We start from the raw sequence: 115,343 nt of genomic DNA, 5'->3' as shown, positions 1-115,343 counted from the left end.
ACAGCTACACGCTTGCCGAACATCCGTTCATAATCGGCAGCCAAGAGCTGTGCCACTTCTCTCTCCTCCGCGCGTTTGTAGACGATACGGAAAGAGAATCGCGTCGTACCCTCTCCACCTCTCCACTCTTTAACCTCCGGTACGGTGAATGGCTTGGCATTTATGATCTTGTCTGCTTTAGGACTTCCGGCATAACCTGCAAGACTACTCAGGGCAAAGGCAGCAAGCAGCCATAACTTTCTTACTTTCATCGACAATCGTGTTTTTAAACCCGTATAGATGGGATTAAAGGAAAAAAGTAGATATCCTAAAAGTCCAACTATACGGGGTTCATCGTATTCTACTTCACTTTTTGCAAGGCTGAGTAGTTGTAATAGGATGTCTCAGATGTCCTTGCGGCGACCCTTACATAGACCGGTTCGCTTGTGTCGATATCAGCTATAGATACATGATGTGTCTCGCCGACTGGCTGTTCGCTGGTATTGACCGTGAGCCGTTTCTTTGAGGCTGTTACGCTTAGTCCAATAGTGTTTCCATAGAGAATCTGAACTTGACTCACCTTTCCAACAGATTCTTTGCTCTGCCTGACGGTGTAGTCAACATCGAGCGTTGATCCGTTAAGTGCCGCTTCGGCCGTGATGCGCAGATAGGGCTCCACTGCGATCTTGACATTAGAGGCGGGAATGTCTATCTGCTGCTCACTTACAGACGATGCCACGAATGGTCCCTGTACGGTTATTCGGTATTTTCCGGCAAAGACTCTGGTGTTCTCAAACGATCCGTCAGGCTTGCACCAGAAGTTTGTAGGCTGCTTGGAGTCGCCCTGATAGATCTGCACGCGCGCTCCATTAGGCGATTCTGTAGGCACGAGCTCCTGGGTTTCGGCATCGTATATGCCTCCGAAGAGAGAGGCATTAGGCTCATCATAGTTGTCAACACTGCAGCTGCTGAAGACCGCGAGACAGGCTGCTATCATAAAAAATATCTTTTTCATAAGTCACATGTAATATTTACGTTGATTAATAACCCGGATTCTGGACAATGTTAGGGTTGGTTGAAATAGCAGATGACGGAATACGCTCGTAATACAGTTTCGAGAGGAATGTACGTGTGTTCTTAGGCGCGTCTTCTATCTTGAAGATGTATTTCATCTGTGAGACATCCTTGCCGTCCTCCCACACCAAGTAGGGATTGAGCGCCTTGAACTTTTTGGCGTTCAACAGCTGATCCGCGATATGCCACCGGCGTATATCCCACCATCTGTGATTCTCAAAAGCCAGTTCCATTTTACGCTCGTGTCTCACCTGATCACGATTGACACTTGTGTGTTTGGCTATCCCTGCACGCTCACGGATCATATTGACGGCTTTGAGAGCGTCTGCTTCATCCCCAAGCTCAATGCATGCCTCTGCATAATTGAGCAGCACCTCGCCGTAGCGGAACACCATCCAATTGGTATCACCATAGCCATAGTCTACCTGCTTGGTAGGATTCATGAACTTCTTGATATAGAACCCGGTCTTGGTAACGTCGCCAGAAGTGAGCGCTCCGTCCTTGCCTGCGATAGTCGTACTCGTCCCCTCAAACTTATCGTTCAGAGAGCTTGCCGCCACGATGCTCCCGTCAGATTTTACGATACCTTTTCTTATCTCCACTGTTCCTCCTTGCCAAGGGCAGAAAGGATAAATCACGGTAGCAAGCAGGCGTGGGTCCTTATCCTTGAACAAATCGACCGGATTGTCATACTTGATAGGATTGCCCTGAGCGTCATTGACTTTGAGTGTGCCCTCGCTGCCGTCTATATACTCATATTCTGCAACCAGATCCTCTGTGGGGTTGGTGACACAGCCGTAGTCGACTTTGAAGCTCTGTGGCGCATTGTAGTAGTCGAAAGTTTCGCCTTTGTTTGAAGAGTCGAAAGCCTTGGTGAAGATTTGCTCATCATTAGACTTGTCGAGGAAGAGATACTGAAAGTTCTCAGCCCTGTCGCTCTGTCCATTGTAGAGCGCGTACTTGCCAGAATTCATAATTTTTTCGGCTGCAGCCTTGGCTGCCTGCCAATAGCCATTGGCCTTGTCGGCAGATATGCCTACGAGACCATCTAACTGCACTGTGCCGTATTTGGCTTCAGAAGCAGCATAGAGCATTGCCCGGCATTCCAGAGCATAGACAGCATAACGTGTAGCACGATATTTCTCATCGTCTGCTCGTGCCTCAGGAAGAATAGCGGCAATCTCTTCACACTCTTTCTGGATGAAGTCGTAGACTTCAGACTCTTTGCTTCTCGGTATTCTCAGGCTCTCCATGTTGCCTCCATTATATACCTGTGCCTCTGTGATGAGAGGTACACCGCCATAACGCTTGACCATGGCGAAATAGTCCATGGCCCGGCAGAAACGTGCCTCTGCCTCATAGACGTTGCACTGCTCCTGGGTCAGAATCGTTGCCGTCTGTATTTTGCTCAGGAAAGTGTTGACGTTTCTCACTTGCTCATAGCCCCACCAGCCAAACATACCTTCTGGTATAAGCTCATTGTTAGCGCTTCCCCACGTGTATGAACGAGTAGCTTCGTCGGTAACCTGGGAGGGATACTGAGCCTCACTGTCTACGTAATAGTTCAGATCTTCCACCTGCATCTGGTCATACATCTTGCCTACATAGGCATCGATGGCTTCTTTGTTGACCCAAACCGTCGGGTCTGTCAGAATATTAGTAGGCGTAGTGTCAAGAATATCGTTGCATGAGCTAAGCGCCAGCACGCTGCATGCGATACCTATATATAGTTTAAACTTATTCATTTGTAATGGAATTATATTTTATTAAACTGCATAATAAACTTCTTTTCCAATCTTAGAGCTTAACGTTCAGACCGAAAGAGATAACCTTCTGCTGTGGATAGTAGCGGCCTTTGCCTCCGCTTGCCTCAGGATCAAGCAGACCCATTCCGGTGAACGTAAGGAGGTTGTATCCGGAGAAGAATACACGTACGCTCTCCAGGCCAGCCATTTGTGTCCATACTTTGGGCAGTGTGTAGCCTATCTGAAGTTCCTTCAGTCGCAAGTAACTGGAATTCTGCAGCCAGAAAGTAGAGGTCTTCTGGTTGTTGATCTTGCCACTTGCATAGGTCGATGGATATTTTCCGGGGATCCATTTCGCGGAGGTGTCGTAGATGTCCTCGTGATGCCAGCGGTCCATGAAGTCGGCAAGCGTGTTGGCCCCATTAAACAAGGGATTAGCCATGTCGTCATTCAGATAGGCGTTGAAATTGGCAGCACCTTGGAAGAATAGTGTGCAGTCGACTCCTTTCCATTGGCCCGACAATGTCAAGCCGTACATAATTTCCGGCGTAGTCCCACGGCCAATAGGATGAACATCGTTATCGTCAATGATACCATCGTGGTTGTAGTCCTCGTATTTGATATCACCGGGCACCAGTGTCTGGTTACCGTTACCGTCCTGAATGGGCGATGTAGCGATTTCCTCCATCGACTGGAATTGTCCGATGGCCTTATAGCCCCACCAGATATTCTTGTAGCGGCCATTGGTGTTGTTGCGCCAATCGTCGTAGTCGTTGAGAGAGGCATTGCGTTCCACATGGTCATATTTGGCCCTTGAGAAAGAGAAGTTTCCACTGACATCATAAGTCAGCTCTCCAATCTTGTTGTGGTGAGAGAGCTGAATCTCGAATCCTCTGTTGCTGTCGGAGTTGAGGTTCTCCTGGGGCAGACTGGCACCGAAGGTTGTCGGGAGAGATGCTGCCCGTGTGGCAAGCAGATCATTACGATGACGGTAGAAGAGCTCGAACGTACCCGAAAGCATCCCGCGCCAAAGGTCAAAATCAAGACCTACATTATAGATATCAGATGTGTACCAAGTAATATTTTCGTTAGCCAGACCTTTGGGTACTAAGGTCTTGATGACATCAGTGCCAAGAATATAAGAACCGCTTGGGTAAGTGTAGCCTGTCAGGTACTGATAACCGGCAACCGACTCGTCGTCACCGAGACGGCCCCATGATGCGCGAATCTTCAAATTGTCGAGCACATTGGAGAATTTCTGCATAAAGGACTCTTCGCTGATGCGCCAGCCGGCAGATACGGAAGGGAAGAATCCCCAGCGCTTAGCCTTGGCAAACTTGGAGGAACCATCGTAACGGAAGCTGAACTCGACGAGATACTTGCCGGCATAGTCGTAATCTACTCGCCCTACATAGCCTATTCTGCCACTGTCAGAGCTGCTGCCAGAGTTAGTTTTGTTCTTATCGCTGCCGTTGTCCAGTTCGGGGATAGCGTCGATTACGAATTCGCGGTAACCGCTCAGGTCGTGATAACGCTCTTTGGTTGTCTCCATAAGGAACAGGCCCTTGACATGATGCAGTTTGGCAAAGGTGTTCTCATAGTTGATGGATCCTTGCAGCATATATGTCTCATCGTTCCACATGAAACGGGTCAGCTTCGAGGGGTTGAATCCCGTGTAGGCTACATTATACTGATCTGTGGCTTGATCGTAGGTATAATAATTGTATTTTTTCTGGAATACATTCCGGTAGTTGTCAATGTTGCGGTAATAGAACTGCCCTTTCAGCGAAAGGCCTTTCACTGACTGAGAGTCATAGGTCAGTGAAGCGATACCCTCAAAGCGCTTGTTCTCCGATTTGTCGTAACCCATGACGTTGGAATCGATGACGGCTTTTGCGTTTCGTGCCGACATATTGGTAAGCGCGTAATAATCGAGATTGTTGTTAGCGTAGGGGTGGAAAGTCGGGTAGTTCTGCTGAACGGATGCCATGATATAGTTTGGATCCCAGGGAGAGGCATGGCGCTGTCCTTTCTGCCCGGAGAGAGAAAGAGACGCTGACAAGCCCTTTGTGATCTGCACGTCAGTGTTGGAACGGAAGTTGAAGCGTTGATAGTTGGTGCAGTTGGAACTCCACATGCCACCTTCGTTGAGATAGCCGATAGAAGCGAAGTAGCGAATCTTATCACTTCCTCCACGCAAATTGAGGTTGTATTGCTGTTGTGGAGCCCAATCTCTGACGACCTCATCGTACCAGTCAGTGCTTTCATAGCCTTCGCCTCCCTTACGCCACTTTTCCAATTCTTCAGCTCCGTAAGTTGGCTGTTTGCCGCGATTGACCAGATCTTCGTCGGTCAGTTCGGCAAACTGTGCAGCATTTGCAAGTTTAGGATATTTGGTAGGACGTTGCCAGCTGAAGGTAGTGTTAAGTTCTATCTTTGTAACTTGCTTGCCTCCTCGTTTGGTTGTCACCAGAATGACGCCGTTAGCAGCACGTATACCATAGACAGCCGCGGAGGCGTCTTTGAGAATCGTGACGCTCTCTATTTCGTTTGGATCAATTTGCGAGAAACTGCTCGGCACACCGTCCACGATGACAAGAGCTGAACCATAACCGCGGATATCGATTGAGGCCGCATCATTGCCGGGTTCACCCGAGCGCTGCACGACGCGCAAGCCTGAGAGTTTACCACCGAGCGAATTGGTGAGATTTGCCATGGGTGAGCGTATCAGGTCCTTACCGCTAACCGAGGAGATAGATCCTGTGACATCCACTTTCTTCTGCGTACCGTATCCAACGACCACGACATCGTTGAGAAGCTGTGTGTCGGGCCTGAGCTTGACCGTCATGCCCTCAGAAGCGCGTACTTTCATGTCGGCGTAGCCTACATATGTCACTGTCAGTTCTGTCCCGGTTGGTACATTCATGCTGAAGTTGCCGTTTATATCGGTCACGGTACCTGTGTTGGTTACCTTGTCCACAACCGTGACGCCGACAACAGGTTGCCCCTGCTCGTCAACGATGGTGCCTGTGACATGTGTCCGTTTATCGTTCTTGGGTCTCTGGGTGCTTTTGCCTCCAGACGGGGTGTTAGACTTACGTTGACTTACAACGATTGCGTTCCCGTTGATTTCGTAGTTGACATTCTGCCCGCTAAGAATCTGGTCAACCACTTTGGATATATTCTCGTTCTTTGCATTGACATCGACATGGCGGGACATATCAACATCTTTGGCATAGATTACAACGGAATAGCCTGTCGCCTTCTGCAGGTTGACAATGGCGGATTTAACGGTCACATTACGTAGATTCATCGTCACCGATCTCGCCTGGGCCTGGGCATTGAAGCCCTCAGAGATGGCAAGAAACGCAGTGAGTAAGCTTTTTCTCAGTAATTTACTCATAGTGTCAATAAGCTTTAGTTTAACATGTTTATTATTATGATGTGATAATCAATAGGTGGATGATCGTTGAACGTTGGTGTATTTTCAGTACAGAAGATACCCGTTTGTTATTTTCTTATATTTAATATGTCCTGTCTTTTGCAGAGATAAGAGTAAATCGTCAATAGTGTTAGCCTTTCTGTTTACAATGAGATATACATGCTTGTTTTCAGCGGTCTTTGCGACCTTAACATGAATGCCGTAGCTTCTTGAAAGTGCTTGTGCTACTGTTCGTAATGGCTTATTGTCAAAATACAGTATGTTCATGCTTGCCCCCTCACCAATGCTTTCGTTCATTCGCTGCCGCAGAAATTTGCCTGTAGCCTTGTTGATAAGCACCTCCTCCCCGGGTGACATGCTTATGCCGTTTCTCTTTGTGGGCGTATTGTAAAGGCTTAGTTTACCCTCATAGAGACGGATGTCGATGTTCGTATCTTCCCGATAATTGCTTACCTTAAATGCTGTTCCTAAATCGTGCACAACTACTCCATGAGTTTCTACCGTCAATGGCATTTGTTCGTTATGTCTGACATCGAAGAACCCCTCGCCCTCCAAAAATAACTTTCGGTCGGTGATACCAAATCCTTGCGAGTAGCGAATGGTGGAACCGGAATTAAGTCTTACCTGGCTACTGTCGGGGAGTGAGATAGCCAGTTGGGAACCTTCCGGAACAGAAACCTCAATGGCAGCGAATTTTCGATGGATATGCTGTACTCCATAATGGTATGCCGCAAAGGGAAGAAGCAAGAGTATGATGATAGCAGCTATCTGAATGATTCGCTTGAAGGAATCCACTTTCCTGGGGGTTGAATTCCTCATGATATCTTCCTCCTTACCTGTATAAGCAAGGAATCGCAGAATGGCCTTCTCCGGGTCGAATTCCTGCTTCGTCTCCCCGCTGGAAGCTACGTGGTCGAAATAAAGTTCGCGTGTGTCTCGGATATAGCATCTGTTCACCTCGCTCTGATGAATAAACTCATTCAGTTCGAGTAACCCTTCTTTTGAGATATCTCCTTTCGCAAAATGAAGGATCAGATCATCAATATGTTCGTCATATGTCGTCATTTTAGTTGTTGATTTCTCTGTTTTTATGGTTCGTTCCAATAGCTACGAGACAATGCAATTAGCCTTCTTATTCTTATAGATACCTTTTTCTTAAAAGAGAGTAGGGGAAATGGAAAATATTTTTTGAAAAGGCAAAAGAAATAGGACCGGTGACAATTTTTCTGTAAGGATTTTGATAGCTTGCTTCATGTGGTATTTCACGGTATTCACTGAGATACCAAGTTTCTCGGCTATCTCTTTATAGGTCATTCCTTGTACTCTACTAAGTTCAAACACACGGCGACACTCAGGTGACAAACTGTCAAGGGCATGGTTGTAGGCTTTTTCCATTTCCTTTTCCAATAACCAGCCTAAAGGATGGGCATCATCCGTTAGGTAATTGTCTATTTGTATATAGAGTTCCTCGATGCTGCTGGTACGATCCTTCTTTCTGAAAGATTGAGACATGCATGCCTTCTTGCTGTTATTTCTTATGGATTGGAAAAGATAAGAATCGAGACTAACAGGCGAAAAGGTTTCACGATGATCCCAAATCGAGAAAAACAAATCATCTACAATCTCCTCTGCTGTCTCGTGGCTATGGGTAATAGCTTTAGATAACTCACAGAGGACAGGATAATACTTCCGATAGAGGTCTTCGAAAGCACGCTTATCTCCCCTTCGGATTAGATCGTATATGCTATTTCCTTTTTCCATAACCTGGGCCTTTTGCTGCATAGATAGCGGCAAATCACATTATATATACTTTGTTCTGTTCTATTTTAGCTTTATATGTGCAAAGATAGTAATTTTATAGTATTATGTAACTAAAGTTTCCCACCCCATATAAAGTGGTCTAGAATAACTATAGATGAGGTTATCAATGCTGTCAGACAGGCCGTCTGTTTCTACAATGAAGAGCACTCGCATATGAGTATCGGCATGATGACGCCTAAGGAGGCAGCCGAGCATACGGGAGAACAGCAAAAACGCTGGATAAGCTACAAGCAGCAGTATATCAAGGAGAGACTCATTAATGAGTCATTAAACACTGATATACTACAAGCCCTGCAGAGACCACGTGCATCAATGAGGACGACTTAGGGCATTAGCTAAAGAGAAGGCAATAAACTCTTGTCTAATCCCTGATAAATGTTTACCTTTGCCCTCAGACAACAAATATCAGAGTTTGCAACTACAACTGTCAACTCTTTTCAGGTTACAGCAAAGTAGTCAACTCTTATAAGGATTAAGTTTAACCGAGTCAACTCTTCTAAGGGTTAAGAGCATAAAGTAGTCAACCAAAATCAGGCTACTACACACCGATGCAAATTTTGAGACATTGAGCAGGTAGAAAATAGAACCAATAAGAAAGGCAATATCCATCTCATAATTACTTTATTTCATGGTGTACAAAGTCTCAGCATTACAAGGGGCAAAATAATCATTTCCCTTCTTACTTTCAACTTTTGTACCATTGAAAAGGTCAACATGTCCTGTGGCATTTGACCATTGACAGTCGCTGAAAATTATAATACCCTTTTTGCCAGTAAAGTCAGAAGCCTTTGTACCCGACAATGGTGTTCTCCCAATATGTTTCTTGATGAATTTTACCATATCTGTAACTCTGTATAAATTTTTATCAGCACCAGAAGATACAGCTCCGTCAGAAGAAGATATGGGAACTCCGGAATAGTTAAAAACATAAGATAGCCTAATAGCGCATCCGTTTTGAAAAGTGTTAGAGTCTATTTTGTCTTTACTTTTCCTCCTATAAAGTTTCCGAGTGCTTTAACATCTAAGTCTTTCACTTTACTAAAGTTAGAACTTAATTTTGAATACGTTAATGCCATAATATGAAATATTTAAATTTACGGTATAAAGATAGCAATAAAATTTTTAGTACGAACAAAAGCGGTCAGTTTGTTACATTAAAATAACACAACATATCATTCTTTAAAACTATTCTATATAATTAAAGGTGGTATATTAGTCACTTATAGATAACGCTTTGTAGTAAAATATCTCAAAATGGTGTTATTCATTTTTCCTATTTTTGTATTGGCTGATTAATTTTCACCTTGAATAGAATTTTAATACCTCGCTATCTATAATATAGATATGCTGAGGTTTTATCAGACAGGAGAGCTGAAATAGCAACTCCCCTGCCATTAGTTCAGCACGGCGTTAGCTCATAGTGTGATAGGCTCATAGGGCAGTCCCCATACATCAGCCACGGCCTTGTAGGTGATTTTCCCGTCAACGATGTTCAGACCTTTGAAGAGTGCTTCATCGTCCTTGCAGGCCTGCCGCCATCCCTTGTCGGCCAAAGCCACAGCATATTTAAGCGTAGCGTTGGTGAGTGCCATCGTTGACGTGTTGGGTACAGCACCTGGTATGTTGGCGACACAATAGTGCACGATGCCGTCAACCTCATAGACGGGATCGCTGTGCGTAGTGGGATGCGAGGTCTCGAAACAACCACCCTGGTCGATGGCGACATCCACGAGCACGGTGCCTTTCTCCATCAGACCGAGCATAGAGCGTGTGATGAGATGTGGTGTCTTGTCACCCGGCACGAGTACAGAGCCAATAACGATGTCCACATCAGGCAACTCCTTGCGGATATTGTGCTCAGTAGAGTAGAGAGCGTGCACGTTAGCCGGCAATTCATTCTCAAGCTGGCGCAGACGAGGCAGTGAAATATCGGTAATGGTGACATCAGCTCCCATACCTGCTGCCATTCTCGCCGCGGCCTCACCCACTGTGCCGCCCCCCAAGACCAGCACTTTGGTGGGCTTTACCCCCGGTACACCACTGATGAGTTTTCCCTTGCCACCTTTAGTCTTCTGCAGATAAAAGGCGCCATTGAGGGCTGCCATGCGTCCTGCCACCTCACTCATGGGTACGAGTAGCGGCAGAGAGCGGTCGGCTTTCTGCACAGTCTCGTAGGCCAGACAGACGGCACCGCTCTTGATCATCGCATCGGTGAGCGGCCGGTCGCACGCAAAATGGAAATAAGTGAATACCAGCTGGTCTTTCCTGATCAGACCATATTCAGGTTCAATAGGCTCCTTGACCTTCACGATCATGTCGGCTTGGGCATATACTTCATTGATAGTCGGAAGAATCTCCGCACCAACTTCGGCATACTCTTCGTCGCTGAATCCGCTGTTCTCTCCAGCGGTATGTTGTACAAATACGGTGTGGCCATGTTTCGTCAACTCGGCAACGCCTGCGGGAGTCATGCCCACACGGTTCTCGTTGTCTTTCATCTCCTTAGGTATTCCAATTCTCATAGTGCAAAATGTTAATTAGATTGGTTCTTAAAACAGCCTCAAAGATAGATAAAAATCCAGTTCATTGTAACATGCCTTTTGCAGATTTAACAATATTTATTAACGCTGAATCATAATAGCTGAACATCCGGAATACTCAGCTTTCAATGCCTTCAACGGCGCATCCACGCGCTTAGTGCTTAATGACATACAGAAGAATTGGCAGCACGATCAACAACCGTGCCACTCTGACAGAATACTACGGTAGGGCTGAGGTTGGCAAATTGTTCCATTTTCCTTTCCATATTCGCAACAGGAAGACGGAGCCGCGGAAAGTGAGCTCCGTAGCCATGGCAATCCAGACACCCCGCAAACCGTAGCTCTGCGAGAGCCACCAGGCCAGTGTCAGACGTACGCACCACATGGAGAAAAGACTCATGGCAGCGGGCTTGAGCGTATCGCCAGCTGCCACGCAAACTGAATAAGCAACGATGGAAGCTGCAAAGAACGGTTCGGCAAAGGCCTCAATGCGCAATACCTCTGCGCCTAATTCACGGATGGATGCCACAGGCGAAAGGAACCCGATCATCTCGGGTGCGAAGAGATACATCACCATTCCCATGAAAGCCATAACCACCATACCCGTTGCGATGGTGAGGTGAGCGAAGTTAAAGCACAGCTGCCGCCGACCCGCTCCGTAGGTCTGTCCGACGAGCGTAGTAGCGGCATCACCCACGCCATAGCCTGGCATATAGCAGAGACTCTCGGCGGTAATGGCAAACGAGTTGGCTGCAATTGCCACATTGCCCAAAGGGGCAACGATCAGCGTGGAGGCAACCTGCGCCGAACCCATCAGCACATTCTGCACGGCAATGGGAAGACTGATCTTGACAGCATTGCGTACATATTCCCACATCCACACGAAGCGTGCATGATCGAGACGGAGCGCAATAATTTTGTTTTCCCATACTGCCTGCCATGACATCGGCACCACAGTCAGCACGTAAGCCGTCATCGTGCCCAAGGCTGCACCAGTGACACCCAAGTCAAAAACATAGATAAACAGATAGTTGAACGCCACGTCGAGGCAGCACATCATGATGGACAGGGCACTGGGCACCCGCATATCACCCGCGCTCTTGAGCATGGCTGCCATGAGATGATAAACGAGCACGGCAGGCAATGTAAGACTGAAGATGAGGAAATAAGCTGATGACATCGGGGCAATGTCTGCCTCACCGCCAAGCCAGAAAGGCAACCGCCAGTGCACCGCCACGCCCACGAGTGCCATCAGGACACTGAAACCGATGCCACACACCAGCGCATGGCGAAACACCTGACGTGCACGCACAAAATCGTTGGCACCAATGAAATGGGCCACCTGCACCGAGAAGCCAACCGAAACTGCTGAGAGGATAGAGCCCATAAGCCATGTCGTGGTCTCGATCAAGCCTATGCTCGCCGAGGCGGCGGCACCAAGGTGTCCCACCATGGCTGCGTCGATAAAGAACATTATCACCGTCGTTATCTGGGCCAACATCGAGGGGATACTCAGCTCAATGATGAGGTTGAGTTTCTCACGCCCCGTCATCTCCTCACCGTTGCGTATCTTGGCAAGCAATAGGTCACTCTTCTTCATGTGTTCGCGTTTGGGCGTACAAATGTAGTAATAAATATGCGAAAATCATTTCTTTTCACTATATTTCTTCAGCCTAAGCCCACTAACTCAAAGAAAAGCCGTAACTTTGCAAAATCGTTGTTACTGAACATAATAAGGATAGCATATCAATGACCCGATCATTTCATCATAGAACAACTCTGGGCGCAGTGTGTGGCATCATTCTCTTTCTTTTGCTCTCACTCTATGCCTTCTGGTCTAAAAGCCCTGTCATGGGCTTGTGCATGGCCTTCTGCCTCATTATAGTGGCTGAACGGACACTCCATAGTCAATACATCATCAGCGATGGGAAGCTCATCGTCGACAATGGCCGGCTGTCAAAGCGAAAGGTCATTGAAGTCGGACTGATACATTCGTGCCGGCCCATGAGTTCAGTCTTCGGGCTGGTGCGCTATCTGCTCATCACTTACGGAGCAGCTGAGAGCATGGTCTCTGTGCAACCCCAAAACGAGGAGGCCTTTATCGCAGCCCTGAAAAGAGAAATGGAGGCAGCCCAATGAAACTTACGAGAAGTATTTTAATGCTATGGTTCTTCCTGCTCACAGCACTTCCCACCCTGGCACAAGTCACCGTCGACGACGACAACACCGACAAGAATGACACTATAGCCCTTGCCGACTCAGCGTGGACCGATTCGCTCATCTTCCATCACGACACGCTGGCATGGCCCAAGAATGTGCAGGCCGATATCGACGAACTGCTTGAGAGCAAGATGTTTCAAACATCGCAAGTCGGTATCATGGTCTACGATCTCGATGCCGATTCCGCCATCTACCGCCACAACGAGCGACAACTCATGCGGCCGGCATCGACCATGAAGACTATCACAGCTATCACGGCCCTTGACCGTCTCGGCGGGAGCTATCAGTTTAAGACTGACCTGTGCTATACCGGCCGTGTAGACAGCACCACTCTCTACGGCGACGTCTACTGCGTGGGCGGTTTCGACCCACGCTTCAATCGTGACGACATGCAGGCTTTTGCCGAGGCGTTGCGCAAGATGGGTGTGGACACCATCCGTGGAAACCTTTACGCTGACCGGTCCATGAAAAATGCCGACCTCCTCGGAGAAGGATGGTGCTGGGACGATGACAACCCCGTGCTTTCTCCTTTGGTCTTTCAGAGAAAGGACAACTTCATGGACAAGTTTCTCGAGGCCATCCACAGGTCAGGTATCGTGCTTACGGGCAATATCTCAGAGAAGCGGAAGCCGGAGGATGCCAGTTGCATCGTGAGCCGATTCCATACTATCGACCAGATTCTCAACCGCATGCTCAAGCAGAGCGACAACCTTTATGCCGAGTCGATGTACTATCAGATCGCAGCCTCTACAGGCAACCGCCCCGCAACCGCTAAAGACGCCAAAACCATCGAGCGGCAGCTCATCAGCCGCCTGGGACTTGACCCTTCGCGCTACCGCCTCGCCGACGGCAGCGGCTTGTCGCTCTACAATTATGTCTCTCCCGAACTGGAAACCCGTTTCCTGCGCTATGCTTACCAAAATCAGAACATTTATAACCACCTCTACCCTGCCCTGCCCATCGCCGGTATTGACGGTACACTGAAGAAGCGCATGCACTCGCAATTCACTCAGGGCAACGTACATGCCAAGACAGGTACCGTTGAGGGTATATCAAGTCTCTGTGGCTATCTCACCGCTGCCAACGGCCACCATCTCTGCTTCTCCATCATCAATCAGGGCGTAATGCACGGCAGCAACGGCAGAGCCTTTCAGGATAAGGTTTGCTACATTCTCTGCAAGCCCTAAGCACCTATCAAATGACCGCCTGATCACGGTAAAATGCAACGGCATTGCGATTACGATGTAAAGGCAATGCGATTACGGTGTAAAGGCAATGCGATTACGGTGTAAAGGCAATGCGATTACGGTGTAAAGGCAATGCGATTACGGTGTAAAGGCAATGCGATTACGGTGTAAAGGCAATGCGATTATAGAAACTTTAAAAAGATGAAAAGAGTTGCCATACTTTTTATACCATTAGTCCTCATGTTAATGGTGTCATGCAATGGAGAACACGACGCCCAACTCACTATGGCTTTATCTTTGGCAGAGCACGGTAAGCCCGACAGCGCAATATCTGTGCTCAATAAAGTAAACCAGACGAGACTTTCTGATCGGGGTATGGCTATGTATTCACTTGTATATACACTTTCACAAGACAAATCTGGAATAGATGTAAACAATGACTCTTTGATTGGAATAGCCTATAAGTGGTATCAAGACAAACCACAAGATTCCTTATATGCAAAGTGCTTATATTACATGGGAAAATACTATGCTCTAAATGACAGCTCCGAAAAGGCGCTGAATTGTTTCTCCCATTCTATAGATGCAGCTAAGAAAAGGAAAGATTACCTGACGGCAAGTATGTCTTTTTCGCAATCATCCCTTATCCTTAGAGAATATGACCCTGATAAAGCTATTCAATACAGCAAATTAGCCTTTGCAACCTATAATAGAATCAAAGGGGGAAATCTGCGGAATAAAATCTATTCTATCTTAAATTTAGCTGAATGCTATTCTTATAAAAAGGAGAAAATGGATACTTGCATCTCCCTTACAAGAAAGGCGATAAAATACGCCATGACATTAAGAGATTCAACAGTGATTGCAAATACCTTGCAAGATTTGTCTAATTTTTATGACATATCAGGAAAAGATACAATGGCCCTGAAAGCGGCAGAAGAATCTTTCACTTACAGAGCTGACCGTGATGCCTCTGCTATATTGACTTTGAGCAATGCCCTGTACAAAGCTGGAAATATAGACAAGGCTAAGCATCTGCTTTCTCAAATTAAACAAGACGAATATCCTAATTACGGAGACGTGATATACTCATTACGCCGACTAATAGCCTTGCAGGAAGGCAATTGCAGATCTGTTAGCGATTTTGCCGATTCTGTAGAATCTTATCTGTACAAAAAGAACGCCGACAACTTATCCGCAAAAGACAAGTATTACAAGCTTCTCGTTGATAGGGAAACAAAGAGGGCCTCCATTCAAAAAGAAAATCATTGGAAAACCATAGTAGTATATATTACGTTAGGACTTGCTATAATTATCATATTTCTTGTTGTAAACAAGGCAAAGAAAGAAAAATTAATGCACCTGATGGAGATCAAGAGCAAAAATCTTCAAATAACAAATATCCGCAGCTTCCTCCTCAAGAAGGTGGATATCGTCAAAAAATTAAAAGCAGGGGATAGAGAAGACATAATAGACGGTAAGAAGATAACCGTTGTCCTGAACAATGAAGATTGGGAAGAATTGGAAACCTTCTTAGACAATGCTGACGGACAGTTTGTCACGAGGATAAAAAAGCAATTTCCTTTTCTTACACAGAAAGACATCCATTTTCTTATGCTTATCAGACTACGGTTGCCTGTTCACCGCATAGCTGAGATCTATCATATCAAGGATTCTTCAGTAAGGCAAAAACTCTTCCTCATAAAGTCTAAAATAGGATTAAAGAGTGGCGATGATTCAACAAAAGAGTTCATTGAGAACTATTAAAAACATCGTAAATTATCATTTTTAGATATGGGATTAGAGATAAAAGACATGTAAAACATTGAATATTAGTAATTTATAAGCAATCTACAGAAAAGTCGTTTTTAGATACATAAAATTTGGAAGCAGGCTAATTATGACCTAACTTTGCGATCAAGAATTAAAAGTAAATGAAAAGGATTTTATTACTTTCTCTTTTAGCACTAATGTGCTGTGTTAGCGTGTATCCTAAACCTGTTGTTCTGAGACGAAGTGGATTGTTTCAACGCGGGGGGATGAGAATGCCATCAGCAACAAGAGTAAAGGTAGACTACGATGATAGTGTTGTGAATGTGCACATTCAGAGATATTATGGAATGGTCTGGATGTACATTTATGATACCAAGGGAAGCATCGTTGGCTCTACAGCTGCCAATATAGATGGAGATGGGGCTATTGCTTTAAATGCACAAAGCTTGGCAGAAGGTGAATATACCGTGAGCATAGCTCTAAGTAATGTAACCTACGAGGGAATATTGCTGTTTTTTAAATAGTCCTATGAGACAGTCACGAAAGACCACTTGTCTTGATACATAGTTGCTTGCATAAGATAACTCTACAACAAGATTATTCGCACTTTTGAATTTAACATAAACTAAAACATAACAATGAAGCACATTTATTACATTTTCGCTTTTATCATGGTGACCGTACTCTTCTCTTGTTCTGATGGCGCAGAACTGAATAAGAATGAAGTACCACTTCTGTCAGAGGCTCAAACCTCTATGCCCCCTTCGACAAGGGCAACGATGGCCGGTGCTGACAGCATTAGCCCGCTTAAAATAAACGACTCTGTGAGGTATCTCTTGAATTTACGGACAAAAGCTGGCAAGCGTCTTCGCAGGATTAGTCAGCAGGGAGCAAACTATGATGCAAATTTTAATAGCAATATGTTTGCTATAAGAGAGCTGCCGGTAAGGATAGAAGTGCTGGAGTCCGGTAAGGATAAGAGCAAAAGGTATCTGTATTGTTCAGGTACCAAAGCAGAAGTGAAACTCACAGACAAGAAGAACGAGGCAGATAAAGCCCAACGCTTCTATATCAAGATCTTGCCAGCTTCGGCAGGCATCCCCTATCTGTTGTATTCTGAATCGTCCCAAACGCCGCTTACTGTCGGACACTATAATAAAACTCCGAACATCAATATTATGATGTCCTCCTCTAAGGATGAATTCTCCAATCTTTTTGTCAGCTGGGATTTAAAACCTACCAACACAGATGGATATTTCAGCATAGAGAATGAGATGTTGCTTGGTCAGAAAGACCCTAATAATATGTGGTCGGTATTCAATTATTATTTGAACGTGAACGACAACGATGAGGTTCGTTTTGCTGAATATACAGGAAAAAATCAGCAGAAATTTCTTGTGAAACCTCTAAATGTGTTTACAGTCAACAAGGTGGACTTTGATTTTGAGAATGCCAAGGTTACAGATGCTGCTCCTTATAAAATAAAATTAGATAGGGTTTATAAGGGTAATCCGGGCGCTTCTTTCTCTGATACAGTCAATACTCGTGTCACAGAGAGAAGCTGGTTCCAGCAGTATCGGAGCAATATAAGATTCGACTTAAACACTACCACATGGTTCCAAATGCCGACAGTTCTGGCAAGGAAGGCTCTGTTGTTGGACGGAAATACCCGCAAAATAAGATACATCACCTCAGGTTATCAAGATGTCTATTCTAATAGAAAATATATTGTTGAAGGAAAAGTTCCTCAATCAAAGGATAGGTATTTGATCTCAATTTATTTGGAATTAACATCGTATAAGGTTGAGGTTCCATATACAGTATATGCTAAATACAATGATCGCGAAATAAAATTCACAGGAACATGGGAAGGCTTTGTAATACCCGACTCTGACTTGATAGACGCTGTGAAATTAACAAGATTTTTTGATGTGGTAACCGGTGAGGAGATTTTTGACTCTGCTGCTGCAAAATCTTTCAAAATAGTGAAGAAATGAGAATGCGTGATTTTCCATTATTTTCCTTTTTCGTGATAGTTCTTGTATCTTGCTCTGAAGTTGCTGAACAGGAAAGTGGCAACGCCATAAAGAGCACTGCAATACAAGAAATACAAGATACTGTTTATCAAGAGAGAAATTCAAATCTCCCGAACGTTAAAACGCACTGGTCTGATTATGAACTTCTTTCGTCTACGCGCGCGACCGCTAATGACGATAAAAATGGGAATTCCGGAGAGTTGTTAGGATATTCATATAAAATTGGCAATACGATTTTAGGTGATCCACATAATGTAGGTTTCCCTGTTATAGACATAGACAAGGTTTCAGATTATGACCCGAAGTTTATAACCAAAAATCATATAGGCACATCTTCGATAAACAGCTTCTCATACACCAGCTATGATGACTTTATACAAAAGTCGCAATACTTAAAGAAGTCATCATCGGGATTCAGCCTCAATATACTTCATATCATCAAGATTGGACGCAGGCATAAAAACACGAAAGTATTCTCTTCCTACATTAGCGACTCCATTCATGCTGTATATGGAGAGGCAGATATTGCTTACTACAATTCCGAGTTTAAGTTAAATCCATCGGAAAGTTCTCTTCATGCTTACGCATTGGCTTGTCTGACAAAATCTTTCATGAAAAATCTTTATGGTTCGCCTGCTGGTAAACTTTTGAGCAGCTATGGGGATTTTATCATGGCGGATTACTTGACAGGCGGAAAGATCACGGCTTTGTATGCCGGACTGGCAAGATCGTCCATAAGCGTCAAGGACAAGGAGAAACTCATGGATCAGGAAATAAATGCTTCTATAGATTTCAAGATTAAGAAATATTCGGGCAACATCAGTCTTGACAGCCTAAAGATTGGAAATAGCTCAGGCGTTATTTCTGGAAGGAAAAAGTTCCTTGACGAATGTTACACAAGCATTAACACATTTGGAGGCAAGCATGGTATCGAGACAGCGGACAGGCTTCTTGACATACATAAGTCGTCTATGGACATGTCTTCCTGGGCCCAGTCATTGGATAATGAAAATACGCATTCCATCGTGTCCATTGGGGACGGAGGACTTCTCCATATAAGTGATGTGGTATTGGAGGACAACTATAAAAAACGGTTAGAGCTTACTTCCGAGGGATATTTGGACAGTTTCAATAAGTTTTTCTCTACTTTCATTGAGATTTCAAGATATTACGTTAGATATTCCTCGAAGTATAATAAGGCTTTGTATGGTATAGCAGCAATATTGAATACACGGCAAGGAGACAAAATAATACTAATTGAGCCGAACGACAAGAATCTGACAGACGAGGAGCTTTTGAAGAATAACGACAATGATGTATTTTTTGCCAAGGCCTCCAAGATTGCCGAAGAAATGAAGAAAGTCTTCGACATAGAAATTAAGTCAAATGTCTACGGACGGTATAATCCACAAATATTAGACCCATTATGTGAGACCATAACAGTGGACTTTAACAATATGCACTGGTTCGGAAACAGCAATCTTAACTTAAAGTTTATATACAATAAAGAAAGCAAGATAGCGTTTACTGTATACGAGGATGATCTGGAAGGTGACTACGTTCTGGATGAATATGGACTCAGAGACTGGTTTGACGCTAATTGTACGTATAAGAACATTAGTCTTGGAACAGTAACAAGAACTTTTAAAATTATTGGTTTATGAATACAAGAAATGTAATCTTATTCCTTACAGTTGCTGTTCTTACCTTTTCCTCGTGCAAGGAAAGTGAAGACGAGACGATAAATCCAGTGACGGAGGAGATCCTTGCCAATGGTCTCAATATCGGACCAAACGGTGTGGATACCACTGTTGTCTTTCTTAAGGCCAACGGGTATAGCGTTGACGTCAACTATTCATCCGGTACTGGCAAATGGTGTTCAGCTACAGAATGTACGGATTCTGTTACGGGAGCCCCGGGTATCCGTATTAAATGTGCGTCTTCCGACACGTCTCTCTTTGTCCGGGAAGCTACAGTGAACATATCTTCATCGCGAGGCAACTATGTCGTGAAAGTGAATCAGAAGCCATATAAACTGGCATATTTCACGGACAATACTGTTTACGTCAAAAATACGGGTGGTAGCTTTATCATCCAGGTTAAGGCTAATTCTTCATTTAAAATCGACAAGACTATATATATCACAGGTTCTGGCAAGAATACAAGGCCGGTGGACACAAGTTGGTTGAGTGAGATATATAAGAAAGTGAAGTGTAATGAAGGCCAGGCGTTTAAATTTCCCCTCCAAGCCCAATTGAACACCGGTCTGGGGAGAAATGCGTTCTATGGTGTTTCTGGCGACAGTCTTCATAATAAAGCCTCAATCCTCGAGGTGATACAGGAACCTCGCACGCTGAATGCATCAGAGACTATTAAATTTGGGATGTTTTCAGACCGGCTTAATCTCTTGTTAGGACGGGATGAAGAGAATCTTTCGAGAATGAGAAGCCTTACGATGATAGGATACGCGGGACCCACAGACGTTGAATATGCCGCTAAAATAGGCCGGCTGTCTCTTGATACGCTGGATATGTCGGCGTGCGATTTCACGGGCTATTCTTACGAGTTCAATATTGACGAAAGGCTGTTCTTCAACTCCCATCTGTCGAGGATCTTGCTTCCCAAAGGCATTAAGACAATTAACGAGGAGGCTTTTGCCGATTGCAAGAATCTCAAGACTGTTGTTCTGCCAGCAAGTTTGGAGCGCATAAGGTCAAGGGCATTCGCCAGCTCGCCTAAGATAGACGAAATCGTGATTCCTACAGACTCAAAACTAAAGGCGATATATGAGGAGCCATTTAATACAGGTGGCGTTTTGAAAAGCCTGTTCATTCCCAAATCGATAAAATATATGGATGTGGATGCCCTAAAAGGTCTTCGTGTAAAGGAACTGCACATAAGGTTGGACACACCACCATCATTAAATCAGGACGGTGACATTGACCGCAGTGGAAGCATATTGTATGTACCTAAAGGCTGCAAGGAAAAGTACATGTCAGCAACCTATTGGAAGAGCTTCGGACAGATAGTGGAAGAGTAGAGATCAATAAGATCCCTAAGATATTAGATGAAGATTGCTTTACAAATTACTATAAGGCAACAAAATCCTGGATGCATTTAACGGAAGAGCCGAAGATATCTGTCAACCTTTTGAATGTCTATCCTCTTAATCCCTAAGGATGGGAGATAAGCCACAGCATGTCTCCCATCCTCTCAGAGTCACAGCGGTATAGTGAAAATAAACTCCCTAATGACATAATAGCTGAGAATACCTGCCAAATAGCCCACAAATGCAATCCAACTCACATGCTTCATATACCAGCCAAATGTAATTTTCTCCAATCCCATGACGACTACGCCGGCAGCTGAACCGATGATCAGCAAGGAGCCGCCCACTCCGGCGCAGTAGGCCAGCAGTTGCCAGAAGATTCCGTCAGCGGCAAAGTCACCCACGGCCTGTATGGGATACATTCCCATGCAGCCTGCCACCAACGGCACATTGTCGATAATAGAGGAAAGCACCCCTATGATACCTGTGACCATGAAATGATTGCCATTGAATGTCACGTTCAAGCCCTTGCCCACCGCCGAAAGTGCGCCGATCTCCTCAAGACAACTCACAGCCATCAGAATTCCAAGGAAGAAGAGAATGGTGCTCATATCAATGTTGCGGATAAGGTTGACCACACGTTTCTTTCTTGTATCTTTCTCACTCTGCAGCTTTGCATAGAATACCTCGGTGACAATCCACAGCACACTCAGTACAAGCAAAATGCCTACAAAAGGTGGAAGATGAGTAATGCTCTTGAACACAGGCACAAACATCAGACCGCCAACACCAATCCAGAACACTACCTTGCGCTGGAAATCACCAAGTTCCTGGGCTGGAGCCTGGGTAACCACTGCCGGCTCCGTACCGTCATCGAGATTGCCTTTCAGCGCCATCTGCAAGATGAGGGCAGGAATGATCATGGAGATGAGGGATGGAACAAATATCTCACCAATGACACCTGCAGCGGTGATAAGCCCCTTATTCCACAGCATGATAGTCGTCACATCGCCGATAGGTGAGAAGGCCCCACCGCTGTTGGCTGCAATAATGACCAGTGCGGCATAGATAATGCGGTCCTTATGCTGCGGCACGAGTTTGCGGAGAATCATGATCATCACGATAGAGGTGGTCATGTTGTCAAGGATAGCCGAGAGAAAGAACGTCATAAAGGCGATGCGCCACAGCAAAGTCCGCTTGCTCTTAGTGTGCATCACACGGCGCACCCAATCGAAACCACCGTTCTGATCAACGACTTCAACGATGGTCATCGCACCCATGAGGAAGAACAGCGTTGTGCCCGTGTCGCCGAGATGGCCTTGAATGATATCGGTGACAAAGATAAGAACCGGGTCCACGTGGCTCCCGAGTTCGGGATGCTCCAGCTTCAGGATATCTAAAAACTGGGGATGCATCAGCGAAACGAAATAGCCGGGGTTGAGCATGTAGAGTGTCCACACGACAACAAACATGAGCAGGGCGACGGCAGCCTTATTGACTTTGGTCACGCTTTCTAAGGCTATGAAAAGATAGCCCGCTACAAACACAATAATGATCGCAAGAGATAGTGTTGACATTAGCGCAATTGAATGATATTTATATTAATAATTATAGTTTGATACAAAATTACGAATTATCCTCGAAAGAAAATATAAGTATCAAAAATAAAAAGTACTTTTCTTTGAAATTTCAAGGGCTTTTCATTATCTTTGCAAACAATATGAGCTAAATCTTGGCTAAAACACAGATTATATTAAGATGAATTCTGAAGAAGCCCACAACGTCAGGCTCAGCGAGAATATAATCCTCGCCGATGCCGACTACATCGATTATGTTGCTTTCCAGCTGTCAGTGCAGTTTGAACGTATGTTAGGCCGCCGTATCGCCAAAGCCGACCTAAGCCAGTGGGCTGTAGACATTGCGCTCGACGGCGGGCTGCGCGCTGATGGCAAAGCCCATGAGACGCAACTCGTGCTCGTTCATGAGAAACAGCACCCAAAGCTGAGCAACTTCACCCCCTCCATATTTGAGACAGAGCTTAACGGCCAGGCGTTCAACGACAAGGCTTTAGGTGAATTTCTTGTCAATGCCTACGCCGTGGGCGATGTGGTGAGCAAGGACGACTATATGCTTGACACCGTCAGTATGGTGCTGGGACATGATGAGGTGAAACGCCTCATGATCATCCCCAATGGTGAGCAGGGTACGATCTATGAAGAGCTTGCTGCCGCTCTGCGCAATGCTCCTGAAGACAAGCATATCACGATCTTCGCTATGCAGCCTATGGCTGGCGGCAACTTCAGACAAGAGATACTGGGCTACTCGCTGATGAATGCATTGGGCATCAAGGCCGGCGAGATCCATCCGGAATAATAGCGGCGCACAGCAGGGATGACGGCCGTGACCGCCCGCGACAGAAATAAAAATGACTAATAACATGATAAAATGAGCAACAAAGTTTTAATGATCGGAGCCGGAGGCGTCGCAACGGTGTGCGCTTTCAAGATCGCAGAGAATACAGACGTGTTCGGAGAGCTGATGATTGCTTCCCACCACAAGGAAAAATGCGACCGTCTCGTGGACGCTATTCACGCCAAAGGCTACACCATGGACATCAAGACGGCGGAGGTTGACGCCGACGATGTGGAGCAGCTCAAGCAGCTCTTCAACAGTTACAGGCCGAACCTTGTAATCAATCTCGCCCTGCCCTATCAAGATCTAAGCATCATGGACGCCTGCCTGGCCTGTGGATGCCATTACCTTGACACAGCTAACTATGAGCCAAAAGACGAGGCGCACTTTGAGTACTCCTGGCAATGGGCTTACAAGGACCGCTTCAAGAAAGCAGGGCTCACTGCCATCCTCGGCTGCGGCTTCGATCCTGGCGTCTCGCAAGTGTTTACAGCCTATGCCGCAAAGCACTATTTTGATGAGATCCACTATCTCGATATCGTTGACTGCAATGCTGGCAACCACCATAAGGCGTTTGCCACGAACTTTAATCCTGAGATCAACATCCGCGAGATCACTCAGAAAGGCCTCTATTACGAGAACGGCAAATGGATTGAGACGGCTCCTCTCGCTGTTCACCGCGACATCACCTACCCCAACATCGGGCCTCGCGACAGCTATCTGATGCACCATGAGGAGTTGGAAAGCCTCGTGAAGAACTATCCTACCATCAAACGCGGGCGCTTCTGGATGACCTTTGGACAGGAATATCTCACACACTTGCGCGTCATTGAGGACACAGGCATGGGGCGCATCGATCCCATTGTCTATGAAGCGCCACTTGCCGACGACCCAACGAAGACGGTGAAGGTAAACATTGTGCCACTGCAATTTCTCAAGGCCGTGCTGCCCAATCCGCAGGATCTCGGCAAGAATTACGACGGCGAGACAAGCATCGGCTGCCGCATCCGTGGAATCAAAGACGGCAAGGAACATACCTATTATATATACAACAACTGCAAGCATCAGAATGCTTACAAGGAGACAGGCATGCAGGGTGTGAGTTATACCACGGGCGTGCCCGCCATGACCGGTGCCATGATGCTGCTCAAAGGTATTTGGAAGAAGCCAGGAGTATTCAATGTTGAGGAGTTTAGCCCAGACCCGTTCCTCGAAGAACTCGGTAAGCAAGGGCTACCCTGGCATGAGGAGTTTGATAAAGATATTGAGTTATAGGCAAAATAGACATATTGAGCACAAGTACGCAAAATAGACTTCATTGGCTTAAGATGTCTACTAATAAGGAAAAACCACAATGGCTAAGACAGAAGAACAGATAGCTGCCGAGCAGGCAGAACAGCAGAAGGCGGAGAAGCAGGCGAAGATGAAGGCCTTGCAGGCTGCCATGAGTAAGATAGAGAAAGACTTTGGTAAAGGCTCTATCATGCGGATGGGCGATGAGAAAGTAGAGAATGTAGACGTCATTCCCACAGGCTCCATCGGCCTTGACATAGCGTTAGGTGTAGGCGGATACCCGCGCGGCAGAATCATTGAGATTTATGGTCCAGAATCATCAGGTAAGACGACACTTGCCATCACCGCCATCGCAGAGGCGCAGAAACGCGGTGGCATTGCCGCTTTCATCGACGCAGAACATGCCTTCGACCGCTTTTATGCTGAGAAGTTAGGTGTGGATGTTGACAATCTGTGGATTTCACAGCCCGACAATGGCGAGCAGGCACTGCAGATCGCAGACCAGCTCATATCCTCTTCGGCAGTGGATATTCTCGTGGTCGACTCCGTGGCTGCACTCACTCCAAAGAAAGAGATTGAGGGTGAAATGGGTGATTCAGCCGTCGGTCTGCAGGCTCGACTGATGAGTCAGGCACTGCGTAAACTCACCGGTACCATTTCAAAGACCAATACATGCTGCATCTTCATCAATCAGCTGCGTGAAAAGATTGGCGTGATGTTCGGTAATCCTGAGACCACGACAGGTGGTAATGCGCTGAAGTTCTATGCCAGCGTGAGAATTGACATTCGCCGAGTCACAAGTCTGAAGGATGGCGACAACGTGTATGGTAACCATGTGCGGGTCAAGGTTGTGAAGAACAAGGTAGCACCGCCATTCCGCAAAGCTGAGTTCGATATTCTTTTCGGACAAGGCATCAATAAGGTTGGTGAAATCCTTGACCTCGGTGTGGAGCAAGACATTGTGAGCAAGAGTGGAAGCTGGTTCTCCTACAATGGCTCGAAGCTTGGACAAGGCCGCGATGCCACCATGCAGTTGCTTAAGGACAATCCCGAGCTCTGCGAGGAGATTGAAAAGCAGATTATGGACAAAATCAAGGAAGAGTAAAAACAAAAGGATAATAAGGCAAAAGGGTAGAAAGGATAACACTCCTTTTACCCTTTTGCCTTTTTACCTTTATCGTTATTATACATAGGTCTCTAAAAATCTTAACCTTCCTTCTGTCTTGATTTCCTTTGTCGTAGCAGGGAAGAGCAGAGAATCACCAGCTGACACCTCATAAACATGTCCTTCGTCATCGGTCATCTTTCCGCTTCCATCCACCACAATGGTGATGACAAAAGAATCGAGAGCCTCCACATCAAGTGTCAGCGGCTGGTCTAAATCATAGACAAAGGTCTTAAAAAACGGGCACTGCACCAACGACACGCCACGGTTTTTCTCCGGCACATACGCTTGTCGATAGTCAGGGAAGACCTGATAGTTGATACTCATCGCAGCTTCCTTCGTGTGCAATTGACGATAGTTTCCGTCCTTGTCCTTACGTTTGAAGTCGTAAATACGGAAGGTCACGTCAGAAGTCTGCTGTATCTCACATAGGAAACAACCCTTGCCAATGGCATGAATACGCCCCGATGGCAGGAAGAAGCAATCGTTCTCCTTTACGTCATAATGGCCCAAGGCATCAACAATGGAGCCATCCTCCACCATTTGCACATATTGCTCGGGGGTAATCTCCTTTCTCAGACCAACAAGCAAATTGGCATCCTTGTCCGACTTCATCACATACCACATCTCCGTTTTTCCACGCTCATAACCCAGCTCGTGGGCAGTTTCGTCAGTGGGATGCACCTGGATAGACAATGGTTGCTGTGCATCAATAAACTTAATCAGCAAAGGAAACTCATTTCCAAAACGCTTGTAATTGTCTTCTCCAACTAAATTTCCTTTCAAGATGCTGACAACTTCACTGAGCCGTTTGCCGTCAAACCGTCCGCCACTGACTGTAGTCTCAGAGCCAGGGACACCCGAGATCTCCCAGCTTTCACCCACATTTTGCAGATTACTGTCCAAATGTTTAAAAGGGATGATTTTATTGCCACCCCAGAGTGTCTGTTTCAATAACGGACTAAATTTTAATGCTTCCATCGTTCTTATGAATATCTATTCTGAATCATTTATTCTTATTCCAAAATGCCGGTGTAAGCACAACCAACACCGTGAATATCTCCAAGCGTCCCACCAGCATCATGAATGAGCAAAACCATTTGATAAAATCGGGCAACTGCGACCACGACATCGTCGGGCCTATCTCCGTGCCTAATGTCGGCCCCACATTGCTCAAGCAGCTCAAACAAATCGTGATGGCATTAGTATTATCCACGCCTGCAGCAATAATGATGAAGGCGAAGATGAAGAAAAGCATCAGATAAGCCGTCACAAAAGCCAGCAGTGACACCCGCTGGCGGTCAGGCACATTCTGGTCGCTGATCTTCAACGGAAGCACGGCATTAGGGTGAATGCGCTGAACAAGCTCATTGCGCAATACCTTGAGAATCATCACGCAACGCACACACTTAAGGCCTCCTGTGGTGGAACCGGAGCAGGCGCCGAAAAACATACACACAGCCAGAACCACCCACGTCACATGTGGCCAGACGCCGGCATTGTCATTGAAAAGGCCTGTCGTCGTCATGAACGACACCACTTGAAAGACAGCCGAGCGAAAGGCATGCTCAATAGCATAATGATTGCGGAAGATAAGCTCACACATGATGAAAGCAGTAGCCCCCGCCACTATAAGGATGTAAAAGCGAAACTCTGAATCGCGAAACAACGCTTTCACTTTCCGCTTGAAGACTGTCGTATAGAGCAATGTGAAATTGGTACCGGAAAGGAAACAAAAGAATGTGGTGACATATTCCAGAGCCGGAGAATGGAACGCTTCTGTCGAATTGTTGTTGATGGAGAAGCCCCCTGTAGCCACCGACGACATGGTATAGTTAGCGGCCTCATACCAATTCATACCAAACACCATATAGCTCAGAAAGCAACACACACTAATAAGGAGATAGACCATCCAAATATAGCGCACACTGGTGGAAAGCCTGGGCTGTAGCTTTGACTTAAAAGGCCCCGTAGACTCGGCTCCAAACACACGAATGCTGGCACTGCTACCTGCCACTGAGGGAATGACGGCAATCACCGTAAACACAATGCCCAAGCCGCCAACCCACTGCGTGAGCGACCGCCAAAAGAGAATGCCGTGGGGTAAAGCCTCCACATCGTCAATGATAGTCGCACCCGTAGTGGTAAAGCCCGACATTGCCTCAAAGTAAGCGTCCGTAAAACTATGAAGGTAACCACCTAATAGAAAAGGCAAGGTGGCAAAGAGCGAATAGACCACCCAAATAAGCGTGACCAACAGATAGGCGTCACGCCGTGAGAGACTGTTGGTGGCGTTTCGGCCATAGAAACGCAGCATCACACCGGCAAAGACAGTAAGAATTGCCGAGGCAGCAAAAAGCAGGATATCATCCTCACCAAACCAAAGTGCCACACCCATGCAGATGAGCATTGATACGGCCTCCTGATACAGCAAGCCTCCAAGGATACTGAAGATGATTTTGAAATTGATCATAATGACAACCTGCTAAGCAGTTCCCTGCCTATCTTTTCTATTTTTCTGGGAGAATTGAAGTATTTCTCCAGAGCCTTCATGTTCACACCATGACAGAATACTACAACATGATCGCCCGCTTCTATCTGCGTATTGCCGTTAACTAACATACCTTTATCGTTTCGTACCAGTCCGCCAATCGTTACATCCTGTGGCAACCGGAGGTCTTTCACGGGCAGTTTGATAACCTTGGAGTCGTCTTTTGCCACAAACTCCGCCACATCAGCATTGGCCGACATAAGGAATGTGACGTTGAGCACATCGGCATCAAGCATGAGCTGATAGATACGGCTGGCAGCAATGGCTTTCTTATTGATGATGGTACCGATGTCAAGTTCCTCGGCCATCGAGGCATAATCAAGGTTCTCCACGTCGGCCACGGTTTTGCGGACGCCGAGACGCTTGGCCGTAAGACAGGCCAGAATATTGGTCTCCGCATTGCCCGTCAATGCCACAAAGGCCTGAGTATTCTTAATGCCCTCGTCTTCAAGGAGATTGGTGTCGCGCGCGTCGCCCTCAATGACGAGCGTCTTATCCTCTATGAGCTCATTGAGTTCCTCACAACGATCGGGATTTATCTCTATGATCTTGGCATTCATATATTCTGGCAACGACTGCAGGGTGCGTACTGCCGTCATGCCGCCTCCCATAAACATTACATTATGTACGTCGGTATAGCTCTCTTTTCCTGTAATCTGCCGGATATAAGGGATATATTGCTTCATGGTCATGAAGTAGACGAGGTCAAGACAGCGCAACTCATCGTTACCACCTGGGATAATAGTTTCCTGGTGGCGCTTGATAGCCACCACATGGTAAGGATCATCAGGGCCGCAAAGGTCTTTCAGTGGTTGGTTAAGGATCTGGCAATTGTCGCGCAGCTTGATGGCAAGCATCACCAGCGCGCCGCCATGTACATCCCAACGCTGACGCACCCACGACATTTTCAGGCCATTGATAATCTCCTTGGCTGCCAATATTTCGGGATAAATGAGCTGGTCAACACCCAAGTCCTTGTAGAACTGGCGTACATCATCTTCCACGTACTCAGCGTCGTTAACCTTGGCCACGGTCTTCCTGGCATGGAGAGCATGAGCCAGAATACAGCTGTTGATGTTCGCGTTCTCATCAGGTGACACAGCAATGAAGAGGTCGGCATTCTCTGTTCCCGCCTCGCGCAGGGTTCTCACGCTTGAGGCGGAGCCGCAAAGCGTGAGCAAGTCATAGTCGGCACCTATCCTGTCAAGGCGTTCCTGATCGTCGTCGATAATCGTTATCTCCTCCTGATTGCGGGAGAGCAACCTCGCCAGATGGGTACCGATGGCATAAGCACCAGTGATGATGATCTTCATAATAACTTTTCTATCACTTCACAAATACTGTCATTATCAATGCCGCACACCTTCCGCAGCTCCTCCACCGTGCCATGCTCCACAAAGGTATCAGGCAATCCGAGGCGCACAATCTTAGGTGAATAGCCGTGATCGGTCATCCATTCGAGTACGGCCGAGCCCATACCGCCATTACGAACCCCGTCTTCCACCGTGATGATCTTTCTGAATTTGCAGCCTATTGCCGTCAGCAGGTCTCCGTCCAACGGTTTGAGGAAGCGCAGATCGTAATGCGCTATCCAGCCTGTGCTTTCTGCATGTTTCTCCTCGAAGTCTGATATAATGTTCGCAATCTCATTTCCTATCGGTCCGATAGTGATGACCGCCACCTTTGATCCTTCGTGCAGACAACGGCCCGTTCCCACGGGAATCTCCGTGAGCGGACAGCGCCAGTCCTCCTCTTTCAAAACAGGATAGACGCCCCTTCCCCGCGGATAACGGATGATAAAGGTTCCCTTTCCGGGCAATTGGGCCGTGTACATCAGCCGTCGAAGCTCGTGCTCGCACATCGGTGCGGCAATGGTAAGATTGGGTATCGGACGAAGTGCGGCCATGTCAAAAGCTCCGTGGTGAGTGGGACCGTCCTGCCCCACGAGCCCCGCGCGATCGAGACAGAGCACGACAGGTAGGTTGAGGATAGCTAAATCATGTATGATATTGTCATAGGCCCGCTGGGAAAAGGCACTGTAGATGTTGCAGAAAGGCAGTAATCCGTCCTTTGCCATACCGCCTGAGAAAGTCACAGCATGCCCCTCGGCAATGCCCACGTCGAAGACGCGGTCGGGCATTTCCTTGGCCATAATGTTCATGGAGCAACCTGAGGGCATAGCTGGTGTGACCCCCACGATTTGCGGATTCTGCCTGGCCAGTTCCAACAGCGTCCGGCCGAAGACTTCCTGGTATTTCAATGGCTGTCCGTCACCGTTCTCAGCGATGCGCACACCTGTGGCAGCATCGAAACGACCAGGGGCATGCCACACCGTAGCATCCTTCTCAGCGGGGGAGTAGCCCTTGCCTTTGACGGTGTGCAGATGGAGCAGCTTGGGACCTTTCATGTCCTTAATCTGTCTCAGCACACGCACCAGCTCCATCACATCGTGACCCTCAAACGGTCCGAAGTAACGGATGTTCATGCCCTCAAAGATGTTCTGCTGATGGGCGAGCGCGCTCTTGAGCGCATTGTTCAGGCGGAGGATACCCTTGCGACGGTCATCGTTAAGATAGCCCTTACCTCGCAGCCACTGTGAGGCCTTAAAACGAAGGCGGTTATAGGTCTCGTTGACATCAATATTAATGAGATACTTCTCCATTCCTCCCACGGCACGATCAATGGACATATCGTTGTCGTTGAGGATGATAAGCATGTCGTTGGGCGTTGACGACACATTGTTGAGGCCCTCATAAGCCAGTCCGCCGCTCATGGCGCCGTCGCCAATGACCGCCACGACGTGCCTGCCGGGATGTCCCGTCCGCTTTGCCGCCACAGCCATACCGAGTGCCGCAGAGATGCTGTTGGAGGCATGTCCGCACGTGAACGTGTCGTATTCACTCTCCAATGGCGTGGGGAAAGGACGGATACCGCCAAGATGACGGTTGGTATAGAACTGGTCACGACGGCCTGTAAGAATCTTATGGCCATAAGCTTGATGGCCTACGTCCCACACAATACGGTCTTCCGGTGTGTCAAACACATAGTGAAGGGCTACCGTGAGCTCCACCACGCCAAGACTGGAAGCGAGATGACCGGGATTGACAGACACCTCGTCAATAATGTCTTGTCGCAACTCACGGCACAACTCCGGAAGCTGCGCCACCCTGAGCTTCCTAAGATCTGGGGGATATTGTATTTGACTTAAAAGCGAAAACATCTTTTCATCCATGATGCATCAACCTGCATTAACCTTGCAAAGGTAAGCAAATATTCTCAAACTATCGTTATTTTAAGGTTATTATTATTCACTTTTCGCTCGATTCCCACGATTCCCACGCAACATCCCTTCTTCCTACCACAATGAAGCGCAATTCCATCATGCGGCAGTTGCATTGTAAAAGGGTGTGTTACAAGGCAAAAGAGTATTTTTTTTACCAGCTAAGATTTCCTCACCCCAAATTATAAGGCTTAAAATAAAATATCCGAAATACAGTCAGATTCATAGTAATTCTTTTCTGTTAGTCAATCATACGGCTACAGAGTTTGTGCCAAGTATAATGATGGCAGTGCAAACTCTGTTAATTTGGATGATTGCTGATATTCATAAAAAAAATACATATTTTCTTCGCATTACCAAAAGATATGTTTAAATTTGCAGAAAAAATTCATTTTGGAATCATTGTTAGCTTAAGATTGGAAGATAGTAGCTCTCCCATGATTACGATATCACTAAGCATGGTTAATTAACAATATTACCATTTGTCATATACGAATTATAAATTTATTAAATTAATAACAAACCTACCATGAAGTATCATCATGTGTTAAGTCTCACCCGAAGGTTACCATCAGTAGTAATCCTAATGACCTTTTTCTTGGTCCTCATTGGGACTACTCCGGCATTCTCGCAGGTGCCAGGTAAGCCGTTCTCAATCTCGTTTAAGGATAAGAGTGTGGCTGATATCCTGGATTTCCTTGCAACAAAGGGCGATTACAAAATAAATTATTCCGACGACGTGAAGAATGATTCTCTACTTCTCACCATCTCGTTCGATGATGTCGACGAACTGAGTGCTGTAGAGAGCCTTTTATCACATACGCATTTCATGCACAATGTTGACGGGAATGTCATCAACGTTTTTAAGATGCAGGATGCTAAACAAGGACAGTTCGTGCTTAAAGGATCCGTTAAGGACAAGGACGGACTGGGTGTTCCCTTTGCTACTGTGCAGATAAAAGGGACATCAAAGGGTGTTATAGCTGACATTGATGGCAATTTCTCCATGCCTCTTGATCAGCAGGAAGCGAACATAACCATATCAAGTGTGGGCTTTGAACCAAAGACTTTGAAAGGTCATGCAGGGAAAGACCTGAATGTTGTCCTTGTCTCTTCGGCCCATTCCTTGGGCGAAGTGACAGTAATTGCCTATGGTAAGCGTAACACACGCGAGCAGGTGGGTGCGATAACGTCCGTTAAACCAGAGGATTTACAGAAGGCTCCGACGGCAAGTATTGAGAACTTACTACAGGGACGTATGGCTGGTGTCGACGTGAGCAACCTCTCCGGATCACCTGGCGGTGGCGGTTCACGCATCACGATACGTGGTTTCAGTTCGCTGAACCAGAAGGGTATCAACGACGGAACACCTCTCTACGTCATTGATGGTATTCCTGTGTGGGGCAGTGCGTCAGAGGCTACAGGTGGAATCAATCCCTTGGCTGGTCTTGATCCTTCAAGTATCGAGTCTGTTCAGGTGCTGAAAGATGCCGCTTCTGCCTCCCTCTATGGTTCACGTGCAGGTAATGGCGTTATCCTTATCACGACAAAGAAAGGAAAATCAGGCAAGTCTGAAGTGAGTGTCAACGTGTCTCAGTCGCTTTCATGGTTGCCAAGCACGCCAATGCAGACCATGGGTAAAGGTGAGCGCGACATTGCCTTGCTCCTTGCAAAGAGCCAGCGTGAGGCACATTATGACTATCTTACGGACAAAATTGTTTTTCCTGGATCCTATAAGGACTCGTATGGATGGGATGCTGATAATGATGGCGCATATGATTATCTGTGGCGCAATGGTAGGGTCCTTGACCCCGATCGTCGTTTGCCGGCCATTGCCCAAGACTCTCTGAACACCTTTTATAATAATAGAACCAACTGGTGGAAATACGCTTTCCGTGTTGGTCGGGTGACGAAAGCCGACCTGCAGTTGGCTGGAGGTACGAACAATATAAGGTATATGGTCAATGCTGGTATCTATGATGAAAGGGGTATCATGATTAGTTCTAACTTCCGTCGTTACAGTTTGTTGAGTAATCTCGACTTCAACCTGTCTACAAAGCTCAGTGCTTTCACGCGTATCAACCTCACTTATGCCACACAGAAGGCGGGTTCTGATGGTGGTCGTGTGCAGGGATTGACCTTTGATCCAAAACAAACGTCGACACTTCTGCCCGGAAAGGGGAGTACAGCAGAGCAGATTGCACTGCGTCAGCTGAAAGATATCGACAAGACGAACTCTAATTATAATGTCCGATTGAGTATCGGCCTGAACTATAACATCTTCAAAGGATTGCGCTTTTCATCCACTTATTCACTCGATCATTACTTCACACGAGTATATACTTTCACACCCGACTATCTGAAATATGACCTCAAGTCAGCTGTAGATGCATCGAACATAGCAATGACGAATATTCAGGCAGAGAATATCCTGACTTATAACGTACCACTTTCAAGTGATCACAAGCTGGAGTTGATGGCAGGTATGACGTATAATTACGACTTGTTACAGAACCTTAGCGGCACGGCAAAGGGCGGTCCAACGAACTCCATCAAGTATGCTGGCGAGGGATGGCCATCTCTTTTGAATGATGATGGTACGATAAGAGCCGCACAAAGTTTCCTCACCAATCAGCAGGAGCAGTCATTGGTCGGCTTCTTAGGGCGTGCTGCATATAACTATAAGAAACGTTACATGGCCGAAGTGTCCGTTCGTTCGGATGGATCAAGCGTCTTCGGCAAGGACGTTCGTTGGGGTACTTTCCCTTCTGTAGGTCTTGGTTGGGCTTTCAGTGAGGAACATTTCATGAAGAAATTCTGGTGGTTAAGCTTCGGTAAGCTGCGTGCTTCATGGGGAAAATCAGGTCAGAAGTTCCAAGAACCTTACCTTGCGCTGGGCGTAATGGAGGAGAGTAATGTCTTTAATGGCTCATTAGGCTTGATACCACAGTCCATGGCAAACAAGAAACTGACGTGGGAAGAGAGCGACCAGTATGATGTTGGCCTCGATCTTCAGTTCTTAGACTATCGTTTAAAGCTCAAACTCGATTATTATTATAAGTATTCCAGCAAGCTGCTGATGCAGTCTTATCTCCCAGGTAACGTCTTCTTGGCAACAAGCATGTGGGACAATGCCTCAGCAATCTCGAATGAAGGTATTGAGTTTGAGGCTCAGTATGACATCATTCGTAAGAAGAACTGGAACTGGAGTGTGGGAATGAACCTCTCACACAATAAGAATATGCTGCGCAAGACCTATAATGGTGAAGACCTCAATGACAAGGTTTTGGGTCGCCCTGTATATGGAATCTACACTTTCAAGGATGAGGGTATCGTACAGAAGGAGGAGGATATCCCAATGTATCCTAATGCTTCCGGAAAGCTTACGCCACTCTATTTTCAGTCGGTTAATAACCCATTGCGTGTGGGTGGGCGTAAGATCAAGGACCAGAACTTTGATGGTGTGATCGATGATAAGGACCTCTATTATGCTGGTAGTACGCTGCCTGCAGTGTATGGTGGCCTGAACAGTCACTTGGAATGGAAGGGATTGAGCCTTGATGTACTGTTCAGTTACACCATAGGACGTAAGGTGATGAACATGTACAAGAACAGTGCCTTCACTTTTACGAAAGACTTTGGTGTTATCATGAACTACTTTCACGAGGGTGACTTCTGGACTCTTGAGAACCGCAATGCCAAGTATCCTTCCCTTGAATTTGCTGATAAGGATTACATCGGACAGTTTGATGGTAATGTAGACTCCAACATTGAGAACATCAGCTTCCTGCGTCTGAAGCAGTTAGTCATCGGTTATCAGTTCCCAAAGACTTGGTTGAAGGGTACTTTCGTCAAGGATGCAAATATCTATCTCAGTGGTGAGAACCTCTTCTTGATAACCAATTATTCAGGAGTTGACCCCGAAGTCATCAATCCTTATACAGGAAAAGACGACGGAACACAGTATCCTTTGAGCAGAAAAGTTACCTTGGGTCTTAATTTAAAATTCTAATTTTGAAAATGAAAAGAATCATATATCTTTCGTTATGTGCCTGCCTTCTCTCTTCCTGTAACTTGGATCTGCAGCCTGAGAATGGGCTTACATATAGTAATTCCTTCAATACGGAGAAGGAATTGAACGCCACAACGACATCCATTCAATACTATATCAACACCGTCGTGGGCAACAATTATGACTTTGCAACGGCTGGTGTGTTGGCTGATGACATATTGGATGGTAAACAATTGCGTGAGTGGAACCCACGAACGGTGATAACAAGTGAGTATTCTTGGAAGGGCTTCTATGATATTATCTTTGAGTCTAACCTGTTGTTGGATAACATTGACAGGACGAAAGACTTGTCGCCTGAGCGCCGGAACTACCATGTTGGACAGGCAGAGTTTGGGCTTGGACTCTCTTATTTCCTCTTGGCTCAGCGTTATGGGGATGCTATCATCACCGAGAACTCTTCTATCATCAAACCTTATGAGCTGTCGTCTCAGGAGCAAGTGCTCAACACGGCGATTGAACATGCTAAGAAAGCATTGGATGTTTTGCCTATGTTGGACAAGCTGACCGACCTCAATGGGAATGCAATAACCAATCGTCAGACGGCTTCAAAGGGTACTGCTGCTGCTTTGTTGGCACAGCTCTATGCGTGGAGAGGTAGTGTTACGGAGCTTTATCATCTGAATGGTAATGCGCAGGAGGACTATCAGAACGCTGTCAAATATGCCACTGAGCTGATTGATAATAAGGTGGGTAACTACCAGTTGTGCACTTCTCCGGAGGAACTCTGCACCTATCTGTCAAATGAGAAGAGCCCTAATCCAGAGGCTATCTTCAGCCTTTACTTCGATAAAACACGTTCTGAGAATGTCGTTTCACCAAATGAGATAGCGCAGAATTACGTGAGCTGGCCTGTAAGAGAAGATCAGACATTGGCTGACCTACCATCTGGAACCACTTATCAGTTGTACAAGTCAACGGTAGAAACACTCTTCCCAGATACAACAGACAAGCGTTTACAGGCGTTTTTCTATCAGCGGGGGACTCAACATGACGTAGATGGCACAGATTATGCCATTATGTATAAGTTCAGAAAGGCCATCTTCGACGCCGATCAGTACTCCCCAAGTGGTAAAAGTTACCGCACTGTAGATGCTGATTACGTGTATTGGAGACTGGCAGACATCTATCTTTTGCGTGCAGAATGTAATCAGAAGCTGGGAAATGAAGCACAGGCTATTGCCGACTTAAACGTTATCCGTAATCGCGCTGGTGCCTTTTCTTACCCTTCAACCTATGATACTGGAGGCCTGAAGAAGGCTATCTTCCTCGAAAGAGAGAAAGAGTTTATAGGTGAAAATGATGCCCGTTATGCTGATATTATCCGTAATGGATATGTTAAAGAGGAGCTGCAAGGTAAGTTCAAGGTACTCACCAACCAGGATATACAGAACGGTGCGCTCTTCTTGCCATTGCCAAAAGACGCATGGCAGGACAAGGATGGACATGTCATTAACAACAAATTGCGCCAGAAACCATATTGGCAAGCATATAACTAATGGTTGGTTTGGTTACGAATCTATAATAACTCTGATATGATGAAGAAGATAATTTGTATTATAATGTTGTCTCTTGCTATATGTAGCCTCAACAGTTGTACACAATACAACTTTGATGATACCGGAGTGGCCAATGGTAAGCATGAAACAACCATGTGGGACTACTTTAAAGGTGATAAGTATAACTGGCAATTGCTATGTGAGATGGCTGAAAGAGCCAACCTTGTGGGTATCTTTCAGGGCACAAGCCAGTATGGAAAGAACTTCACTTTCTTCGGACCGACCAGCAATAGCATCCGTCGTTACCTCTATGCAAATGGTATGGAGTATGTTTCTGACATGCCAATAGCCGACTGTCAGAGGTTTATCCTCGACTGTTTGCTGCCAGGTAAGCGTGTTATGCTGGACGATTTCAAGGAAGGTGTGAAGTCAACTGACCCCTCTACGCCGATTGGAAAGGGTGGCGAGATGCTCACAATGGCCTCTGGTAAGCAGTTATGGGTATATACTTTCCGTGAATCTTACAATGGTGTGGCTCATGCAGGACCACTTCAGATCTACCTTGTGTCACCTTCTACGACGAAAACTTCCCACGTTGCTTCATGTAACATTGAGACATTGACGGGTGTTGTACACTCTCTTGATTATAATTTCACGCCAGGTGATTTCTAAAATCACGCTGACTGAATATCTGAAAGCATATTGCTTGACTATCCAAATCACATGAAATGAATATTAGACGATGATGAAGATAAAGAAAAATAACATACTGATGCTCTCTCTGATGGCGCTCGTCATAGGATTCATGGCATCATGCAGCAAGATGGATGTGGGTTATCTCCGGACTGAAGGAGCCTCGTTCACTCCTGATTCAATGAATGTTTTCCACAACATTGATTCTACCAGCGAGCGTGCAACTGACAATTTGCCGTTCGTATCCATACGCATTCAAGGTGTAGCAGGTACCAATCCTGTTAATTTCGACCTATCAAGTGTCAAGGCTGACAGCCCCTCTGCTTCTGAACTCTTTATGAAACTCTATAAAGAAGGGAAGATTTCAGTGGCTGGTGGACTGATAGTTGTCTCACAAGATGCCTCCCGTCAGCTCTCTAACGGACATTATGCACTCTCTCTTAGGGTGTATAATGAGGACCATGAGGCCATCTTAAAGGATGTTTTTACGATTGTAGTAACAGACGATGAGCTGCCTACCGAGTAACTTCCGTGGGCTTCTCACACGACAATATGAATAACTTATAAGGTATTACTTATGAAAATGAAAAGATATATCTATGCGCTTGTAGCGCTTTTCATGTTTGTTTCTCCATTACATGCTCAGGAGAATACAACGGGTATCAGCTTCTTTAAAGGGACATTTGAGGAAGCATTGGTCAAGGCAAAGCAGGAAAACAAACCGTTATTTGTCGACTTTTATGCCGTATGGTGTGTTCCTTGCAAGAAGATGGCTAAGACTGTTTTCACCCAAGAGGCGGTAGGTAAGTACTTCAATGAGCACTTTATCAGTCTGCAACTCGATGCTGAGAAGGGCGAAAACGTACAGATTGCGAAGAATTATAAGGTTGTTGCCTATCCGACAATGGCTTTTATCGCCCCAGACGGCAAGGCCTTATCAGTCAATACGGGTGCCATGAATGCCGATGAGCTCATGGAAGCAGCCAAGATTGTTGCTGGTGAGAGTGTGAGTTTTGAGGAACTTTACAATAAGTACAAGGCAAATAACAATGATCTCGACGTACAACAGCAGCTTCTTCTCAAAGCTCCTTCATTTCTCCAGGCGCAAGAAGGCATGGAAGCAGACAAGTGGGTGACGCGTTTACAGAAGCTTTATAAGAACTATATCGCTGCCAAAGCACCTTTGAAAATCATCAACGAGAACGACTATAAGATTATTCTTACCCTTGAAGGAGATGATGATAAGGAGCACAAACAGTACATCGTAGACCTTATCAATGATCATCTTGACGACTGGATGAAGGCTATTGGCAAGGCACCAGCCTACTATATTGCTGAAGCTAACGACATGCTGGCTGAAGATTTGGCAAAGGATGGCAACATAAAGTATAAGGATTATGTTGAGAAAGTCAAGAATCAGTATGCTAAAGCCTATGATGTTATCGGTTTGAAGGGCATCACCCCTTACGAGAAATCAAAGCTTTACTTCGATGCACTCTACAATCTTTATAAGAATAAGGATGTAGATGGATACATAAAAGCTATGCAGACCTACTTCTCAAAGATGCAGGATAACCTCCGTGCAGCCGACTATGGTAAGGCAGCACAGAACCTTTACATGGCAGCAGGCAAGAGTCTGAAGCCTAAGGACCATGAGATCGCTATCCAATGGGTCGAGAAAGCGCTGTCACAAGAGGACGCTGTCATGGACCGAGTGAACTACATGGTGATGATAGGTGACTCTTATCGCGAGCTGAAGAACTATGCTAAGGCACACGAATTCTACAACCAGGCGTATGCAGAGACGCTCCGTCTGGAGAATATGGAGATGCCTCAGGCTATGCTGCAGGATGCCATTAAGCAGAAAATCGCCACTATCGAACTTCTTGAAAAGTAAACAATGACAATGTTCAAGGATATTTTTAAACAGCTTACGAGTGTGCCTATGGCATTGCTCGTGGGCTTTCTCTTTTTATCACTGCCCCCTGCTCACGCACAGATGAAGGGGCTTCGGCAAGGGAAACTACCCAATGGCTTGACTTATTACATCTACAATGACGGCTCCGATGCAGGTGAGGCACAGTATTATCTCTACCAGAATGTGGGGGCCATCATGGAGAATAAGGACGAGATGGGACTGGCTCACGTACTCGAGCACTTGGCTTTTAATGCCACAGACCACTTCCCTGACGGCGTGATGAACTTCCTTCGCAGTCATAATCTCAATGATTTTGAGGCATTCACGGGCGTTGATGATACACGCTATGCCGTGCATAACGTCCCAACAAAGGATGCAAAACTCAACGAACAGATGCTTTGGATGCTTCGTGACTGGTGTCATGGCATCAAGATGAACCCACAAGACGCTGAGAAAGAGCGCAGCATTATCCTTGAAGAGTGGCGTCATCGTGCTGGTGTCGACCGCCGTCTGACGGATGCCATAGCACCTGTTGTCTATAACCATTCAGGTTATGCAACACATAATGTCATTGGCTCACAGGATTTCCTACGCTCATTCCAGCAGAAACAGGTAAAGCAATTCTATGATAAATGGTATCGTCCGAACCTGCAGTTCATTGCTATCATCGGTGATGTCGACCTTGATCAGACGGAGAAGAACATCCAGACGGTATTCAAGACGTTGCCTAACAAGCCCGCACCAGCCGTTGACCCACAGGTTCGTAACATCCCCGACAACGACTCACCGCTCTATCTTCGTTTCATCGATCCCGAGAATAAGAGTGCTTCCTTTGGTCTTTATCAACGTTACAACGTGAAGGGTAACGCCCAGGAAGAGGACAGAGTGCGCCAGTTTATCTTCACAAAATTCTTCAATACACTTGCTCCTAAACGCTTTGTCATGTTGAAGAATGCTGATAAAGAGAACTTCATAGCAGCCGAGGTGAGCCTTTCTCCATTGGTGAGAGACTACTATCAGATGGCATGGGACATGGTTCCGTATGAGGGTAAGGCACAGAAAGCTCTGCAACAGATGCTTGCTCTGCGTACCAACCTGCGTGACCACGGCTTCACGGCAGCAGAATTCAATGCCGAGAAGGAGAAGATGTACAGTGGGATGAAGGAGATTTTGGAGGCAAAAGGTCTGGGAACACCAGACAACGCACTGATGCTTTTCCGCCAGAACTTTCTCTTTGGAATCCCTGTAACTGACTTCCGTACGCAGATAAGCCGCAACATTGAAACGCTCGTAGAGCTGGAAGTGGGAGATATCAATGCATGGATGAAGTCACTCCTGACAGATAAGAACCTTGCTTTCGTTACTTATTCTAAGTCGAAAGAGGAGATGAATATTACGAAAGAGGAGTTTGAAAACGCCCTGAAAACAGAACCGAAGGACGAGCAGATGGTGCAGACAAACGATGTTCAGCCCATCACGAAGCTCATCGACTTCAACATTGTGCCCGGTAAGATTGTTGCTGAGAAACAGCTCAAGACACTGCAGTCAAAGGAGTGGACGCTCAGTAACGGGGCTAAAGTCATCTATAAACACCTGCCCGAAGCCAAGGGACGCTTCTTCTTTGCTGGTTCGTCAGTAGGTGGAAAGTCGGTTGTTCCTGCTAAAGACCTGGCTGATTACACTGCAATGCGCAGTCTGCTGATGCAGTCGGGAGTATATAAGTACAACCGAAACCAGCTGGCTCAGTGGTTACAAGGCAAGGACTTGAATCTCTCATTGTCGTTGGAAGACTACAGTGATGGCGTAGGTGGCAATGCAGCGGTTGCCAATGCGGATGATTTCTTTGCTTATCTGCATCTTGTTTTATCGCGTCAGAACTTCTCAAAGAGCGTCTTCGACAAGTATATCCAGCGCAGTCTCTATCTGTATGACAACCGTCCTACAACGGGTATGGATGCTGTTCAGGACTCAATTCGCCAGCTTCTTTATCCTGCAACAGCTGAAAATCCTCTCCAGAATGAAGCTTTCTATAAGTCAGTGCAGTTTGAAGGACTGAGCAAACAGTTCGATGAACACTTCGGAAATGCCGCTCAATTCACTTATTGTCTTATTGGTGACATTCCAGAGGCACGTGCAAAGGAGCTCGTTACACGCTACATTGCCTCTCTGAAGGGGAATGCGAAAACTGCGAAACGCACAGTTCGCCCACTTGATTTCGCATCCGATAAGCCGCTGATTAAGCGTACCTTCGAAACCGAATCAGATGATGGAATGGCTGAAATAGAGATTTCTTACGATAACAAGGTTGCCCTTTCCGACAAGGAACAGGCTGCCTTGGAAGTGGTGCGTGCTCTGTTGGAGCGTCGTTACTTCGATGTGTTGCGTGAGAAAGAGCACCTCACTTATACCGTTGGCGTGCAAAGCCACTATACGGCACAGCCAAAAGAGAATGAGAGTCTCAGCATTCACCTGCAGACCTCACGTGAGAATGTGGACAAAGCCATCACCCTTGTCTATCAGATTCTTGATGACGTGAAGGCGCAGCGATTCTCTCTTGACGATTTCAAGGCGGCAATGGTGCCACTGGCTGTCGATGAGGAGCGCGCTGATGCGCCGCAAAATAGCAGTGACCCATCACTTTGGCTGGGCTTGCTAAACATCTATGCCGAGACGGGCGAGGAACTTTCGCCAACAGCATCAACGGCTTCAGCACCTGTGTTCAGTACGCTGACGCCGCAGGATATAGCTGCTGTGGCAAAGAAAATAACCAATAATGCCAAGCAACGTGAGATTGTTGTGAAGCCTGTTGTGCACGAAGGTAAGCGCACAGACTTCTAAGATTCGAGACTATCTGACGTGCTATTAATCTTGTATGAGACCGTGTCCTATTTGGTCTTTACGCATGCCGTGCACATTGCGGTCGGACAGCAGAAGACTTGAAAATGAAAGCGCTTTGTACCCTTGCGGACCTTGCGCGAAAATAGCCCATTTCTCACGAGTGCCAAAAAAATATAAAAAGAGATCGCAATAAGCAAATCAATAGGTGTCTTAAACGCTGATCGTGCGGCAGCTGTTTGACGATCGTGCGGCAGCTGCTTGACGATCGTGCGACAGCTGCTTGACGATCGTGCGACAGCTGCTTGACGATCGTGCGACAGTTACCAGACGACAGATTGGCGACACCTTTTCAGCTACAAACCATTTTCTTGAAAGAAAATGACAGGCAAATGCAGGAAATTGTTTACCTTTGCAAGTATCGATTAACTTTAAATACCGACAGACAAAACAAGATGAAGAAACTGGTAGTCAGCGCCTGTCTGTTGCTTGCAGCAACAGCTATCAGCGCACAGGGAACAGGTAAGGACGGCGGCATTTCCACCGCCATGTTGCAGGAAATCGTGGGCAGCCAGCCCAAGTCGCCTACTGAGAAAGCACTCGCCAACGCCATTGCACAAAACAAGATCGATGACTTGGCCAAGAACTATCGCAACGCATCGACGATGACTACAACCTTCAATGTTGAGACGCCCGCACAAAGCATCCACAATCAGAAGAGCTCCGGCAGATGCTGGATGTTCTCTGGACTAAACGTGCTGCGCGCCAACTTTGCCGCGACTCACGACCAAAAAGAGGTGGTGGCATTCTCGCAAGCCTATCTCTTCTTTTACGACCAGTTAGAAAAAGCCAACCTCATGCTACAGGGATCAATAGACAATGCCAAGAAGCCCATTGACGACACGCGTGTACGGTTCTTCTTCAAACACCCTATCAACGATGGCGGCACCTTCTGCGGAGTGGCCGACCTGACCGAGAAATACGGACTCGTACCTATGGAAGTTATGCCCGAGACCTACAGCTCCGACAATACATCGCGCATGTCGGGCCTCATCGCGTCCAAGCTGCGCGAGTATGGACTTGAATTGCGGCGCATGGTAGCTGCCGGCAAGAAAAGCACAGCCATCAGGCAACGCAAGACCGAAATGCTCGGCACCATCTACCACATTCTCTCACTCACCTTGGGCGAGCCGGTGAAGGAGTTCACCTATACCTTCCACGACAAGGACGGCAAGGCTGTGGGCGAGACAAAGACCTATACCCCGCGCTCATTCTATGACGCCACGGTGGGGCACCTGCTCAACGGCACATTCATCATGGTGATGAACGACCCGCGCCGCCCTTACCATAAGACCTACGAGGTGGACTTGGACCGTCATACCTACGACGGACACAACTGGAAATACCTCAACCTGCCTATGAACGAGATCGCACAGCTTGCCATCGCCTCGCTCAAGGACGGCCACAAGCTCTACTCCAGCTATGACGTTGGCAAGCAGTTCGACCGTAAACTCGGTTTCCTCGATACCGCCAACTACGACTACGGCACACTCTTCGGCACTACTTTCCCCATGAACAAGGCCGACCGCATTGCCACATTCGACAGCGGATCCACCCACGCCATGACGCTTACCGCCGTCAACCTCGACGCCAATGGAACACCTCTGGAATGGAAAGTGGAAAACTCGTGGGGCGCTGACAGTGGACAGAAAGGCTGCCTCATCATGACCGACAAATGGTTCAACGAGTATATGTTTCGTCTGGTGGTCAACAAGAAATACGTCAGTGACCAACTGCTGAGCGAGTTCGACCAAAAGCCTGTGATGGTGACACCGGAGGATCCGCTGTTCTCCGACGACGAGTAGAAACGTCTCCGTCCTGAAGGTGGACGATGTTGGCTGGGGCAGTCACCCTGTCAGCATCCACACCCAATACTTGAAGGCTCATGATAGGAATCCTACTGTTTCTTTTCACTCTCGTGGAATATAATGTCGAGAACCTTTTCGACACGACACACGACGAAGGCAAGCAGGACGAGGAGTTCCTGCCTGCCTCCCCACTCCACTGGACCCCGCAGCGCTATTGGCGAAAACTCGACCGCATAGGGCAGGCCATCGTGGCTTGCGGTGATACGGCAACGGAGAAACTGCCAGACATGGCAGTGCTCACGGAGGTAGAGAATGACTCGGTGATGCGCGATCTCACGTGCCGCACCCCTCTGCGTGCGGCACGCTATGACTACGTAATGACCACAAGTCCCGACCCGCGCGGCATCGACGTGGTGCTGGTCTACTCTCCCTTCTCTTTCCGGCTACTGGACAGCCACGCCGTGCGTGTCGCACCCCCCGCCGACCACCACCCCACGCGCGACATTCTCTATGCTTCAGGACTGGTGATGAGCGGCGACACGCTGCACGTGATCGCCGTGCACGCTCCCAGTCGCGCCGGTGGCGAGACACGATCCAGACCTTACCGCATGCGCGTGGCCGAGAGATTGTGCCAGATTGTTGATTCCGTGGACAATGCCTGCCATAACCCTTTAATCGTCATTGCGGGCGATTTCAACGACTATTCCGATGACGCCCCGCTTCGCTTGCTCGTCAATCATGGTATGACCGAGGTGTCATTAGGAGCCACAGGAAGCCATGGAGCACGCGGCACCTACCGTTTTCATGGTGAGTGGGGAAGCCTGGATCATATCCTTTGCAACAAGCGACTGGCCGAAAAAATACAGGCCTGTCGCGTCAATGACGCACCTTTTCTTTTAGAAGAAGACAAAAAATACGGTGGAGTAAAACCCCACCGCACCTATCTTGGACCACGCTATCAGGGCGGCTTCAGCGACCACCTGCCCCTTGTAGCTGCTTTTCAGTTGAACTGACAACCGATAATTCCACCGAAGACCTATTTATGCTCCTTATAGTACCGCACGCCCTCCTGCACGTTTTTTACGAGCGCTTTGGTGGAAAAGGTTGCACCCGTCTTGGCATCCACCTGCATCCTGGCGACTTTGCTCACGCTCTTGCCCTCAAACTGAGAGAGCGCTTTTTTAGCAACAGCAAAGAACTTCGGCGTTTCCTTATTAGCCAAAGGCTCTATCTTCTGCACCTTGTTGCCCTTGATATAGATTTTCACGGGTGTAGGGCCGCGGAAGCCACGCACGTCGTTGGTAAGGGTCGAGGTGTTCACAACAGTGGTCTTGCCCTCCTTGATCATGACAGCATCGCCGACAACGCCAGCACTCGTCAGAATCGCTACTGCAGCCATCGACATCAATACTATTTTCTTCATGACTATATACCTTATTTATTATTATTGATAATGATATTTCAATGCAAAGGTACGGATATGCCAATACCATTTCTTGTTTCTGACCTTTAAAAAACTGTAAACAAGATATCAAACTACCATAATCAACGGCTTTTAAACGCAATATACCACATATATGGTATACGAATGCCCATAATGTGGGATTGCCTATACCGGAAATTCTCCATAACTTTGCAACATGAAAAAACAATAAACGTATCACCGCCGAAAACACATCATAACAATATGCGGACGGCATCAAAAACAACAAAGAGATTATGAGCAACGAGACAAAACTTCATTTCGAAACACTTCAGCTTCATGTAGGACAGGAACAGGCCGATCCCACAACCGACGCACGCGCCGTGCCTATTTACCAGACCACCTCTTACGTCTTCCACAACGCACAGCACGCCTCCGACCGCTTCCATCTGAAAGATGCGGGAAACATCTACGGTCGTCTGACCAACACCACGCAAGGGGTTTTTGAAGACCGAGTGGCAGCCCTTGAAGGCGGAGTGGGTGGCTTGGCCGTTGCCTCCGGTGCGGCAGCCGTGACCTATGCTATCACCAACCTGGCCTATGCCGGAGACCATGTGGTGGCAACCGATACAATCTACGGCGGCACTTACAACCTACTGAAGCACACATTGAAAAAATATGGCATCAGCACCACTTTCGTCAATTCTGACGATTATGATGCCTTAGAAGCAGCCATCCAGCCCAATACCAAGCTCGTGTACATTGAGACGCTGGGCAACCCCAACTCCAACATCTCCGACATTGAGCGCTCTGCAGAAATAGCCCACCGCCACGGCATCCCCTTGGTGATTGACAACACCTTCGGCACGCCTTACCTCATTCGCCCTATCGAGCACGGAGCTGACATCGTAGTCCACTCGGCCACAAAGTTCATCGGCGGCCACGGTTCAAGTTTAGGCGGCGTCATCGTTGACGGAGGCCATTTCGACTACTTCCAAAATAACAAGTTCCCAGGCTTTACCCAACCCGATGCCTCTTATCACGGTCTGGTTTTTGGCAAGCTGCCCGCACCTTTCGTGACCCGTGTACGCGCGCTGTTGCTTCGCGATGAGGGTGCCTGTATCTCTCCGTTCAACGCATGGATCCTGCTGCAAGGACTGGAGACCCTCTCGCTGCGCGTAGAGCGTCATGTGTTCAACACGCTCAAGGTCATCGACTATCTTAAGTCACAGCCGCTGGTAAAGAAGATCAACCATCCGTCACTGCCCGACCATCCCAACCATGACCTTTACGAGCGATACTTCCCCAATGGCGCAGGATCTATCTTCACGTTTGAAATCGATGGCGACCAGCAGACAGCGTGGGACTTCATCGATCACTTGAAGATCTTCTCCGATTTGGCAAACGTGGCCGATGTGAAGTCACTCGTCGTCCATCCGAAGAGCACCACTCACTCTGAGCTGTCTGACAAAGAGGCTTCTGAGCAGGGAATCTTCGACGGAACTATCCGTCTCTCCATCGGTACAGAGCATTATCAGGACTTGATCGACGACTTGGATCAGGCATTTAAGGCTGTGAGCACACAGAAATAAAACGAGAGTGTCCGAAGCATTCAATGCATGAGAAACGTGAAAGACACAAATAATATAGGAATAAATAGACACAAAAGACAGAATATAGTATGGCTAAGATTTATAATAACATTACCGAATTGATTGGTAAGACTCCCCTTGTGGAGCTCCGGAAATACTCACAACTCCGCGGTTTGAAGAAACCTGTGATCGCCAAGGTAGAGTTTTTCAACCCCGGTGGCAGTGTAAAGGACCGCATTGCCCTGGCCATGGTCGAGGCTGCTGAGCATGACGGCAAACTGAAAAAAGGCTCTACCATCATTGAGCCCACGAGTGGCAACACAGGAGTAGGCTTGGCACTGGTCTCCGCTGTAAAGGGCTATAAGCTCATCCTGACCATGCCGGAGACCATGAGCGTAGAGCGTCGCAACCTCGTGAAGGCTTATGGCGCGCAAGTGAAGCTCACTCCTGGTGCCGCTGGCATGAAAGGAGCCATCGCCGAGGCCGAGCGCCTACGTGACTCCATCCCGGGCGCAGTTATCCTGGCGCAGTTTGAGAATCCCGCCAACCCACAGAAACACTATGAGACAACGGGTAAGGAAATCTGGGAAGACACTGACGGCAAGGTCGACATCTTCGTGGCTGGCGTAGGTACAGGCGGTACCGTCTCTGGCATTGGCAAGCGACTGAAGGAAAACAACCCTAATGTGAAGGTTGTGGCCGTAGAGCCATCCGCTTCTCCAGTTTTGGAAGGCGGCAATCCTGGCCCACACAAAATTCAAGGCATTGGTGCCGGATTTATTCCAGAGACTTATGACGCATCGGTCATTGACGAAATTGTTGCCGTAGAGAATGACGACGCCATCCGTGCAGGCAGGCAAATCGCTCAACAAGACGGTATTCTCGTTGGCATCTCTTCCGGAGCGGCTGTCTTTGCAGCAACCGAGATCGCCAAACGTCCTGAGAATGAGGGTAAGAACATCGTTGCTCTCCTGCCCGACACAGGCGAGCGCTATCTATCCACCGTGCTCTATGCCTTTGACGAATATCCTCTCTAAGTCGTAAAAAACTTAAAATAGAGACGTAAAAACAAAGAAAGACAACTGATTTTAGTAACTTTGTAAGAGTTACTAAAATCAGTTTTTTTATGAGACAACAACCGGCTTTTTGGCTTGAGGTTCGCAAGGAATATGTCATAGACAATTATGAGAAGATGCTCCCCTATCTCCGAGGCTATTATTATGATGCGGAGAGAGAGACCAAAGACAGTGAATTCAATAAGACCTTTCTTTGTTTGAAGGAGGTTGTTGACGACATCTGCTGTCTGGTTGACAAGGATAAAGTGTATCACCCCATTGCACTACAGTGGGAAGAGACTAAACTGAAAAAGAATGTCGGACTGGTTGCTTCTTATCTATTAGCAGCACAAAAGAAAGGCCTGACCGACGATAGCGCCTTGGCAGCCTTATGCAACATCTTGCTAAGCGTGGAGAAAGCCCCTGATGCGTCATTGCTTTCTGATTTAATAAAAGTGGCCACCTGTTGCGCGGAAAACAAAAAGGTCGTGGTCTATGGCTTCAATTGGGATGATATAGAAAGAATTCCGCAATTCTCTCTTTCATTATTCTGTCAGAAGACCGGTAAAACGGTCTTCAAGGAATCACCCTATGAAGGCTATCATTATATAGAAGGGAAAGGGTTGTTAACGATAGATAAGGGCAACATCAACCTGCTGCCGATGAATAAACAAGATTTCGACAAAGGCGACTTAGCTTCTCAGTTTCGTCTGCCCCTCAACGTGAATGTTTTGGTTCACCGGACAGATAAGACCAATAAAACCGATTTCCCGGAGCTCATAGACACTTGTACCGATTTGGTGCGCGGACTCGACAATGTAGGCCCAAGCATTAAGAAAAATCTGAAATACTATGAAAGCGGGGACATGTTGAAGGTGAGAGTGCTTGCCATTAAATATGGATTCGTGGAATGTGAAAGTATCGATCCTGATTATGAAAAGGTGAGGGGTGGCGTCTTTATACCTTACAACCTGTTTAATTATTACAGTGACATCTTCTCAATATCCAAGGATAATTTCATTGACATTCTTCAAATCGGCGATGTACTCCGAGTGAGAAAGCAGTCCATTGACCACTATCCTTTTATCATTGATGCACAAGTTTTCAAGGAGTTCAATGAAGATTATATCGCAAATGCTAATCCACAGATCTGCGATGCCATTCACCTCATGGAATATGCCAAAGGCAATGGTAACCGCTGGCTCACAGACTCAGGCATGCAGGTCAATGTATTGGGCAGACTCACTGATGAGCTTCGCCAAGCGGTAAAGAACAGAATGCCTGTGCGAATTCAGATCAGCGACTCGAAGAAAGACAAGAGCGGCAACTGGGTGATCAATGGTAAATATGTGATGAATGAGCCGCCTCTATTTAAAGGTTCCTACGACAATTTCATCTCTCAAACGCGTCATACCTTCATAGATGCCTTTCTGGATTACTATTATGAGTCACCGGAAGAGCAACAATCCGCCCGCAAGGCTGAGAACATTCTTCCCTCAACAATACCCTTACTTATCCATATCCTTTATCGTTATGCACAAGTCGCCAACAACAGCACAACACGATACCTATGTCTCTTTGCGGCAAGATTTATGGCCGCTGTGGTGTCTGACACACTGAGCAAGGCCTTCTTTCGCCAGCAAATGCGCTACGAGGAATGTCTTATCCACTTTGCATTGGGCGATCAAACCGCGTCGACACTGTCATTGCGTGATGACGACACACTCCCCCACCTGCCGTTATTGAGCAAAGAGAAGAATATTGTAGAGCAACTTTCCAAGTTTCAGGACTTGAATGTGGAGCGACTGCAACTCTCTCCCGGACACGAAATCAATGCTGACTACCTTGACGAAATGATTTCGGCTTCCAACGTGCTGCGGGGGAAACTGGAGCCCACAGAGTTGAACCGTATCAAGAAGAGTATTGCTGAATATATTGGTGTTTCAGATATTTATCACAACATCACACGTAACTATACCGACTATGGCGAGGAGAGTGATACATTGGAATTCAAGACCTCAGTGGTTTTCCCGCCGGGTAACAATATGCAAGCCGACCCGTCTCTACAAAAATGGGCAATCCTCAAGGCTGTATGCGGTTTTCTCAATACTGTCTCAGGAGGAGAGATCCTTATAGGTGTCAACGATTACGGAATGGCAGTGGGACTGAAAAACGACATGGAGTACCTTTATGCGCATCGGCTCATTGGCAACCAAACGATGGATAGCTTCCGCCTTTATATCAAGACGATCATTGACAATGCCTTCCGCGACGACCATAACGTGGAAGGAATCGATGTCACTTCCACTGTCATCTTCTATGTGATAGAGCGCAACAACGAAGGCGAAGACTTGCTGCGCATTCGCATCCATCCCTATGAAAACGGCATTGTCTCATTCAAGGAGGACTTTCTCCCCGAGGGCATCGCACGGTCTTATTACCGCACCAGTGGGGCTACAATGAAGATGGACGACAAGCTCATGAAACTCGTGAAGCAACGCAAAGGGTTATGACATTCACTTCGGGCCAGGCACCAATGCGGAAAGGCACGGTGCCACCAATGCCGGTTGAGACATAGAGCATGGAACCGTCTTCAATGTATTTACCTCCCCATTCCTGATAGGCGGCACGCGAGGGCGACCAATGGCCTACACGTATCTGGCCGGCATGGGTATGACCAGAAAGCGTCAGGGCGATGTCGGTCTGATGGAGCACGCCACGACGCCAATGGCTGGGGTCATGGCTCAATAAAATCTTGAACATACCTTTTGGGAGTCCAGCCATGGCTTTCTTCAGATCGCCATAGTCCTGAAAAGGCGGACGGCTGATGTTCTCCACACCGATAATGGCTATTTCACTGTTGCCACGTCGAATCAAGGCATGCGCATTGAGAAGGAGTCGCCAACCGATCTTCCTTTCCAAATATCGTAGCACCGTCTGGTTCTTCTCAATGTCATGCTCCGTCTTCACAGGAATATATTCACAATAATCATGGTTACCCATAATAGAGAAAATGCCGTCACGAGCTTGTATCTGCCCCAAGGCATGCTGGAAAGGAATGACTTCCTCGGCAGAGACATTGACAAGATCACCCGTAAACACCACAAGATCAGCGTGCTGATCATTGACTATGCGCACAAGCTTATCGATAAAACTGCGGTTGCGTAGATAGGTGCCAATATGGATATCAGAAAGTTGCAACACCTTATAGCCATCGAAAGCACGAGGAAGCAACGACGATGTGCAAGTAGCGCGTCTGACAATGATATGCCTCCAGCCAAAGAAAAAACCATAGACCATCAGCAGTTCCCACACTGATGGTAAGACCAGCGCCACCTCCCAACCCGCAAAAGGCCATACAAGGATAAACAGAAGCCCAGGAAGAGCGATGAGAAGAAACGCGCCAAACAAAAGCCGCATCTTCGAATTGTGCCGCAGTTTAATGTCCATGGTCGTGATATTTAGATGGCAAATTTACATAAAATTCAGGATATATAAGCCTTTCGGGATAAGAAATGGAATACATTTTACCACGAATTAGACTAACTACATCAATATCCATTCTGTTTCCACAAAAATCCTTTAATTTATACACGACATACAGAAACCATTCACTTTGATCAGGATTTACTTGTTCATTTGCAAGAATCTTTCTACCTTTGCATTCGCAAAGCGCCTGTGGCGGAATTGGTAGACGCGCCAGACTTAGGATCTAGTTGTTTACGCAGTGCAGGTTCGAGTCCTGTCAGGCGCACCACTTTAAAGGCTAACTGCTTTATTTTAAAGTAGTTAGCCTTTTACCTTTAGATTTTTGCCGAGTTTTTGCCGAGTTAATTCGATGGAAGCCATCCTGATGTTGAATTTTATTCTCTTAAACTTCACCACTGTATTCTATAAACGATGTTCGGTGTTCGCAATTTATCGGAATACCTGCTGCCATAGGGTCTTGTCACTGACGATTATCTGTCCTTCCGTCTTCTGACCAAGCTGAACATGGCTCTTGTCTGATGCTATACTTGCCTTGGCAATAAAGTAGTTGTCTGACCCTATGCTCAGCAGCCTACGGCTAAAGGATGTGATGGAATATACATGAGGCCGGACATCCGTGTCTTCTCCTTCATAAGTCACACTGACCTGCCGTGGCTCTGTGAAGAGAGAGAGAGATACTTATAAGGGATAACGATTTGAAGGGTGTCGTGAGGCATGACTCTGCCCTCAACCTCTATCGTTATCGGATAGCGGATGGTGTAGAAAGCTACAGCCAGGGCTATGACTATCAGTGTAACGACGACTGTCCCCGTCCGGACAAGCAACGGCGGTACTTTCCCGATGATGTGACGTACTTTCTCGCTACGTAATTCTATATTGTCTGTACTTATTGTGTCGTTCATGTCTTTAGTCGCTATTTAAGACTGTTGTATCCTGGTGTCTGGGATTCTCCCTGTTTCAATTCTGGTCGTTGGCGCTCCCATATCTGCCATGAGTTTATCTCCTTGAACATACGTGTGAGGACATCCTTGTAGTCATCTGGATATATCATTGTGCAGACAAACCACAGCTTTCTGTTTTCCATCACCTTAGTGTAATAGCTGTAGCCGTCGACAACCTCTCCCTGCTCATATTGTGGCCCGGAAAAAATCACGTAATTCCTTCCGACTTTATGTTTTGTCGCTTTAAGGGTGTGAATTATGGAATCGCAACTGTTCCGTAGCAAATGACCTCTGTTGTAAACCACACGGCTTTCAATGACAACGTTTATCCACTGGTCATTGTATTCAAAACGCATGCTTCCTTTCTCTGTCTTTAGTGAGTCGGGCTGTTTTACGAAAAATGACGGCACACGAATAACGTAATCAAAATCAGGGTCTTTATATTCATACATATCCGCATAGGTCAATAGCCTGGCAAACATATCCTTGCCCGACCTGTCCTTGCTGCATGCATGTACCCAGTCAATTCCAGCCAATACGACGATTATTGCGATGATGATGAAAATGGTCTTTCTCATATATTCAATACGTTTTCATAATGGCACTGTTCACGGTCTTGTTTATTTCCGTATCACCACGCTCTGTCTTCTTGCCATATCCGAGACTGTAAGTTACGGTCAGGCTGATATTGCGCCCGTCCGATTCGCTGTGTCTCCATAAATCACGGTTGTAGCAGCCGTAGTCCATAGTCATATGCTGCTTGTTGTACCGGCAGAACGGATTGCGCACCAAGGCTTCAATTGACCAATCCTTATGATTCCATCTTGCCAGCAGCTCATATACCGGACGGCGGCTGATAAGATAGGGCTCCCGGATATCAAGTGTGGTGTATGGTGTCCGATAACCAAGACGCAGCGTCCAGTCGCCAGTCAGGTATGTAGCAGAGGCTCTGAAACGGAAAATGTTGCGTGACATGTCATAAGTTTCGCCACGGAGCATATTGTACTCTTCAATGGCGGTTGCGCTGAGACGCAGGCGGTTGTCAAACAAGTTGTACGTGTACGAAGCGGAGAGCATGTTTCCGTAGAAAGTGCCGTCATTCACACGCGTATCGAAAATCATTCTGTTGTCAGCAGTATACCGGTGCAGGATATTGTCGAAGTAAATATTGCTGGCGTAGGATATGGAGAAACGTGACTTCCCAGCCTGCCCGTTATAAGAGAGCGTGTTTCCCAACACTTTCATGGGTTTCAGGTCTGGATTGCCGCATGTGGCCTCAAAGAACGATGTGGGAACAGTCATTGAGTTCTTGTCCGACGGACTGAAAAGCGTATGTGTGAACAGGCCATTCAGGGAAAATGAGTGCTTGTCGCTAAAAGCGTAATTTCCACCATAGAATGCCACGGGAACACAATAGTCGTAATGAACGTCATTGAGAGATACCGCGGAATTGGAGACACCGGCTGAGACGTAATAATAATACTTTTGGCTGTATTTGCTGACTTGCAGCAGAGCCATCGTCCCTTCAGTTGTCAAACGCTGGACTCCCGTTGAAGACCCCGAATAGGTATCCTTGTAATGGTTGTGGTCATGTTGCAAAGACCCTGAGATGTTTAAGCCACCTTCCAACGACTTGAGATATTGGATGCTGCCTTGAACGGAATTGCTATTCTCTTTCACGGAGGAAGTCAACTCGTCTTGTCTGGTCTCCGTATATCGACTGTTATACCTGTTATGCCCGAATGAGCCTGACATGGTAAAGTCGAGAGTCTGGTTCTTGGGCAACCAGACAGTATAGTTGGCGTATAGTGTGGGAGAGAGATTCCGGCCGTCCGATGAAGTGAGTCTCTTGGTCTGACCCTCAGACTTTCCGGAATATGTGGTATTTATATTGGTCTCCGCTTTAGGCACAGCCTGGCGATTCAGACTGACGTAAGCGTTCAAACGGTGGTTCTTTCCTGTTGAGGTCACACGCAGTCTCACGGCTTGGTCATTGTTCTTTCTTATGGATGAAGGAGAGGCGTAATCCCGTAGCAGTGCTGACTGGTCAGTAAATCTGAATGATTCTTGTCCGTCCGTATAACTGTTGTCATGTGACCAATCGCCGGACGCAGTAAGTGACGTCGTGAGGCCTTTCCGTTTGAAATCGGTATAAGCAAGGTAATCACCGTTTTTGTAGGCCAGCCCCTCCGTCGCCGAGAGGTACACGTTTCCTCCGTAATCCATCTTCACGGTGATGAAGTTCACCAGTCCGGCCTTGCCGGCATACTTGCCGCTTGGCGTTCGTATGTACTCTATGCTGCGTATGTTTTTGGCGCGCAAAGCCGCCACATCCTCAGGCAATGCCTCCATGCCGTTGATGCACAACACGACCTCTCCGCCACTGTGGGTGGTGATGTTCCTCGTCCGTGAGGACACGTCAAGCTCGGGCGGCTGCATCACACTTAGCAAATCAAAAGCGTTTGTGGAGTGTCTCTTCTCAAGAGTAGTTGGCAACAGTACCGCCTTGTCGGCTGTTTCAATTTGGCCGTCAGCCGTCACCACCACTTCCTGCAGCGTGTCAGTCTTAATGCTGTCAGTCTGCGCTTTAATGCCTTTCGTTGCAAGAAAACACATGATTACTAATAAGATTATTTCCTTCATGAATGCAAAAATACTAATTTTTGAGAAAATCTGAATTTTTAATCTAGAATATCATGTCAACGGCTTAGACCTCCATTGCAATACTGCCAAAGTTGGGTGAAAGCATTATTCATAGCTTTTGAATATGCCTTCACCCAAATGGAAGAGAACTAAACGTGATACCCTTTACTCATGAGAAGGCTTTTCTACTGGTTTGTGTACTATGATGGGACATCTGCAGTTACAGACGGCTGTCCCGTCACAATCCTTGCTGCTGCCAGATGAACCGCACGATGCACCAGCCGCCACATTGTGTGATTGACCACCTAGGATAAGGATCAAGGAATCCTTACTCAGAACTGAGAACTCGTCAGTTACCACTGACTTCAATTGACAGAAATTCTTCATAATTTTTATTTTTAAATTGTTTTACATAGAAAGCCTTAATGGCTTCCGTCTTATTCTCCATGCAGTAAGCTTATTTTTGGCGTAACCTCAAGACATAATAGACTCGGGACATTTTTCCAGTCGTAAAATCTGAGGAACTGATAGCCTATACCGGCGAATCCCATAAACAATCCCACCTGACTGTTTCTGTTATCATCTCCACAAATTATATCATTCCCTTGGTATACCGATTTCGCTATCGCATTTATCCAACCTATACAATCAGAACCGTTACCCTTTTTCAGACGCATTATAGATTGCAAGACTTCCAAATTGCCCATAGACCCGTGACATACAGAAAGATTATATCCAATTCTCTTTCGTATTTGTCCTACAGCAACTTCCAACTCTTTCCGCAAATAAGGATCTTGACAACCCATAGACATCAAAATGAGCCTTGAAAGTGCAATTCCCGCTGCTCCATGACACCAACTTCCACTGTCAACAGGAACTTCGGGATTTCTGCCGTCTATCCACCCTTTTATTTGTTCCGAGTAAAAGGATCTGTCATGTAAAAGAGATTGTCGGTAAACCTCGTAATACTTGCTATCTCCAAGATGCTTGTACAATAGAAACATTGCCAAGGACATGGACGAACTTCCATGGGCGAATCCGCCCAAGACCATCTTCTTTCTTCCAATTATATCATTACCCTCATTATATGTCCAGTAAGCAATTCCACCTTTTTCGGTTTCAAGAGTTGTCAGCCTGTCAGCACACATCATCAGAATATCTGTTCTGTCACGTTCTCCAATCTTTTTACATTGGACAATAAACAGGACTAGTCCGGCCAGACCAGACATGAAATCATATTGTGTGGTTTGGGGTATCAATCTCTTTACTTCATCTACTATCGAAGAATAAACGGATTTGTCATATAATTCATTAAACCGCTCCATTATATACACTAAGCCGGTAATACCGGATAATGGTGATATAGGTATTGATTCAGTGTCTACACCTTTATAACTTTCTTCTCTACTTTTACACAACTGGCTGAATATTCTGCCAGCGATTTCCTTGTGTTTTGGATTATGACTATAACCATACAGGGTATTATAAAAAAGGCAAACTCCAGCAAGTCCGTCATATAGGGAATCATTCATAAGACAAATCTGAAATTTCCCGTCATAAGTGTTTTTTGGGCACAGTTTCAATATTCCGTGGATTAAATCTATAGCTTGTAGTTGATTTTCTTGTCTGTCTGTGTGATGAATGCAATGAGAAAGCATTACCTTTGCACTCATGGGAAAGAAGACTTCTACATTCGACTATAAGACTCTGGCTAGCTTTCTGCTTCCAGATGGTATCTTGGATTTCTTTGACGTGACAGACGTCAGCGAAGAGCATACAGGTAAATATGCAGAGACCGGAGCAGAGAAGATCAAGCTCCACATCTATCTTGATGAGCGAGATACACGCTCTGATGAGTGGCATGACCTTAAGCCTAACGGATTCACAGAGAGCCGTGAAGTGACAGACTTCCCTGTACGTGACCGCAAGGTCATCCTGCATGTGCGACGTCGCCGATGGATAGACAGTGAAGGCCATAATGTAGTTCTTAATCGCTATGATTTAGTTGCCAACGGCACCAGCTACTCGAAGGAGTTCGCTGATGTCTTAAAAAAAATATTTGGATACGTACCCGGTCACGGCACGTTCCGTGGCGCAGATCTACAAGATTGACGGTCGCCAACTTGAACGGGCGTATAAGGACTGTCTGAGCGGCTTCAAAGACTGGGATCAGGTTGACCACGCGGCTGAGTGGGTGTTGCTTCCTGAGAACATGGGAGATTGCCTGAGTATCGATGAGACTCTGCTTCATGAAGACCTCAGGACGTTTGTATCCAACAAGGCAGGACACGGTAAGCACGGTACTCTTGTTGCCTCTGTGAGCGGAACTAAGGCGTCTGATGTCATCAAGGTCCTGATGCAGATACCTGAAGAGAAACGTCTTGCTGTAAAAGAGGTTACGATGGACTTCTCAGACAGCATGTATACCATAGCCACCAAAGCGTTCCCTAACGCAGAGATTGTCGTAGACTGCTTCCACATCATCAAGCGCTGTACAGATGCCGTAGAGGAGGTCCGTCTGAGAGAGAAAGCGCGAAGCCATAAAAGGAGCAGAAACAAAACAGAAAGAACTGAACACAGAAAAAAAAACTACGAGAAAGCGTGCCAAAACGCCGCAAGTACTACAGGAAGAACCATCCGAAGAACTACAAGGGCAAGAAGCGTGGCCGTAAGCCGATGCGACTTAATCAGCGGTTCAAGCCCGAAGAACTGTCCAACGGTGATACTCATGTAGAACTGCTTACGAGGAGCCGGTACCTACTTACGCAAAGCGGTGACAAATGGGGCGAGAAGCAAAGGGAAAGAGCCAACCTGCTGTTCGACATGCATCCGAAGATAAAGGAAGCATACGGACATGTGTGCAGTCTTAGAGCTATCTTCAGAGATAAGAGCCTTAACAAGGAGACTGCAAGAGTGAAACTGCATGAGTGGTATCAGCGTGTAGCTAACTCCAACCTGCGTGAGATCAAAGTAGCCAGGGATGCTATCAAGTACAGAGAGGAGGAAGTTCTTAACTACTTTAACAACAGATCGACCAATGCTTCTGCAGAGTCCCTCAACTCAAAGACGAAGGGCTTCAGAGCACAAGTCAGAGGTGTACAAGACCTTCCTTTCTTCATGTACAGAGTTGCAACGATCTTCGGATAATAAAGTTAATCTATCCACGGACTATTGGTACTGAGCCGTTTTTTGTTCTACATACAAAACCAAGCTCTTCGTCTACATCTATCATTCTGTTTTGAATTTCCTTGTCAATACGTTCAATCGCTTCCATTATGGATTGTCCGTCCAAGACATTTCCATCAGTTGGCAATATACGTTTTTCCTTTTGTCTTCTGTCTTTAACATCAAGAAAGAAGTTGACAGATTCATCAATAATTGAAATTTGCTCATTCTCTCTTTTTCTGTTCAAAGACTGAAGTCTTTTCTTTATTGAATAAAAAGCTTCACAATTTTTTGATATCCAATTTTTAATAACCGTTTTATGTGGTAATGTGTATAACGATGGGTCTACTGACATTGTGTAAAAGAACGGAACATTTCCTGATTCAATTTGATCGGAAATAGATTCGATGATTCTGCTTCTTTCGGAACCGAATGATTCTTCTCTGACTATCGGTTCTATAAGCTTTTTGATGTTCTCGGTTCCATGAAGATAAGGCGGAGTAACCATTTCCCTTAAGATAAGGGTGTATATTACCGTCGGATGTAGCAGCACTCTCTCCGTTATCCGCAATGGATTATAAGAATTTAAGAAGTTAAAAATCTCCACATTATGCGCAATAAAGAAATTACAAGCCTCTTCAAATCCATTTTCAAAATATTGCAAAGTATCAGATGCAATTTCTACAGACGCACCGTTAACTTTAGGAAGATGGCAGTTCTTATCGTCAAATTTAAAGAGAACTGAAGATATTTTATTACGTTCATTGGCGTTGCTGAACATCCAGTCAGGTAAGATGCCCGTCCGAATCACAGATTCTTGCAAGTACATGCTAAGTTTTGAACTGTCTTTATATCTGTACGGCTTCGTCAAAATGGACTCACAATCTATAAGATAAGTGCAGCCTGCTATACAGAAAACATTGTCAGGAATAACATCCTGAGAACCTAGAAGATAAAACAGACCTTGCAATTTACCAAGATTCTCATAATAATCCTTTATGGAGTCTCTATTTGTCATTTCTTTCGGTGATATGTGCAAATGCCATGAATAAGAGCATCCGTCAATGTACTTGGGAATGCCCAATTTAACATCCCAACCCATACCACGAAGAAGGTCAATAACATCTGACAAGAATTTTTCGTTTGCTGCACATCTAGGTTTATAATACAATTTTACGCCATTAGAGAACGATACAGAAGATACACATTCCTCATTGTGTAAATCACCCTTGAATAATTGAATCTCATCTACTCCCGAATTCTCAAGTTTGAAAAAAGAATTCAGTAACTGGTAGTCCTTTTGTAAGGATGAAAGAAACTTCTTCAGGTATAGAATAATACCATTCGTGTAAGTTTCAAGCATGTATAGCAGTTTGGGGTACTTTTCGAAAAGGTATTCTATCCACTCTTCTTCTGAAGATAGATTAACGACAAAGTCTCTGTTTTGTTCTTTGTCAGTGTCCCCACTGAGGTAATTATTATTTTTTGCGAGCCTATATTCGTAGGGATATACGAATTTGAAGTAATTTTCATAAGCGTAAGAAACTATTTGGTATGTCAGGCTATTGATATGATTGCTTTTACCCATAATTGTATCATTAGGGACTACGGAAGATATCTTTTGCTGGACATAGCTATAGTATGGATACAGAAAAATTTCATTTTCCCTGTTTTCCAAGTTCAATGTTTCCGAGCTATGTAATATGTCTTTTATAAAACTCATTTTCTGATATTTATAATATTAATTTCCTAATTCCAACTGATTCTTTACGAGATTATAGTATGCCCCACGTTTGGCAGTCAGCATCTCGTGGTTACCCGTCTCGACCACCCTACCGTGGTCGATTACCACAATCTGGTCAGCGTTGCGGACGGTACTCAGGCGGTGGGCGACAATGACGACTGTCTTGCCTTTATAGAACTTGTCGAGATTCTCAACGATGGCACGCTCATTGTTTGCATCAAGAGAGTTCGTTGCCTCGTCAAGGAAGATATAATCGGGATTCTTGTATACGGCGCGGGCAATAAGGATACGCTGCTTCTGTCCCTGGCTCAATCCGACACCATCACGACCGATCTTCGTATTATACTTCAACGGCAGCGACAGAATATAGTCTTTGATACAGGCTATCTCGGAGGCTCTCAGTAACCGTTCCTTATCGATGTCGCCGTCGTCCACGGCAATATTCCTCGCGATGCTCTCGGAGAATATCACGCCGTCCTGCATGACGACACCGCACTAGCGCCGCCACCATTTCTTGTTGAGCGTATTGATATCGGTACCGCCGATATTAATCTTGCCCTCTAAAACCGGATAATAGCCTAACATAAGCTTGACGAGCGTTGTCTTGCCGGAACCCGAGGCTCCGACGATAGCAGTCACCTTACCCTTGGGGATATGGATGGTCACATCGTCCAAGGTCTTATTCAAGGCATGGGGATCATATTTGAACATGATGCTATCGATATCAATGCCTTTGCTGTTGTCGGCAAGCGAGGTCTTCAGTCCTTCCTTCCCGTTCTCATCGTCCACCCGGAGGATCTCATTGATACGCTCAAGACTGATCTTCACGTCCTGCAAGGAGTAGAAGAAGTTCATCAGCTGCTCCACGGGCGAGTTCAGCTGCCCGATGATATACTGCACGGCGAGCATCATACCGAGAGTCATCTGACCATGAATGACGGCTGCTGCAGAGACGACCGTGATGACAATGTTCTTCACTTCGTTAATGAGTATGCTGCCGGCCTCCTGCGTCTGCTGCAGCTTCAGCGACTTCATCTGCACACCGAAGAGGTCGGCTTGCGTGTCCTCCCATTCCCAGCGTCGGCGCTGCTCACAATCCTGCAGCTTGATTTCCTGCATGGAAGTGATGAACTCATAGGTCTTGTTGTTGTTGATAGCCTGCTGCTCGAACAACTCATAGTCAAGCATTTTTCGCCTTCGGAGGAAAAGCGATATCCAGGCACCGTACAGGAAACTACCAAGAAGGAAGATGGCAAATACGAGTTTGTTGTAGAAGAACAATACAACGATTGTATTAATTCTTTATACTCTATAAACAGAGCGATGATAAATTTATTGTCTTAGTCTTTGACACAGTTCAGATGACATCCTCTCGAAATGCGATTAAAAATCGCATCCCGCCGACCGAGGTTAAAGCCTAACGGAAAACAGGCTTGACACAGTTGAGTTGACTACCCCACAATTTCTTCATATATTAAATCGTTTTATTATATTCTCGACTGCAAATTTAGGTACTTTAGTGATATCAAGCAAGTAATCGAGGTCTATTTTTTAAATTTTATTGTATTGATAATACGCTGTATATCACCTTTACTCGAAGACCCTTAAGAGCCTTGACTGATAGGCTGTCCTTGGAAGTACATCTTTCAGAAACGCTCTTCTATATCTTTACTTATGTGATTTTTGGACTTAATATTGATCTCACTTCCAAAATTATAAGATACATTTAAAGTTACAGAGATAGGATTATAACTGTTTCTAAAGTCCATATGCATGCTATCATTAGAATTGTTTGTGCCAGAAATGTCACTTGCAAAAATATTATTTACTGCAAATCGAAAATTGATTTTTTTCTTTAAGACACAGTCTATTCCACATCCAAAATTGAAGATACCATTTATTGTACCGACAACGGTTTTCTCCTTTCCTTTGTAACTGGAGTTGATCGTAGCTGTCAAAGTATTACTTTTGTTTAATTTGAATATTAAATTCGTCATGTAGTATTGATTAAAGTAAGAAGACTTATCTGGAAGAATATTCAACAATGGAGTATTCTTGTTATATCCTAACTCGACAATAGCTATTACTTTAAGCCATCTCAGTTTATAGTAATACAACGATGCGTCAAAGCCTTTCCATTGATTGTCATATGCATTATTCCATTGTATGGTTGTAATAGATCCTGTATTATCCATTGAGGTAGTCTGGTCAAACAACTTGTATTCTCTCAAATAGATCAAATCCATTGTTAATTCACCACCCGGGAACACCCAATTCTCTGTCAATTTAGCGTTCCACCAATGTGATGGTTTTATCTCTGGATTACCCTTTGACACATTATAATTGTTAGAATAGAATGAAAACGAGTTTATGTGTCTTATGCCTGGCCGGTCTATGCCACTATTGATAGCTATCTCAATGTCAGATCCATTATTCAAAGAATAAGAAAGAAAAATATTGGGAAAAAGCCTACTATAATTATCTTTATGCTTCTCTATTCCATCAGCTTGTGTGCGAGTCCATTCATACCTTCCCCCGATTTCAAAATTCCATTTTTCCAACTCCCTCTGCAAAACGATATAAGCAGCATGAATCTTCTCTGTATACTTGAACCGATCGTTTTGAAATGGCAATGTTGAAATGTCATATAAAGTCGAATTATTCGTTGTTGTCAGAGTTCCCTTGATCCCATAACTCAGTTTTATACCTAAAGGAATGATTGATTTGAAACCTACCGTATACATAAATCCCGTCAATCGAGACTCCCCCTTGTTACGGAAATAATCCTGGTTAACGTCATCATTTCCGTCTGTCATAACAGAACTATAGTTGTATTTGTTTTTGTAACTATACCTAAACATATCAACCATTATCTCTATACATCTGTCCGGGCTCCATTTCCGATCTACGTAAAAACTGGCATTCAAGTTCTTACGTGGTATCTTCGTAAAAGAAGTTGAAGAACCACTCTCAATATTCCTTTGAAACAAATCGTAGGAATAGAAATCAGACACTGCTATATCTTTCCTATATGTTTCAGAATAGGCAAGATAAATACCCGAAGATGAAAGACTGTCAATATTATAATCAAATGCACCTGAAAGATTATAGTTGTTATCTTTTGGCCTGGAGACTGTCGACAAAGGCCTTGTTAAATCTGTAAAATATGAAGTATTTCTCTCGGTATATTGATTTTTTCTTATATCCCAACCAGCATTTACATTTACGTCAACTTTCTTATAGCTGTAGTTGATATCTGATCTTAGTGAGTTTCCCCATTTCTCCTTATAAGTTAACCCTTCACCAACATCTCCTCCGATATGATTAATCTGACGTTCCGTGATGATATTTAGAATGCCGTAGTTTCCAGAAGCATCATATTTGGCACCTGGATCCTTAACAATCTCTACCCTGACCACGTTGGACGCACTACGTGACTTAAGCATGCCATATATCTCTCCTTGTGGGATATTTCTCAATCTTCCATTAATCATTACCATTATTCCTCCCTTACCCAAGATTCTAATACTACTGTCGTCAACGATCAAACCAGGAACTTGCTGCAACAATTCCAACAAATTGGTCTTTCCTCTTCGCAAAGTTACAACATTAACTATTGTCTTCCCCGCCTCGTGTTTAATAAGGTCTTCCGTAACTACAACCTCTTTGAGGTTAATAGTATCTTTGACCTGACTTACAGTATCTTGTGAGGATCTTGCTGAAAATCCTTTAAAAACAAAAAGACAAAAGATAAGCGTTAATATATTTGTTTTCATAAGCAGTTTTCGACTTCACCAAAGATTTTTTAGTTACTAATGCCATTTTTCATAATAGCAGAATTAATGCTCTTGTTGGTATCCATTTCGGTGTATGTATGTTTCTTATTGCCAAGATTCAAGGATATTGATACCTTCAGATAAAAGTACTTCCCTTTAAGATTGTCAAAGCGATATTGAGATCTACAGTAATCTTGGGTAAGCAGTGAACTGTGGGAACGATAACTCGTGAATGGATTTTGACAGCCAGCCTGCACGGCAATGTCTTTGAATTTATAAGAAACGGTCAAGCCATACAGTGCAGAGTTTGACCATTGCTCGAGAGATGCATACACTCCATGCTTGTATGTTGTGTAATACATACCGACATTTAAAGCGCTTATTGCGTACGATATAGATGACTTGTTATACCATTCTGTTTTAGACAAGCCATTTCTGCCGGTTACCTGATAGTGTTCTGAACCGAATTTTGACTTCAACAAGAAACCGCTTTTTGAATAGCTCAATCCTACTTCTAAATTGGTATAGTAATAATGACCCTCCGATAGCAACGAATGAATAAAATAATCGTTGTTATAGTTGACAAATTCTCCATTATTCTTCCAGCTTATAAACATATCATACATAGCATAGAACGACCAGTCCCTCATATCGTAGTTGATATTCAAAGTGTTGGAGACTATTGTTGTAGGCTTCAAATCCGGATTGCCCTGTTTTTTCTGAATTGAATCAATGTCTTGCTCTATGTTATTGTACATCGTCATTGTAGGATAACTGTTTGTTAAATTACCACGATATTGGATGTAGAGGCTCGGCGAAAAATTGTATTTTACTGTAGCTGAGATTCTTGGGCTATAACGGTATTTATGTCTTTCCACTCTTATCTTATAGAACAGTTGGCTGACGCCACCATCCAAAGAAGTAAACATCTTCTCCCACCGTTTAGAAATTCCCAATTCCAGTAAAGTCTCTGAATATGTCAGACCTCCCTTCACATTCATTTGGTTGAGAAGGTAATTCGTCTGTGAGTTCTCTGTGAAGTTATACAAAGCTCCTATTAGGGTCCAGTTCTTATTCATCACCTTTGTATAATTGCTTCCGAGAACAAATCTATAGTAGTGCTCTTTTGTGTAATTACTATTATTGAAAGACCCATCCTTGAGCAGATAATCATATCTGTTGTTGGAATAATCCAAAGACCCCCTGAAACTCAGCCTCTGCCTATCCCTTAATTGAAACCTACTGCTAAATAACAAATATGGCGAATAGGATGACTCTGTGCTATTTTCCAATGATGTTGTGGTCCTTTCAAAAGTCCCTTTATAACTGGTCTGGTAATCCATACTTGTTTCCGGTTTACGGAATAGATAGCCCAACCTCACATTGAATGTTGCTGAGTCTCCATAATAGTGGAAATTATAAAACAAGTTCATGTTCCTTTTCTTTTGACTTGGGGTGTGAGAAACAAGATCTTTCTCAAGCTTATCTCCATTTGGATATGCAAAATGCTCTGTTTGCGCAATGTACGAGTCATCGTCATGAGAATAGGAATCAGCATATGCCAGACTATGCTCATATTTCTGCCTGTAGAATCGTACTATGCCATTATAATCTTCAACATTTTTATTCAGTCCCTGCATTCCGCCAGCCATGATGTTTCCACCCCTGTCTTTTCGCTTCGTCGTTAATTTAACAATACAGTCGTATTGGGCATATTCTCCCGTGGGCATGTTGTTATATTCAACTTTCAGGATGTCGTCAGGGGATAACTGTTTAATATCATTGGAATTTGTTACAATATGATTATCAATAATAAAAGTTACAGCCTTACCCTTTACAGTTGCCTTATTGGTTATTGCGTCAATGTCTAATTGTGGAATTGCCATATTCCTAAGCAAGTCGTATCCGTTCATAGACACTTTTTTCTGCAATGATGTCGGAATATAGACATCATTATCCACTTTGTGAATCTTCTGACGGGATTTTACTACGACCTCATTAAGCTCCACTTTTTTAAGGGTGTCTTTTTTAAGAGTGTCTATATTTGCAAGATGATTATAGGCAATCTTGTTTACTTGTGAATGCACTATTGTGGCACATATACCAGTATGTGCAATTGTAGATAACAATCCACACATTACATACTTAAGTATATAATCAAAAAAAGGACTTTTCAATCTCATTTTTTGTTTATTTAAGCTTAGATACAGAAGATACCATTTTGTAATGTTCTTCTAAACACCTGTTCAAATAATCCATATCTATACTACCATCTCGAAATGTAGAACACAGATTATAATGACCATCCTGGAATTTATTTTTTAGTCGATATTGCGGACAGCCACCACCACAGATAGGGAAAAAGAAGCACTCTCTACACTTTGGATCATCAAACATAGTACCATCCATAAGATATTTCAAAAATAAGGATTGATTGGAAATATTTTCACTATTTATATAACCAATAATTCTATCTTCTAAGCCAACATCATTCCAACATTTATAAAATTCACCTTGCGGCCCAATAATAAAAGTGTTAAGTTTTATAGCACTGCATGACTTATTCCTATGAATTGGGAAAAAGTTTACAAATTCGCCTTCACACTCAAGGTCAAAATAGAATTTTCTTTTTGACTGCTCTACTATGGATGGTGATTTCATTTTCCCCAAAACAGGATCTTCGATTCTTAAAAATCCAGGATAGAAAGTTAATCTATCTGTATTATACAGAGAACGTATTTCTTTAGTAACCAAATGATAATCGTGTTTATTGTTCTCATCTACATTTATTCTAACATGTACATGAGTTAAGGGCAATTCGTGTAATACAATGCCTATATTGCGAATTATTCTGTCATAAGTGTTATGATCATTATTAGTGAATCTTTCTCTATTGTGTTGCGCACGAATTCCATCAAGAGTTATTTGTACATCGTCCAGCTTGTATTCTTTAAACAATTTACAAATTTTCTCATTAATACAATAGCCATTTGTTATTAAGGATTGATGAACAATAGGCTTATCAATTGTCGATGACATTCTATGCAGTATCTTCTCAATTACATTAGCAGCCAACAAAGGTTCACCTCCATACCATATAAGATTAATCTTGTGTGCCCTTGCATTCTTATTTACGAAAGTACACAAATCTTCGATTATTTTATCAGACATAATTCTAACAGACTTGTTTTTTTCAAAACAGTAAGAACAAGAAAAATTACAAGCTGTTGTCGGGATAATATTTAGAGTAAGAGTGTCATAACTAAGACAGTTGAGTCTCGTTATAAACTTTACCTTATTATAATAATCATCTTTATGTCCTTCTTCTACAATTATTCTTTTGTCTATTAAATATTCTATCTCCTGATGGGAAAGTCCACTTTCCTCACCTATCTTAGAAAATTGTAGAATTGAATAGTATTGCTGCTTTGTTAACTCTACGAACATATTGATTTCACTATTGTACAAAAGAAATCGTCCTTCTTTTGAAATAAAAAGATGACTATATTGAGATAAAATAAGCATACTATAAGCTATAATCTTTTTTAAGTACAGATTTAAGTACAGACACCATAATGATGTCCGTACCGTAAACGAATGAAACTCATCCTATGTTAACAAGGATCTCCTCTTCTGTAGTATTATTTGAATTGTTACCGCCGTTACCACAAGTATTACAATGGTCACAATCCCTACCTACACCCTCATTTCCAATAGCTCCTCCTAGCACCATACTGAGTGATAGTTCATTCAACATGTCACCAGATTCAATAACAGAAAAAACGTCATTCTTCATAGTTGATTGGTTTTGAAAAGTTAATATTAATTCCTACATTCTCTTTTAGCTTTTCGGATTCCGCATACCTTTCTGGTCAGTGTGGTCTGTTAATAATATTGGCCTCTATTATTGCGATTTTGATCAAATGTTACGCATAGAATTGCCCATCATAAGTTGCGTTATCCAAAACTATTTTTAATGAATAACTGCCCTCTTTAAGGGTGCCTAAATCCAAAGATACAGAACCCTCATTTGCTATAGAAGATATGATGTACCCTATGACGTTTCCTTGAGAATCACTGACAAAAACTTGAACTCCACCAGTGTACCCTTTAACTTCTATAGTTATGAGTCCGTTCTCGTAGTCAGCAGAAACACGCTTTATAGAAGGCATTCGCATACCACCATGCTGAACAGTACCTTCCTTTCGAATATCAATACCAGAAGCACTGCAAGGTATCAATATGACAAACGTTAATAATATTGCTAACAATTTCTTCATATATTAAATCGTTTTATTATATTCTCGACTGCAAATTTAGGTACTTTAGTGATATCAAGCAAGTAATCGAGGTCTATTTTTTAAATTTTATTATATTGATAATACACTGTATATTAGATACTTGTATACCCCACCCTAAAAACCAGGTCTATTTCTTTAGTTTATGAATTATTAAAAGGCCTCAATGAATGTACGTAAAGAGATCTTTTCACCATTAATACCCACTTTAGTCTTATAGACAAACAACTTTTGCTTAATCGACTTTTCACTAATCCCATATATCAAAGCTAATGCTTTTGTGGGCATTTTAAGGCGTACAAGCATCATAAGACGGAGGTCTTCCTCGTTTAGATCGGGAAATTTATTCTGTAATTTGGTGACGAAATTGCCTTCAACACTGTCCACAAAAAGTCTTATCTCTTCCCAATCCTCTTCTGTTAACAATATGTTGTTGGTTTTGTTACCTCTTAATTCTTGAATCTTCTGGGCTGTATCTATTCTTTTGAGGATAAAGTTGCGCATAGTGGATAGTTGAATTTCCTTATGATATAATATCCTTTCTTCTTGTAGTAACTTCTCTTTTTCTGCCTTTAGCCTGATCTTTGCCTTCACCTTATATTGCTTATAAGAGTACAGAATGAGCACAATTATTGTCATAGCAAATAAGGATGTGACAACAATGAGCCATGACAACAATCGTGTTTCCCCTTTAGCAATGCCACTTTCATATTTTGACTTCACCAAAGAATTATAATAATCTTGTTTACTGCTAAGCTGTTTGTCATACATTTGCTCCAAATAGTGATATGCGGAATCAGCATTATTGCATGACTCTTTGTAATTATGCTCTTTTATTGAAGCTAAGTGTCTAACATTGAAAAGAATATATTTATATTCTGCATTATCTGTATGGATAGAGTTCAGTAATTTATTGCACGATGACAAAGAATCTGCATCAAGATAAGCAGTAGCAAGGTTCAAGGCTTTTGAAACGTCAAAAGAAGGATAAGAATTAAACGATGTCTTTGATAAGTATAAAGCCTTCCTATAATCTTGCCGCTGTCTCTCTATAGCAGACATGTCTTGATAAACATCAGAAAGTACATTAGGATCCTTTAGTTTTATGGCTATAACCAAGGCTTCTTTGCATTTATTGCCCGCCTTTTGAAGGCTGTCTGCGAAAAGTAAGGCTTCACAGACATTCAATTTACTGTAAATAATGTTATATGGTGACGCATCTGGCAGACTTGCATAAGTCTTTTCTGCAAGACTCGCGACCTCTACTGCCTTTAACGGATTAGTTTGTCTTATTATTTTAGAAAGTTTTTCCAAGGCAAGGCACAGAGTGTACTTGTCATCTTGTTTCTCAGCGGCATCAGCTGCTTTTTGTAGACAACCCAAAGCTATCTCTGTACTGTCGTTGAGCATATAGTATTTCCCCATATAGTACTCGCACTTGGCATATAGCGAGTCGTTCGGTCTGATATTATAATATGTATAAGCGACCCGAAGCAAGGAGTCATTGTCAATATCTATACCTGATTTATCCTGAGCCATCGTAAACACAAGCGAATACATCGCCAAATCTCGGTCAGACAACCTTGGTTGGCCAATTTTCTTAAGTAACATGAGAGCACTATCTGGCTTATCGTTCTCTACGAGAGTAAGTGTTGCAGAGATACGTTTATCATAGTTGCCTTTGCATGATGATATGAATAGAATTATGAGTAGTATTAAGTATGAGAAGCTCTCTTTCATTTAATTTGATTTTAATAATGCAAGGTAAAAGTTTCTATATCTTGCAAATTTTTGGTGTGTTTTTTATCACTCAAGCAGATTAACCGCATCTTTTTTCATTTTCTTGTCAATGTCTCAGTACCTCGCTAAAGCCTTGCTTCCCTCGGCATGACCACTCATCAAGCCTATCAAGTCGGGGTCTTGTACTTTCTTGTAGAGATTTCCTATGAATGTACACTTTGCCAGTACATTGCACACCATAGACAAACGACTGATATACACTTCTAATTCTGTCTTCGCATCTTCTGCTTTATGCTCCTTGATAAGATTTAAACAACCTTCTCTTGGAGGAACAATACCATACACAAAACCTCTTTTTATCTCCTGTATGGGCTTAAACCTCTCTGAACGGATAAATACACTTCTCTTGAGACATAAACGCTGAGAGCGACCCAAATCAGGATATAACAAAGCCGATTACCTTAAACTACGGACAGGGTCATCACCCTATTTGTCGTGGCCCGCATTCTCCATCTCTCGTCAATGGTTCTCCCCACCAACCAAAGGATGTCGCCATGAGCGTCGGTAACGATGAGTTGTCGGTGCCTCTCCAAAGGCGCGATTTTTTTATCCTTCAGGTAATCGTTCACAAGTTTGGAGCCTTTCATGCCAAAAGGCGTGAAGCGGTCGCCGGCAAGTACGGGACGTATCGTGAGCGGAAAGACAATGCCGTCACTATCCAGTGTGGCGATATTCACGTTTTTTGAAGGTCTGATAAAAGAAGTGCTCTTCTCGTCAATAGACACCCGAATTTTGCCATTACTGAGAATGTAGAGACCTACTTCCGGAATACGGAAGCTGGACAAGGGCGCATTCCATTCCTCACGCGGATAAACATAGAGGACATCGTTGCTGATGATGGCAACGTTTTTTTCATTAATCCACATTTTTCCATTGCTCCTCATCTTATCATCATCACCGTCCTTTCCATTCTCGCAAGACAGGAGGATCTCCTCTATTTGTGTGCGGTTGAAGCTGTGATCGGATAGAATGTCCCAAAAGAGCAAACGAGGACTTGTATACGCTAATACTTCTTTCAATGCATAGGCTTCTCCCCCATTACAATGTCTCGTAGCACCTTTCCGTGCTACTTCCACACTGTGATTCACCACATTCTCAGCGTCACCGAGGTTATCAGCCATACGCAGAATATTTTGCTTGGCGGCAGGCGTAATTTTTTCCAACAGCGGGATGACATCGAGTCGCAGCTTGTTACGCTGCACGTCATCATCAAGATTGGTACTGTCAGTAACGTAGTTTTGCCCGATAGCATGAAGATATTCGAGAATCTCCTGCCTTGACACGCCGAGCAGTGGCCGCAAAAAGATGCCGTTGCGACGCTGCATACCAAGTAACCCTTTGATACCCGTGCCACGAAGAAGATTCAGCAGGATCGTCTCCACTTGATCGTCACTGTGATGCGCAATACAAACGCCCGCGGCACCAGTGTCTTTAGCTAACTGCGTGAACCAGCGGTAGCGCAGCTCACGGGCAGCCATTTCAATGGAAACCTTTCTTAGAGTCGCGAACGCTATCGTGTCGAAATGTGCTACATGCAGCCTGATTCCCAATTCTTCGCATAGATTATTACAGAACATCTCATCGCGGTCGCTCTCCTTACCCCGCAAATGGAAGTTACAATGAGCCGCCTCCACATGATAGCCCAAGGCGATAAGTGCCCGCAACAGTGCCACGCTATCTGCGCCACCGCTAAGAGCGACGAGAAAAAAAGACTCTCCTGCAGAGGCCTCTTCACAGTTCCCTGCAATAGGGGACAGCTCCCTATCCTTCACCGGTAAGAGAGGGAGAGCGTGCAATTGTTTCAGCCTATTGAGAAAAGAGACTTCTTTTCCTTTCATCTTTTATCAGAAGAGAGATTTGGGTAAGCACCTCCCGCCTCCATTGGGGAGGACTGAAGAGGAGTTATTGGAGAGGCTTCCAGTAAACCGTCTTTCATGTGGATGGTACGGTCAGTGAGCTTAGCCAGATTCTCGTCATGGGTGACAATGACGAATGTTTGACCAAACTTGTCGCGCAGGTCAAAAAAAAGCTGGTGCAATTCTGCCTTATTCTTAGAGTCGAGACTTCCAGATGGTTCGTCTGCAAGCACTACTGCAGGGTTGTTGACAAGTGCCCTCGCCACGGCCACACGCTGTTTCTCACCGCCCGAAAGCTCGTTGGGTTTGTGCAAGGCACGCTCTAAGAGGCCCATAAAACTGAGCAGATCCTCCGCGCGCTGGCGGGCTTCCTTGCGCCCTTTGCCGGCAATGAAAGCGGGAATCATGATATTCTCCAATGCTGTGAACTCAGGCAGCAATTGATGAAACTGAAAGACGAATCCGATATGCTGATTGCGGAAATCTGCGAGTTTCTTCTCCGACAGACCCCTGACATCCACACCATCTACCACGACAGTGCCTTTATCCGGTTTATCGAGCGTACCGATAATCTGTAGCAGAGTGGTCTTGCCGGCCCCCGAAGGACCGACGATACTCACGACCTCACCTTTGTCTATATGCAAGTCAATGCCTTTAAGCACCTGTAGTTTTCCAAACGATTTTGTGATTCCTTTAACATCAATCATGATCTGAATTATTAAGTTGACTGTTTTTGAGTTGCTGAGTTGTCGATTTGGTCGTTTTTAATGATTGAGAAGATAGGTCCTGATGCTTTTGAGTTGACAGATGTATGCTTCTAAGCCATTTTGCCACTGTGACGTATGCGGAAGTCTCCTCTGTATGCTGAGGCTGTGCGAACGTCATGGTCTGCTTGTCGTCGCCATATTGGTCAGGGAAGATAATCATAAGATTCTTACCTTTGAACCACATCGTCAGTTCCTCCGGAAGACGTTCCATGGCTGTCTTATACGACACGGTACCTTTGCGGGCGGTCACTACAACAAAGAGGTGATCGTCAGCAATAGTAGAAGCCACACGCGGCAATTCATTCCAATGGGGCATTTCCACGCAAGTGGCGCGCATATTCGGATGGTGATTGGTGATAAACTGGTTCACCATCTGTAGCGTATCCATGCGGCCATTAAACTGTATCTTGCAGTCGAGGTTCTCGGCAATGCGTGACAATCGTTCCATCCACCGGTAAAAGCCTGGCTCATATTGCGCCCTCGACGGTACGGCCACGACAATCTGCCGCAGTGTGGCCAACGGATGATAGAGGCGTGCCATGATGATCTGACGGTTGAGTCCATTGAACAAACTCTGGTGGAACTGTCCCCAGAACTTCGGCGACACATTCTCATGCATGTGCATACCAATAAGGATCTCAGAGGCGTGGAACTCCGTGAAAGCGTGCTTGATACCGTTGGCAATATTAGCGGCGATACGCACCTGTGTCTCCAGCGTTACGTCGGAGCCCATGGCATATTGTTGCACTTGCTCTAAGAGCTGCTGTCCGCTCCTCTGATTGAGACGCATGTTTTCGTCATCGTAGACTACATTGATAGCCACAATCGGACGATTAAGTTTCGGATTACGTGCCATGATGGCTAAATTGATAAGCCGGTCAGCATATTCCTTATATTTCACGGGCACGAGGATACGCTCGTCATCATCGGGCACATCCTCCGAGGGCAATTCATGCTCACGCAAGACCGTGGCACGCGAGGCCCACTCCGTGATGAGCGACGAGATGATGCACGTGAAGAGAATCATGATGACGATGCCGTTGAGCATGCCCTCATTGATCAGGGGAGCCCCTGTAGCCGTCTTCAAGCTCATGCCCACCATCACCATGGCAATAGCCCCCGCAGCATGGGCTGATGTCAAACCAAACATCAGATGCCCCGCAAGAAGGGGAAGTCGGAAGAAGTATGCGCCGGTATAAGCTGCCAACGCCTTGCCCACCGTACCGAAAAAGACCATACAGGCTACGACAAACAAAATGCCACCACCACCGAACAGCAGCCGCACATTGATGAGCATTCCCACACCGATAAGGAAGTAAGGAATGAACAGCGCATTGCCAATGAACTCAATGCGGTTCATCAGCGGTGACAATTGAGGGATATAGCGATTCATCACCAAACCGGCAAAGAACGCGCCAAAAATACCTTCCAGTCCTACAAGCTCCGCCAAGGCAGCTAAGAGAAAGAGCACGGCCATGACGAAGATGAACTGCATCACCGCATCGCTGTAACGACGCAGAAACCACCGTGTCAGCCGTGGGATAGTAAGCAGCACACCGCCCGTATAGAGTGCAAGTTTCACTACAAACCACAGCCAGAACAGCACGTCATTCTTACCCTCATTGGAGGCCACGAGAGCTGCGAGGACAATAAGGGCCAAAAAAAGACTCACCATCGTAGCACCCACTGACAAAGTCACGCTCTTCTGCCGTTGGAGACCGTAACGGGCTACGATAGGGTAAGAGACAAGGGTGTTAGAAGCCATCACGCAACCTAACAGCAAGGCAGTGAGGGGGGTATAGTTGAGGATATAAGTACCCGTCAGCCACATCAGTACAAATGGTATGCAGAAAGTCAGCAAACTAAACACCAGCGTTCGCCACTTGTTCTTCCGCAAATCCTCCATGTCCATTTCCAAGGAAGCCAGGAACATAATATAGTAGAGTCCCACGCGCCCGAAGAGCTCAAAACTTGCATCCCTGACAAGAATATTCAGGCCATACTGCCCTACAACCACCCCCGCAAGCACCATGCCGATAAGGTGCGGGATGCGCAGCTTGCCCATGATGATAGGGGCAAGGAGGATGATCAGCAGCACCACAAAGAACACCAGCGTGGGGTCCGTGATAGGGAAATATGAAGCAAATGATGGCATCAAGCTACTTTTTTGTGGCAAAGTTAATCATATTTTCGCTGAATTATTGTAATTTTGCCCCTAAGGTTTCAATTTTTATTTATATGAGAGTAGCTATTGTAGGCGCAAGTGGTGCTGTGGGACAAGAGTTCCTGCGCATCCTTGCAGAGAGAGATTTCCCCATTGATGACCTTTTGCTCTTCGGGTCGAAGCGCAGTGCAGGCAGACAGTATACCTTTCGTGGAAAGGCATACACTGTAAAGGAACTGCAGCATAACGATGATTTCCGCGGAGTGGATATTGCCTTTGTCTCTGCAGGCGGCGGCACATCGGCCGAGTTTGCTGAGACCATCACAAAGTATGATGCCGTGATGATCGACAACAGCTCACAGTGGCGTATGGATCCCGAGGTGCCTCTCGTGGTGCCGGAGATCAATCCCGAGGACGCCCTCGACCGGCCCAAAGGTATCATCGCCAACCCTAACTGTACCACCATCATGATGGTCGTCGTGCTCAATCCTATCGAGAAGCTGAGCCACATCCGCAAGATTCATATCGCCTCTTACCAGAGTGCGTCAGGTGCAGGCGCTGCAGCCATGAGAGAGCTGGAGCAGCAATACAAGGAAATGGTGGAGACGGGGCACGTCTCAACCATCGTGAAATTCCCGCATCAGCTCGCTTACAATGTCATTCCACAGATTGACAAGATGACCCCCAACGACTATACCAAAGAGGAGATGAAGATGTTCAACGAGACGCGGAAGATTATGCACTCCGACGTACGTACCTCGGCCACGTGTGTACGCGTCTCCTCCCTCCGTTCTCATTCCGAGAGTGTGTGGTTCGAGACGGAGCAGCCTTTGGAGGTGAGTGCCATCCAGGCTGCCTTGAGGAAGGCGCCGGGCGTGACCCTCGTACAGGATCCTAACGACCAGTATGTCTACCCTATGCCGCTCGAGAGCGCCGGGAAGGATGATGTCTATGTAGGCCGTGTCCGCAAGGATTTAGCCGACGACAACAGTTGCACGCTGTGGCTCACGGGCGACCAGATCCGCAAGGGTGCTGCCCTCAACGCCGTGCAGATTGCGGAATACCTCATCAAGGTGGGGAATGTGAAGTGACGACGATGTGACGTCTTTCTTCATAATGCTGCTAACGTTTGTGCCAGCTCATTGAGTTCAAGGCATTGGCTGCGTTTGATCGTCTGCCGTTCGTTATGATGCTCCCAAGGAGAAAGGATGAGAAGTCGGCCGGCCGCACATAGTTCAAAGCGTTTACCACCAGACTTGGCTAATTCAGTCAAGCCGTTTTCTTGAAGAAAAACTACAGGGAAGCCTCCATTGACCAAGGCTCGCATGATAGTTTTCTCGCCCGGAGAGATGGCAGGAGAAATGAAGACAGTTCCGCAAGCAGCATCTCTCAGGCACGCTTGTCTCAGGTTTTCAATGCCGCCTGGTGTCATGCTGCGTGAGCATTTCAGTGCCTTCTTGTCGGGATAGTTGATGAGGAAGCGGTTCCCGATAGCTGAGAAACTCGTGTTGCCATAGACCAGACTTCTCTGTACCTTAAACATTTCCGGATGTTCGCGCTTGATGAGAAGACGGTAAGGGTTGGTATGTAAATAGTTCTTCCAGCGGTTAAGCTGTCCTTGCTGGTAGAGAATGCGGTCGTTGTAGCCTTTGGACCAGAGAAGCTGGGAGCGGCCCTGGTTGTCGGGGTTAAGGTCTTTGTTGAAGGCAGGTCTGTCTTCATGGAGGATGATTTGCCGGAATGCTTTGTTGCATCCCGCCTTGAAGCTGTTAATGGCTCTCCCGAGATGGAGAGACATCTCTTCCGTAACGAAGAGAATGCCATGAAGGTGATCCGGCATCATCTGAAGCAGGATGACCTCAATCTGTGGATGAAAGGAATGGATGTCATACCAGCAATGGGCGACGGCATGGCCAAGAGGTGTCAGCTCGATATGCGGATAGTCTTTAGAGGCTGATGGCGCACTGGTAGAGCCGACAACACGTCCAAACCATGGTATCCTGTTGGCGGTGGTAATCGTGATCATGTACATGCGACGGGCATGGTAGTCATTTCCGGAGCTGCGTCTGAGCATGGATGGCTTCTTCTCGCCCGCGAAAGGATTGTGCTGTCGGTCTGTGTGGTCGGTCATAGGTAAAATGGCTTTTAGGGTTGATAGTCCTCTTTTTGCAGTTTCTGTGCAGTTTCTATGCAGTTTCTATGCAGTTTCTATGAAACTGCCTACACACCACGTGTGTCGCGTAAGCACTTACACAGTAAGTGCAGGCAGGCTGCAAATGGGTCCTATATGTCTTTCCAAGCGCAAATTTACAAATAATCCTTGGATATTTGCACCAGCGGGAAGAAAAAAAGCCCCTTGGCCTCAATGCTGCAATGAGTTGTGGTGGTCCGTCGTGATTTCACTTGAATCGCCTGGCGCTGCACCAAAACCATAAATCAGTCCGCAAACCGGAAAAGCTCTGAAGTGCTCTATTATAATAATGTATATGCTCCATATCCCATCTGTCTCCCGTTGTCTTCAAAGCCAAAAAACATTACTCTCCGTGAACAAACACATACCTGTTTTGCACTTTCGCAAAATATTTTTCAAAAAAATACTAAAAAGAATTGCTTATGTCTGAAAAAGCTACTAACTTTGCACACAGAAATCGCGGAGGCGAACGGTGGATATATAAAAGCTGTGGACAAAGTGCCATCTCTAATGTGAAAAGTGTACCTGAATGGTTAAATTTTAGGTTCCTCAAGCAAAAAAGATGGATATTGTTTGCGAGTTTTAATAATTATGTCTATATTTGCCACACGTTTGAGCATCTCCCTTGGGGGAGATAGTGAAGACTTGCCGGACTCTCTCAACCGGCATATGTGCTGACGAACCCCGCAGCGAGGCTATGCCTTATTTAAAATGAGGAACTATAAAGCTGAAAGCTGCAAGTAAACTTAAGAATTTATTTTTTTAAATGTTTAATTAATCTTTTAATCGTATGAACAAAAAGAAGGTTTTCAGTTATCTGTTCATCGGCCTGCTCGCTGTAGGCGCAACGGGTACAGTAACTTCCTGTAAGGACTACGATGATGACATCAACACCAACAAGACGGCTATTTCTGATCTTCAGAAGCAGCTGACTTCGTTGCAGAGCGCTTTGAATGCAGCTAAGGCAGATGCTACCGCTGCACATGCCAACTTTGCAACAAAGGGTGACATCAAGTCCTTGCAGACAGAAATGGCAAAACTTGCCACTGCTGACGCACTCCAAAAGGCAATTGACCAGCTGAAAGAGTTGATCAACGGTAAGGTTGATCAGGCTACTTATGATGCCAAGGTGAAGGAGCTCAAGACTGCCATCGACGGTATCGACAGCAAGCTCAACACCTTAGGTACAAGCCTCGATGATCTCAAGGACGCTCAGAAGGCTGCTGACGCTAACATCAAGTTGCAGCAAAAGGCTCTTGAGGATCTGAAGAAAGCTCTGACTGATGGTTTGGCTACAAAGGCTGATGCTTCTGAGGTTGAGAAACTGAAAGAACAGATCACACAGCTCCAGTCAGACATTAAGGCTCTCAGCGGTGAAAGCGGCACTCTTTCTGAACTGAAAGGAAACATGAAGAAACTGAGCGATAAGGTGGATGCATTCAGCACACAGATCAATGTGCTGACAGTCTTCCTGAAGCATTCACTCGCTTCACTGACCTTTATCCCTGACTATTTCACCGAAGGTATCGAGGCTGCTTTGGTTCCTGCTTATGAGGGTGCCTACAGTGAGACTTCCGACAATAAGGAGTTTACGGCTAAGGGTGCTGCAACCGATCTGCTTTCCGGTGACGGTGTAGCACGCTACAACGTGAGCCCGACAACCGTAGACCTGCTTGGCTCAAAGGTAGACTTCTACTCTTTGGCTTCGACTGTCCTGACACGCGCAGGTGAGAACTATGTCGCTCCTGTGAGCACACAGCTTACTGCCGAAGTGCTGAAAGAGAACTATAAGGATGGTGTGCTGACAGTGCCTTTCAAGGCTGACTGGGCCAAGATCAACAAGCTTCCGGCAGACAAGCTTCCTGTAGCAGCTCTTCAGGTTTCTCGTGGCGATACTACTATTACTTCTGACTACGCTACTGTTGTAGCTAAGAAGTTCAATGGTATGGTTGTTGCTGACAATGGCTCCGTTAATGCTGTCGTTGAGGGCGCAGCCTGCGCTGAGAATGTTGAAGGCCTGAAGCATCTCTACACCGTTTGGAATGAGATGACTCCTGCCAACAGGAAGATCACACACCATGTTGCTTACAACAGCCATCTGAACCTTGACTCTCTGACAGAGGTTCATGTGACAGACAATAATGCTGAGCGCACACTCTCTGCTGCTGAGCTGAAAGCTCTGGGCCTGAAGATTGTCTATGCTCCCGTTAACTACACACAGGGCAACAACAAGACAAGTGAGACTGCTCACATCCAGCTGACCGTGAACAAGGACGGACAGACTATCGCTTATCCGCGCAATGTCACCTCTGAGGGCAAGACCATTGAGAACACTGTTGCCAATAAGTCTTCTGTAGGCCGTGAGCCTATCGTGGCTGTCAAGGTTGTTGATGCGACAGGCAAGAAGGTTTATGCATGGGGCTACATCAAGATCAAGATCACGACTCCGAAGCAGGCTATCTCTCAGATCACAACTGATCCTATGACATTCACCGGTGATATCTATGATAACTGCAACGATGCTGAACTGAAAACAACATGGTCTCAGATCGAGGCTCTTGTTTATCAGAAGCTCGACATCTCTAAGGAGACCTTCGAGGCTACTTATGAGCTTGACGGTAACATTGCTGATGCTAAGCAGTTCGAGATCAAGAACGGCGCTTATACCGCACTTGCAACCAAGATTGGTACTGTGAGCGAGAAGAAAGATCCTAACGATCCTACCACCAACATCCTCAGCTGGAAGCTCACTGCTGAGCAGCTCCATGCTCTGAAGGATAAGGCTGCCACAGGTGTGACCATCTATGTACACTTCAAGCTGAAGGGCGCTCCTGATGAGAGTGAGGGCGTATATGTTCCTCTGACCATCAAGGCTAACCAGCTCCACTATGCTACTGCAAGCCTGGCTGGAAGCAAGGTGCTTGCTCAGTGGTATAACCTGAACAAGAAGGACAATGCAAAGGCTGACGGCGATGCTGACGAGGTTCGTATCAACGTGCCTGTTCCCACAAGGGCTGACAACGAGCTGACTACTACAGAGTTTACTCGTGATCTCCACAACTACTTCTTGGACAACACGCTGAGCTACAAGCTTAACGATGAGGAACACTTCTCTGCCCTTAAGGCTTCTGCTACCAACAAGCTCGTGTTCAAGTTCATCACTCCTTCTACAACAACAGGCAACGCTACATTCAATGCAGCTGAGGACGGAACGTGGACGGTGCAGGGTTACACTGGCACAACTTACACACTGAAGGTTGCTGCAAATGGCAATAGCATCCAGATCGTGAAGAAGGGTAACGATGCCGTAAATAATAAAGATATCGTTACACTTGATCAGGCCGGCAACATCAAGTTTGTTGAGAGCGCTGACGCTGATGACATCTTGAACTACAGGGGCCACAAAGAGCTTGGTGAGCGTGAGACCTTCACAGCTTATGTCGGTCTGGCTATCGACGGAACTTGCTATACCGTTCCTCTGAACGGCAAGACATGGTTCAATGTTCGCTTTGTACGCCCACTTGACTTGACACAGCCGAAGCCCGCTGAGGTTAAGGATGCTCCTAACGAGTGGCAGAATATCGATGTTGCAAGTCTTGTAACAGTGAATGACTGGCGTGACTACGTAGGTGATCCTAAGAATGGTAACAAGGGTGCTAATGAGGGCAAGAAGTTCGACTTTGCTTACTATGGCATCCAGCTTGCTACAGACGCAACAGCCATCTACACTGATGCTGCCAATGGTGTGAACAACCGTAATGTCCTTACAAGTGCAGCTGATATTGAGAAGCTGTATAAGACAAGCCAAATTCCTGGCTTGCTCATCGAGAAGGGTGCTTCTGATACAGAGCTGAAGTACAAGAACAGCAGTGCTGTTACAGGCACCTTCCACTTGTATGTTCCTGTAAAGATGACTTATGTCTTCGGTAAGACTCCGCAGATGCTCTACAGCGTTGTGACTGTCACCAAGACCGAGGGTCAGGGCACAGCAAAGAGGCGCTAAGTAAAGAGGGAACCCAATTCCCTTACTTGAACTGATTATATTTAAGAGGGGTGTCAACATGTTGGCACCCCTCTTTTCACTTAAAGGATAATAGAAATGAACTCTCGAAATTTATTTTTTCTGCTTCTTGTGTGTGTGTTTACACTTACTTCCTGTAAAAAGGACAAGAAAGACGTTAAAGGACTTGAGAATAATTATATCCAGCAGCCACAGATGATCCTTGCTAATAAGGATAGTGATGAGGTGCGTCAGCAAGTGGACTATTACCTCAATGCACTGAATCATAAAGAGGTTGACAAGGCTCTGTCTATGCTTTATGCTTATGACCTTAAGAGCAATAAGGTACGCCGGCTTACTTCGGAGGAAGAGAAGACACAGCGTGCGGTTCTTTCTCGTTTTGCCGGATTTCACACAGAGATTGAGTCAATTAGATTTTTCCGTGAAAACGATTCGGAAGTGAAATACAATGTTTATTTCTCCAACAAGCCGTCTACTCCAAGTAACCCGAATTGCATGGGATTTATGATTCGTCCTGTACGCATTGAAGGCAAATGGTATCTGACACTTGCGGGAGAGGACCAGGCGACATTCAGCTCGCAGATAGACAAGAAATAAGAGACAGTCCGTCGTTCAACTGCGGATCCGCTAATGGTTGGCTTTGGTAGATCAGTTTGTTGACTGCGGACTGTTCTATAAGAATTACATCCAAACGAAATGGAACGAGTCTTCTTTGTGCTTCTCTCGCTCATGTTACTGACAGGTTGCAGGAAAGAGAATAAGATGGCAGTGACAGCTTCCAAGGCTAAGATAGACTTTGAGACGGTTGAATACAATTTCAACAATGTGGGACAAGGACATCCACAGGAATATGACTTTGTATTTCATAATGTCGGAGCAACACCCCTCGTGATTCAAAAAACGGAGACAGGATGTTCCTGCACCCAAGTTGACTATGATAAAGAACCGGTTGACGCAGGTGAAGGGGGAATAATTCGTGTCACTTATCTTGCTAATAACGGCACTGGTCGTTTCTCTCATTTTATAGCTGTGTACAGCAATGGAGCAGACAGTACCGGTTACACCACACTTCATATTGAGGGAGAGGTGTCTGCCAGGCATTAACTATGGGCGACGAGGAAGATTGTGTCAGTACTGTTCCAGAATATTCTCACAAAGGTATTCGTCAGTGTCAGGATCGTGGGTGCCGGCACTCTGACTTATACGAGTCACAATCAAACGGCCGCTGACTTTATGGTACAGATCCTTATCGTTGCAACATACGGCTTGGTTGAGGTCCCTTAAAGCCATAGGGTTACTTCCCGAAGAGATGGCCGGGGCAATGGGGGTTAAACCTTGAGGAGTATGTTGATGCACCCTCATTTACATTGGATTCCAAATAAAATGATTGCAATCATTTGCACATAACGAAAAAACTATTAACTTTGCAAAAAAGCTACGACTATGGGAAAATGGCTCGATCCACGAGCAGATATGACTTTCTGGAAGGTATTTGTCGAAAATAAGAACTTGATGATTAGAAAAGTGTTTGTTGGATGAAAAATAATGCTTTAATCCTTTGCAGTATCCGATATTCTTCTACAACTACCTTGTTTCCAAAAAGAGGCAGAGGAATGTGTCAATGATTTTGAACGTTGGATTTATGTATTAAAGAATATGGAGACATTAGATAGAATGCCATGGGCAGCAAAGAATTCCGTTTTTCGCCGGTTGGCTGAGATAGGCGAGGTGAGCAATATGACGAAAGATGAGCGCGAGAAATACGACTCTGCCCTCCGACATTATCGCGACACCCTCGTCGTCATGCAAGGAGCTGTAGATAAAGGAAAAGCAGAAGGTGCTCTAGAGAATGCCATTGCCTCAGCTAAAACTATGAAGGCCGATGGCATGCCCACTGCCTTAATCGCTAAATATACAGGCCTTAGCGAGGAGCAGATATCCAATCTTTAAACAGGAAGTACGGTCAAAACGGAAAGCACGGTCAATGCATGATTTGATGGGCTTTTCTCGTGACCAATGATACCGCCAATGGCTGCATCGTCGGCTGCCGAGTCAAAAGAATGGTAGCTGAAGGATGACGGCCGGGAAGCAGATCTCGTTCGTTGTAGGATTATAATAAGCATTGATGGTCTGCTGGGAAATACTTGTCCACATAGAGCTTGCCGATAGCCCCGACAGTGTAAAGGCATTGCGATTACAGTGTAAAGGCACTACGATTACAGTGTAAAGGCACTACGATTACGGCGCAAAGGCATTGCGCTATCATTTCCTCCTTTCTATAAATAGAGACCCCTCGGCTTGCAGAAACAAACCGAGGGGATCTTCATACAATTCCTATCAAGTAGGAAGAAGCTTCTTTACGGCTCAGCGATTATAATGGTGACACGGTTCTTGTCGTTCTCAGAGAACGGCTGTACACGTGCGCCCTTGCTGTCACTTGTGATGCGGCTCGCGTTGATACCCTTATCCTTGAGGGCCTTGACAACTGAAGCGGCACGCCGTGCAGCGATACGGTCGTTGATGGTGTTGTTACCTGTGCCGGCGTCTGCGTAACCTGTCACAGTCACCTTAGCATCGGGATGCTCGTTCATGTAAGCTACAATCTCATTCACCTTAGGCTGCTCGGTAGCAGTGATAACACTCTTATTGATGGTGAAGAACACGTCACGGCGGAGAGGCTCAACCTTTACAGGAGCGGGTGCCGGTGCGGGTGCCGGTGTAGGCTCTACATACTCTTCTTTCTGTGGCTCCGGAGCGGGTGCCGGTTCCGGTTCCGGAGTTCTCTTTGTATAGGTCTTGCCAAGGTTGATGCGTAGACCTGCGAGAGCATTGAAATACCAGTCGGGATTGCCGGCCTTCTTAGAGTTGTACTTGTCCGAGAGGATGTTGGCATTGCCCTCAACCATGATGCTGACAGCATCGCTGACACGGAAGTTCAGTTCAACGCCACCGCGTCCTACAGGACGCACCTTTGTGCCATCCCAGTTGTAACGCATCTCATAAGCCTTAGCAAGCTCGTTGGCGCGGCCGTTGTCCCAGGCGATATTAGCGCCGCCACCGAGGAATGCGCTCAAATTGAACACACGGTTAGGATTCCAGCCACAGAAAGCGTTGCTGAGGTTGAAAATGAAATCAACACCCGGAGCCACATACTTCCACTTATAGGTGACATTGCCGGGAGCTTTATGGCCAAGCTCCGTAACACCGTTGTAGCCACCTTTACTCTGCCAGGCGTTGGCAGCAATACGGGCAGCAAACCAGGGATTGAACTGGTAGCCGATGCCAAGCTGCACGTTAGGAGAGATGAGATCCTTAAACTTAGCCTCACCAAGTGTGTACTGAGCACCCCCCTGCAGATCCAGGAATGCGTGTTTCTTAAATGTGTACTCATTGCCAGCCTTATCTGTATAAGTGGCTTGAGCCATCGCGGCTGAAGATCCGCCAAGGACCAGCGCTGCAACCAATAAAGTTTTAATGCACTTCATAAAGCGATTAAATTAGTTAATATTAACTTGTTATTATTCTCTTAGAAGAAGTTTAACCTATACCTATAATGTTTTGCAAAGGTAGCAAATAATCTAATAGGTTTGCGGTTTTTTATCCTTATTTTTTCTAAAAAATTAAAATTCAGCATTTTTTGGTGTACGTGGAAAGGGTATGACATCCCTGATATTCTGCATTCCGGTGACAAAAAGAATGAGCCGCTCAAAGCCGAGACCAAATCCTGCATGGGGGCAAGAACCATATTTGCGCGTGTCAAGATACCAGCTGTAAGTTGATTCCTTCATGTCACGGCGGTCGATCTCGTCAAGGAGTTTCTGATAGTTCTCTTCGCGCACAGAGCCACCGATGATCTCGCCGATACGTGGGAAGAGCACGTCGGTGCCCTGCATGGTCTTGCCGTCAGGGTTCTTCTTCATATAGAAAGCCTTAATCCCAGTAGGATAATCAGTCATGATGACGGGACGCTTGAAATGCTCCTCCACGAGGAAGCGTTCATGCTCTGAAGCCAAATCCATGCCCCACCCCGTGACGGGGAACTCAAACTGGTGACCGTCTTTCACTGCTTGCTGAAGGACATTGATACCCTCCGTGTAAGGCAGACGCACGAAGTCCTCGTTGATCACGCTCTCCAAAGTCTGAATCAGTGTCTTGTCAATCATCTTGTTGAGGAACTCCAAATCGTCACGACAGTTGTCGAGTGCCCAACGTACGCAGTACTTGATGAAGTCTTCCTCCAAGTCCATCAGCTCGTCCTTGTCCATGAACGCCACCTCAGGCTCTATCATCCAAAACTCAGCGAGGTGTCGCGGAGTGTTGCTGTTCTCAGCACGGAAAGTCGGACCAAACGTATAAATGGCACCGAGTGCCGTTGCACCAAGCTCACCCTCGAGCTGTCCTGAGACCGTGAGATTGGTTTTCTTTCCGAAGAAGTCCTTGTCATACTCCACTTTCCCGCTCTTGGCCACACGATCGAGATCAAGCGTGGTGACCTGGAACATCTCTCCTGCGCCCTCGGCATCACTGGCCGTGATCAGCGGGGTGTTGAAATAATAGAATCCATGCTCATGGAAATACTTATGAATGGCGATGGCCATGTTGTGACGGATACGAAAAACGGCTCCGAAGGTATTGGTGCGCAGACGCATGTGCGCATACTGACGCATATACTCAAACGACTGTCCCTTCTTCTGCATGGGGTAGTCGGCAGGGCAGAGACCATAAACCTCAATCTCTGTGGCCTGCACCTCCACGGTCTGCCCTTTTCCCTGGCTCTCTACAAGAAGGCCGGTGGCGCGAATGCAGGCACCTGTAGTGATACTTCTCAACATCTTAGCATCAAACTTCTCCGGCGCCGCGACAATCTGGATATTCTTGATAGTGGATCCGTCATTCAGGGCAATGAAGTCTACAGCCTTGCTGCTGCGGTGCGAGCGCACCCAACCCTTAACGGTAATCTCTTTATTAAAGTCGGTGCAACGAAGAGCATCGATAACTTTTGTTCTGCTCATTATAATATTTAAAGATTGAAAAATGAAAGAATGAAAAAAGCTACTTACTCGCTCTGCCCATCTTTCATCTTTTCATGATTCCAATAATTTGATGTTATTCAAACATTCCGCTGCGCAGCGTGTCCACCTCTTTCTCCGTAAGGAATCGCCAATCACCGCGACGGAGATTCTTCTTCGTAAGGCCTGCGAACTGCACGCGGTCAAGTTTCACGACACGATAGCCGAGGTACTCAAAGATACGGCGGACAATGCGGTTGCGGCCGCTGTGGATCTCAATTCCCACCTGTGAGTGGTCGCGCTCATCGGCATACTCGATGGCATCAGCATGCACTTCGCCATCCTCCAACTCAATGCCATCGGCAATCTTCTGCAAGTCTTCAGTGGTGACATTCTTGTCAAGGAAGACATGATAAACCTTTTTCTTGAGGAACTTGGGGTGCGTAAGCTTTGAAGCCAGCTCGCCGTCATTGGTAAGCAAAAGCACGCCTGTGGTGTTACGGTCAAGACGGCCTACGGGATAGATGCGCTCAGGGCAGGCATCCTTGACAAGATCCATTACGGTCTTACGCTGTTGCGGATCATCAGACGTGGTGACGTAATCCTTGGGCTTGTTGAGAAGGATATACACCTTCTTCTCTATCGTGACAGGCTGGTCGCGGAAATGCACCTCATCAGAACGCTTCACCTTTGTGCCAAGCTCCGTAACCACTGTGCCATTGACCGTTACGACACCCGACGTGATAAACTCGTCAGCCTCGCGGCGTGAGCACACACCTGCATTGGCAAGATATTTATTCAAGCGGATAGGCTCCTCAGGATCCACATGCTCTTCCTTATATTCAATACGCTTCTTCAAGCTGTACTTGGCATTGGGGTCATAGCCTGGACGCGGCGCATTGTTGTAGCTTCTATAACCATTATTATATCCGCCACGGAATCCGTTCCCCTGCTGGCGGGGCTGATAACCACTCTGCTGACGAGGCTGATAACCACTCTGCTGACGAGGCTGATAACCACCCTGCTGACGAGGCTGATAACCACCCTGACGGCGAGGCTGATAACCGCCTTGCTGACGGGACTGATAGTCGCCCTCACCATTATTAAATCGTGGACGGGGCTGGTAACCGCCCTGTTGATGGGACTGGTAGCCGCCCTCACCATTATTAAAGCGTGGACGGGGCTGGTAACCGCCCTGTTGGCGAGGCTGATAGCCACCTTCACCATTGTTAAAGCGTGGACGGGGCTGGTAACCACCCTGTTGGCGAGGCTGGTAGCCACCCTGCTGACGAGGTTGGTAACCACCCTGGCGAGGCTGGTAACCTTGCTGACGGGGCTGGTCACTGCCGGTACCAAGTGCCGCACCAAAGCCTTCCGGACGGAAGCCGCTATCGGCAGGCTGAGCGTCTGAAGTATGGTTGCCATACTGTGAGCGTGTAAATGTAGTGTGAATACGCGGGCGCTGGGTACGGCCAGTGCCCGGGTTATAGTCCCTCTGATTCTGATGTCCGCCGTTGCGTGCAAAACCCTCACGGGCATCTTTCTGCGGCTCTTGAGCCGTCTCCATCTTTTCCTGTTCTTCTGACATAGTAGTAGCTGCTTGATCCATGGAAGTCTATCATCACAACAAACTTCCATAGGGATTTGTAAAAATAAAACTTAAATACCTGTGTAATTGTGCGGGGTGATGGACAAGAGTTCTTGCTTCACCTCCGGATTAACATTAAGAGTGTTTATAAAATTGTGAATAGTTTCTTTCGTCATGACTGTGTTGGTGCGTGTGAGCTGTTTCAGTGCCTCATAAGGATGCGGATAGCCTTCACGCCGCAAGATCGTCTGGATGGCTTCAGCCACCACGGCCCACATATTATCAAGGTCATCATTAATCTTCTCTTCGTGCAGAATAAGCTTGCGCAGGCCTTTAAGTGTAGACTGAATGGCAATGATCGAATGTCCGAGGGGTACTCCAATATTGCGCAATACAGTGGAGTCGGTAAGATCTCTCTGCAAGCGACTGATAGGCAGCTTCATAGAAAGGAAGGTCAGCACAGCATTGGCCATGCCCAAGTTACCTTCGCTGTTCTCGTAGTCGATGGGGTTGACCTTGTGGGGCATCGCCGACGAGCCAACCTCACCCGCCTTGATCTTCTGCTTGAAATAATCCATAGAGATATACATCCAGAAGTCGCGGTCGAGATCAATGATAATGGTGTTGATGCGCCGGATACCATCGAAAATGGCAGCCAGGTAATCATAGTTAGAAATCTGTGTGGTGTACTGTTCGCGCTCCAGCCCAAGTTTCTCGCTGACGAAACGGTTTCCGAAAGTCTTCCAGTCATAGTCGGGATAAGCCACATGATGGGCATTGAAGTTGCCTGTCGCACCGCCGAACTTTGCCGTAATCTTGGCAGCCTTGAGCGTGTTGAGCTGTTCAGTGAGCCTATAGACATAGACCATGATTTCCTTTCCCAAACGTGTGGGCGAAGCCGGCTGTCCATGGGTCTTGGCAAGCATCGGCACGTCCTTCCACTCCTCGGCATAGGTTCTGAGCTGCTCAATGAGCTCTTCCACCTGAGGATAGAAAATGTGATGAAGCGACTCTTTCAGCGCAAGCGGCACCGAGGTGTTATTGATGTCCTGCGATGTCAGTCCGAAATGAATAAACTCCTTGAAGCTCTCCAGGCCGCCAATGGCGTCAAACTGCTCTTTGGTGTAGTACTCTACGGCTTTGACATCATGATTGGTGACTCTCTCTATCTCTTTGACACGGTGCGCACCCTGTTCATTAAACTGAAGGTAAATGTCACGCAAACGTGGAAAGAGCGCTTGGTCGAATGATTTCAGCTGAGGCAACGGCAACTCACAAAGAGTGATGAAATACTCGATCTCCACCCTGATACGATAGCGGATGAGCGCATACTCTGAAAAATAATCAGCAAGAGCGGCTGTCTTGCTTCTGTAGCGACCGTCAATAGGCGAGATTGCCGTTAACACATCGAGACTCATGGGATTTATTTGTTATAATACGTATTACCTTGACTTTATTTCTAAATCTATAAACGCGTTTGCCTGTATCTTTGCGCGTGCAAAATTACGAAATAGAAATGAAACGTCCCTCAGAAAGTCTAAAAAATTATGAGATGATAACATAAAAAAATCCCGCAGCAGCCGAAGCCACCACGGGAACCACCCCTGTGGGCGTTGACGGATTCGAACCGCCGACCCTCTGCTTGTAAGGCAGATGCTCTAAACCAACTGAGCTAAACGCCCTTGCTTTTTGTTTGTTTTTGTTTGCGGACGCAAAGGTACGACGTTTTTATTAATATGCCAAATTTTTCTGTGTGTTTTTTTCGGCATGTGTCAAATTCTCGTCCGGCATGTCAGGACAAGGACCTGTAATCGCTCAGCCGAGCATAGCTTCAATGTTTTTCTGCCGGATAATACAAAGGGTGGAGTGGCCATCGGGTGTATAATTGACATTCGAGCACTGGAAAAGGCGGTTGATGAGATCTTCCATTTCCTCGTTGGAAAGCACCTGACCATACGGGATTGCCGCGGCGCGGGCCAGTGACAACGCCATATGCCCGTGCAACTTAGCCACCGGTGACTCAGTATCAGCATCGGTTAGAATCTCGTGTAACAAACTGACAACATCGACACCTTCAAAGCCATCGGGGATGGCATTGATGCTATATGAGGAGGCTCCTAAGGGTGACAACTCGAAGCCAAGCAGTGAAATGTCGTCAGACAAAGCCGTCATAGTTACCATCTCCTTGGGTGTAAAGTCTACCGACTGTGGGAAAAGCATCTTCTGAGAGTGCATCTTATGCGCTGACAAACGCCGCAGATAGTCCTCATAGAGAACGCGCGTATGAGCCCTGTGCTGGTCGACGACCATCAATCCCGACTTAACGGCGGTCATGATGTACTTTCCTTTATACTGATAATGAAGTGGCGCTTTCTCTTCTATCTCGCTCCCCTGCGGTATCTTCTCATGTCCAGGGAGAAGCATCTCGCGGGTATCGGGCGTCGCTATCTGCTCAGAAGGGAAACTGGCAGGAGCGGCACCTGCAAAGATGGAACTGCCTCTCTGACGAGGAGCCACTGTTGTCTTGGCCTGCGTGCTGAAAGGATTGTACTGGGGATCGAAGTCGACTTTCGGCATCGCAAACGTCTCATCCTGCCCATCGGGCTGGAAGAGCGGAATATTCGGTTTACCTTCCGCATCGAAGTCAATGGTCGAGGTGCCGCTGAAAGAGCCGATGGCATCCCTGACTGCGGCTAAGAGAATCTGGTAGACCGTCTGCTCATTCTCGAATTTAATCTCTGTCTTGGTAGGATGAATATTCACATCGATGTCGTGGGGATTGACGTCGAAGTAGATAAAGTAAGGCACCTGATCACCCTGAGGCACGAGACGGTCGTAGACACTCTGCACCGCCTTGTGGAAATAAGGATGCCGCATATATCGCCCATTGACGAAAAAAAACTGCTTTGCACCTTTCTTCTTCGCCGATTCGGGTTTTCCTACAAATCCGGAAAGCCCGCAAACCGACGTCTCCACGCTCAGGGGCAACAGATCAGCATTGATACGCTTGCCGAAGACATCGACAATGCGCTGCCGCAATGTGCCGGGACGCAGATTATAAAGTTCACTGCCATTGGAGCGAAAAGTGAAGCCCACCTTCGGATAAACCAGGACTATCCGCTCAAAGGCAGCAAGGATATGATTCAGCTCCGTGACATTCGACTTGAGAAATTTCCGACGGGCCGGCACGTTGAAGAAGAGATTCTCCACCTTGAAGTTAGCACCCCGGGGGCATGCACACGGCTCTTGAGAGAGAACTCTTGATCCGGAGAACGTGATGTCGGTACCCAACGTATCGCCGTCTATACGCGTCTTGAGCTCCACCTGCGACACGGCAACGATGGAAGGCAGCGCCTCACCTCGGAATCCCATGGTGTGAAGGTTAAACAGGTCATCGGCTTTACGGATTTTCGATGTTGCATGGCGCTCAAAGGCCAGCCGTGCATCGGTCTCCGACATTCCTTTGCCATCGTCGATAACTTGGATGGACGTGCGGCCGGCATCCATCACCGACACGTCGATATGGCTTGCTTCCGCGTCCACGGCATTTTCCACCAGCTCTTTAATGACGCTGGCCGGACGCTGTATCACCTCGCCAGCAGCTATCTGATTGGCGACGGAATCGGGTAAAAGCTGAATGATGTCACTCATTGTTATTTTTTGGGGGGAAGATGTTGCAAGGGCGCTTCATGCCGCTTCACGATTGTCAGCGTAGAACCGTTCGGCTTGCCTCTCCATTCAAAAACATCTTGCGGACTGCGGGGCCGCAAGTCGTCAAACCACGCAAAGACATCAAGCTTCTCTTTCCCCGGCGGTATCTGCGTCATTGGATAAAGTGTACCCTGCGCTTTCGGCATCCAGATACGCTCCAACTGTCTTGTTGGTGAGATGAACATCCGCATCGTATCCGACTCAACATAGTTGAGACCAATGAGCGTAGAATCACCACTGTCGGTGGGAAAGAAGATCGCACGGACACTTTTCACTGCATCGCTTTGACGGATGTTCCCATTCTTAAAATAGGCATAAATTTCCGCAGAAGACACCTGGTTGTAATGTGTACTGTCTTTCATGAGCTCTATGGAGAGCGCCTGTCCGATGACATGTGCTTCGCGTATAGTGGAGTCGTTGGTATAAACAAGAATCTTCTCACCTGTGAGCTGGCGGCCATCGCTCCACGTGATGGGATCCTGATACATCGTCAGGCAAGAGTCACGTGTGTCGTAGACCAGCGAGTCGCACATTGCCTGGAAATCAGCACGGTAAGCCCGCACATGCTTATAGCCATGTACACGGCGGAACACGCTGTCCGTATTGATATGAAAAGTCTCCAGACGTAGCGTATCAGCATGCATATAAAGCGTGTCCTTCCGTGAGAAGTCAATGACCAGCGCTTTTTTAGTAGCAAAGCCCCTGCCTGTCTTCTCATTGTAATCTACCTCGCCCGCAATGAGCTTGTTTTTGTTTTTCTTGTCCACGAAAACCACATTGCCATAACCATGATTACGGCCTGTAGAGCTATTATATATTAATGTGTCACCCGTAATGGTCTTTTCCTTATCTACTACCGTTGAACGCCCGTAGAGATGCGCACGGTCGGTATGGGTATTGAAAAAGGCATCTGTAGTTCTCACTATGCCGCCTTGATTATGAATGATAGAGGGCCCGGCCTTGCCAAGACCACGGTCAGGGGTATACATTCCTACAATGTGTGCAATCGACTTCTTTGTGTCATAATACAACGTATCGGTAGATACACGGTTCTTAGGCGTATGAAGCTGCACATCGAAATAAAACACTGCCTGGCGCGTATTGGTATTATACTCGCCCCAGTCAGAGGACAGACGGTTCTTTCCGTCAACAAGGCGACCGCCCTTGAAGAAATAAGCATTTTCGTATAGACGGTCATAATTGAGACTGTCCGTGTAAAGTGTCTGTCCGCGATGCCGAAGCACGACATTCTTGCGTGCTTCCATCATCTGTCCCTCACCGTCGTACCACGCATTGTCGCATGAGAGTGACAACGTATCGCCCTGACGGAAACGAACGTGGCCGAAAGCGCGGAAGGAGTTGGTAGCCTGATAATAATAAGCGCTGTCGCAAAGTAGCGTGGCTCCACGATTGACAAAATGAACATGTCCCTTGGCAATTTGCGCATCAGGGTTGGGGCCAAATTGATCATATTTCAACTCATCGGCATGCCTCAGATACACACGCTTGTCAACTTGTCGGAGTGCCCGTTGCCTTTTGCTGGAAGGAGGCATCGCACACACAATCACAACGGCAAAAAGGAAAAGCAACATTGCTTTCCCCCTGTTTTTTAAGATTTCACCCATCCCTGGTATTCATATTTCTCGGGGACCCGATATTGGGGCAGCATGCGCACATAAGTGTGCTTAATCTTGTCGACCACCCAGTCATGGATGGTTTTCTCTCGCTCTTTATTCAACACGACATCCTTCATCACCTGGTAATCCTCCGTTATCGTCGCCTTGTGACCAAGTGTACGGCTCTTGAGTTTCACAATGGCCATCACGGTCTTACCCTTGGAATTGATCATTTCAAATGGCCTGGAGATCTCATTGACCTTCATGGTATCGACGACTCTCGCCACCTCTGTCGGCAGGTCTTTCATCTGGAAACGTGATGTCATGCCATTAGCCGTACTATTCGACATCAGTCCCTCGTTGTTACGCGTATCCTTGTCATCGGAAAGATAAGACGCAGCCTGCTCAAACGTAAATTTCCCCGTATGGATATCGTTGGAAATGGAGTCGAGCCGATGCGTGGCTGCCTCGATCTCGTCAGGAGACACTTTCGGTTTAAGCAGGATGTGACGTACATTAATCTTATCACCGCGCTTATCGATGAGTTGAATGATATGGTAGCCGAACTCTGACTCTACAATTTTGGATATCTTCTTAGGGTCCGTGAGGTTGAAGGCCACTGCAGCAAAGTTAGGATCAAGCACACCTCGCCCCGTATAACCAAGCTCACCGCCCTGACGCGCAGATCCCGGATCCTCAGAATAGAGGCGGGCCAGTGTGGAGAATGTCGTTTCTCCTTTGTTCACACGGTCGGTGAAACTGCGGAGCTCATCCTTGACACGGTTGATTTCACTCTGCTTGATGCGCGGTGCATTGACAAGGATTTCCACCTCCACCTCAGTAGGCACATAGGGGATACTGTCTTCTGGGAGGTTACGGAAGTAAGCGCGCACGTCAGCAGGCGTCACCTTCACATCCTTCACCAGCTTCTCTTTCATTTTCTGGATGAGTTGCTGGTCGCGGAACTGGTCATGCAGCTCTGTCCGCATGTCGTTGATGCTCCGTTTGCGATACTCTTCAAGTTTCTCCTTAGAGCCGGCCATCTCTACCCAACGGTTGATCTGCTGGTTGACACCCTGTGCAATTTCGCTCTCTGTTACCTCGATAGAGTCTATCTCTGCCTGGTGGAGAAAGAGTTTCTGCACGGCAATCTGTTCGGGGATAGAGAAGTCTGGATCGCTGCCAAAGTTAATGCCCTCGGCAAGACCCTGCATACGCATTTCCTCAACATCTGATTTCAAAATCGGCTCATCACCGACGACCCAAATCACCTCATCGACAATCGACGACTGCGGTACCGTGGCCTCAGCCTTGGGAGTATCTGCGGAAGCCTTAACCGTATCGGCCAGCGCAAAAGAAGACATTGCTCTTCCTGACGGCACGGCCATTGCCGCTACTGTGGCAATGGTTATGGTCACTGATAATAGTGTTTCTCTGATATTCATGCTTTATTCTTCGCCCGGACGCGAATAGTTAGGTGCTTCCGAGGTAATGGTTATGTCGTGTGGATGGCTTTCCATGACACCAGCATTGGTGATGCGGGTGAATTTGGCATTGTGCAGTTCATCGATGGTGTGCGCGCCACAATAGCCCATACCTGAACGCAATCCACCGGTCAACTGGTACACTACTTCCTGTACAGAGCCTTTGTAAGGCACACGGCCTGCGATACCTTCTGGTACGAGTTTCTTCACATCCATGGTATCGCCCTGGAAATAGCGGTCTTTGGAACCGTTCTTCTGCCCCATGGCTTCCAATGATCCCATGCCGCGATAAGTCTTAAACTTACGGCCATTATAAATGATCGTATCGCCGGGGCTTTCCTCCGTGCCAGCCACAAGCGATCCTATCATGCAACAGCTGCCGCCTGCAGCAAGGGCCTTGACGATGTCCCCTGAATAACGCAAACCGCCATCAGCGATGAGTGGCACATCGGTATCCTTTAATATACTGTAAACATCGTAGACAGCTGAAAGCTGAGGCACACCCACGCCCGCTACAACACGTGTGGTACAAATAGAGCCCGGACCAATACCCACCTTAACACCATCGGCGCCATTATCGTACAGATACTTAGCGGCAGCACCGGTAGCGACATTTCCCACTACCACATCAAGATCAGGGAAAGCGCTCTTCACCTCGTGAAGCTTACCCACCACACCGGCAGAATGACCATGTGCCGTATCAATGACAATAGCATCGACACCAGCGTCAACCAAAGCCTGAGTACGCTCCAGCGTGTCGACGGTGACTCCTACACCTGCAGCCACACGCAAGCGGCCCTTGTCATCCTTGCAAGCATTGGGCTTATCCTTGGCCTTTGTAATATCCTTATAAGTGATCAAACCAATGAGGTGGTTCTCGCTATCCACGACCGGCAGCTTCTCTATCTTATTCTCCTGCAGAATCTGTGCGGCGTTGGAGAGATCGGTCTGCTGATGGGTAGTTACAAGGTTTTCCTTAGTCATCACCTCGTCGACAAGACGATCCATGTGGCGCTCAAAGCGGAGGTCACGATTAGTGACAATTCCAACGAGATGGTTCTCACCATCTACAACGGGGATGCCTCCGATATGATATTCAGCCATCATGCGCAGCGCATCACGCACAGTCTTGCCACGACGAATGGTCACAGGGTCATAGATCATACCGTTCTCGGCACGCTTAACAATGGCCACCTGATGCGCCTGCTCATCAATCGTCATGTTCTTATGAATCACGCCGATACCACCCTCACGCGCAATGGCTATTGCCATTGATGACTCCGTCACCGTGTCCATAGCCGCTGTAGCAAAGGGGATGTTGAGCTGTATATGCCGAGAGAAGCGTGCCTGGAGGCTTACTTGTTTTGGCAATACATTAGAATAAGCAGGAATAAGGAGGACGTCGTCAAAAGTAAGACCGTCCATGACAATTTTATCTGCAACAAATGATGACATAAAAAGTAACCTTAAAAAATTTATTGCGTGCAAAATTAGCAATAATTCAGCACATAACACACGAACATTGCTATAAAAAGAGTTAAGAGGCATAGCCCGTAACTACACCTCCAAGTTCGGTCAGTTGCCCGCGTCGGAGAGGAACTTGATCAGCACCAGACGCGCTTTCTCTTCAGCAGTAAGTCCCTCGTCATCGTCATAAATATCTACCGTATTGATAGCAGAGTCAATATCATCGTTGTCGGCATGGCGATAATAATCGAGGATATCCCGCATCTCGTCCTGATCGATCACACTGTCATCGTTGAGATAATAGTCAATATTGACTTTGGTACCACTATTGACAATTGACTCAATATCGTCAAGAAGCTCGTCGAAATCAAGATTTTGCGTCTCGGCAACATCCTCCAACGGTATACGGCGGTCAATCATCTCAATAATCTTCAGCTTTCGCTTTGACTTATTGGGCAACGTGATAACCCTCATAATGTCAGAGCGTTCAATACTATTCTCTTCGCAATATTTCTTAATGAAGTCGATGAACGGTTTACCAAATTTGCGCGCCTTCCCCTGTCCCACACCTTGAATCTGCTGCAACTCCTCCATGGTCTGCGGGAATGATGTCGCCATCTGCGTGAGCGATATATCCTGGAAGACAACGTATGGCGGCAGGCCATGTTTCTTTGCTACATCATAGCGAAGCCCCTTGAGCTGCTGGTAGAGCGACATGTCAAGAGCCGAAGTTCCTCCTTCACCGCCATCCTCACTGTCCACGAATTCGCGGTCGGGGACCACAGAGAAGGAATGTGGATCTTTCAGCCAAGCTTTACCCAAAGCAGTGATTTTCAGCAAGCCGTAGTTCTCAATGTCCTTGCGGATAAAGCCAGCTATCATGCCTTGACGAATAACCGGATTCCAGATGGATGACATATCGTCGTTGATCTGCCGTCCGTTGCCGAATTCCTCAAGCGTATCGTTGCCGTCTTTGACGATATGATCGGTAGCTCGCCCGCGCACGAAGTCGACGACATAGTTTTGTTCATACTTACCTTTCAAGGCACTGATAGCCGACAATACACACTCCAATGCCTCCGTGGCCTCCACAAACTTCTTCGGATGTTTACAGTTGTCACAGTTGTCACAGTTGTCTCTCGGATAAAGCTCCCCGAAATAATTAAGCAACACCTTGCGACGGCAAACGGCAGTCTCTGCATAAGCCTGCGTCTCCTCCAAGAGCTGGCGTCCGATCTCCTTCTCAGTCTCACTCTTGGAGTCCATAAACTTACTAAGTTTCTTCAAATCCTTGGGCGAATAGAAAGCCAGACAGATACCTTCGCCGCCATCTCTGCCAGCACGTCCTGTCTCTTGGTAATAGCCCTCCAAGCTCTTGGGGATGTCGTAATGGATGACAAAGCGTACATCGGGCTTATCAATACCCATGCCAAAGGCGATGGTAGCCACGATGATATCAATATTCTCCTTCAGGAAGTCGTCCTGCGTCCTCGCCCTCACCTCGTTATCAAGGCCTGCATGATAAGGTGCTGCACGGAAGCCATTGAGACACAGTTTCTTCGCAAGCTCTTCCACCTTCTTACGCGAAAGGCAATAGATGATTCCACTCTTACCACTGTGCTGTTTAATGAACTTGATAATTTGGCTGTCGGTGTCCTCATCGCTCACTTTCTGCCTTACCTCATAATAAAGATTCGGACGATTAAACGAGCTTTTGAACTCCTTAGCGTCAGCCATACCAAGGTTGGTTTTGATGTCCATGCGCACTTTATCTGTGGCAGTAGCTGTAAGGGCTATCACAGGGATATGCTCTACTTGCCGGGCCTTCGCAATCTTGTCAATGGTAGGCTTAATGTTACGGTATTCAGGCCGGAAGTCATGTCCCCACTCCGATATGCAATGAGCCTCATCTACGGCAATAAAAGAGATCTTAAAAGACTGAAAGAAAGACAAGTTGTCTTCCTTGTTGAGCGACTCGGGGGCCACATAGAGCAACTTAGTTCTACCTTCCCTCACATCACTCTCCACGTGATTGATCGCCGCGCGGTTGAGCGAAGAGTTAAGGTAATGAGCCACGGAGTCATCCTCACTGTAGCCGTTAATAACGTCAACCTGATTTTTCATCAGGGCGATGAGAGGAGACACCACAATGGCAGTACCCTCCATCAGAAGCGAGGGCAACTGGTAACACAAGCTCTTTCCGCCTCCGGTGGGCATAAGCACAAACGTGTCGTTGCCCTCCATGAGATTAGTGATGATGGCCCGCTGGTCGCCCTTGAAGGTGTCGAAACCAAAATATTTCTTCAGTGCTTCAGTAAGATCTAATTTCATATCATCATTATTTAGGGATGGTCCAGACCGGAATCAGGCCGACTCAAGCTTTCGCAGATGAGCTTTATCGAGCTGCTTCCTAGCATAGTCGAGCGTTACCTCAAACTTTTTGATGCGCTTCGACGGTATCTCATACATAGCATCCATGATGATAGCCTCCACGATGGACCGGAGGCCACGTGCTCCGAGCTTGTACTCTACAGCCTTGTCAACGATGAAGTCGAGGCAGTCGTCGTCGAAGGTCAAGCTGATACCGTCCATTTCGAAGAGCTTGGAATATTGCTTGACAATAGAGTTTTTCGGCTCCACAAGAATGCGTCGCAACGCTTCCCTGTCGAGAGGATTCAGATAGGTGAGCACCGGCAGACGACCAATGAGCTCGGGTATCAGGCCGAACGACTTGAGGTCCTGCGGCACAATGTACTTCATGAGATCTCTCTTGTCTACATTACGAGTATTCTGCACTGAATTGTAACCCACCACATGGGTATTGAGTCGTTGCGCGATCTTACGTTCTATACCGTCGAACGCACCACCGCAGATAAAGAGGATATTCTTCGTGTTGACATGGATATACTCCTGATCAGGATGTTTGCGACCGCCCTGCGGCGGCACATTGACCATGGTACCCTCCAAGAGCTTAAGCATGGCCTGCTGTACACCCTCGCCACTTACGTCCCGGGTAATGGATGGATTATCACTCTTGCGGGCAATCTTATCAATCTCATCAATGAAGACAATACCGCGCTCTGCAGCCGCCACATTATAATTGGCCACCTGCAGCAAACGTGAGAGAATGCTCTCTACGTCTTCGCCCACATAACCGGCTTCTGTAAACACCGTAGCATCGACGATGGTAAAAGGCACGTCAAGCAGGCGAGCAATGGTACGAGCCAAGAGCGTCTTGCCCGTGCCCGTAGAGCCAACCATAATGATATTACTCTTTTCTATCTCCACACCGTCGTCAGTTGTAGGCTGTTGGAGTCGCTTGTAGTGGTTGTATACTGCCACGGAAAGGTAACGCTTGGCTTCATCCTGCCCGATGACATACTCATCGAGATATTTCTTGATCTCTACAGGTTTAGGGATCTTTGCCTTCGGATAGTAAGGCGCAGCATCGGCACCTGCCCTCTGACCAAGCACACCGGTCTGCTGCACGATTTTATAGGCCTGCTGGGCACAGTCCTCACAGATATAGCCATTGATGCCCGTAATAAGTAGTCTGACCTGATCCTCGCCTCGCCCGCAGAAACTGCAAACTTTCTTTTTCATTGATTCTTTCCTTGTGTATTTCTTTTGAAGATGCAGGCGGCCATAGGAAGGAAATGCTCCTGCCATCTGTCGTCATGCACCTACTCTCTTCCCTTTATTTCTTCTTCAACACCTGGTCGATCATACCGTAATCCTTGGCCTCCTCTGCTGTCATCCAGTAGTTACGGTCAGAGTCCTTGTACACCTTGTCGTAAGGTTGATGAGAGTGATCGGAAATAATGGTATAAAGTTCTTTCTTAAACTTCAATATTTCCTTTGCCTCAATTTCGATATCTGATGCCTGACCCTGTACACCGCCAAGAGGCTGATGAATCATCACACGGCTGTGAGGCAGTGCCGAGCGTTTGCCTTCCTGCCCTGAGACGAGAAGCATAGCAGCCATTGAGGCAGCCATACCGGTACAGATAGTTGCCACGTCGGAGGTGATGAACTGCATTGTGTCATAGATGCCAAGGCCCGCAGTGACGGAGCCACCGGGAGAGTTGACATAAATGGAAATATCCTTACCGTTGTCCACAGAGTCAAGATAGAGCAGCTGCGCCTGCAACGTGTTGGCAGTGTAATCGTCAATCTCAGTGCCTAAAAAGATGATGCGGTCCATCATTAAACGCGAGAAGACGTCCATTTGAGTAACGTTGAGCTGGCGCTCCTCCAAAATATACGGATTAAGATACTGCTGCTGTGCTTTCACTACGTCGTCAAGCACCAAACCATTCATACCGAGCTTCTGAGTCGCAAATTTTCTAAAATCGTTGTTCATAATTTTTCTTCATTTTAATTTTTCTTCTTAAAACCACGAGGATTCTCCCCCACAATAGTCTATAGAAATGCAAACTCCGTGCCAAGGATATTCATTTCCTAACGTGTTTGCGTACAGGTAGGAATCAGTCTGCAATTCATTTTCGTTTTACAAAGATACTCACAAACAAACAGAAAAACAACAAAATCGGGATTTTTTTTCATTCAGAGAAAGAAAAAACGAATTTCGAGAAGCCTTTATCGCCCTATCTGAAAATTTATTTAGTTATTTTTTTGCTGCAATTCAGAAAAAGCAGTAACTTTGCAGCCCGAAGCGTGGATTCGTCTATGTCTAAGCGATTTAAGATAGATCTGAGAGGATTGGAAGAGGGTAAGTCCACTCTCCATTTTGACTTGGATGACAGTTTCTTCGAGGCTGTCCATGCTCCTGTCGTACATCGCGGACAACTGACCTGCACGGTCACCATTGACCGGCGCAACGACGTCTTCGATATTGACTTCCACACAGAAGGCTCTGTTACGGTAGCCTGCGACCGTTGTCTTGACGATATGGATCAACCCATCGCCAGCGACGATCACCTCGTGGCAAAGTTTGGAGAGGACTACTCCGAGAATGATGACCTCATCACGGTGCCAGAGAAAGAAGGAATGCTCGACACCTCGTGGTTCATCTATCAGTTCATAGAGCTCGCCATCCCACTCAGGCATGTGCATGCACCTGGAAAATGCAATCCTGCCATGATGAAGATCCTTGAAGAACATTCAGCCGCCCGAAGCGGAGCCGGCGATGACGAGAACCCCATCGACTCACGGTGGGCAGCACTCTCTCAATTAAAAAACAAACATTAAAAATTAATACTCAAAATGGCACATCCAAAAAGAAGACAGTCAAAGACTCGTACACTCAAGCGTAGAACTCACGATAAGGCCGTAGCCCCCACATTGGCCATATGCCCCAACTGTGGTTCCTACTATGTGTACCATACCGTATGCCCTACCTGCGGCTATTATCGCGGCAAGGTTGCTATTGTAAAAGAAGCCGCTGAATAATGGCTAAGATCAACGCAGTGATCACCGGTGTTGGCGGCTACGTGCCCGACTATATCCTCACCAATGAGGAACTGTCGCGCATGGTGGACACCAGCGACGAGTGGATTCAAACGCGTGTGGGCATCAAGGAACGCCGTATCCTCAAGGAGGAAGGTCTCGGAGCCAGTTACATGGCTCGTAAAGCCTGCAAGCAGTTGCTCAAAAAGACTGGTGCCGATCCCGATTCTATTGATGCGCTTCTCGTCTCGACGACGACTCCCGACTACCCCTTCCCGTCAACAGCGAGTATTGTGGTAGGAAAGCTCGGACTGAAAAACGCTTTTGCGTTTGACATGTCATGTGCTTGCTGCGGATTCATCTATGCTTTAGACATGGCTACGTCGATGATTCAATCAGGCCGTTATAAAAAGGTGATCGTATGCTCGGCGGAAAAGATGTCGTCCATCGTCGACTGGACCGACCGCCAGACGTGCGTACTTTTCGGCGATGGAGCCGGTGCTGTGCTGTTGGAGGCCACCGAAGAAGAGGGTGTAGGGTTCCAAGACTCCTTGCTGCTCACCGACGGCAAAGGCCTGCCTTTCCTACATATGAAAGCAGGAGGCTCTGTTTGTCCGGCCACCCATTTCACCATCGACAACCATCTGCACTATGTGTATCAGGAGGGGCGTACAGTATTTCGCCATGCAGTCACCTACATGAGCGATGATGTAGCAACAGTGATGGAACGTAATGGACTTGACAGCTCCAACCTCAACTGGATTATCCCTCACGAGGCAAACCTGCGCATTATTGATGCTGTGGCCAAGCGTGCCAATCTGCCTCTTGACAAGGTTGTGATCAACATCGACCACTATGGCAATACGTCCTCAGCCACTATACCGCTGGCTTTGTGGGATAATGAGGCTAACTTCAAGAAAGGCGACAACATCATCTTCACCGCTTTCGGAGCCGGCTTCGTCCATGGCGCCATCTATTTAAAGTGGGGCTACGACGGAAGTAAGGTAGGCCAAGGCGAATAAGGGATAAGTATTTGAAGCTCGGATGAGTTTCTGAAGATACAGAAGTTCAGAAGTCCGGAAGTTCAGTCATTACTCTGCTAAGAGTACAAGCATAATATTTGACTGTCCTTCCGGATTTTTGTCTTCTGAACTTCTTAAATCATAATGAATATGACACACAAAGCCGGTTTTGTGAATATTGTGGGGAACCCCAATGTCGGTAAATCAACACTGATGAACCAACTCGTCGGTGAGAGGATCAGTATTGCTACATTCAAGGCACAGACCACACGTCACCGCATCATGGGTATTGTCAACACGGATGATTGTCAGATAGTCTTCTCTGATACCCCGGGCGTGCTGAAGCCTAACTATAAGATGCAGGAGTTCATGCTCCAGTTTTCTGAGTCGGCGCTTGCTGACGCTGACATTCTCCTCTATGTTACCGATGTAGTGGAGAGTCCGGAGAAGAATATGGACTTTCTCGAGAAAGTGGCACAGATGAAGATTCCCGTGCTTGTGCTCATCAATAAGATTGACGAACTGAAAGGAGATAATTCCACGGAGCGCCTCGGTGAGATTGTGGAGAAGTGGCATGAGCTGTTTCCCAATGCAGAGATCCTTCCTGTATCGGCGGCGAATAAGTTCGGCATCGACATGCTTATGAAGCGTATCAAAGAGTTGCTTCCCGAGAGTCCGGCTTACTTCGACAAGGACCAGTTGACGGACAAGCCGGCTAAGTTCTTCGTTTCGGAGATTATCCGTGAGAAGATCCTCCGCTATTACGATAAAGAAATTCCTTATTCCGTGGAGGTTGTCGTAGAGCGTTTCAAGGAGGACGAGCATCATATCTACATCAATGCCGTCATCTATGTGGAGCGCGACTCGCAAAAGGGCATTATTATCGGGCACCAGGGCATGGCACTGAAAAAGGTGTCGACAGAGGCACGCAAGAGCCTTGAACACTTCTTTGGAAAGGCTATCTACCTTGAACTCTTTGTCAAAGTGGACAAGGACTGGCGTAACTCAGAACGCGAACTCGACAACTTCGGATATAATCCACAGTAATTCGAGTGATAAGTCACAGATATTGGATAAATAAAATAAACCCCTGACTGTAGTGCAGGGCGCACTCTCGTACAACGCGCGAGGGCCGAAGAATGTTAAACTTCAGAAATCAAACAAACAGAATGTCAAATTTAGTAGCTATTGTAGGACGTCCCAATGTGGGGAAGTCCACCCTTTTCAACCGCCTCACTCAAAGCCGCCGCGCCATCGTAAGCGATGTGGCCGGTACCACCCGCGACCGACAATATGGCAAATGTTCTTGGAATGGCCGCGAGTTCTCGGTCGTTGACACAGGTGGTTGGGTGGTCAAATCAGATGATATTTTCGAAGATGCTATCCGCAAACAGGTATTGGTGGCCTCCGATGAGGCTGATCTTGTGCTCTTCCTTGTCGATGTAGAGACAGGCGTCACCGACTGGGATGAAGATGTGGCGCAGATTCTGCGCCGCACCAAACTACCAGTAATCTTGGTGGCCAACAAAGTTGACAACAATGGCATGGCCTATTCCGCAGCTGAGTTTTACAAGCTTGGGCTGGGTGATCCCCAATGCATTAGTGCAGCAACCGGAGGAGGTACAGGCGACCTACTCGACCTTATCATAGAGAAGTTGCCTGCCGACAATCCCGAGGATATTGACGACGGGCTACCGCGCTTTGCTGTCGTAGGACGTCCCAATGCCGGAAAATCGAGTATTATCAATGCCTTCCTCGGCGAGGACCGAAATATCGTAACCGAGATCGCGGGTACCACACGAGACAGCATCTACACGCGCTTCACAAAGTTTGGATTCGACTTCTACCTCGTCGACACCGCAGGCATCAGAAAGAAGAACAAGGTATCGGAAGACCTGGAGTTCTATAGCGTCATGCGATCCATCCGTGCTATCGAAAACAGCGATGTGTGCATCCTCATGATCGATGCCACCCGCGGCATCGAGGCACAAGACATGAACATCTTCCAGCTCATTCAGAAAAATAACAAGAGCCTCGTGGTCGTGGTCAACAAGTGGGATCTCGTGGAAGACAAAAGCCAGAAAGCCATCGCCACTTTCGTCAATGCCATTCATAGCCGCATGGCTCCGTTCACCGACTTCCCCATCATCTTCGCCTCCGCACTCACCAGGCAACGCATCTTTAAGGTGCTGCAAAACGCCGTTGACGTCTATAAGAACCGTACTGCACGCGTGGGTACCAACAAGCTCAACGAGGTGCTACTGCCCATCATCGAGCAGACTCCACCTCCATCTGTCAAAGGCAAGTTCATCAAGATTAAATATTGTTCGCAGCTACCCAACACACAGATACCCTCCTTCGTTTTCTACGCTAACCTACCGCAATATATCAAGGAGCCTTACCGCCGGTTTCTGGAGAATAAAATCCGAGAAAACTGGTCGATGCGCGGGTGTCCGATTAATGTATTCATCCGGCAGAAGTAATGCGCAGACTATTTATTTTTCTCTTTCCACTCCTCGCCGCGTGCTCGGGAAAGCCATCGGCCCCTGATGCCGCGCAAGTAGCGGCGCAGGCAGCTAAAGTCTACTATGAACAATTGCTCAAAGGCGACTACAACAGTTTTGTTAACGGGCGTTATCAGCCCACTGATATTCCCGAAAGCTACCGTCGGCAGCTTATTGTCAATGCCCGGATGTTCGTGGCACAGCAAGAGAAAGAACACCAGGGCATCAAGACGGTGGCTGTGGCTGACGGACGAGCCGACACAGCCAAGCATGTCGCCAACGCTTTCCTCACATTCACCTATGGCGATGGCACCCGTGAACAAATCGTCGTGCCCATGGTGGAGGTAAAAGACGTGTGGTATATGCGGTAGAATTTTAATTAGTAAGAGAGATGCAAAAACATTGACACTACATCTATGGGGGAGCCTTTCTTGTAGTTCCCTGTTCTGCTGTCGGCCCATGCGTTTACAGGTATAGACAGTCTCAGAGCCCACGACTCATCAACAGTCCCCCCAAAAAGAGCACGCTCGATGACGTCCAGAATCTCAACAACGTCGTAGTCACCGGCTATCAAAAAACAGAATGCCAAGGGGAGCCTACAGCGTTGTCAACTAAAAAGCTCACGGAGCAGATGCGCAAAAGGATCTCACCTCGTCACTTAAAGGACAAGTGGCAGGCCTCCGCATGAATGTCAACTCTAACAACGGTGAGATAACGCCCATTCTCTGCGGCATTGGCACTTTCTCAAACGGAGTGTCATCGTGAGACAGTATGAAAACTCACGACCTTACGACCGTTTGCCAGCGTAGAGGCGAGCCTCCTCAACATATTCAAGTTGTCGGTCATAATGGAGTTCAGACAAAACAAGACCCCGAAAACCACAGACCAACTGCTCTACGGCTACGACCCACAAACACTGACCTCTCAGCGCATGAACCTGGGAGGATCTCTACACAGGCGTGACCACAAGCCAGCTCTCAGGCCCTACCATCAAATTGGGCGGATCATCAACGACGCTGCAAGAGACACGCCACCGCTATGCCTCCAAGGAGAAGCAGAAAGAAGCTTTGGAATGGATGGATCGCAACATGCTCACCATGCCCGAATGGCTCGACGATGTTATGGTCATCATGTGGAAGCCCATGAATGCCAACGACGACTTCCAAAACCGCTACCATCGTGGAATGGAGCGGACTTACATCAGCGGACTGGAGGACAGCCTCATCTTTAAAGAAGATAGAGAAGCACCCGTGCAAGCCGACACCAAAGTCTCCGATGCCTACCTTTATCTCCTACAAAACATGAGCAAGGTGGAAGCCTTCATCAACCACCAGTTGGCCACAACCAAGAATGGCGGCATCGACAACCTGCATTACCGCAACCTTCTGATCCACATCAAAAAGGTGCACAAGGCATACGAGGGCGAAAAATAATCAGTGAGTCTCCTTATCCTTCTCAGCCTCAACCTCTTTTACCTTCCGGAAGAGGTCAGAGGCGAAGACCAGGTCGTTGAGTCTCTTATTGGTGGAGCTCATGACATCATCTTTAGTACCCTGCCACTCCTTATGGCCTTTGTAGATAAAGATGATATTCTCGCCGATGCCCATCACCGAGTTCATGTCATGGGTGTTGATAATGGTGGTGATTCCGTACTCATCGGTGATACCCGAGAGCAGTTCGTCAATGACAAGTGAGGTCTTCGGATCGAGGCCGGAATTGGGCTCATCACAAAAGAGATATTTAGGATTGAGCACGATGGCACGTGCGATAGCCACGCGCTTCTGCATGCCACCGGAGATCTCCGCAGGAAATTTGCCCTGCGCATCGAGCAGATTGACACGCTCAAGGCACTCCAAGGCCCGGCGATCGCGCTCACGGCTGTTCATTGATGAGAACATGTCAAGTGGAAAGCGCACATTTTCCAAGACAGTGAGCGAGTCGAAGAGCGCAGAGCCTTGAAACACCATACCCATCTCGCGGCGCAATGCCACCCGTGCGTGCTTATTCATGGTGACAATGTTGCGACCATCGAACAGCACCTCACCACTGGTGGGCGATAGTAGCCCCACAAGGTTCTTCATCAGCACGGTCTTGCCAGAGCCACTCTGCCCAATGATAAGGTTGGTCTTACCCGTCTCGAAAACGGCATTAATATTGAAGAGCACCGTCTTGTCCTCGAAGCTCTTAGTCAGGTTCTTTACTTCAATCATAGCAACAATACGTTTATCGGCGGTATATTCTAAGACAACAGCTCAGTGAGAAAGACATCGGAGAAGAGAATGAGTACGCTGGAGCACACCACAGCGTTGGTTGAAGCTGTGCCCACCTCCACCGAGCCGCCCTCAACAGTGTAACCGAAAAACGATGACACGCTGGAGATGATAAAGGCAAAGAAGAGACTCTTAATGATACTCATCCACACAAACCACTGGTTGAAAGCATGATGCATGCCAGCCGTAAGGTCTTCAGGCGACATCATATGCCCTACAAAAGCCGTGGCATACGCGCCAAGCACTCCGAGGGCTGAGGAGAAAATGACTAAGAAAGGCATAATGGTCACCAAGCCCATGATCTTAGGCAGGATAAGGTAGGAGGCCGAGTTGACACCCATGATGTCAAGGGCATCAATCTGCTGGGTCACCCGCATGGTGCCCAACTCAGAGGCGATATTCGAGCCTACTTTGCCCGCAAGAATAAGGCACATGATGGAAGAGGAAAACTCCAGGAGCATAATCTCACGAGTGACATAGCCTGTCACCCAATGAGGCATCCACGGACTCTGGATATTGACTTTCATCTGGATGCAAATCACCGCGCCGATAAAGAAACTGATAAGCAGCACAATGCCGATGGAGTCAACACCGAGTTGCGACATTTCCTTCACGTAGCGCTTGCCAAACATGCGCATGCGCTCGGGGATGGAGAAAGTGCGGCCCATGAGGATGAGGTAATTGCCGAAAGTGGTGAGATAGCGATGGATTAACCGAATGATGAACATATGCTTGCCGATATTCTTGGTTACATGTGTGCAAAAGTACCCAAAATCCGCTTAAAAACTGCTATCAAGTGGAGAGTTTTTCCTTATCTCAACGTTATTATTTCTTTTTTTAGTAATTTTGTGGCAAAATACACATCATGCAAGAAGAAAATATTCAGCAACAGAATATCAGCCAACAGCAATATGCTGCTTCACAGCCCGATTTCGACAACCTCTCGTCAGAACAAGTCGAGGAGAGGCTCAAGGAGAGTCTGCTACGGCAAGAGCTTCATACACAAGGCTTGGTGAAGCGCTACGGCCGCCGTACAGTAGCTGATCACGTGTCGTTTAACGTCAGGCAAGGCGAAATTGTGGGATTGCTTGGACCTAATGGAGCCGGCAAGACTACATCGTTCTACATGACCACTGGGCTTATCATTCCCAACGAAGGACATGTGTACATCGACGACAAAGAGATTACCGACTATCCGGTCTACAAGCGTGCCCGCGCCGGCATCGGCTATCTGCCGCAGGAAGCGAGTGTCTTCCGGAAGCTTTCAGTGGAGGATAACATTATGGCCGTACTCGAGATGACCAAGCTCAACCATCAGCAGCAACTCGACAAGCTCGAAAGCCTGATTAAGGAATTCCGACTGCAGAAAGTGCGCAAGAACAAAGGCGACCGCCTCTCGGGCGGTGAGCGCCGCCGCACGGAGATTGCACGCTGCCTGGCCATCGACCCGAAGTTCATCATGCTTGATGAGCCTTTCGCCGGTGTCGACCCTATCGCCGTGGAGGATATACAGCACATCGTCTGGAGGTTGAAATATCGCAACATCGGCATCCTTATCACCGACCACAACGTGCAGGAGACGCTATCCATCACCGATAGGGCCTACCTGCTCTTCGAAGGCCGCATCCTCTTTCAGGGACTGCCAGAGGAGTTAGCCGACAACAAGATTGTACGCAAGAACTACCTCTCCGACAACTTTGTCTACCGCAAGTTCCAGTCCAACGAGGAAGACCGTGCCTTTGCCGCGCAGGCCCGCAGGCAGCTGCTCAAGGAGATTGGGTGATAGGTGAAGGGTGTTAATGGCTTGTCAGTCCTTTCGCCCTCCGGTATTGCTTGGGTGATATTCCGACGGTCTTGGAGAACAGGCGGGAGAAATAATAACTGTCGTCAATGCCGACCTTGGTGCAGATCTGATTGATCTTTAGATCCGTGATCTCAAGGAACTTGCAGGCACGCTGGACCTTGAGCATGTTGAAGTAGTTGAGAGGTGAATGGCCCATCTTTATCTTGAAGATGAGCGAGAATTGCGAGGTAGAATAGCCAATATAGTCAGCGATCTGTGCAAGCGTGAGCTGCTTCTCAATATTTTCGTTCATGAACCTCACAGCTGCTGAGACGATGTCGTTGTTGGCGAGCCGTGCGTCCTGTGCGTTGTAGTTCCTGAACTGTTTGATGTATTTGAAGGAAGCCAGGAAGCCTAGAGCAGGGAAGAAGCATAGCGGAGGTTGTCAAGACTGTAGTTGTCTGATAGTGTGAGGAAAATCTCTTCGAAGATGTTGTTGCGGTCAGCGACGCGTGAGGTCTTAGCCGTTATGATGTCTGTTGGCGTGTAGCAGTTATCACCGAAGAAAGGTGCCATGTTTCCTGTGAAAGGCACCCAGTAGATGGTCCAAGGATCATCATTATTGGAGGCATAAACATGGGGCTCTCCTTGCGGGATGATGAAATACTGCTGCTTCTTTATTGTGTCGTAACTTTGCAACCGTAAAACTTACAGACTTATGAACTCGAAAAACTCAAAAGCTTACATTTACTTCAGTTGTCTTGTCGGTGCTTTCGGCTTTGCCTTCTTCGCATTGAGACTGAAGGAGACAAAAGGACAAAAGTTGCAGTAGTAGCCCCCCTTACCCCTCCTCCCCCATCCAGGAGAGGGGGCTGATTACATTCAAAAATAATAGAAACAACAAATAAAATATAGAATTCGGCCTATTACCCACAAAAGTAATTAGTGTTTACTGAATAATCATAACTTACTAATTGTTAGATAAATATTTGCTATTTGATTCATCTTTTTCACATAAAATTAGTACCTTTGTGGTGTTAAAAGGAGTACACATATGAAGTATACATCGCAGAATAAGAACAAGCAATTAACCCCGGATATGTTCCGATCTTCGTTTGAAGATTTGGACAAGCATAACCGTTGGGTCGTTCTCGGCGATATGCTTCCCTAGGCAGAATTGGAGAAGATATACAACTCCAAATTGCATAACGATGAGCGAGGGGCTGGCAACAAGCCAATACGCATGGTTATAGGCGCAATGATCATCAAACACAAGCTTAATCTGTCTGATGAGGAGACTATACAGATAATACGTGAGAATCCGTATATGCAATATTTTCCGCTTTTCTATTAATAGTCTCCTAAAAATAGTGTAATTTTGTGGCCGAATCGTAAAGAAACCATAAAAACGAATCTGCAAGAAATGGAATTAACAGAGGGAACCGTTATCAGAATGTTGCAGGATGGGAAGGAAGAGGGGTACCGATTCCTTTTCAAGGTTCATTATGCGCCTCTGTGCGCCATTGCCAACGAATATGTGCGAGACGACTTTGCGGCGGAGACGATTGTTGCTGATGTCTTCTTCCACGTCTGGCAAATCAGGCATTCACTGGAAATTCATGTCTCTCTGAGAAACTATTTGGCGGTGAGTGTCCGCCGCCATTGCATCGACTGGATAAGGCAGCAGACGCAGAAGAACTATACCGATTCGTCCTTAACCGGCGAAAGCAATATAGTGGACGACAGTGAGCCTTTGGCGCATCTGTTGGATGGAGAATTAGAGAAGGTCGTGCAGGACGCTGTTGACCGTCTGCCCGCCGATTGCCGACATGTGTTCAAGATGAGCCGCTATGACGGAAAGAAGAATGGAGAGATAGCCAAAGAACTTGGTATCTCTGTCAATACTGTGAAGTATCATCTGAAGCATGCCTTGAAGATTCTTCGCAACGATCTTGCTCAATACTTAGAACTGCTCTTTTTCATCATTGTCGTCCAACAATAAATTTATTTAGAAAATTTCTGTTTATCTCACTACCCACCTTTCTTTTTCCTTCGTCCTCTTAATGTAAAAACCCAGATATGAACATCTATCAAGAAGACTTGATCATTCAATTGCTTTGCGGCGAGCTGAATCATGAGGGAAAGGAAGAACTTCGTAACTGGATTGCGATTTCTAACGAAAATAGAAACTATGTTCAAGCCCAAGAAGAAATCTGGTTTTCGTCCGTAAACAGAAAGGAGCTTGTAAGATATGATGCCTCCAAAGCATTTGAATCCTTCCTCAGCCACATCGCTGAAGCCGGGGCTGACAAGCAGGAGAAAGCCTCCAACAGGCTTCACCGTCTGTTCCGCTATGCGGCAATGATTGCAATTGTCGCCCTGATCTCATTCTTTGCATACCAACATGGACCAAGGCGGCTGAGTGAGGAATTTGCCGAAATCGTAATCGAACCTGCTCCCGGCTCAAGGACAAAAACCATATTGTCCGACGGGACATCCGTCTGGCTCAACTCCGGCTCAAAGCTCACTTACTCACAAGGATTCGGTCTGAAAGACAGACAGGTTTCCTTGGAGGGAGAGGGATTCTTCGAAGTTACCAAGAACAAGGACCTCCCGTTCTCGGTCAAGTCAGGAATCCTGCAAGTAAATGTATTGGGAACCAAGTTTAACTTCCGCGACTATCCCGAAGACCCCGAAGCCGAGGTGCCCTTGTCGGAAGGCTTCGTATCCCTGAAAAGCCTGATGAAAAACAACCACGAATCCCAAACCTTGATTCCAGGACAACGGGCAGTGCTCATCAAGAAGACCGGAAAAATTGAAGTTGACGAATACGAAGTCGGAAAATCACGCATGTGGACTCGGGGTTTCTTGATTCTGGACGGAGAATCCATTTACAGCATTGCCAAGAAGCTGGAAAGATTCTATGGCGTGAAAGTTACGGTCTCTTCGAAAGCACTTGAACAATTCCATTTCTATGGCGACTTTATCCGGCAAGAACAATCACTCACCGATGTCCTTAAAGTCTTGGAGGGAACAGGGAACTCCATTACAAGATAGAAGGCAAAAATGTAATCCTATACTGAATCTATTAATAACTCTACAATTATGTTAATCTTAAAAACCGCAGACATGAAACTGATAAGAGCAGTAATCTAAGCCAGAGATGAAAAAGCAGAAAGAAGTGGAAGTTCTTTCTGCCGTAGTAACCTCTCTAAACAACCGTGTACAGTATGCCTATAAGAGAACCTTCACAAAGTTAATGTTTTTCTTATAGAAACAACTTAATCTTAAATTAATAACATTAATCACAATTTTAACATGAATCTAAAGAAAATCATTCTATTGGCTATCGTTTTTAGCTATGGCATGGTGTCATTAGCCCAAAGCCTTAATCTGAACCTGAAGAATGTCTCGGTTAAGAAAGCCATGGCGGAATTGTATCAAAAGACGGGATACTCTTTTGTCTACGAAGCTGCTGATCTCAATACATCCAGGGAGGTTTCCGTTAATGCAACAAGCTTGGAAAAGGCAATAGAACAGATTCTGGCAGGTCAGGATGTAGACTATAAGGTACAAGGAAAAAATATCATTGTATCCCATAGAGTGCAAAAAAAACCTTCCGCTTCTAATGGTAAAAATCATACCGTAGTCGGAAAAATCACCGACAAAAACGGTGAACCCATTATCGGAGCATCCGTAAAGGTAAAAGGAACAAACCTCGGTACAGTAACGGATATTGACGGAAACTTCTCCATGGATGTACCCGACAGATCCGACCTTGAAATATCTTATGTAGGCTTTCAGACGCAGACCGTCAAGTCGCCCGGCAAGCAAGTTTCCGTGAACTTAATCGAAGACATGGAGGCTCTGGACGAAGTTGTCGTGATTGGCTATGGAAGTCGCCAGAAAAAAGATATCACCACCTCTATTTCCAATATTGATTCCAAGGATATTGCAAAAGTTGTGAGTATGACTCCTGATATGTCCATGCAAGGAACCATGTCGGGCGTTCAGGTAATCGGTAACGAGGGCGATCCGAATGCCCGTACTACCGTGCGTATCCGTGGTATCAATACCTGGGGCATCAGCTCTCCACTCTATGTTATCGATGGCATTCCTATCAAGGAGTATGGTGCCGGGGTGGAAAACGATAATTGGTATCGAGGTAATATCAACATATTAGCGATGATCGATCCTAATGACATAGAATCCATCTCTGTATTAAAAGACGCCGCCTCGGCTGCCATCTATGGTCTGAAAGCCTCCAATGGTGTTATTCTCATCACAACGAAGAAAGGAGTCCGTAACCAAGTCCGCGTAAATTATTCCCAGCGAATCGGCTTTGAGAACCAATGGCAACGCGTAAAGCCTCTGATGAACACGAAACAGTTTGCCGATTTCTATAATGCACTTCTTGATACGGACGAAAACAGATTGCAAGACGAAGATCCTACCAATAAACCATTTTTTGATCCTTCAGATCCCGCATATCTTGGCAATAGTCCAACTTATGATTGGCAGAAAGCTTCCTTGACAGACAACCCCATGACACAAGACTATTCCGTCAGTATTAATGGAGGAGGTAAGTCCAATGACTATATGGCCAGCTTTAGCTATGCAGACCATGATGGCGTAAAGTTAGGAAACTGGATGAAGCGTTATTCCGGCGCTCTCAAATTGAATGCGGATATTAACGATTATGTGCGATTCGGCACCAATATCCGTGTAGCTTATGGCACCAGCGGCAATGCCCCTTATACTCCAAGTTTGATAGAGGCTGCACAATATTCCCCTTGGCAACCCATTTATGATGAGAGCGGATTGGGAGGATATGCACAGACTATTAAAGGATATGTTAATGGAATATGGGATACCACCACACTGTATGGAACTAACACCAAAAACAATTTTGTAGGCCGTCAACATTATAACTATCAGGACAACTCCTCCCTGCGAATGATGTGGAATGCTTATTTGGAAATCGAGCCCATTAAGAACTTAAAGCTTAGAGGGACTATCGACATGGACCGTTTTACGAACAGTGTGAATTATTTCGAATATGGCAAAGCCAATGTTCTTTTATGGAATGGAGTTGATCCAGAAAATTCCTATGCGCCGGGTTCTGTAGGCGATTATTATGAACGTAGTATAACCAATACAAACTTTATCTACGAATTCAACGCAAATTATAAATTTACACTTTATAAGAAACATAACTTTGATGCCTTGTTCGACATTACTGGACAGAAATTCCATATCAAAGGTTCTAGCTGTTCCACACAATCTGTAACATCCTTGAATAAACATATACACTCCATTGGAGGAGAGAACCAGTATACTAATGCAGGAACATTCCAACAACGTGAAGCGTTAGCTGGATTTCTTTTCCGCCTCTCCTATAATTATGAACAGAAATACTATTTGGATGCAACAGTCCGGCGTGACGGCAGCGTCCGATTTGCCCGAGAGAATCGATGGGGAACTTTCCCTGGTATCTCTGCAGCATGGCGTATATCCTCTGAACCATTTATGCAGAAATACAGAAACTGGATAGACGACATCAAAATACGCACAAGTTGGGGACAACTTGGGAATCAGGAAGTTGCCAGCTATGCTTATCTTGCAACAATAACAACAAGACCAAATTATGTCTTTGGAAACAATCCCTTAAATATAGGTAGAGGATACTACAGTTCTGGAGCTGCTGCCTATGGACTTGCCAATAGCGACCTTAAATGGGAAAAGACAACTACAACCAACTTTGGTATAGATTTTACACTTTTTCACGATTTGAGTGGTTCTATAGAATATTATCATAAGTTAACTGATGGTATCCTTGAGTCCGTCTCGCTCGCACCAAGTGCAGGTTTTGTAGATCAACCATCCGCCAATATTGGCTCTGTTCGCAATACCGGAATAGAAATCAATTTGAATTACTCCCATTCTATCAAGGATTTCAATTTTAGTGTAGGTGGTAATTTTACCACGGTCCGTAATCGAGTTGTAAAGATTGAAGGCGGGTCTCCGCTAATCCTGTCTTCTTCCGTAGGGAACATAGAAAAGGGAAAGTCCATGGGATATCTGAGAGGCTATCAATTGGGGGGAT

At 46.3% G+C, this 115,343-nt stretch carries 91 protein-coding genes, 2 tRNA genes and 2 pseudogenes (2 of these 95 only partly in view); 43 read left to right on the top strand and 52 right to left on the bottom strand.

The features are described 5' to 3' along the window. The 6 genes from PREMU_RS05025 to PREMU_RS05000 form a co-directional block, all read right to left on the bottom strand. Positions 1 to 251, bottom strand: partial view of a family 20 glycosylhydrolase gene (locus tag PREMU_RS05025; RefSeq protein WP_007573605.1) — the 5' end (the start) only. It extends 1,774 nt beyond the left edge of the window; 251 of the gene's 2,025 nt are visible here — the first part of the coding sequence; it begins with the start codon at positions 249 to 251; the stop codon falls past the left edge of the window. A gap of 89 nt (positions 252 to 340) precedes the next feature. Next, positions 341 to 994 (bottom strand): DUF3823 domain-containing protein, encoded by a 654-nt coding sequence (locus PREMU_RS05020; RefSeq protein ID WP_007573603.1) that lies wholly within the window; start codon positions 992 to 994, stop codon positions 341 to 343. A gap of 25 nt (positions 995 to 1,019) precedes the next feature. Then, the gene (locus PREMU_RS05015; RefSeq protein WP_007573601.1) at positions 1,020 to 2,798 is read right to left on the bottom strand and encodes a RagB/SusD family nutrient uptake outer membrane protein; all 1,779 of its coding nucleotides are present in this window, start codon (positions 2,796 to 2,798) and stop codon (positions 1,020 to 1,022) included. 52 nt (positions 2,799 to 2,850) lie between these two features. Beyond that, positions 2,851 to 6,201: a TonB-dependent receptor gene (locus PREMU_RS05010; protein WP_007573599.1), complete on the bottom strand. Its 3,351-nt coding sequence runs from the start codon at positions 6,199 to 6,201 to the stop codon at positions 2,851 to 2,853. Positions 6,202 to 6,285: 84 nt separating this feature from the next. Continuing rightward, a complete protein-coding gene (locus tag PREMU_RS05005; RefSeq protein ID WP_007573597.1) occupies positions 6,286 to 7,305 on the bottom strand; it encodes a FecR family protein in 1,020 nt (339 codons plus the stop codon). A gap of 90 nt (positions 7,306 to 7,395) precedes the next feature. Then, entirely contained in the window at positions 7,396 to 8,001 is a 606-nt protein-coding gene (locus PREMU_RS05000) for an RNA polymerase sigma-70 factor (RefSeq protein WP_223918560.1), read from the bottom strand. A gap of 213 nt (positions 8,002 to 8,214) precedes the next feature. Between PREMU_RS05000 and PREMU_RS14920 the strand changes: the two genes are divergently transcribed. Further along, complete coding sequence (locus PREMU_RS14920; protein WP_156803966.1) at positions 8,215 to 8,388, top strand: hypothetical protein; 174 nt, start codon at positions 8,215 to 8,217, stop codon at positions 8,386 to 8,388. Positions 8,389 to 8,682: 294 nt separating this feature from the next. Here PREMU_RS14920 and PREMU_RS15585 read toward each other — a convergent pair whose 3' ends face one another. From PREMU_RS15585 to PREMU_RS04985, 3 genes are all read right to left on the bottom strand, one after another. After that, positions 8,683 to 8,964, bottom strand: a complete 282-nt coding sequence (locus tag PREMU_RS15585; RefSeq protein WP_244863893.1) for a T6SS effector amidase Tae4 family protein — start codon at positions 8,962 to 8,964, stop codon at positions 8,683 to 8,685. A gap of 512 nt (positions 8,965 to 9,476) precedes the next feature. Then, a complete protein-coding gene (gene ald, locus PREMU_RS04990) occupies positions 9,477 to 10,583 on the bottom strand; it encodes an alanine dehydrogenase (RefSeq protein WP_007573593.1) in 1,107 nt (368 codons plus the stop codon). Between the two features lie 238 nt (positions 10,584 to 10,821). After that, the gene (locus tag PREMU_RS04985) at positions 10,822 to 12,201 is read right to left on the bottom strand and encodes an MATE family efflux transporter (RefSeq protein ID WP_007573592.1); all 1,380 of its coding nucleotides are present in this window, start codon (positions 12,199 to 12,201) and stop codon (positions 10,822 to 10,824) included. Between the two features lie 149 nt (positions 12,202 to 12,350). Here PREMU_RS04985 and PREMU_RS04980 point away from each other — a divergent pair, with 149 nt between their 5' ends. The 7 genes from PREMU_RS04980 (at position 12,351) to PREMU_RS04950 (ending at position 20,857) form a co-directional block, all read left to right on the top strand. Then, complete coding sequence (locus PREMU_RS04980; RefSeq protein WP_007573591.1) at positions 12,351 to 12,740, top strand: PH domain-containing protein; 390 nt, start codon at positions 12,351 to 12,353, stop codon at positions 12,738 to 12,740. Further along, positions 12,737 to 14,008 carry a D-alanyl-D-alanine carboxypeptidase/D-alanyl-D-alanine endopeptidase gene (gene dacB / locus PREMU_RS04975; protein ID WP_007573590.1) on the top strand — a complete coding sequence of 424 codons (1,272 nt, stop codon included), beginning with the start codon at positions 12,737 to 12,739 and terminating at the stop codon, positions 14,006 to 14,008. Before PREMU_RS04980 ends, dacB begins: the two co-directional genes overlap by 4 nt. Positions 14,009 to 14,209: 201 nt before the next feature. Continuing rightward, the gene (locus PREMU_RS04970) at positions 14,210 to 15,775 is read left to right on the top strand and encodes a tetratricopeptide repeat protein (protein ID WP_007573587.1); all 1,566 of its coding nucleotides are present in this window, start codon (positions 14,210 to 14,212) and stop codon (positions 15,773 to 15,775) included. A gap of 167 nt (positions 15,776 to 15,942) precedes the next feature. Beyond that, a complete protein-coding gene (locus PREMU_RS04965; protein ID WP_007573586.1) occupies positions 15,943 to 16,305 on the top strand; it encodes a hypothetical protein in 363 nt (120 codons plus the stop codon). Between the two features lie 114 nt (positions 16,306 to 16,419). After that, positions 16,420 to 17,778, top strand: coding sequence for a BSAP5b family pore-forming toxin (locus PREMU_RS14105; protein WP_007573585.1), 1,359 nt, complete (start codon positions 16,420 to 16,422; stop codon positions 17,776 to 17,778). 2 nt (positions 17,779 to 17,780) lie between these two features. Continuing rightward, positions 17,781 to 19,481 (top strand): BSAP5a family pore-forming toxin, encoded by a 1,701-nt coding sequence (locus PREMU_RS04955; RefSeq protein ID WP_156803965.1) that lies wholly within the window; start codon positions 17,781 to 17,783, stop codon positions 19,479 to 19,481. Continuing rightward, positions 19,478 to 20,857, top strand: coding sequence for a leucine-rich repeat domain-containing protein (locus tag PREMU_RS04950; protein WP_007573583.1), 1,380 nt, complete (start codon positions 19,478 to 19,480; stop codon positions 20,855 to 20,857). Before PREMU_RS04955 ends, PREMU_RS04950 begins: the two co-directional genes overlap by 4 nt. A 179-nt stretch (positions 20,858 to 21,036) precedes the next feature. On the opposite strand, the gene nhaD is transcribed toward PREMU_RS04950, so the two are convergent. After that, complete coding sequence (gene nhaD, locus PREMU_RS04945; RefSeq protein WP_007573582.1) at positions 21,037 to 22,443, bottom strand: sodium:proton antiporter NhaD; 1,407 nt, start codon at positions 22,441 to 22,443, stop codon at positions 21,037 to 21,039. Between the two features lie 181 nt (positions 22,444 to 22,624). Here nhaD and PREMU_RS04940 point away from each other — a divergent pair, with 181 nt between their 5' ends. From PREMU_RS04940 to recA, 3 genes are all read left to right on the top strand, one after another. Further along, positions 22,625 to 23,239, top strand: coding sequence for a DUF6621 family protein (locus PREMU_RS04940; protein ID WP_007573581.1), 615 nt, complete (start codon positions 22,625 to 22,627; stop codon positions 23,237 to 23,239). A gap of 72 nt (positions 23,240 to 23,311) precedes the next feature. Further along, entirely contained in the window at positions 23,312 to 24,553 is a 1,242-nt protein-coding gene (locus PREMU_RS04935) for a saccharopine dehydrogenase family protein (RefSeq protein WP_007573580.1), read from the top strand. A 148-nt stretch (positions 24,554 to 24,701) separates the two neighbouring features. After that, the gene (recA, locus tag PREMU_RS04930; RefSeq protein ID WP_244863892.1) at positions 24,702 to 25,676 is read left to right on the top strand and encodes a recombinase RecA; all 975 of its coding nucleotides are present in this window, start codon (positions 24,702 to 24,704) and stop codon (positions 25,674 to 25,676) included. Between the two features lie 78 nt (positions 25,677 to 25,754). On the opposite strand, the gene PREMU_RS04925 is transcribed toward recA, so the two are convergent. From PREMU_RS04925 to dxs, 4 genes are read right to left on the bottom strand one after another with little or no spacing between them, the layout of a single operon-like run. After that, complete coding sequence (locus PREMU_RS04925; protein ID WP_007573577.1) at positions 25,755 to 26,717, bottom strand: type I phosphomannose isomerase catalytic subunit; 963 nt, start codon at positions 26,715 to 26,717, stop codon at positions 25,755 to 25,757. 25 nt (positions 26,718 to 26,742) lie between these two features. Then, positions 26,743 to 28,209 carry a TrkH family potassium uptake protein gene (locus tag PREMU_RS04920; protein ID WP_007573575.1) on the bottom strand — a complete coding sequence of 489 codons (1,467 nt, stop codon included), beginning with the start codon at positions 28,207 to 28,209 and terminating at the stop codon, positions 26,743 to 26,745. Beyond that, entirely contained in the window at positions 28,206 to 29,600 is a 1,395-nt protein-coding gene (gene trkA / locus PREMU_RS04915) for a Trk system potassium transporter TrkA (protein WP_007573573.1), read from the bottom strand. Before trkA ends, PREMU_RS04920 begins: the two co-directional genes overlap by 4 nt. Continuing rightward, positions 29,597 to 31,519, bottom strand: a complete 1,923-nt coding sequence (gene dxs / locus PREMU_RS04910) for a 1-deoxy-D-xylulose-5-phosphate synthase (RefSeq protein WP_007573571.1) — start codon at positions 31,517 to 31,519, stop codon at positions 29,597 to 29,599. Before dxs ends, trkA begins: the two co-directional genes overlap by 4 nt. Positions 31,520 to 32,096: 577 nt before the next feature. Here dxs and PREMU_RS04905 point away from each other — a divergent pair. The 8 genes from PREMU_RS04905 (at position 32,097) to PREMU_RS04870 (ending at position 45,462) form a co-directional block, all read left to right on the top strand. Continuing rightward, on the top strand, positions 32,097 to 35,579 hold the full coding sequence (locus tag PREMU_RS04905) for a SusC/RagA family TonB-linked outer membrane protein (protein ID WP_007573569.1): 3,483 nt from the start codon (positions 32,097 to 32,099) through the stop codon (positions 35,577 to 35,579). A gap of 8 nt (positions 35,580 to 35,587) precedes the next feature. Then, positions 35,588 to 37,135 carry a RagB/SusD family nutrient uptake outer membrane protein gene (locus tag PREMU_RS04900; RefSeq protein ID WP_007573567.1) on the top strand — a complete coding sequence of 516 codons (1,548 nt, stop codon included), beginning with the start codon at positions 35,588 to 35,590 and terminating at the stop codon, positions 37,133 to 37,135. Positions 37,136 to 37,174: 39 nt separating this feature from the next. Further along, positions 37,175 to 37,807, top strand: a complete 633-nt coding sequence (locus tag PREMU_RS04895) for a hypothetical protein (protein WP_040558632.1) — start codon at positions 37,175 to 37,177, stop codon at positions 37,805 to 37,807. Between the two features lie 73 nt (positions 37,808 to 37,880). Next, positions 37,881 to 38,354 carry a hypothetical protein gene (locus tag PREMU_RS04890; RefSeq protein ID WP_007573563.1) on the top strand — a complete coding sequence of 158 codons (474 nt, stop codon included), beginning with the start codon at positions 37,881 to 37,883 and terminating at the stop codon, positions 38,352 to 38,354. A gap of 51 nt (positions 38,355 to 38,405) precedes the next feature. After that, a complete protein-coding gene (locus PREMU_RS04885; protein WP_007573562.1) occupies positions 38,406 to 39,725 on the top strand; it encodes a thioredoxin family protein in 1,320 nt (439 codons plus the stop codon). A gap of 9 nt (positions 39,726 to 39,734) precedes the next feature. After that, positions 39,735 to 42,584, top strand: a complete 2,850-nt coding sequence (locus PREMU_RS04880; protein ID WP_007573561.1) for a M16 family metallopeptidase — start codon at positions 39,735 to 39,737, stop codon at positions 42,582 to 42,584. Between the two features lie 452 nt (positions 42,585 to 43,036). Then, positions 43,037 to 44,446 carry a C1 family peptidase gene (locus PREMU_RS04875; protein WP_040558009.1) on the top strand — a complete coding sequence of 470 codons (1,410 nt, stop codon included), beginning with the start codon at positions 43,037 to 43,039 and terminating at the stop codon, positions 44,444 to 44,446. An 80-nt stretch (positions 44,447 to 44,526) separates the two neighbouring features. Continuing rightward, positions 44,527 to 45,462 (top strand): endonuclease/exonuclease/phosphatase family protein, encoded by a 936-nt coding sequence (locus PREMU_RS04870; RefSeq protein ID WP_007573559.1) that lies wholly within the window; start codon positions 44,527 to 44,529, stop codon positions 45,460 to 45,462. A 23-nt stretch (positions 45,463 to 45,485) separates the two neighbouring features. Here PREMU_RS04870 and PREMU_RS04865 read toward each other — a convergent pair whose 3' ends face one another. After that, positions 45,486 to 45,872, bottom strand: a complete 387-nt coding sequence (locus tag PREMU_RS04865) for an FMN-binding protein (RefSeq protein ID WP_007573558.1) — start codon at positions 45,870 to 45,872, stop codon at positions 45,486 to 45,488. 296 nt (positions 45,873 to 46,168) lie between these two features. On the opposite strand from PREMU_RS04865, the gene PREMU_RS04860 reads away from it, so the two are divergent. The 3 genes from PREMU_RS04860 to PREMU_RS04850 all read left to right on the top strand — a co-directional run bounded on the left by PREMU_RS04860 (position 46,169) and on the right by PREMU_RS04850 (position 51,032). Next, positions 46,169 to 47,464, top strand: a complete 1,296-nt coding sequence (locus PREMU_RS04860) for an O-acetylhomoserine aminocarboxypropyltransferase/cysteine synthase family protein (protein WP_007573557.1) — start codon at positions 46,169 to 46,171, stop codon at positions 47,462 to 47,464. Positions 47,465 to 47,553: 89 nt separating this feature from the next. Next, positions 47,554 to 48,501: a cysteine synthase A gene (cysK, locus tag PREMU_RS04855; RefSeq protein ID WP_007573556.1), complete on the top strand. Its 948-nt coding sequence runs from the start codon at positions 47,554 to 47,556 to the stop codon at positions 48,499 to 48,501. An 89-nt stretch (positions 48,502 to 48,590) separates the two neighbouring features. Continuing rightward, the gene (locus PREMU_RS04850) at positions 48,591 to 51,032 is read left to right on the top strand and encodes an AlbA family DNA-binding domain-containing protein (protein ID WP_007573554.1); all 2,442 of its coding nucleotides are present in this window, start codon (positions 48,591 to 48,593) and stop codon (positions 51,030 to 51,032) included. On the opposite strand, the gene PREMU_RS04845 is transcribed toward PREMU_RS04850, so the two are convergent. Further along, on the bottom strand, positions 50,998 to 51,969 hold the full coding sequence (locus tag PREMU_RS04845) for a metallophosphoesterase (RefSeq protein ID WP_007573552.1): 972 nt from the start codon (positions 51,967 to 51,969) through the stop codon (positions 50,998 to 51,000). The genes PREMU_RS04850 and PREMU_RS04845 overlap by 35 nt on opposite strands. Positions 51,970 to 52,191: 222 nt before the next feature. Between PREMU_RS04845 and PREMU_RS04840 the strand changes: the two genes are divergently transcribed. Continuing rightward, positions 52,192 to 52,276: transfer RNA gene (locus PREMU_RS04840), tRNA-Leu, on the top strand. A 161-nt stretch (positions 52,277 to 52,437) separates the two neighbouring features. On the opposite strand, the gene PREMU_RS15580 is transcribed toward PREMU_RS04840, so the two are convergent. The 5 genes from PREMU_RS15580 to PREMU_RS04820 all read right to left on the bottom strand — a co-directional run bounded on the left by PREMU_RS15580 (position 52,438) and on the right by PREMU_RS04820 (position 57,265). Then, positions 52,438 to 52,647: a hypothetical protein gene (locus PREMU_RS15580; RefSeq protein WP_223918559.1), complete on the bottom strand. Its 210-nt coding sequence runs from the start codon at positions 52,645 to 52,647 to the stop codon at positions 52,438 to 52,440. After that, on the bottom strand, positions 52,644 to 52,910 hold the full coding sequence (locus PREMU_RS15575; protein ID WP_007573550.1) for a hypothetical protein: 267 nt from the start codon (positions 52,908 to 52,910) through the stop codon (positions 52,644 to 52,646). The genes PREMU_RS15580 and PREMU_RS15575 overlap by 4 nt, the downstream gene beginning before the upstream one ends. Positions 52,911 to 52,921: 11 nt before the next feature. After that, positions 52,922 to 53,527, bottom strand: a complete 606-nt coding sequence (locus PREMU_RS04830) for a hypothetical protein (RefSeq protein ID WP_007573548.1) — start codon at positions 53,525 to 53,527, stop codon at positions 52,922 to 52,924. Positions 53,528 to 53,531: 4 nt separating this feature from the next. After that, the gene (locus PREMU_RS04825; RefSeq protein WP_007573546.1) at positions 53,532 to 55,565 is read right to left on the bottom strand and encodes a TonB-dependent receptor; all 2,034 of its coding nucleotides are present in this window, start codon (positions 55,563 to 55,565) and stop codon (positions 53,532 to 53,534) included. 464 nt (positions 55,566 to 56,029) lie between these two features. Next, positions 56,030 to 57,265: a lanthionine synthetase LanC family protein gene (locus PREMU_RS04820; RefSeq protein WP_040558007.1), complete on the bottom strand. Its 1,236-nt coding sequence runs from the start codon at positions 57,263 to 57,265 to the stop codon at positions 56,030 to 56,032. Here PREMU_RS04820 and PREMU_RS15570 point away from each other — a divergent pair. Genes PREMU_RS15570 through PREMU_RS15560 form a run of 3 tightly spaced genes read left to right on the top strand, consistent with a single transcriptional unit; the run spans position 57,264 to position 58,739 of the window. Next, on the top strand, positions 57,264 to 57,704 hold the full coding sequence (locus tag PREMU_RS15570; protein ID WP_050796365.1) for an ISAon1 family transposase N-terminal region protein: 441 nt from the start codon (positions 57,264 to 57,266) through the stop codon (positions 57,702 to 57,704). The two genes, PREMU_RS04820 and PREMU_RS15570, sit on opposite strands and share 2 nt — an antisense overlap. After that, positions 57,652 to 58,326, top strand: coding sequence for a transposase (locus PREMU_RS15565; protein WP_244863869.1), 675 nt, complete (start codon positions 57,652 to 57,654; stop codon positions 58,324 to 58,326). The genes PREMU_RS15570 and PREMU_RS15565 overlap by 53 nt, the downstream gene beginning before the upstream one ends. Continuing rightward, positions 58,269 to 58,739, top strand: coding sequence for a transposase (locus PREMU_RS15560; protein ID WP_244863867.1), 471 nt, complete (start codon positions 58,269 to 58,271; stop codon positions 58,737 to 58,739). Before PREMU_RS15565 ends, PREMU_RS15560 begins: the two co-directional genes overlap by 58 nt. A 10-nt stretch (positions 58,740 to 58,749) precedes the next feature. Here PREMU_RS15560 and PREMU_RS04800 read toward each other — a convergent pair whose 3' ends face one another. The 11 genes and pseudogenes from PREMU_RS04800 to PREMU_RS04745 form a co-directional block, all read right to left on the bottom strand. After that, positions 58,750 to 60,435: a DUF4135 domain-containing protein gene (locus PREMU_RS04800; RefSeq protein ID WP_169311311.1), complete on the bottom strand. Its 1,686-nt coding sequence runs from the start codon at positions 60,433 to 60,435 to the stop codon at positions 58,750 to 58,752. 63 nt (positions 60,436 to 60,498) lie between these two features. Continuing rightward, positions 60,499 to 61,788, bottom strand: a pseudogene (locus PREMU_RS04795) (peptidase domain-containing ABC transporter); the annotation flags it as partial. A 359-nt stretch (positions 61,789 to 62,147) separates the two neighbouring features. Next, on the bottom strand, positions 62,148 to 64,277 hold the full coding sequence (locus PREMU_RS04790) for an outer membrane beta-barrel family protein (RefSeq protein WP_007573541.1): 2,130 nt from the start codon (positions 64,275 to 64,277) through the stop codon (positions 62,148 to 62,150). Positions 64,278 to 64,306: 29 nt separating this feature from the next. Beyond that, positions 64,307 to 66,460 carry a TonB-dependent receptor gene (locus PREMU_RS04785; RefSeq protein WP_007573540.1) on the bottom strand — a complete coding sequence of 718 codons (2,154 nt, stop codon included), beginning with the start codon at positions 66,458 to 66,460 and terminating at the stop codon, positions 64,307 to 64,309. Positions 66,461 to 66,467: 7 nt separating this feature from the next. Continuing rightward, positions 66,468 to 67,724 carry a radical SAM/SPASM domain-containing protein gene (locus PREMU_RS04780; protein WP_050796364.1) on the bottom strand — a complete coding sequence of 419 codons (1,257 nt, stop codon included), beginning with the start codon at positions 67,722 to 67,724 and terminating at the stop codon, positions 66,468 to 66,470. 157 nt (positions 67,725 to 67,881) lie between these two features. Continuing rightward, positions 67,882 to 68,073 carry a hypothetical protein gene (locus PREMU_RS04775; RefSeq protein WP_007573536.1) on the bottom strand — a complete coding sequence of 64 codons (192 nt, stop codon included), beginning with the start codon at positions 68,071 to 68,073 and terminating at the stop codon, positions 67,882 to 67,884. A gap of 130 nt (positions 68,074 to 68,203) precedes the next feature. Next, positions 68,204 to 68,557, bottom strand: a complete 354-nt coding sequence (locus PREMU_RS04770; RefSeq protein ID WP_007573535.1) for a DUF3244 domain-containing protein — start codon at positions 68,555 to 68,557, stop codon at positions 68,204 to 68,206. A 171-nt stretch (positions 68,558 to 68,728) separates the two neighbouring features. After that, positions 68,729 to 70,315: a hypothetical protein gene (locus PREMU_RS04765; protein ID WP_007573534.1), complete on the bottom strand. Its 1,587-nt coding sequence runs from the start codon at positions 70,313 to 70,315 to the stop codon at positions 68,729 to 68,731. A gap of 461 nt (positions 70,316 to 70,776) precedes the next feature. After that, on the bottom strand, positions 70,777 to 72,213 hold the full coding sequence (gene tilS / locus PREMU_RS04755; protein ID WP_007573533.1) for a tRNA lysidine(34) synthetase TilS: 1,437 nt from the start codon (positions 72,211 to 72,213) through the stop codon (positions 70,777 to 70,779). After that, entirely contained in the window at positions 72,210 to 72,938 is a 729-nt protein-coding gene (locus tag PREMU_RS04750) for an ABC transporter ATP-binding protein (protein ID WP_007573532.1), read from the bottom strand. Before PREMU_RS04750 ends, tilS begins: the two co-directional genes overlap by 4 nt. After that, entirely contained in the window at positions 72,931 to 75,153 is a 2,223-nt protein-coding gene (locus PREMU_RS04745; RefSeq protein ID WP_007573531.1) for a cation:proton antiporter, read from the bottom strand. Before PREMU_RS04745 ends, PREMU_RS04750 begins: the two co-directional genes overlap by 8 nt. Before the next feature lie 83 nt (positions 75,154 to 75,236). On the opposite strand from PREMU_RS04745, the gene PREMU_RS04740 reads away from it, so the two are divergent. Continuing rightward, positions 75,237 to 76,253, top strand: coding sequence for an aspartate-semialdehyde dehydrogenase (locus PREMU_RS04740; RefSeq protein ID WP_007573530.1), 1,017 nt, complete (start codon positions 75,237 to 75,239; stop codon positions 76,251 to 76,253). Between the two features lie 20 nt (positions 76,254 to 76,273). On the opposite strand, the gene PREMU_RS04735 is transcribed toward PREMU_RS04740, so the two are convergent. Then, positions 76,274 to 77,293 carry a hypothetical protein gene (locus PREMU_RS04735; protein ID WP_007573529.1) on the bottom strand — a complete coding sequence of 340 codons (1,020 nt, stop codon included), beginning with the start codon at positions 77,291 to 77,293 and terminating at the stop codon, positions 76,274 to 76,276. 850 nt (positions 77,294 to 78,143) lie between these two features. Here PREMU_RS04735 and PREMU_RS04730 point away from each other — a divergent pair. From PREMU_RS04730 to PREMU_RS04720, 3 genes are all read left to right on the top strand, one after another. After that, positions 78,144 to 81,356 (top strand): coiled-coil domain-containing protein, encoded by a 3,213-nt coding sequence (locus tag PREMU_RS04730; RefSeq protein ID WP_007573527.1) that lies wholly within the window; start codon positions 78,144 to 78,146, stop codon positions 81,354 to 81,356. Positions 81,357 to 81,452: 96 nt separating this feature from the next. Further along, entirely contained in the window at positions 81,453 to 81,971 is a 519-nt protein-coding gene (locus tag PREMU_RS04725) for a hypothetical protein (RefSeq protein ID WP_007573525.1), read from the top strand. A gap of 99 nt (positions 81,972 to 82,070) precedes the next feature. Continuing rightward, positions 82,071 to 82,478, top strand: coding sequence for a DUF1573 domain-containing protein (locus PREMU_RS04720; protein WP_007573524.1), 408 nt, complete (start codon positions 82,071 to 82,073; stop codon positions 82,476 to 82,478). Positions 82,479 to 82,502: 24 nt separating this feature from the next. On the opposite strand, the gene PREMU_RS14915 is transcribed toward PREMU_RS04720, so the two are convergent. Then, the gene (locus tag PREMU_RS14915; RefSeq protein ID WP_007573522.1) at positions 82,503 to 82,664 is read right to left on the bottom strand and encodes a hypothetical protein; all 162 of its coding nucleotides are present in this window, start codon (positions 82,662 to 82,664) and stop codon (positions 82,503 to 82,505) included. Positions 82,665 to 82,946: 282 nt separating this feature from the next. On the opposite strand from PREMU_RS14915, the gene PREMU_RS04715 reads away from it, so the two are divergent. Continuing rightward, the gene (locus PREMU_RS04715; RefSeq protein ID WP_083819215.1) at positions 82,947 to 83,324 is read left to right on the top strand and encodes a PD-(D/E)XK nuclease family transposase; all 378 of its coding nucleotides are present in this window, start codon (positions 82,947 to 82,949) and stop codon (positions 83,322 to 83,324) included. Between the two features lie 56 nt (positions 83,325 to 83,380). Here the strand turns inward: PREMU_RS04715 and PREMU_RS14910 are convergent. The 13 genes and pseudogenes from PREMU_RS14910 to clpP form a co-directional block, all read right to left on the bottom strand. Further along, a pseudogene (locus tag PREMU_RS14910) lies at positions 83,381 to 83,516 on the bottom strand (M13-type metalloendopeptidase); the annotation flags it as partial. Positions 83,517 to 83,731: 215 nt separating this feature from the next. Then, positions 83,732 to 84,859 carry an OmpA family protein gene (locus tag PREMU_RS04710; protein ID WP_007573520.1) on the bottom strand — a complete coding sequence of 376 codons (1,128 nt, stop codon included), beginning with the start codon at positions 84,857 to 84,859 and terminating at the stop codon, positions 83,732 to 83,734. A 135-nt stretch (positions 84,860 to 84,994) separates the two neighbouring features. Next, positions 84,995 to 86,386, bottom strand: a complete 1,392-nt coding sequence (asnS, locus tag PREMU_RS04705; RefSeq protein WP_007573519.1) for an asparagine--tRNA ligase — start codon at positions 86,384 to 86,386, stop codon at positions 84,995 to 84,997. 94 nt (positions 86,387 to 86,480) lie between these two features. Further along, positions 86,481 to 87,971: a pseudouridine synthase gene (locus PREMU_RS04700; protein WP_040558617.1), complete on the bottom strand. Its 1,491-nt coding sequence runs from the start codon at positions 87,969 to 87,971 to the stop codon at positions 86,481 to 86,483. 71 nt (positions 87,972 to 88,042) lie between these two features. After that, positions 88,043 to 89,389 carry an adenylosuccinate lyase gene (purB, locus tag PREMU_RS04695; RefSeq protein ID WP_007573517.1) on the bottom strand — a complete coding sequence of 449 codons (1,347 nt, stop codon included), beginning with the start codon at positions 89,387 to 89,389 and terminating at the stop codon, positions 88,043 to 88,045. A 189-nt stretch (positions 89,390 to 89,578) separates the two neighbouring features. Continuing rightward, a tRNA-Val gene (locus PREMU_RS04690) sits at positions 89,579 to 89,653 on the bottom strand. A gap of 133 nt (positions 89,654 to 89,786) precedes the next feature. Continuing rightward, positions 89,787 to 91,622 carry a DNA mismatch repair endonuclease MutL gene (gene mutL, locus PREMU_RS04685; RefSeq protein WP_007573516.1) on the bottom strand — a complete coding sequence of 612 codons (1,836 nt, stop codon included), beginning with the start codon at positions 91,620 to 91,622 and terminating at the stop codon, positions 89,787 to 89,789. Positions 91,623 to 91,624: 2 nt separating this feature from the next. After that, entirely contained in the window at positions 91,625 to 93,307 is a 1,683-nt protein-coding gene (locus PREMU_RS04680; protein ID WP_040558615.1) for an OstA-like protein, read from the bottom strand. Next, positions 93,292 to 94,743, bottom strand: coding sequence for a peptidylprolyl isomerase (locus PREMU_RS04675; RefSeq protein ID WP_007573514.1), 1,452 nt, complete (start codon positions 94,741 to 94,743; stop codon positions 93,292 to 93,294). Before PREMU_RS04675 ends, PREMU_RS04680 begins: the two co-directional genes overlap by 16 nt. 3 nt (positions 94,744 to 94,746) lie before the next feature. Beyond that, positions 94,747 to 96,237: an IMP dehydrogenase gene (guaB, locus tag PREMU_RS04670; RefSeq protein WP_007573513.1), complete on the bottom strand. Its 1,491-nt coding sequence runs from the start codon at positions 96,235 to 96,237 to the stop codon at positions 94,747 to 94,749. 120 nt (positions 96,238 to 96,357) lie between these two features. Beyond that, entirely contained in the window at positions 96,358 to 98,580 is a 2,223-nt protein-coding gene (gene recQ / locus PREMU_RS04665) for a DNA helicase RecQ (RefSeq protein WP_007573511.1), read from the bottom strand. 33 nt (positions 98,581 to 98,613) lie between these two features. After that, entirely contained in the window at positions 98,614 to 99,852 is a 1,239-nt protein-coding gene (clpX, locus tag PREMU_RS04660) for an ATP-dependent Clp protease ATP-binding subunit ClpX (protein ID WP_007573509.1), read from the bottom strand. 94 nt (positions 99,853 to 99,946) lie between these two features. Then, entirely contained in the window at positions 99,947 to 100,612 is a 666-nt protein-coding gene (clpP, locus tag PREMU_RS04655) for an ATP-dependent Clp endopeptidase proteolytic subunit ClpP (protein ID WP_007573507.1), read from the bottom strand. Between the two features lie 326 nt (positions 100,613 to 100,938). Between clpP and PREMU_RS04650 the strand changes: the two genes are divergently transcribed. The 6 genes from PREMU_RS04650 (at position 100,939) to PREMU_RS04630 (ending at position 105,555) form a co-directional block, all read left to right on the top strand. Further along, on the top strand, positions 100,939 to 101,460 hold the full coding sequence (locus tag PREMU_RS04650; RefSeq protein ID WP_040558003.1) for a YceD family protein: 522 nt from the start codon (positions 100,939 to 100,941) through the stop codon (positions 101,458 to 101,460). A 15-nt stretch (positions 101,461 to 101,475) separates the two neighbouring features. Further along, positions 101,476 to 101,661 carry a 50S ribosomal protein L32 gene (gene rpmF, locus PREMU_RS14465; RefSeq protein WP_007573504.1) on the top strand — a complete coding sequence of 62 codons (186 nt, stop codon included), beginning with the start codon at positions 101,476 to 101,478 and terminating at the stop codon, positions 101,659 to 101,661. Continuing rightward, on the top strand, positions 101,661 to 102,680 hold the full coding sequence (locus PREMU_RS04645; RefSeq protein ID WP_007573502.1) for a beta-ketoacyl-ACP synthase III: 1,020 nt from the start codon (positions 101,661 to 101,663) through the stop codon (positions 102,678 to 102,680). The genes rpmF and PREMU_RS04645 overlap by 1 nt, the downstream gene beginning before the upstream one ends. A gap of 150 nt (positions 102,681 to 102,830) precedes the next feature. Further along, positions 102,831 to 103,727 (top strand): GTPase Era, encoded by an 897-nt coding sequence (gene era, locus PREMU_RS04640; protein WP_007573501.1) that lies wholly within the window; start codon positions 102,831 to 102,833, stop codon positions 103,725 to 103,727. 122 nt (positions 103,728 to 103,849) lie between these two features. After that, the gene (der, locus tag PREMU_RS04635; RefSeq protein WP_007573500.1) at positions 103,850 to 105,163 is read left to right on the top strand and encodes a ribosome biogenesis GTPase Der; all 1,314 of its coding nucleotides are present in this window, start codon (positions 103,850 to 103,852) and stop codon (positions 105,161 to 105,163) included. Then, positions 105,163 to 105,555: a hypothetical protein gene (locus PREMU_RS04630; protein WP_007573499.1), complete on the top strand. Its 393-nt coding sequence runs from the start codon at positions 105,163 to 105,165 to the stop codon at positions 105,553 to 105,555. Before der ends, PREMU_RS04630 begins: the two co-directional genes overlap by 1 nt. Positions 105,556 to 105,563: 8 nt before the next feature. On the opposite strand, the gene PREMU_RS04625 is transcribed toward PREMU_RS04630, so the two are convergent. Then, a complete protein-coding gene (locus PREMU_RS04625) occupies positions 105,564 to 105,773 on the bottom strand; it encodes a hypothetical protein (protein ID WP_040558002.1) in 210 nt (69 codons plus the stop codon). A gap of 370 nt (positions 105,774 to 106,143) precedes the next feature. Between PREMU_RS04625 and PREMU_RS04620 the strand changes: the two genes are divergently transcribed. Further along, positions 106,144 to 106,617, top strand: a complete 474-nt coding sequence (locus PREMU_RS04620; protein WP_040558001.1) for a zinc-dependent metalloprotease — start codon at positions 106,144 to 106,146, stop codon at positions 106,615 to 106,617. On the opposite strand, the gene PREMU_RS04615 is transcribed toward PREMU_RS04620, so the two are convergent. Both PREMU_RS04615 and PREMU_RS04610 read right to left on the bottom strand, forming a co-directional pair. After that, positions 106,618 to 107,394 (bottom strand): ABC transporter ATP-binding protein, encoded by a 777-nt coding sequence (locus PREMU_RS04615; RefSeq protein ID WP_007573497.1) that lies wholly within the window; start codon positions 107,392 to 107,394, stop codon positions 106,618 to 106,620. It abuts the gene before it with no gap. 29 nt (positions 107,395 to 107,423) lie between these two features. Further along, entirely contained in the window at positions 107,424 to 108,182 is a 759-nt protein-coding gene (locus PREMU_RS04610) for an MlaE family ABC transporter permease (protein WP_007573495.1), read from the bottom strand. A 137-nt stretch (positions 108,183 to 108,319) separates the two neighbouring features. On the opposite strand from PREMU_RS04610, the gene lptB reads away from it, so the two are divergent. Then, the gene (gene lptB / locus PREMU_RS04605) at positions 108,320 to 109,237 is read left to right on the top strand and encodes an LPS export ABC transporter ATP-binding protein (RefSeq protein WP_007573493.1); all 918 of its coding nucleotides are present in this window, start codon (positions 108,320 to 108,322) and stop codon (positions 109,235 to 109,237) included. 13 nt (positions 109,238 to 109,250) lie between these two features. On the opposite strand, the gene PREMU_RS15555 is transcribed toward lptB, so the two are convergent. Continuing rightward, the gene (locus PREMU_RS15555; RefSeq protein ID WP_050796361.1) at positions 109,251 to 109,550 is read right to left on the bottom strand and encodes a helix-turn-helix transcriptional regulator; all 300 of its coding nucleotides are present in this window, start codon (positions 109,548 to 109,550) and stop codon (positions 109,251 to 109,253) included. 101 nt (positions 109,551 to 109,651) lie between these two features. Next, the gene (locus PREMU_RS15550; protein ID WP_050796360.1) at positions 109,652 to 109,936 is read right to left on the bottom strand and encodes an AraC family ligand binding domain-containing protein; all 285 of its coding nucleotides are present in this window, start codon (positions 109,934 to 109,936) and stop codon (positions 109,652 to 109,654) included. 478 nt (positions 109,937 to 110,414) lie between these two features. Here PREMU_RS15550 and PREMU_RS15545 point away from each other — a divergent pair, with 478 nt between their 5' ends. From PREMU_RS15545 to PREMU_RS04585, 4 genes are all read left to right on the top strand, one after another. Further along, on the top strand, positions 110,415 to 110,591 hold the full coding sequence (locus tag PREMU_RS15545) for a transposase (RefSeq protein ID WP_083819214.1): 177 nt from the start codon (positions 110,415 to 110,417) through the stop codon (positions 110,589 to 110,591). A gap of 69 nt (positions 110,592 to 110,660) precedes the next feature. Further along, positions 110,661 to 111,239: an RNA polymerase sigma-70 factor gene (locus tag PREMU_RS04595; protein ID WP_007573491.1), complete on the top strand. Its 579-nt coding sequence runs from the start codon at positions 110,661 to 110,663 to the stop codon at positions 111,237 to 111,239. A gap of 77 nt (positions 111,240 to 111,316) precedes the next feature. Then, positions 111,317 to 112,294, top strand: coding sequence for a FecR family protein (locus PREMU_RS04590; protein WP_007573489.1), 978 nt, complete (start codon positions 111,317 to 111,319; stop codon positions 112,292 to 112,294). A gap of 261 nt (positions 112,295 to 112,555) precedes the next feature. Beyond that, positions 112,556 to 115,343: the 5' portion of a TonB-dependent receptor gene (locus tag PREMU_RS04585; RefSeq protein WP_007573484.1), read on the top strand. Its footprint extends 656 nt past the window's final position; 2,788 of the gene's 3,444 nt are visible here — the first part of the coding sequence; its start codon is at positions 112,556 to 112,558; the stop codon falls past the right edge of the window.

Origin of the sequence: Hallella multisaccharivorax DSM 17128, from assembly GCF_000218235.1 — a bacterium.
Taxonomy (GTDB): domain Bacteria; phylum Bacteroidota; class Bacteroidia; order Bacteroidales; family Bacteroidaceae; genus Prevotella; species Prevotella multisaccharivorax.
The sequence above is the reverse complement of the archived record's forward strand: the minus strand, read 5'-3'. Positions and strand labels throughout refer to the sequence as shown.

Coding starts and splice junctions, on each gene's coding strand:
- mutL (WP_007573516.1), bottom strand. CDS start 91,622: ATGAGTGACATCATTCAGCTTTTACCCGATTCCGTCGCCAATCAGATA.
- PREMU_RS04880 (WP_007573561.1), top strand. CDS start 39,735: ATGTTCAAGGATATTTTTAAACAGCTTACGAGTGTGCCTATGGCATTG.
- PREMU_RS14920 (WP_156803966.1), top strand. CDS start 8,215: ATGAGTATCGGCATGATGACGCCTAAGGAGGCAGCCGAGCATACGGGA.
- dxs (WP_007573571.1), bottom strand. CDS start 31,519: ATGGATGAAAAGATGTTTTCGCTTTTAAGTCAAATACAATATCCCCCA.
- PREMU_RS04780 (WP_050796364.1), bottom strand. CDS start 67,724: ATGTTCGTAGAGTTAACAAAGCAGCAATACTATTCAATTCTACAATTT.
- PREMU_RS04865 (WP_007573558.1), bottom strand. CDS start 45,872: ATGAAGAAAATAGTATTGATGTCGATGGCTGCAGTAGCGATTCTGACG.
- PREMU_RS04870 (WP_007573559.1), top strand. CDS start 44,527: ATGATAGGAATCCTACTGTTTCTTTTCACTCTCGTGGAATATAATGTC.
- PREMU_RS04790 (WP_007573541.1), bottom strand. CDS start 64,277: ATGAAAACAAATATATTAACGCTTATCTTTTGTCTTTTTGTTTTTAAA.
- PREMU_RS04925 (WP_007573577.1), bottom strand. CDS start 26,717: ATGGAAGCATTAAAATTTAGTCCGTTATTGAAACAGACACTCTGGGGT.
- PREMU_RS04765 (WP_007573534.1), bottom strand. CDS start 70,315: ATGAAAGAGAGCTTCTCATACTTAATACTACTCATAATTCTATTCATA.
- PREMU_RS04850 (WP_007573554.1), top strand. CDS start 48,591: ATGAGACAACAACCGGCTTTTTGGCTTGAGGTTCGCAAGGAATATGTC.
- PREMU_RS15560 (WP_244863867.1), top strand. CDS start 58,269: ATGCGACTTAATCAGCGGTTCAAGCCCGAAGAACTGTCCAACGGTGAT.
- PREMU_RS04905 (WP_007573569.1), top strand. CDS start 32,097: ATGAAGTATCATCATGTGTTAAGTCTCACCCGAAGGTTACCATCAGTA.
- cysK (WP_007573556.1), top strand. CDS start 47,554: ATGGCTAAGATTTATAATAACATTACCGAATTGATTGGTAAGACTCCC.
- PREMU_RS04965 (WP_007573586.1), top strand. CDS start 15,943: ATGAAAAGGATTTTATTACTTTCTCTTTTAGCACTAATGTGCTGTGTT.
- recQ (WP_007573511.1), bottom strand. CDS start 98,580: ATGAAATTAGATCTTACTGAAGCACTGAAGAAATATTTTGGTTTCGAC.
- recA (WP_244863892.1), top strand. CDS start 24,702: ATGAAGGCCTTGCAGGCTGCCATGAGTAAGATAGAGAAAGACTTTGGT.
- tilS (WP_007573533.1), bottom strand. CDS start 72,213: ATGAAAGGAAAAGAAGTCTCTTTTCTCAATAGGCTGAAACAATTGCAC.
- PREMU_RS04775 (WP_007573536.1), bottom strand. CDS start 68,073: ATGAAGAATGACGTTTTTTCTGTTATTGAATCTGGTGACATGTTGAAT.
- PREMU_RS04920 (WP_007573575.1), bottom strand. CDS start 28,209: ATGATCAATTTCAAAATCATCTTCAGTATCCTTGGAGGCTTGCTGTAT.
- PREMU_RS15570 (WP_050796365.1), top strand. CDS start 57,264: ATGGGAAAGAAGACTTCTACATTCGACTATAAGACTCTGGCTAGCTTT.
- rpmF (WP_007573504.1), top strand. CDS start 101,476: ATGGCACATCCAAAAAGAAGACAGTCAAAGACTCGTACACTCAAGCGT.
- PREMU_RS04970 (WP_007573587.1), top strand. CDS start 14,210: ATGAAAAGAGTTGCCATACTTTTTATACCATTAGTCCTCATGTTAATG.
- PREMU_RS04725 (WP_007573525.1), top strand. CDS start 81,453: ATGAACTCTCGAAATTTATTTTTTCTGCTTCTTGTGTGTGTGTTTACA.
- PREMU_RS05000 (WP_223918560.1), bottom strand. CDS start 8,001: ATGGAAAAAGGAAATAGCATATACGATCTAATCCGAAGGGGAGATAAG.
- PREMU_RS04825 (WP_007573546.1), bottom strand. CDS start 55,565: ATGTGTTTTCTTGCAACGAAAGGCATTAAAGCGCAGACTGACAGCATT.
- PREMU_RS04935 (WP_007573580.1), top strand. CDS start 23,312: ATGAGCAACAAAGTTTTAATGATCGGAGCCGGAGGCGTCGCAACGGTG.
- trkA (WP_007573573.1), bottom strand. CDS start 29,600: ATGAAGATCATCATCACTGGTGCTTATGCCATCGGTACCCATCTGGCG.
- dacB (WP_007573590.1), top strand. CDS start 12,737: ATGAAACTTACGAGAAGTATTTTAATGCTATGGTTCTTCCTGCTCACA.
- guaB (WP_007573513.1), bottom strand. CDS start 96,237: ATGTCATCATTTGTTGCAGATAAAATTGTCATGGACGGTCTTACTTTT.
- PREMU_RS04845 (WP_007573552.1), bottom strand. CDS start 51,969: ATGGACATTAAACTGCGGCACAATTCGAAGATGCGGCTTTTGTTTGGC.
- purB (WP_007573517.1), bottom strand. CDS start 89,389: ATGAGTCTCGATGTGTTAACGGCAATCTCGCCTATTGACGGTCGCTAC.
- PREMU_RS04820 (WP_040558007.1), bottom strand. CDS start 57,265: ATGAGTGCAAAGGTAATGCTTTCTCATTGCATTCATCACACAGACAGA.
- PREMU_RS04710 (WP_007573520.1), bottom strand. CDS start 84,859: ATGAAGTGCATTAAAACTTTATTGGTTGCAGCGCTGGTCCTTGGCGGA.
- PREMU_RS04615 (WP_007573497.1), bottom strand. CDS start 107,394: ATGATTGAAGTAAAGAACCTGACTAAGAGCTTCGAGGACAAGACGGTG.
- ald (WP_007573593.1), bottom strand. CDS start 10,583: ATGAGAATTGGAATACCTAAGGAGATGAAAGACAACGAGAACCGTGTG.
- PREMU_RS04980 (WP_007573591.1), top strand. CDS start 12,351: ATGACCCGATCATTTCATCATAGAACAACTCTGGGCGCAGTGTGTGGC.
- PREMU_RS04680 (WP_040558615.1), bottom strand. CDS start 93,307: ATGGGTGAAATCTTAAAAAACAGGGGGAAAGCAATGTTGCTTTTCCTT.
- PREMU_RS14105 (WP_007573585.1), top strand. CDS start 16,420: ATGAAGCACATTTATTACATTTTCGCTTTTATCATGGTGACCGTACTC.
- PREMU_RS15575 (WP_007573550.1), bottom strand. CDS start 52,910: ATGAACGACACAATAAGTACAGACAATATAGAATTACGTAGCGAGAAA.
- PREMU_RS04950 (WP_007573583.1), top strand. CDS start 19,478: ATGAATACAAGAAATGTAATCTTATTCCTTACAGTTGCTGTTCTTACC.
- PREMU_RS04940 (WP_007573581.1), top strand. CDS start 22,625: ATGAATTCTGAAGAAGCCCACAACGTCAGGCTCAGCGAGAATATAATC.
- PREMU_RS05010 (WP_007573599.1), bottom strand. CDS start 6,201: ATGAGTAAATTACTGAGAAAAAGCTTACTCACTGCGTTTCTTGCCATC.
- lptB (WP_007573493.1), top strand. CDS start 108,320: ATGCAAGAAGAAAATATTCAGCAACAGAATATCAGCCAACAGCAATAT.
- PREMU_RS04900 (WP_007573567.1), top strand. CDS start 35,588: ATGAAAAGAATCATATATCTTTCGTTATGTGCCTGCCTTCTCTCTTCC.
- PREMU_RS04735 (WP_007573529.1), bottom strand. CDS start 77,293: ATGACCGACCACACAGACCGACAGCACAATCCTTTCGCGGGCGAGAAG.
- PREMU_RS15555 (WP_050796361.1), bottom strand. CDS start 109,550: ATGAACGAAAATATTGAGAAGCAGCTCACGCTTGCACAGATCGCTGAC.
- PREMU_RS04590 (WP_007573489.1), top strand. CDS start 111,317: ATGAACATCTATCAAGAAGACTTGATCATTCAATTGCTTTGCGGCGAG.
- PREMU_RS04955 (WP_156803965.1), top strand. CDS start 17,781: ATGCGTGATTTTCCATTATTTTCCTTTTTCGTGATAGTTCTTGTATCT.
- PREMU_RS04645 (WP_007573502.1), top strand. CDS start 101,661: ATGGCTAAGATCAACGCAGTGATCACCGGTGTTGGCGGCTACGTGCCC.
- PREMU_RS04875 (WP_040558009.1), top strand. CDS start 43,037: ATGAAGAAACTGGTAGTCAGCGCCTGTCTGTTGCTTGCAGCAACAGCT.
- PREMU_RS04595 (WP_007573491.1), top strand. CDS start 110,661: ATGGAATTAACAGAGGGAACCGTTATCAGAATGTTGCAGGATGGGAAG.
- PREMU_RS04610 (WP_007573495.1), bottom strand. CDS start 108,182: ATGTTCATCATTCGGTTAATCCATCGCTATCTCACCACTTTCGGCAAT.
- PREMU_RS04770 (WP_007573535.1), bottom strand. CDS start 68,557: ATGAAGAAATTGTTAGCAATATTATTAACGTTTGTCATATTGATACCT.
- PREMU_RS04750 (WP_007573532.1), bottom strand. CDS start 72,938: ATGATTGATGTTAAAGGAATCACAAAATCGTTTGGAAAACTACAGGTG.
- PREMU_RS04830 (WP_007573548.1), bottom strand. CDS start 53,527: ATGAGAAAGACCATTTTCATCATCATCGCAATAATCGTCGTATTGGCT.
- PREMU_RS04745 (WP_007573531.1), bottom strand. CDS start 75,153: ATGCCATCATTTGCTTCATATTTCCCTATCACGGACCCCACGCTGGTG.
- PREMU_RS04700 (WP_040558617.1), bottom strand. CDS start 87,971: ATGTCAGAAGAACAGGAAAAGATGGAGACGGCTCAAGAGCCGCAGAAA.
- PREMU_RS04675 (WP_007573514.1), bottom strand. CDS start 94,743: ATGAATATCAGAGAAACACTATTATCAGTGACCATAACCATTGCCACA.
- PREMU_RS04860 (WP_007573557.1), top strand. CDS start 46,169: ATGAGCAACGAGACAAAACTTCATTTCGAAACACTTCAGCTTCATGTA.
- PREMU_RS05020 (WP_007573603.1), bottom strand. CDS start 994: ATGAAAAAGATATTTTTTATGATAGCAGCCTGTCTCGCGGTCTTCAGC.
- PREMU_RS04720 (WP_007573524.1), top strand. CDS start 82,071: ATGGAACGAGTCTTCTTTGTGCTTCTCTCGCTCATGTTACTGACAGGT.
- clpP (WP_007573507.1), bottom strand. CDS start 100,612: ATGAACAACGATTTTAGAAAATTTGCGACTCAGAAGCTCGGTATGAAT.
- PREMU_RS04785 (WP_007573540.1), bottom strand. CDS start 66,460: ATGAGATTGAAAAGTCCTTTTTTTGATTATATACTTAAGTATGTAATG.
- PREMU_RS04740 (WP_007573530.1), top strand. CDS start 75,237: ATGAGAGTAGCTATTGTAGGCGCAAGTGGTGCTGTGGGACAAGAGTTC.
- clpX (WP_007573509.1), bottom strand. CDS start 99,852: ATGAAAAAGAAAGTTTGCAGTTTCTGCGGGCGAGGCGAGGATCAGGTC.
- nhaD (WP_007573582.1), bottom strand. CDS start 22,443: ATGTCAACACTATCTCTTGCGATCATTATTGTGTTTGTAGCGGGCTAT.
- PREMU_RS05015 (WP_007573601.1), bottom strand. CDS start 2,798: ATGAATAAGTTTAAACTATATATAGGTATCGCATGCAGCGTGCTGGCG.
- PREMU_RS05005 (WP_007573597.1), bottom strand. CDS start 7,305: ATGACGACATATGACGAACATATTGATGATCTGATCCTTCATTTTGCG.
- PREMU_RS04730 (WP_007573527.1), top strand. CDS start 78,144: ATGAACAAAAAGAAGGTTTTCAGTTATCTGTTCATCGGCCTGCTCGCT.
- PREMU_RS04630 (WP_007573499.1), top strand. CDS start 105,163: ATGCGCAGACTATTTATTTTTCTCTTTCCACTCCTCGCCGCGTGCTCG.
- PREMU_RS04890 (WP_007573563.1), top strand. CDS start 37,881: ATGAAGATAAAGAAAAATAACATACTGATGCTCTCTCTGATGGCGCTC.
- PREMU_RS04985 (WP_007573592.1), bottom strand. CDS start 12,201: ATGAAGAAGAGTGACCTATTGCTTGCCAAGATACGCAACGGTGAGGAG.
- PREMU_RS04885 (WP_007573562.1), top strand. CDS start 38,406: ATGAAAATGAAAAGATATATCTATGCGCTTGTAGCGCTTTTCATGTTT.
- asnS (WP_007573519.1), bottom strand. CDS start 86,386: ATGAGCAGAACAAAAGTTATCGATGCTCTTCGTTGCACCGACTTTAAT.
- PREMU_RS04650 (WP_040558003.1), top strand. CDS start 100,939: ATGTCTAAGCGATTTAAGATAGATCTGAGAGGATTGGAAGAGGGTAAG.
- PREMU_RS14915 (WP_007573522.1), bottom strand. CDS start 82,664: ATGGCTTTAAGGGACCTCAACCAAGCCGTATGTTGCAACGATAAGGAT.
- der (WP_007573500.1), top strand. CDS start 103,850: ATGTCAAATTTAGTAGCTATTGTAGGACGTCCCAATGTGGGGAAGTCC.
- PREMU_RS04895 (WP_040558632.1), top strand. CDS start 37,175: ATGAAGAAGATAATTTGTATTATAATGTTGTCTCTTGCTATATGTAGC.
- era (WP_007573501.1), top strand. CDS start 102,831: ATGACACACAAAGCCGGTTTTGTGAATATTGTGGGGAACCCCAATGTC.